66 protein-coding genes (1 of these 66 cut by a window edge) are annotated in these 89,565 nt (G+C 73.1%); 41 read left to right on the top strand and 25 right to left on the bottom strand.

The genetic code is table 11. From position 1 onward, the window contains the following. Window positions 1-326 carry the final stretch of a cupredoxin domain-containing protein gene (locus tag ACYVLJ_RS42620; protein WP_460442967.1) on the top strand. 1,486 nt of this gene lie to the left of the window's left edge, so the window shows 326 of its 1,812 coding nt (coding positions 1,487-1,812); its start codon lies beyond the left edge, outside the window; the stop codon is at window positions 324-326. 41 nt (window positions 327-367) lie between these two features. On the opposite strand, the gene ACYVLJ_RS42625 is transcribed toward ACYVLJ_RS42620, so the two are convergent. Further along, window positions 368-1,045 (bottom strand): TetR/AcrR family transcriptional regulator, encoded by a 678-nt coding sequence (locus tag ACYVLJ_RS42625; RefSeq protein WP_460442968.1) that lies wholly within the window; start codon window positions 1,043-1,045, stop codon window positions 368-370. 115 nt (window positions 1,046-1,160) lie between these two features. Here ACYVLJ_RS42625 and ACYVLJ_RS42630 point away from each other — a divergent pair, with 115 nt between their 5' ends. The 3 genes from ACYVLJ_RS42630 to ACYVLJ_RS42640 are packed head-to-tail and all read left to right on the top strand — an operon-like array spanning window position 1,161 to window position 3,559. Beyond that, complete coding sequence (locus tag ACYVLJ_RS42630) at window positions 1,161-2,063, top strand: SMP-30/gluconolactonase/LRE family protein (RefSeq protein WP_460442969.1); 903 nt, start codon at window positions 1,161-1,163, stop codon at window positions 2,061-2,063. Between the two features lie 26 nt (window positions 2,064-2,089). After that, on the top strand, window positions 2,090-3,079 hold the full coding sequence (locus ACYVLJ_RS42635) for an LLM class oxidoreductase (protein ID WP_460442970.1): 990 nt from the start codon (window positions 2,090-2,092) through the stop codon (window positions 3,077-3,079). Between the two features lie 42 nt (window positions 3,080-3,121). Continuing rightward, entirely contained in the window at window positions 3,122-3,559 is a 438-nt protein-coding gene (locus ACYVLJ_RS42640) for a VOC family protein (protein ID WP_460442971.1), read from the top strand. A 159-nt stretch (window positions 3,560-3,718) separates the two neighbouring features. Here the strand turns inward: ACYVLJ_RS42640 and ACYVLJ_RS42645 are convergent, their stop codons facing one another. Then, window positions 3,719-4,294: a TetR/AcrR family transcriptional regulator gene (locus tag ACYVLJ_RS42645; protein ID WP_460442972.1), complete on the bottom strand. Its 576-nt coding sequence runs from the start codon at window positions 4,292-4,294 to the stop codon at window positions 3,719-3,721. A gap of 96 nt (window positions 4,295-4,390) precedes the next feature. Between ACYVLJ_RS42645 and ACYVLJ_RS42650 the strand changes: the two genes are divergently transcribed. Then, complete coding sequence (locus ACYVLJ_RS42650) at window positions 4,391-5,440, top strand: aldo/keto reductase (protein WP_460442973.1); 1,050 nt, start codon at window positions 4,391-4,393, stop codon at window positions 5,438-5,440. A 56-nt stretch (window positions 5,441-5,496) separates the two neighbouring features. On the opposite strand, the gene crcB (ACYVLJ_RS42655) is transcribed toward ACYVLJ_RS42650, so the two are convergent. The 8 genes from crcB (ACYVLJ_RS42655) to ACYVLJ_RS42690 form a co-directional block, all read right to left on the bottom strand. Beyond that, entirely contained in the window at window positions 5,497-5,865 is a 369-nt protein-coding gene (gene crcB / locus ACYVLJ_RS42655) for a fluoride efflux transporter CrcB (protein ID WP_451983770.1), read from the bottom strand. Then, window positions 5,862-6,203, bottom strand: a complete 342-nt coding sequence (locus ACYVLJ_RS42660; RefSeq protein ID WP_451983772.1) for a DUF190 domain-containing protein — start codon at window positions 6,201-6,203, stop codon at window positions 5,862-5,864. The genes crcB (ACYVLJ_RS42655) and ACYVLJ_RS42660 overlap by 4 nt, the downstream gene beginning before the upstream one ends. Beyond that, the gene (gene crcB, locus ACYVLJ_RS42665) at window positions 6,200-6,694 is read right to left on the bottom strand and encodes a fluoride efflux transporter FluC (protein ID WP_460442974.1); all 495 of its coding nucleotides are present in this window, start codon (window positions 6,692-6,694) and stop codon (window positions 6,200-6,202) included. The genes ACYVLJ_RS42660 and crcB (ACYVLJ_RS42665) overlap by 4 nt, the downstream gene beginning before the upstream one ends. A 165-nt stretch (window positions 6,695-6,859) precedes the next feature. Further along, the gene (locus ACYVLJ_RS42670; RefSeq protein ID WP_451983891.1) at window positions 6,860-7,207 is read right to left on the bottom strand and encodes a DUF190 domain-containing protein; all 348 of its coding nucleotides are present in this window, start codon (window positions 7,205-7,207) and stop codon (window positions 6,860-6,862) included. A 126-nt stretch (window positions 7,208-7,333) separates the two neighbouring features. Beyond that, complete coding sequence (locus tag ACYVLJ_RS42675) at window positions 7,334-9,304, bottom strand: glycosyltransferase family 4 protein (RefSeq protein WP_460442975.1); 1,971 nt, start codon at window positions 9,302-9,304, stop codon at window positions 7,334-7,336. Then, the gene (locus tag ACYVLJ_RS42680) at window positions 9,301-10,050 is read right to left on the bottom strand and encodes a DUF998 domain-containing protein (protein ID WP_460442976.1); all 750 of its coding nucleotides are present in this window, start codon (window positions 10,048-10,050) and stop codon (window positions 9,301-9,303) included. The genes ACYVLJ_RS42675 and ACYVLJ_RS42680 overlap by 4 nt, the downstream gene beginning before the upstream one ends. A gap of 111 nt (window positions 10,051-10,161) precedes the next feature. Continuing rightward, entirely contained in the window at window positions 10,162-11,547 is a 1,386-nt protein-coding gene (locus ACYVLJ_RS42685) for a HAMP domain-containing sensor histidine kinase (RefSeq protein ID WP_451983780.1), read from the bottom strand. After that, the gene (locus tag ACYVLJ_RS42690) at window positions 11,544-12,239 is read right to left on the bottom strand and encodes a response regulator transcription factor (RefSeq protein ID WP_451983782.1); all 696 of its coding nucleotides are present in this window, start codon (window positions 12,237-12,239) and stop codon (window positions 11,544-11,546) included. Before ACYVLJ_RS42690 ends, ACYVLJ_RS42685 begins: the two co-directional genes overlap by 4 nt. 150 nt (window positions 12,240-12,389) lie before the next feature. Between ACYVLJ_RS42690 and ACYVLJ_RS42695 the strand changes: the two genes are divergently transcribed. Beyond that, window positions 12,390-12,827 carry a DUF1707 SHOCT-like domain-containing protein gene (locus ACYVLJ_RS42695; RefSeq protein ID WP_460442977.1) on the top strand — a complete coding sequence of 146 codons (438 nt, stop codon included), beginning with the start codon at window positions 12,390-12,392 and terminating at the stop codon, window positions 12,825-12,827. A 57-nt stretch (window positions 12,828-12,884) separates the two neighbouring features. Here ACYVLJ_RS42695 and ACYVLJ_RS42700 read toward each other — a convergent pair whose 3' ends face one another. Then, complete coding sequence (locus ACYVLJ_RS42700) at window positions 12,885-15,908, bottom strand: MGH1-like glycoside hydrolase domain-containing protein (RefSeq protein WP_460442978.1); 3,024 nt, start codon at window positions 15,906-15,908, stop codon at window positions 12,885-12,887. 257 nt (window positions 15,909-16,165) lie between these two features. Here ACYVLJ_RS42700 and ACYVLJ_RS42705 point away from each other — a divergent pair, with 257 nt between their 5' ends. The 3 genes from ACYVLJ_RS42705 (at window position 16,166) to ACYVLJ_RS42715 (ending at window position 23,235) form a co-directional block, all read left to right on the top strand. Then, window positions 16,166-17,092, top strand: coding sequence for a HEAT repeat domain-containing protein (locus tag ACYVLJ_RS42705; RefSeq protein ID WP_460442979.1), 927 nt, complete (start codon window positions 16,166-16,168; stop codon window positions 17,090-17,092). A 60-nt stretch (window positions 17,093-17,152) separates the two neighbouring features. Next, window positions 17,153-22,225 carry a phosphotransferase gene (locus ACYVLJ_RS42710; RefSeq protein WP_460442980.1) on the top strand — a complete coding sequence of 1,691 codons (5,073 nt, stop codon included), beginning with the start codon at window positions 17,153-17,155 and terminating at the stop codon, window positions 22,223-22,225. An 89-nt stretch (window positions 22,226-22,314) separates the two neighbouring features. Beyond that, window positions 22,315-23,235 (top strand): outer membrane protein assembly factor BamB family protein, encoded by a 921-nt coding sequence (locus tag ACYVLJ_RS42715; RefSeq protein WP_460442981.1) that lies wholly within the window; start codon window positions 22,315-22,317, stop codon window positions 23,233-23,235. Here the strand turns inward: ACYVLJ_RS42715 and ACYVLJ_RS42720 are convergent. Both ACYVLJ_RS42720 and ACYVLJ_RS42725 read right to left on the bottom strand, forming a co-directional pair. After that, window positions 23,222-25,498, bottom strand: a complete 2,277-nt coding sequence (locus ACYVLJ_RS42720) for a non-ribosomal peptide synthetase (RefSeq protein WP_460442982.1) — start codon at window positions 25,496-25,498, stop codon at window positions 23,222-23,224. The genes ACYVLJ_RS42715 and ACYVLJ_RS42720 overlap by 14 nt on opposite strands. Next, on the bottom strand, window positions 25,495-26,208 hold the full coding sequence (locus tag ACYVLJ_RS42725) for a thioesterase II family protein (protein ID WP_460442983.1): 714 nt from the start codon (window positions 26,206-26,208) through the stop codon (window positions 25,495-25,497). Before ACYVLJ_RS42725 ends, ACYVLJ_RS42720 begins: the two co-directional genes overlap by 4 nt. A gap of 183 nt (window positions 26,209-26,391) precedes the next feature. Between ACYVLJ_RS42725 and ACYVLJ_RS42730 the strand changes: the two genes are divergently transcribed. The 3 genes from ACYVLJ_RS42730 to ACYVLJ_RS42740 all read left to right on the top strand — a co-directional run bounded on the left by ACYVLJ_RS42730 (window position 26,392) and on the right by ACYVLJ_RS42740 (window position 30,071). Next, on the top strand, window positions 26,392-27,738 hold the full coding sequence (locus ACYVLJ_RS42730; protein WP_460442984.1) for a KamA family radical SAM protein: 1,347 nt from the start codon (window positions 26,392-26,394) through the stop codon (window positions 27,736-27,738). Beyond that, window positions 27,735-28,994, top strand: a complete 1,260-nt coding sequence (locus tag ACYVLJ_RS42735) for a pyridoxal phosphate-dependent aminotransferase (RefSeq protein ID WP_460442985.1) — start codon at window positions 27,735-27,737, stop codon at window positions 28,992-28,994. The genes ACYVLJ_RS42730 and ACYVLJ_RS42735 overlap by 4 nt, the downstream gene beginning before the upstream one ends. A 348-nt stretch (window positions 28,995-29,342) precedes the next feature. Continuing rightward, the gene (locus ACYVLJ_RS42740; protein ID WP_451983802.1) at window positions 29,343-30,071 is read left to right on the top strand and encodes a helix-turn-helix transcriptional regulator; all 729 of its coding nucleotides are present in this window, start codon (window positions 29,343-29,345) and stop codon (window positions 30,069-30,071) included. On the opposite strand, the gene ACYVLJ_RS42745 is transcribed toward ACYVLJ_RS42740, so the two are convergent. Together ACYVLJ_RS42745 and ACYVLJ_RS42750 are read right to left on the bottom strand one after the other, a co-directional pair. Next, a complete protein-coding gene (locus ACYVLJ_RS42745) occupies window positions 30,050-30,841 on the bottom strand; it encodes an ABC transporter permease (protein ID WP_451983804.1) in 792 nt (263 codons plus the stop codon). The two genes, ACYVLJ_RS42740 and ACYVLJ_RS42745, sit on opposite strands and share 22 nt — an antisense overlap. Further along, window positions 30,838-31,782, bottom strand: a complete 945-nt coding sequence (locus ACYVLJ_RS42750) for an ATP-binding cassette domain-containing protein (protein WP_451983806.1) — start codon at window positions 31,780-31,782, stop codon at window positions 30,838-30,840. Before ACYVLJ_RS42750 ends, ACYVLJ_RS42745 begins: the two co-directional genes overlap by 4 nt. A 160-nt stretch (window positions 31,783-31,942) precedes the next feature. Between ACYVLJ_RS42750 and sbnB the strand changes: the two genes are divergently transcribed. From sbnB to ACYVLJ_RS42820, 14 genes are all read left to right on the top strand, one after another. Further along, window positions 31,943-32,989 carry a 2,3-diaminopropionate biosynthesis protein SbnB gene (gene sbnB, locus ACYVLJ_RS42755; protein WP_460442986.1) on the top strand — a complete coding sequence of 349 codons (1,047 nt, stop codon included), beginning with the start codon at window positions 31,943-31,945 and terminating at the stop codon, window positions 32,987-32,989. Window positions 32,990-33,007: 18 nt separating this feature from the next. Continuing rightward, a complete protein-coding gene (gene sbnA, locus ACYVLJ_RS42760) occupies window positions 33,008-34,003 on the top strand; it encodes a PALP domain-containing protein (protein WP_460442987.1) in 996 nt (331 codons plus the stop codon). Between the two features lie 17 nt (window positions 34,004-34,020). Beyond that, the gene (locus ACYVLJ_RS42765) at window positions 34,021-46,146 is read left to right on the top strand and encodes a non-ribosomal peptide synthetase (protein ID WP_460442988.1); all 12,126 of its coding nucleotides are present in this window, start codon (window positions 34,021-34,023) and stop codon (window positions 46,144-46,146) included. Continuing rightward, on the top strand, window positions 46,143-46,352 hold the full coding sequence (locus ACYVLJ_RS42770) for an MbtH family protein (RefSeq protein ID WP_451983814.1): 210 nt from the start codon (window positions 46,143-46,145) through the stop codon (window positions 46,350-46,352). Before ACYVLJ_RS42765 ends, ACYVLJ_RS42770 begins: the two co-directional genes overlap by 4 nt. 31 nt (window positions 46,353-46,383) lie before the next feature. Beyond that, on the top strand, window positions 46,384-46,638 hold the full coding sequence (locus ACYVLJ_RS42775) for a phosphopantetheine-binding protein (RefSeq protein WP_451983816.1): 255 nt from the start codon (window positions 46,384-46,386) through the stop codon (window positions 46,636-46,638). Further along, window positions 46,632-47,873, top strand: a complete 1,242-nt coding sequence (locus tag ACYVLJ_RS42780) for a beta-ketoacyl-[acyl-carrier-protein] synthase family protein (RefSeq protein ID WP_451983818.1) — start codon at window positions 46,632-46,634, stop codon at window positions 47,871-47,873. The genes ACYVLJ_RS42775 and ACYVLJ_RS42780 overlap by 7 nt, the downstream gene beginning before the upstream one ends. A gap of 41 nt (window positions 47,874-47,914) precedes the next feature. Then, on the top strand, window positions 47,915-48,994 hold the full coding sequence (locus ACYVLJ_RS42785; protein WP_451983820.1) for a beta-ketoacyl synthase N-terminal-like domain-containing protein: 1,080 nt from the start codon (window positions 47,915-47,917) through the stop codon (window positions 48,992-48,994). Further along, complete coding sequence (locus ACYVLJ_RS42790) at window positions 48,991-49,392, top strand: 3-hydroxyacyl-ACP dehydratase FabZ family protein (protein WP_460442989.1); 402 nt, start codon at window positions 48,991-48,993, stop codon at window positions 49,390-49,392. The genes ACYVLJ_RS42785 and ACYVLJ_RS42790 overlap by 4 nt, the downstream gene beginning before the upstream one ends. After that, complete coding sequence (locus ACYVLJ_RS42795) at window positions 49,389-49,877, top strand: 3-hydroxyacyl-ACP dehydratase FabZ family protein (RefSeq protein ID WP_460442990.1); 489 nt, start codon at window positions 49,389-49,391, stop codon at window positions 49,875-49,877. Before ACYVLJ_RS42790 ends, ACYVLJ_RS42795 begins: the two co-directional genes overlap by 4 nt. Continuing rightward, window positions 49,874-50,626: a Rossmann-fold NAD(P)-binding domain-containing protein gene (gene fabG, locus ACYVLJ_RS42800; RefSeq protein ID WP_460442991.1), complete on the top strand. Its 753-nt coding sequence runs from the start codon at window positions 49,874-49,876 to the stop codon at window positions 50,624-50,626. The genes ACYVLJ_RS42795 and fabG overlap by 4 nt, the downstream gene beginning before the upstream one ends. A gap of 18 nt (window positions 50,627-50,644) precedes the next feature. Next, complete coding sequence (locus ACYVLJ_RS42805; protein WP_460442992.1) at window positions 50,645-51,376, top strand: 2-hydroxychromene-2-carboxylate isomerase; 732 nt, start codon at window positions 50,645-50,647, stop codon at window positions 51,374-51,376. A gap of 313 nt (window positions 51,377-51,689) precedes the next feature. Continuing rightward, entirely contained in the window at window positions 51,690-54,533 is a 2,844-nt protein-coding gene (locus ACYVLJ_RS42810) for a helix-turn-helix transcriptional regulator (protein ID WP_460442993.1), read from the top strand. Between the two features lie 37 nt (window positions 54,534-54,570). After that, the gene (locus ACYVLJ_RS42815) at window positions 54,571-57,354 is read left to right on the top strand and encodes an ATP-binding protein (RefSeq protein ID WP_460442994.1); all 2,784 of its coding nucleotides are present in this window, start codon (window positions 54,571-54,573) and stop codon (window positions 57,352-57,354) included. Beyond that, on the top strand, window positions 57,348-60,089 hold the full coding sequence (locus ACYVLJ_RS42820; RefSeq protein ID WP_460442995.1) for an ATP-binding protein: 2,742 nt from the start codon (window positions 57,348-57,350) through the stop codon (window positions 60,087-60,089). Before ACYVLJ_RS42815 ends, ACYVLJ_RS42820 begins: the two co-directional genes overlap by 7 nt. Before the next feature lie 4 nt (window positions 60,090-60,093). Here ACYVLJ_RS42820 and ACYVLJ_RS42825 read toward each other — a convergent pair whose 3' ends face one another. From ACYVLJ_RS42825 to ACYVLJ_RS42855, 7 genes are all read right to left on the bottom strand, one after another. Beyond that, a complete protein-coding gene (locus ACYVLJ_RS42825; protein ID WP_460442996.1) occupies window positions 60,094-61,356 on the bottom strand; it encodes a fatty acid desaturase family protein in 1,263 nt (420 codons plus the stop codon). Between the two features lie 16 nt (window positions 61,357-61,372). Next, window positions 61,373-62,470, bottom strand: a complete 1,098-nt coding sequence (locus tag ACYVLJ_RS42830; protein ID WP_451983838.1) for a ferredoxin reductase — start codon at window positions 62,468-62,470, stop codon at window positions 61,373-61,375. Window positions 62,471-62,566: 96 nt separating this feature from the next. Then, entirely contained in the window at window positions 62,567-64,132 is a 1,566-nt protein-coding gene (locus ACYVLJ_RS42835; RefSeq protein ID WP_460442997.1) for a hypothetical protein, read from the bottom strand. A gap of 2 nt (window positions 64,133-64,134) precedes the next feature. Beyond that, a complete protein-coding gene (locus ACYVLJ_RS42840) occupies window positions 64,135-66,108 on the bottom strand; it encodes a hypothetical protein (protein ID WP_451983842.1) in 1,974 nt (657 codons plus the stop codon). Between the two features lie 73 nt (window positions 66,109-66,181). Beyond that, a complete protein-coding gene (locus tag ACYVLJ_RS42845) occupies window positions 66,182-67,819 on the bottom strand; it encodes a beta-1,3-glucanase family protein (RefSeq protein WP_460442998.1) in 1,638 nt (545 codons plus the stop codon). A 140-nt stretch (window positions 67,820-67,959) separates the two neighbouring features. Further along, window positions 67,960-68,592, bottom strand: a complete 633-nt coding sequence (locus ACYVLJ_RS42850; protein ID WP_460442999.1) for a sugar phosphate isomerase family — start codon at window positions 68,590-68,592, stop codon at window positions 67,960-67,962. Window position 68,593: 1 nt separating this feature from the next. Continuing rightward, window positions 68,594-69,364, bottom strand: a complete 771-nt coding sequence (locus ACYVLJ_RS42855; protein ID WP_460443000.1) for a CoA transferase subunit A — start codon at window positions 69,362-69,364, stop codon at window positions 68,594-68,596. A 105-nt stretch (window positions 69,365-69,469) separates the two neighbouring features. Here ACYVLJ_RS42855 and ACYVLJ_RS42860 point away from each other — a divergent pair, with 105 nt between their 5' ends. Beyond that, window positions 69,470-70,237: an IclR family transcriptional regulator gene (locus ACYVLJ_RS42860; protein WP_451983850.1), complete on the top strand. Its 768-nt coding sequence runs from the start codon at window positions 69,470-69,472 to the stop codon at window positions 70,235-70,237. Here ACYVLJ_RS42860 and ACYVLJ_RS42865 read toward each other — a convergent pair. Further along, complete coding sequence (locus ACYVLJ_RS42865; RefSeq protein ID WP_451983852.1) at window positions 70,218-70,907, bottom strand: IclR family transcriptional regulator; 690 nt, start codon at window positions 70,905-70,907, stop codon at window positions 70,218-70,220. The genes ACYVLJ_RS42860 and ACYVLJ_RS42865 overlap by 20 nt on opposite strands. Before the next feature lie 105 nt (window positions 70,908-71,012). Between ACYVLJ_RS42865 and ACYVLJ_RS42870 the strand changes: the two genes are divergently transcribed. From ACYVLJ_RS42870 to ACYVLJ_RS42920, 11 genes are all read left to right on the top strand, one after another. Beyond that, window positions 71,013-71,402 carry a nuclear transport factor 2 family protein gene (locus tag ACYVLJ_RS42870; protein WP_460443001.1) on the top strand — a complete coding sequence of 130 codons (390 nt, stop codon included), beginning with the start codon at window positions 71,013-71,015 and terminating at the stop codon, window positions 71,400-71,402. 24 nt (window positions 71,403-71,426) lie between these two features. After that, a complete protein-coding gene (locus ACYVLJ_RS42875) occupies window positions 71,427-72,260 on the top strand; it encodes an SDR family NAD(P)-dependent oxidoreductase (RefSeq protein ID WP_460443002.1) in 834 nt (277 codons plus the stop codon). Next, window positions 72,253-73,029, top strand: coding sequence for an SDR family NAD(P)-dependent oxidoreductase (locus tag ACYVLJ_RS42880; protein ID WP_460443003.1), 777 nt, complete (start codon window positions 72,253-72,255; stop codon window positions 73,027-73,029). Before ACYVLJ_RS42875 ends, ACYVLJ_RS42880 begins: the two co-directional genes overlap by 8 nt. Then, the gene (locus ACYVLJ_RS42885) at window positions 73,026-74,450 is read left to right on the top strand and encodes an FAD-dependent oxidoreductase (protein WP_460443004.1); all 1,425 of its coding nucleotides are present in this window, start codon (window positions 73,026-73,028) and stop codon (window positions 74,448-74,450) included. The genes ACYVLJ_RS42880 and ACYVLJ_RS42885 overlap by 4 nt, the downstream gene beginning before the upstream one ends. Further along, entirely contained in the window at window positions 74,447-75,751 is a 1,305-nt protein-coding gene (locus tag ACYVLJ_RS42890) for an MFS transporter (protein WP_460443005.1), read from the top strand. Before ACYVLJ_RS42885 ends, ACYVLJ_RS42890 begins: the two co-directional genes overlap by 4 nt. A gap of 20 nt (window positions 75,752-75,771) precedes the next feature. Further along, the gene (locus ACYVLJ_RS42895) at window positions 75,772-76,293 is read left to right on the top strand and encodes a MarR family winged helix-turn-helix transcriptional regulator (protein ID WP_460443006.1); all 522 of its coding nucleotides are present in this window, start codon (window positions 75,772-75,774) and stop codon (window positions 76,291-76,293) included. A gap of 109 nt (window positions 76,294-76,402) precedes the next feature. Beyond that, window positions 76,403-77,602 carry a homogentisate 1,2-dioxygenase gene (locus tag ACYVLJ_RS42900; RefSeq protein WP_460443007.1) on the top strand — a complete coding sequence of 400 codons (1,200 nt, stop codon included), beginning with the start codon at window positions 76,403-76,405 and terminating at the stop codon, window positions 77,600-77,602. Further along, complete coding sequence (locus tag ACYVLJ_RS42905; protein WP_460443008.1) at window positions 77,569-78,399, top strand: hypothetical protein; 831 nt, start codon at window positions 77,569-77,571, stop codon at window positions 78,397-78,399. The genes ACYVLJ_RS42900 and ACYVLJ_RS42905 overlap by 34 nt, the downstream gene beginning before the upstream one ends. Continuing rightward, window positions 78,396-79,565: a fumarylacetoacetase gene (fahA, locus tag ACYVLJ_RS42910; protein ID WP_460443009.1), complete on the top strand. Its 1,170-nt coding sequence runs from the start codon at window positions 78,396-78,398 to the stop codon at window positions 79,563-79,565. The genes ACYVLJ_RS42905 and fahA overlap by 4 nt, the downstream gene beginning before the upstream one ends. Window positions 79,566-79,850: 285 nt before the next feature. Then, window positions 79,851-80,702, top strand: coding sequence for a phosphatase PAP2 family protein (locus ACYVLJ_RS42915; RefSeq protein WP_451983871.1), 852 nt, complete (start codon window positions 79,851-79,853; stop codon window positions 80,700-80,702). After that, the gene (locus ACYVLJ_RS42920) at window positions 80,699-81,709 is read left to right on the top strand and encodes a YdcF family protein (RefSeq protein WP_460443010.1); all 1,011 of its coding nucleotides are present in this window, start codon (window positions 80,699-80,701) and stop codon (window positions 81,707-81,709) included. The genes ACYVLJ_RS42915 and ACYVLJ_RS42920 overlap by 4 nt, the downstream gene beginning before the upstream one ends. Before the next feature lies 1 nt (window position 81,710). Here the strand turns inward: ACYVLJ_RS42920 and ACYVLJ_RS42925 are convergent, their stop codons facing one another. After that, window positions 81,711-82,328 carry a TetR family transcriptional regulator gene (locus ACYVLJ_RS42925; RefSeq protein ID WP_460443011.1) on the bottom strand — a complete coding sequence of 206 codons (618 nt, stop codon included), beginning with the start codon at window positions 82,326-82,328 and terminating at the stop codon, window positions 81,711-81,713. 116 nt (window positions 82,329-82,444) lie between these two features. Between ACYVLJ_RS42925 and ACYVLJ_RS42930 the strand changes: the two genes are divergently transcribed. Genes ACYVLJ_RS42930 through ACYVLJ_RS42940 form a run of 3 tightly spaced genes read left to right on the top strand, consistent with a single transcriptional unit; the run spans window position 82,445 to window position 85,754 of the window. Continuing rightward, window positions 82,445-83,998 carry an acyl-CoA synthetase gene (locus tag ACYVLJ_RS42930; protein ID WP_460443012.1) on the top strand — a complete coding sequence of 518 codons (1,554 nt, stop codon included), beginning with the start codon at window positions 82,445-82,447 and terminating at the stop codon, window positions 83,996-83,998. Beyond that, window positions 83,995-84,987 carry an LLM class flavin-dependent oxidoreductase gene (locus ACYVLJ_RS42935; RefSeq protein ID WP_451983879.1) on the top strand — a complete coding sequence of 331 codons (993 nt, stop codon included), beginning with the start codon at window positions 83,995-83,997 and terminating at the stop codon, window positions 84,985-84,987. Before ACYVLJ_RS42930 ends, ACYVLJ_RS42935 begins: the two co-directional genes overlap by 4 nt. 11 nt (window positions 84,988-84,998) lie before the next feature. Continuing rightward, a complete protein-coding gene (locus tag ACYVLJ_RS42940; protein ID WP_460443013.1) occupies window positions 84,999-85,754 on the top strand; it encodes an SDR family NAD(P)-dependent oxidoreductase in 756 nt (251 codons plus the stop codon). Between the two features lie 74 nt (window positions 85,755-85,828). Here the strand turns inward: ACYVLJ_RS42940 and ACYVLJ_RS42945 are convergent. Continuing rightward, a partial coding sequence (locus tag ACYVLJ_RS42945) for a DUF6531 domain-containing protein (RefSeq protein ID WP_460443014.1) occupies window positions 85,829-89,565 on the bottom strand: 3,737 nt, incomplete at its 5' end.

Here is an 89,565-nt window from a genome sequence, read left to right on the forward strand (position 1 = left end):
TCGGGACGTTCACGGTGGTCGCGGCCCCGCCGCCACCGGACGCCTGCCCGGACTCCGACACCCGCGACACGGTGGTGATCGGCGGGGTCGACAGCCAAGTGGAGAACACCGACATCGGCAACGGCTGCACGATCAACGACGTCATCGACGAAAACGCGGAGTACACGTCGCACGACCGGTTCGTGAAGCACGTGAAGGCGGTGACGCAGGAACTGGTCACCAACGGGGTGCTGTCGCCGGGAGACCGCAACCGCATCGTCACGGCGGCCATCGAGTCCGGCGTCGGCGGCGCCCCGGCAAAAGCGGATCACCGCGTTCTGACCTGAAACGACCCACCTGAGCACCTGGTGGTGGTCGTGGGCCGAGGTCAGGCGCCGAGCATCCGGGCGGCCAGCTCGGCGTACGACTCGCCCAGTGCCTCGGGCGAGTCCGCGCCGTCCAAGCGGTACCAGCGCACCAGGTCGACGCCGAGCGACAGGATCGCGCGCACCGCGCGGTCGATGTCCGGCACGTCGAAGACGCCCTCGCGGGCGCCGCGCTCCACCGCGGCCTGGAAGGTCGCGGAAAACCGCTGCCGGAGGTCGAGGATCTCGGCGAGGTGTTCCGGCTCGAGTGCCGCCAGCTCGTACTGGCAGACCCGCGCCACGGTGTGGTGGCGGGCGTGCCAGGACACGTGCCCGGCCACCAGCCGGCGGACGTGGTGGCGGGTGTCGCCGTCGTCGTGCTGGGAGGTCAGGGCCGCGAGGGCTCGCTCGTGGCCCGTCCGTGCGATGTGGAACAGCACGGCTTCCTTCGACGCGAAGTGCACGTACAGCGAACCGGGGCTGAGGCCGACGACGGCGGTGATGTCGCGGGTCGTGGTGGCGTGGAAACCCTTGCCGGCGAAGCACTGCACGGCCGAGGACAGCAGCGCGCGGGCCACCGGGGAGGTGTCCTCGCCCCAGAACTCGCCGGGGACGGTCTCGGGCCCGAGGGCGGTCGTGAGCTCCATCGCGGCCGCCACCGGGTACCGCCCGCCGCCGCGACGGCGCTCTGTCCCTGGCATCGCGGTCTCCCTCCGACTTGACACTGCCCGGCCCCGGAGTCATGGTAACTGGGCGCTCAGTTAGTGGGCGCGAAGACGTGCCGAACTGTCGACGATGACGTAAGGAGAGGTCGCGATGGGATCTGGGCCCGCGGCCAGGCAGCCGGCCGTCGTACTCGACGGCTTCTCGTACCTCGAGTGCCCCCGGTGGCACGACGGCCGGCTGTGGGTGTCGGACTTCTACACCGGGAAGGTCGTCGCGATCGACGCCCGCGGCGAGACCGAGGTCATCGCCGAGGTGCCGCAGCAGCCGTCCGGCCTCGGGTTCCTGCCCGACGGGCGCCTGCTGATCGTGTCCATGCGCGACCACCGCCTCCTCGTGCGCGACGAACCGGGCAAGCTCACCGAGCACGCCGACCTGTCCGGAGTGGTCTCCGGGGTGCTCAACGACATGGTCGTCGACGCCCGCGGCCGCGCCTGGGTGGGCAACTTCGGGTTCGACCTCATGGGCGGCGCGCCCCTGCGCTACACCACGCTGACCCGCGTCGACGCCGATGGCAGCGTCGCCGTCGCCGCCGAGGACCTCGGGTTCCCCAACGGCATGGTGATCCTCGGCGACGTGCTGGTCGTCGCCGAGACGTTCGCCGGGCGGCTGACCGCCTTCGACATCGGCGAGGACGGCGAGCTGAGCGGGCGGCGCGTCTGGGCGCAGTTCGGGGAGACCCCGAAGACCGAGGACGTCGGCGAGGCGGTGCAGCTCCTCGAAGTGGCCCCGGACGGCATCTGTGCCGACGCCGAGGGCGCGATCTGGGTGGCCGACGCCCTGCACAACCGCGTGCTCCGGGTCGAAGAAGGCGGCCGGATCCTCGAGGAGATCGATGCGGGCACCGGCGTCTTCGCCTGCATGCTCGGCGGCGCCGACGGGCGGACGCTGTACCTCTGCGCGGCGCCCTCCTTCGCCGAGCACGAACGCCGTCCGGTCCGCGAAGCCCAGCTGCTCGCGGTCGACGTCGAGGTCCCGCACGCCGGCCTGCCCTGATCCCGCAGCGTGAACCGGAGGGTTCCATGGACGTCTCCTGCGCTTTCCCGACCGCACTCGACTCCCCGGACCACATCGCCCTGGCCGAAGAGCTCGGCTACGAACGGGCGTGGGTGTACGACACCCCGCAGCAGAGCCCCGACGTGTGGATGACCCTCGCGCTGGCGGCCGAACGCACCGAGCGGATCGGCCTCGCGCCGGGCGTGCTGGTGCCGAGCCTGCGCCACCCGATGGTCAACGCCGCGGCGACCGCCACCCTCGCCGCGCTGGCACCCGGCCGCGTCGCGGTCTCCTTCGGCACCGGGTTCACCGGCCGCCGCGCCATGGGGTACCGCGCGATCACGTGGTCCTACATGGAGTCCTACATCCGCGCCTACCGCGGTCTCCTGCAGGGGGACGTCGTCGAGTGGGAGGGGGCGCAGATGCGGATGCTGCACCCCGGCGGCCACGCTCCCGCCCGGCCCGTCGACGTCCCCGTCCTGATCGGGGCACTGGGACCGAAGGGGCACAAGGTCGCCAGGGAACTGGGCGACGGGCTGTACGTCACGCTGCAGCTGCCCGAGTTCCTGAGCGAGTACTCGTGGGTGCCCTACCTCGTGTGGGGCACGGTGCTCGACGACGGCGAGGCCACGGACACCGAGCACGCGCGCCGGGCCGCCGGGCCCGGCTGGGCGCTGGCCTACCACGGCGCCTACGAGTTCGGCGGCGCCTCCGCCGTGCGCGAACTCCCGGGCGGCGCGGAATGGATGGCCGTGGTGGAGCGGACGCCGGAGGGCCGACGGCACCTCGCTGTCCACACCGGACACTGCGTCGAGCTGGGCGAGGCCGACCAGGCGGCGTGGCAGGCGGGTGGCCACACGATGCTGCGCGACGTGACGATGAGCGGCACGCGCGGAGAACTGCGGGACCGGCTGGCCGAGGTCGCCGCCCGGGGCGTCACCGAAATCGTGTTCCAGCCGTGCGGGCCGGACGTCCGCTCCGAGCTCGAGCGCTTCTTCGACGCCGCGAACGGCTGAGCACGGCCGGACCGCCCGGCCCGGCTCGGTAGCATGCGAACCATGGCCATCAAGCTCGAGAACGTCGGCATCACCGTGCGCGACCTCGAAGCAGCGATCTCCTTCTTCACCGACCTCGGGCTCACGGTCGTCGGCCGTGACACGGTCAGCGGTGCGTGGACCGACACCGCCGTCGGGCTCGATGGCAACCACGCGAAGATCGCGATGCTCCGGACGCCGGACGGTCAGGGGCACCTCGAGCTCTTCGAGTACCTCCACCCCGAAGCGATCGAGTCGGATCCCACCCGTCCCCACGAGATCGGCATGCACCGGGTCGCCTTCTCGGTCGACGACATCGACCAGGCCCTCGAGACGGCCGCGAAACACGGGTGCCGTCCGCTTCGCGGCGTGGCCACCTACGAGGACGTCTACAAGCTCACGTACGTCCGCGGTCCCAGCGGCATCATCGTGATGCTCGCCGAGGAGCTGAAGAAGAGCTGACGTCAGCCCGGACCCGACTCCGGCGCGGAGTTCATCGAGCCGCCGTGGGGTTCGAAACCGCTGTGCGCGACGGGCTTCGAGGTCGACCTGGTGCTCGCTGCGGCCAGTCCACGGGGGTAGCAGGCGTACGCCGTCGCCCGCTGACCACCCGCGGCGCCCTCAGACCGGCTGCGGCGGCGCCTGCAGCCCGGAAAACACGGCCGCGATGAGCCGCCGGCCCTGGGCCGCGCCCTCGTCGTCGTTCGGGACGCGCCACAGGAAGCTCATCAGCATGATGATGTCCGCGGGGTCGTGCCCGGGGGCGATCGTGCCCTCGGCGACGCAGGCGTCGACCAGCTTGGCCACCGCCGCCGTCGCCGGGGCCCACGAGGCGCTGATCAGGTCCTGGGCCGCGTCGCTGTGCAGGGCGTCGCCGAGGCCGTGCTTGATGCGGATGTAGGCGGAGAGCGTCTCGAACCACTCGATGAACGCGGCTTTGGCGGACGGCTGGCGGGCCAGCACGTCGTCGGCCGTCGTCGTCAGCTGCTCGATGTCGTGCTGGTAGGCCGCCAGGATCAGGTCTTCGCGGGTGGGGAAGTGCCGGTAGAGCGTGCCGGCGCCGACCCCCGCGTGCTTCGCGACCTCGCTCAGCGTCACGAGCGGGTTCACCGCGAACAGCTCGTGTGCGGCGTCGATGATCGCGCCGCGGTTGCGTGCCGCGGCCTTGCGCTGGGTGCCGTACGTCCCTTCTTTCATGCCCCGATCATGCCTCATCTTTGACATGCGGAGAATCCTCCGCTAGTTTGGTGGGCAGACGCGGAGAATCCTCCGCATGTTCGGCTGGGAGAACTGATGCAGTACGTGAAGCTCGGCACCACCGGTCTCGACGTCTCGCCCATCGCGATCGGCGCGATGACGTACGGCGAGCCGGACCGCGGCCACCCCGTCTGGTCGCTGGGGGAGGAGGACGCGCGCCCGCTGGTCAAGCACGCCCTCGAAGCGGGTATCAACTTCTTCGACACGGCGAACATGTACTCCAACGGCTCCAGCGAAGAGATCCTCGGCCGCGCGCTCCGGGACTTCGCCGACCGGGACGACGTCGTGATCGCCACCAAGCTGCGCCACCCGATGCGCCCGGGCCCCAACGGCCGGGGGCTGTCCCGCAAGGCGATCATGACCGAGGTCGACCACTCGCTGCGCCGGCTCGGCACCGACTACATCGACCTCTACCAGGTGCACCGCAACGACCACGCGACGCCGCTGGAGGAGACCCTCGAGGCGCTCAGCGACCTGGTGAAGGCGGGCAAGGTCCGCTACCTCGGCGCGTCCTCGATGCATGCGTGGGAGTTCGCGAAAGCCCTGCACCTGCAGAAACAGCACGGCTGGGCGCGGTTCGTGTCCATGCAGGACCACTACAACCTGCTGCACCGCGAGGAAGAGCGCGAAATGATCCCGCTGTGCCTCGACGAAGGCGTCGGCACGATCATCTGGAGCCCGCTGGCCCGCGGCCGGCTGGCCCGGGCGTGGGACGACGCCAAGGCGACCGCCCGCGCCGAGACCGACGGCGACTTCGCGGACCTGCTCTACTCGCCGAGCGAGGAAGCGTCGAACCGCGCGATCGTGGCGGCGGTCGGGAAGGTCGCCGCCGCGCACGGGGTGAGCCGTGCGCAGATCGCGCTGGCCTGGCTGCGCCGCCAGCCGGTGGTGACCGCCCCGCTGGTCGGCGCCGGATCACTGAGCCAGATCGACGACGCCGTGGCGTCGCTGGACGTGGAGCTCACGGACGACGAGGTCAGGTCCCTCGTCGCGCCGTACACACCGAGGTACGACTGGCAGGGCATCTCCGACGAGGCCGAGCTGGACGCGATCCGCGCCCGCGTACCCGGCATGGCCTTGAAGTAGCCGCGATGTCGCGGAGTGCTCGGTCCTCCCTTGGGCGACCTTCAGGCCTGGGGCGGTCAGACCACGAGCGCGTGCACGGTCGTGTAGCCCAGCAGGGCTGCGCCGAGCCCGGCGACGACGCTCACCCCGACGTTGGCGACGGCGTAGAAGTAGCTGCGCTGCTCGACCAGCCGCAGCGTCTCGTAGCTGAAGGTGCTGTAGGTGGTGAGAGCGCCGCAGAAACCGGTGCCGACCAATGCCGTCACCGAGGCCGGCACGGCGAGGCCGCCGCCGGCCAGGCCGCCCAGGACGAGGCAGCCGGCCAGGTTCACCGTGAAGGTGCCCCACGGGAAGAGGCTGTCGTGGCGGCTCTGCACGAGGCGGTCGGTGAGGTAGCGGGCGGGCGCGCCGACGATGGCGCCGAGGAAGACGAGAGCGAGCGTCATGACTTCGGTTTTCCCTGGTAGCGGCGGACCTGCACCTCGTCGATCAGGACCGTGCCTTCGGCGATGAGCTCGTCCAGTTCGGGCAGGAACGCGCGGATCCGCGCTTCGGTGTCGATGATCAGCACGAGCACGGGAAGGTCTTCGGTCATGCTGAGCAGCCGGGTGGTGTGGATGGTCGACGAGCTGCCGAAGCCCTCGCAGCCCCGCAGCACGGTGGCGCCGGCGATCCCGGCCCGGCGGGCGCGTTCGACGATCTCGTGGTGGACCGGCCTGTGGTGCCACAGATCGTCCGCGCCCACGAAGATCGACAGCCGCAGCGCCGGCTCGGTCGCGATCATGTCAGGCCTCCTCGGCTGCGGACGGTGCCGGCGGCCGTGCGCGTCAGCCAGACGCCCAGCACGACCGCGATCAACGCCGCCAGCAGGGTTCCGGCCAGGTAGCCGAAGGCGAGGACGACGGTCCCGGGTTGCAGCAGCGCGCGGGTTTCCGTGGCGTAGGTGGAAAACGTGGTGAACCCGCCGAGGACACCGACGCCGAGAAAGGGGCGGACGAGGTGGTGCGCGGTCCAGATCTCGGTGATCAGCACCATCAGGATGCCGATGAGGAAGCAGCCGGTGACATTGGTGAGGAAGGTGCCCAGCGGAAACCGGCCGGGGACCGTCGGCCACACCTGGGCCACGCCGTACCGGGCGAGCGCGCCCAGGCCGCCGCCGAGGGCGATCACGAGGAGGATGCTGCCGTGGGTGCGGACCAGCTCCCGGCGGTGCCCGCGGACGTGCAGGTCGACGTCGGGATCCACCGGGTCGGTCAGCTCGATTTCGCTGCTCACGCATGCCTCCTACTTGGACCGTGGTCGTGCTGGTCAAGTAGGGACCGTTGGCGGGCGGGCCGCGGTTCTTCCGGTGTCCCGGAGCGGCGAGCCCCACCGCCGCTACCGCGAGTGTAGAGGAGGCCCCGAAGGCGGCGGCACCGCGGTGTCCGGTGGGGCACCGGATCAGCTCGACGACCACCAGTGCGCGCGCCGGGGCGGCGGCCGGGTGTAGCGGATCGCCTCAACCGGGTCGAGCGCGACCAGGCCGCTGAGGTCGAGCTCGTCCAGCTGGGGCAGGAACCGGCGGACCCGGTCCTCCTCGTCGGCGATGAGGATCAGGAGCGGCAGGTCGTCGCTGAGCCGGAAGAGGTGCTCGGTGTGCACGCGCGACGTCGCGCCGAAGCCTTCGACCCCGCGGATGACTGTGGCGCCCGCCAACCCGGCCTGGTGGGCGCGGTGCACGATTTCGGCGTAGAGGGGCTTGTGGTGCCACTGGTCGGTCTGCTCGACGAAGATCGACAGGCGGAGCATGGTTCCGGTGGTCTTCACGGCGGGCTCCTCCCGGTCACCGGGCGGATCCGTCGCCCGCGTCCAGTACACGCGCGCCGGGCCGGACGGGTCAAGCACCCCGGTCCGGGCACCCGGCGAGCGTGTTCGTCACGCGGCTTGGCCGACCGCGGACGGGGCGGGAAGCAGGATCCGGTACTGCGCCTCGAACCTCGCCAGCGCGCCCTCGACGTCGTGTCCGGCGACGATGGCCCGGGACGTCTCGCCCATGCGGGCCCGCTGGTCCGGATCCGCGGCCAGGTCGGCGAGCCAGCGCGAAATCGTCGTGATCGCGCCGGGTTCGAAGAGGTAGCCGTTCTCGCCATGGTGGACCAGGTGTGGCAGGGCGAGCGCGTCGGCGGCGACGACCGGCAGGCCCGCCGCCATGGCCTCCATCGTGGCGAGGCTCTGCAGCTCCGCCGTGCCGGGCATGCAGAACACGTCGGCTTCGGCGTACCGGCGGACGAGGTCGGCGTCGGAGACGAAGCCGTGGAACGTGACGCGATCGGCGACACCCAGCTCGGCGGCGAGAGCTTCCAGGTCCGGCCGCCGGGTGCCGTCGCCGACGAGGTCCGCCCGGATGTGCGGCAACGGGGCCAGCGCGCGCAGGAGCTGGTCGATGTTCTTCTCGGCATCCAGCCTGCCGACGAACAGGACGGACATCGGCCCGTCGGCCGGGCGTGCGGGGGCCGCGTAGTGCGCGAGGTCGATGCCGCAGGACACGACCTGCACCGGCCGGTCGAACCCGATCCCGGCCAGGACTTCGGCCGCCCTCGGCGTCGGCGTGGTGACGATGCGCGCGTGGCGGTAGACGCGGACCAGGTCCTGCCACGCCCAGCGGGCGAGCGCGGTCTTCACGCGGCGGGGGAACGGGGTGTAGCCGAGCAGGTTGTCCGGCATGAAGTGGTTGGTGGCCATGCCGGGGATGTCGCGTTCGGCGGCGGTTTCGAGCAAGGCGCGGCCGACGCCGAAGTGGGCCTGGACGTGGACGACGTCCGGGCGCAGCCGGTCCAGGAGCGGCCCGGCCTCGTTGCGGGCGCCGCCGGGCGTGCAGAACCGGTAGTCGCCGTGGAACGGGATCGCGCGGGAGCGGAGGCGGTGGATCGTGTAGCCGTCGCGCTGCTCGGTGCGGGCGGGGCCGTCGTCGGAGGGGCAGACGACGTGGACGTCGTGACCGCGGCCGGCGAGCCCGCGGGCCAGGCGCGCGGCGAAGAACGACGCGCCGTTGATGTCGGGCGGGAACGTGTCGGCGCCGATCAGGACGCGAAGGCCGGTCGGGGGCACGGAGTTCTCCTCGGGTTTCGGGCGGATGTGCGGAAGGGCACCGGCGAGCACGCGCACACCGGCGAGAGCGACGGCCGCGGCGATCGCGGCGGCGGGTTGCGGGCCTTCGCCGTAGGCCAGCGCGGCCACGGCAACGGCGGTGAGCGGATCGAGCACGGTCGTGGTCCCGACGACGACGGCGGTGGACCCGGCGGCATAAGCCCGGTGCAGCAGAACGCCGCCGGCGCCGAGCAACAGCAGGGCCTGACCGCCGAGCACCACCGCCGTCGCAGGGGATTGAGCCGCGGCGGCATGCACGACGGACGAGCCGAGCCCGAACAGAACGGCCGCGGCGGCAGCCGTCAGAGCACAGCCGACCCGGGCGAACCACGCCAGAGCGGCAACACCGAAGCCGACGACGGCCACCGTTTCGGCGGTGCCCGCTCCGATCGCCGCGACCGGGGCGGACGAGGCGGCGAGGAGCACGAACCCGGCCACGCCCGCCACGACGAGCACCACGGCGACGAGCACCCGGCGGTCCCGGCGTCCGAAAAGGACGGTCAGCACCAGGCTGAACACCCCGAGCGGCTGCACGACCGGAAGGGACGCCAGCGAGAGCGCGACAACGTGCAGCAGACTGCCACCGACGGCCAGGGCGGTACCCGTCCACCAGCCGGGGGAGCGCAGCAGCCGGGCGAGCGCCCGCAACCCGGGAGCGCCCGCCGTGGCCAGACCACCGACCTCGGCATGCTGCCGAGCGGCGGCGACCGCGAACAGCGTGGCGCCCAGCAGCGCACAGACAACGGCGAGCACGGTCACCGGATCGCCTCCGAATCGCTCAAAGGTTCGGCGCGCACGGCCTGCTGCGGCGGCTCGGCCGCGCGCTCCGGATTGCTCGTGGGTTCGGCTCGGTCGGCTTGGTGGGTCGGCGGCGCCGTGTGTTTCGGGTCGCGCGTGTGGTCGGCCTGCTGCGGCAGCCCCGCCGCGCGCCTTGGATCCGCCGCGACCCGCCTGAGTGCGGTCGCCGTCGTCGCGACGATCAGGAACTCCGCCAGCAGTGCCGCCCGCTCCAGCAGCCCGGCCGGGAGCCAGCCGACCAGCTGGGCCAGGCCGAACGCCGTCGCCGTCACCACCCCGGCCACCGCCGCCCGCCGTAGGGCCGGGGCGAGCGCGCGCCACCGCGGTTCCGCTCGCAGGCGGGTGCTCAACGCCCAGGCCGCGAGCGGCAGGCTGGCGAACAGCACCGCCCCGCCCGCTCGGTGGACCTCGCCCGACACCGTGACGTCCGCGGTGCTGACGTTGCTGCGGAACACCAGGACCACCACGAGCCCCGCCGTCCAGGACAGGAACAGCGCGGTGACCAGCGGGCTGCGCGGCAGGGCGGCGAGGTGGGCCGCGACGGCGAGCGCGACCGCCGCGGCGAGGAGGAGGACCAGGGCCACCTCGAACAGCACGCGCCCGCCGCGGTGCCAGGCGTAGTCGCTCACCGGGTCGCGCCACGGGCTGACCTTCCCGGCGAACCCCAGCGTCAGCCCGGCGATGATCGCCTGCGCGACGACGGCCATGACCAGCGTCAGCGTCGCCGGCGAGGGGGGGCGAAAGCGTGGTCCGGGGAGTCACAAGTCAGACGGTGCTGGCCGTCCATGAGAGTTCGATGAAGATCGCGCGGGGTTTGCTTAAGAAGCGGCCAGCGGGAGCACCAAGTCGAACCGCGCGCCGCCGCCGTCGGCCCGGGACGCCGTCGCCTGGCCGCCGTGCTGGGCCAGGACCTGCTCGACGATCGCCAGCCCCAAGCCGGAACCGGGGAGCGCGCGGGCGGTGTCGGCCCGGTAGAACCGCTCGAACACGTGCGGCAGGTCGGCCTCGGGGATGCCCGGTCCTTCGTCGTCGACGCGCACTCGCACCACATCGGTGTCCGCCGTCATCGTGACCCGGACCGTGCCGCCGGGCGGGGACCACTTCGCGGCGTTGTCGAGCACGTTCAGCACCGCGCGTTCGAGCGCCGCCGGGCGGGCGGTCACCTCGGCCTCGGCCGATTCGGCTTCGAACGTGACGTTCGGCCACCGCGACCGGGTGCGCTCGACCGCCGAGCCGACGACATCGGCCAGGGCGACGCGTTCCACCGCCTCGGTCGGCCGTTCGCCGGTGGACAGGTCGACCAGCTCGCCGATCAGCGCCGTCAGCTCGACGGCCTGGGTGTCGAGGTCGGCCAGCAGCCGCGAGCGGTCCTCGGCCGACAGCTCGCGCTGGGGGTTCGCGTCGGCGTGGATCAGCAGCTCGATGTTGTTGCGCAGGCTCGTCAACGGCGTGCGCAGCTCGTGCCCGGCGTCCTCGACCAGCCGCCGCTGCTCGTCGCGGGAGCGGCTCAGCGCGGTCAGCATCTCGTTGAACGACGTGGCCAGCCGCCCGATCTCGCCGGACGCGGTGACGTCGATGGCCGCCGACAGCTCCTGGGTGCGCGCGATGTTCTCGGCCGCCGAAGTGAGGTCGTCGACCGGCTGGAGCGCCGACCGGGCGACCGCGCGGCCGACCACCGTGGCGCCCAGCACGCCGGCGGCGGACACCACGAGCAGCCAGAAACCCAGCCGCCCCAAGCTGTCTTCGACGTCCTCGGAGTCCTGGGCGACCTGGACCGTGCCGCCGTCGGACCGCGGGGCCGTCCACATGCGGAACCGGTCGCCCTCGACGACGTGGACGTTGGCCGCCCGGCCGACGGAGTACGGCGCGTCCGGCGGCGGAGGCGGCAGTTCCGGCTTCGCCCCGGCGATCCCGGTGACGGCCCCGGCGGCCGAGCGGAACTGGACGGTCAGGCCGTTGGACCGGTCGGGCCCGGGCCTGTTCACGGTCGACCGCAGGGTCGAGAGTGCTTCCTCCGGCGAGGAGGCTTTCGCCGCGAGCTGGGCGTAGGACTGCAGCCGGGCGTCGAACTGGTCGTAGAGGTCGGCCCGCGTGATGCTCCACGAGATCGCCGACACCGTGACCACGGCGAGCGCCACCGCCCCGGCGACCAGGACGCCGAGCCGCGCGCGCAGGGACAGCTTCTTCCAGCGAGGCCGCTTCACAGCGGTTCCTCGCGCAGCACGTAGCCGACTCCGCGCACGGTGTGCAGCAGCCGGGACTCGCCCCCGGCCTCCAGCTTCCGGCGCAGGTAGCTGACGTAGACGTCGAGGCCGTTGGACGCGGTGCCGAAGTCGTAACCCCACACGTTTTCGAACATCACCGTGCGGGTCAGCACGATCCGCGGGTGGCGCAGGAACGTCTCGAGCATGGCGAACTCGGTGCGGGTCAGGTGCAGGGCGCGGCCGCCGCGGAACACCTCCCGCGTCGACGGGTCGAGGGTGACGTCCCCGAAGCGCAGCGCGGCGGGCGCGGGCGGCTCGGCCGGCGAGTTGTACTCGGTGCGCCGCAGCAGCGCCCGCACCCTGGCCAGCAGTTCCTGCAGGGCGAACGGCTTGACCAGGTAGTCGTCGGCGCCCGCGTCGAGCCCGGCGACCCGGTCGGTCACGGCGGTCCGCGCGGTCAGCATCAGGACGGGCACGGTGTTGCCTTCGGCGCGCAGCACCCGGCACACCTCGAGGCCGCCGAGCACCGGCATCGTGACGTCGAGCAGGACGCCGTCGGGCTGTTCGTCGCGGATCATCGCGAGCCCGGTGGCGCCGTCGCCCGCGATGGAGACCCGGTAGCCCTCGAACCGCAGCGTGCGCGACAGCGAATCCTGCACGGCCGTCTCGTCGTCGACGATCACCAGGTGCACCCGGCGTCCCTCCGCTCTTCCCGTGATGACACAGGGTAACTGTAGTCGAGGGTGCCGTGGGCGGGCGGAACTCTCATCGAAGATTAACGTTCGCCGCCGTTTCCGCGGTTAGCCTCGGAAGAAGTGTTCGCCGGAGCGAAAGAGGAAATGATGAGCGAGAACGCGCCTGGGACGACGGTGCCGGAAGGGATCCGCTGTTCGGATGCGGAACGTGAGCAGGTCCGCGCCGCGCTCTACGCGGCGGCCGGGGAAGGCCGGCTGACGATGGACGAGGTGGAGGAGCGCCTCGGGCGGCTCGAGGAGATCCGCTACCGGCACGAACTGGCCGCGGTGACCGCCGACCTGCCCGCCCCCGAGCCGACGGCACTGCACGGCTGGCGCCAGATCCTGACCGCGGTCGGCGCCGCACTCGCGGCCGAGTTCGCGATCCTGCGCGGCCGGGCACCCGCCCCGACCCCCGGCCGCCGGCGGCTGCTGATCGCGCTGACCGTCCTCATCGGACTGCTGATCGCGGCAGCCCTGGTGGCGGGCACCCTGCACGGCTTCGAGCCGGACCGCTTCGACGGCCGCGAACTCGGCCGCGGCTGACGGATCGGCCGGTATCGCTCGCGGTCGGGCGGGGGAGCCCTCCGGCCGCGACCGCGCTCAGCCGGTCTCACCCGCCGTCAGCACTCGGTTCCACACCTGGACGCCGTCCACGCTGCCCGGCCAGAAGTCGCTGTGGTTTCCGCCGGACACCGCGCGGCCGATCGCCAGGGAACCCGGTGCCGCGTCGCCGGCGGGCTGGCTCCACTTCTTGGCCTGGGCCACGCCGTCCACGTAGAGGACGTAGGTGCCCTCGTCCGCGTCGTGGACGCCCACCAGGTGGTACCAGCGCCCCGGCTGGGGTGCGACGTCCGACAGGGCGCGGCCTTCACCGGTCGAGAACGCCAGGCGGTCGTCGGCCGCGGAGTACTGCAGGTAGAAGCCGCTGCTCACCGGGCCGTCCTGGCTGACCGCCGTGGCCCACGGGCCCGTGTGGTCGAGCCGGACCCACGCGCCGACCGAGAAGTTGCCGGTGGTGTCGACGACGGGGCCGGTCGTCTCCGCGTACTGGCTCGAGCCGTTGAGCTGCACCGCGCTCCCGCTGACGCCCGGGACCCAGGCCGGCGCGCCGGTCAGGGCGGCGTCGTGCGTTCCCGCGCTGTCGTGGTCGACCGTGCCGCTGCCTTCGTCGAAGCTCCACGCGCCGACCGGGTCGTGCTGCCCGGCCGGGTGGGCGATCTGCAGGTTCTGCCGCCGGTGCGTGCTCTCGGGCCGGCCGCCCGGGCCGCGGTAGGACGCGGTCGCCGTGAGCGCCGCGGCACTGCCCGGCGAGGCGCCCGGGGGTGCCGTCAGGGTGTAGGTCCACGTCCGGGACTGGCCGGACGGGATCGTGGCGGCGGGCCGCCCGGCGGGGGCGACCGCCCAGCCGTCCGCGACGGCGACGTTCACCTGCGGTGCCACGAGCGGGCTGCCGGTCGTGTTCCGCACGGTCACCGTGAGCGGCGTGCTCCCGTTGACCGTGACCACGCCGGTCGCGCCGGCCGGCCCGACGTCGATCCGCGCGTCCGGGCTCGACGGCGACCACGCCTGCAACTCCGTGACGCCGACGAACGCACCCGGCGGGTTGGTGAACACGAGCCGCACCTTGCTGGTGGTCAGGGCCGGGAAGGTGATCCGGTTGACGCCGTTGCCCACCGGGCTCGCCGGGGCCCGGACCTGGCCGGGCACGTCCTGCCAGGCCGAGCCGGCCCAGTACTGCAGGCTGTAGGCGGCCGCCGGTTTGACGCCGCCGCCGTCGTCGTAACCGCTCCAGCGAACGTCGGAAACCTGGGTGGGCGCACCGAAGTCGACGCCGTAGAAGTCGTTGGCGTTCGGCGAGCTGTAGTTGGTCCAGCGGGTGTTCTCGGGCACCTCGTTGTACCAGACCTTGCCGTCGAGGGCGCTCCACGCGTTGTCGTTCGGCCACGTGTAGGACGTGATCGGCTGCGGGTAGCCGGTGCGCACCGGGTTGGCGGCGTCGTTCACGAGGTCGTCGGACCGGGGGAGCACAGCGCGCCCGACGTCGATGGTGGTGGGCCGCAGCGTCGCCGAGCGCTGGACGAGCCGGCCGTCGACGTACAGGCGCATCCCGGCGCCCTGGCCGTAGTGCGTGCCGTCGCGGTCCCACAGCACCGTCACGTTGTGCCCGTGGTACGGCACGTTTTCGGCCGCGAAGTGGTCCCAAGTGGACGGTGTGAGCGGCCGGACGTCCAGGGTGTCCCCGGACTGCGGGCGCAGCCCGATCAGCCCCGAGAGGACGAGGTCGGTGTAGGTCGAGTGGTTGTAGTCCTCGCTGTGGTTCCGGCCGTCGTAGATCCACGCGTCACGGTCCGGGTCGTGGGCCTCGGCGACGTAGGGCCGGCCGTTCTTCGTCTGGGTCCGGGCGTAGGTGGCCAGCGCCGCCGCGTAGTCCTCTTTGGACACGGACTGCTGCGCCGGGTACTCGTCGAGCAGGTTCGCCAGCCCGGTCAGGGTTTGCGAGGTCGCGAACGGCCAGCTCGGGCCGTCCCAGCGGCAGCAGCCGCCGGCGTCCTTCATGAAGAACGGGCTGCGGCGCTCGGCCGTCGTCGGGCCGAAGGGGCTCGCGAAGCCGTTGGGGTCGAGCAGTTGTGACCAAGCCGCGGAGTCACCCGGGTCGGCGGCGCCGAACATCCACGGGACGTACCCGATCTCCTCGCGGCTGCCGGACAGCTGGTGACCCGGGTTGCCGTCACGCGCCATGGCGTAGTAGAAGCCCCGCTTCGGGTCCCACAGCCACTTCTGCATCGACGTCTTGAGCTTCGCGGCGCGCTCGGCGTACTCGGTGGCGAGCTTGTGGTCGCCGACGGAGTCCGCGATGCGGCTGATCGCGACGGCGTCGCCGTACTGGTAGGAGTTGAGCGTCGGGCGGTAGCCGGCCCCGCCGTGGTAGGGATCGGGCGACTCGTAGGACGACGCCGAGAACTCCATCGCGTCCCAGACCGGCACCGACCAGTACAGCCCGAGGCCGGAGTCGTACTGCTTGTCCCAGCCGCGGTACTGGCGCACGAGCGCGGGCAGCAGTTCCCGCAACGGCCCGAAGTCGCCGGTCACCTGGGCCTGGCCGTAGGCGGAGCTGGCCAGCCAGACGCTGTACTCGTGCGCCCAGTCGGTGGTGTCGGCGTTGACGTCGTCGGTCGCCGGCTTGGCGCCCGCACCGGGGCCGGTGAGCCAGAAGCGGAGGTAGTCCTGGCTGTAGCCCGGGTCGCGCAGCCAGCGCCCTTCGGTCAGCTGGTGCCCGGCGGCCGCGTTGATCGCCTGGTAGGGCGCGGCGTACCCGCAGCAGTCGAGGAACTCCGTCGAGATCCAGCCGTCGGCCGGATCGGTGTAGCGCAGGTGCTCCTTCCAGACGCGCCAGCGGTAGTAGTAGACGCTCTGCATGGTGGCGTCGGGCAGGTCGACGAAGGGGATGTTCGCCTCGTACCACCCGGGGTCGGCGTACCCGGCCAGAGGGGCGGAGTGGTCGAGGAAGTGCGTCCCCGCGGTCGGCGGGGCGACGTCCCCGGACGCGTCCGCGACACCGGCGAACGCCAGCTGCGCGAGCAGGCCCGCCACGACCAACCAGGTTCTGCCCCAGGACCGCCGCATCGGACCTCCAGCGCGTTACAACGTTGTAAAAACTCAGGTTCGACCACTATCGCTCAGAAATCCTCAAAAGGGAACACCCAGTTCGCCCGGCTCGAGGCGGCGGGCGGATCTGGCCGGCGGACCGGATCTTGGACGCGGAACTCGCGTCTCGGCGGACGGCTAACCTGAGCGGGTGACCGCTCGTGACGCGCTCGTGGCCGCCGTGCTGCTCCCGCTTGCCGCGGAGGCCGGGATCACGGCGAAGGTGCTCGGGTAGCGTGGCGCGATCGCAGGCCTTCGAACGGTTCCTGGCCGCGGTGACCGCACCCGTCGGTCTCACCAGGGACTCCCTCGACGAGATCCCCGGCATCGGCGTGCTCTTCGAGCTGGTCGGCGAAGAACGCGGGGCGGCGGAGGACATCCTCATCGCCAAGCTCGCCACCGGGGACGGGCGCGCGGCCGTCGCCCTCGCCGAGGCCGGCTGTGCCCGGGCCATCCCCGCGCTCGTCGAAGCGGCTTCCGGGGCGGCGCCGGCCGTGCGGGTCGCCGCCGCGAGGGCGTTGCTCGACCTGGGCGACCGGTCCGGCGAGCCCGCCGTGATCCGGTTGTTGCGCGCCCACGAGGGCACCGGCTTCGACCGGGGCGCCGCCGTCCGGTTGCTGGCCGCGTTCCCCGGCCCGGACCGGGAAATCCTGTTCGAGGTGATGGCGACCGACCCGGATCCCACGGCGAGGTCCGAGGCCACGGACGCGCTGCTCACCGTCGTCGGGCTGGACGACGAGGTGCGCCACGGCGATGTGCTGCTGAGCGCCGGCGGGCGGCTGTTGTCGGCGTTGACGACCGTGCAGTCCGAGGCGCTGGCCGAACTGCGGGAGATCGTCGCCCAATGGGAGGCGGGGGAAACGGCCGAGGACCTGGGCCTGACCTGGCGGTCGCAGAACAAGGCCGTGCGCCGGTTCGCCGACAGCATCGACAGCGGCCGGCCCGACCTGCGCACGCACGGACTGGACGAGGTGACCGGCCGGGACCGCACCCTCGTCGAGAACCTCGTGCTGCTGCGCCTGCACGCCGATCGCCGCGCGGTCCGGGCCGCGGGCACGCTCGGGGTGCGCCGGGCGGTCGAGCCACTTCGGGAGCTGCTCGCGTCGGCCGAAGGCCACGCCCGCGCCGAGATCGAGTCCGTGCTGGACGTCCTGACGCGGTGAACACCCCGGTGACGTCGCGGTGACGTCCCGGTCGCGCGTCCTCTGCCATCCTCGGGCCCGATGCCGGTCCCCGTGAAAGCCCCGCGGCCGCGCGCGGTGTCGCCCGCCGTGGCGCCCGCGGCCCTGCCGCGACGACCGGAGACCCGCGGTGCCCTGGATCCCGGGCCCGCGGACGTCGTCCGCGCGCAGTCCGTCGTGGGCAACTCGGCCGTCTCGGCGGTGCTCGGCGGGCAGCCGAAGCCGGGGGCGTGGGCCGCGCGGATGCGGGTGGACGCGCAGCGGCTGGTCGGGAACCAGGCCGTCGCGAGCCAGGCGCCGCCCGTCCGGCAGACGCCCGTGCCGCCCGCCCGGAAGCCCCCGGCGCCGGTCGAGCCGAAGGCCGGGCCCGCCGCCGCGGACCCCAAGGACAAGGCGGACCCGCCCACGGCGGAACGTCCGGAGAAGCAGGCCCCGAAGGAGAAAAAGGCCGGCCCGCGCAGCCCGGGCGCGGACCCGAAGTTCCAGGCACTGAAGAAGGACGTCGGCGCCAAGAAGAAGACCGTCGCCGCGAGCCACCCGCCCCCGCGGACCGAGGCGGGCGCGGCGCAGGCGGCCGCCGTCGCCCCGGCCGACGACCGGGAAGCCCGCGGCAAGGCGGCCCACGCCGAGGACATGGCCGCCGCGCAGCCCAAGGCGTTCGACAAGCAGGCGTTCGTCGACGCCGTGAAGAAGGCGGTCGCCGACAAGGCACCCAAGAACCTCGACGAGGCCGACAAGTTCGGGGAGTCGGGCCAGGCCGGCGAGATCAAGACCGAGGTCCAGGGCAAGGTCGGCGAGGGCAAGGACGCGTCGGCGAAGGAGATCGCCGACACCACGGCGGCCCCGCCGGAACCCGCGCCGGACGCCAAGCAGGTCGTCCCCCTGGCGCCGGACAAGGTGCCCGCCAAGCCCGGCCCGCCGAACCCGGACCAGGCCGCGCCGGACACCCTGCCGCCGTCGGCCACCGACCTGTCCGCCGGTCCCGCGCGGATCGACCGGCAGCTGGCCGCCGCGGACGTCACCGAGCAGCAGCTGAAGTTCCCGAACTCGCGGGAGAGGCAGTTCGACCAGGCCGTCCAGGACAAGCAGGCGATGGACGCGCATTCGGAGGCGGCACCCAGGAAACTGCGGGCCGGCGAACACCGCCGGATCGGCGAGGTGAAGGCCGACGCCGCCGCCCGCGGGTCCGCCACCATGGCCGGGATCCACGCGAGCCGCGTGGCGACCGGCCGGCGCGTCGGCACCGGGAAGGCCGGCACCAAGAAGACCGACGAGGACAAGCGGAAAGAGGTCACCGACCTCCTGCAGAAGGTCTTCGACCAGACGAAGTCCGACGTCGAGCAGATCCTCACCGACCTCGACAAGAAGGTCGACGACCGGTTCACCACCCAGGAGAAGAGCGCCCGCGACCAGTTCACGCGGGAGCACGAAGACGGGATGCGCCGCTACAAGGACGAGCGGTACGGCGGCTGGGACGGCTGGCTCAAGTGGGGCCGCGACCTCTTCGCGGGCCTGCCCGAGGAGGCCAACCGCATCTACGAGCGCGCCAAGGACCACTACCTGGGCGCGATGGACCGGATCATCTCCGACATCGCGGACCTGGTGGAACGCGAGCTGCGCCGCGCCAAGGACCGGATCGCCGGCGGCCGCGGGGAGCTCCGGGCCGCCGTGGACAAGCTGCCCGCCGATCTGCAGGCGATCGGCCGCGAGGCGGCCACCGGGTTCGCCGGGCAGTTCGACGAGCTGAAGGACACCGTCGACGACAAGGGCACCCAGCTCGTCGACACGCTCGCCACGAAGTACACCGACGCGGTCAAGGCCGTCGACGACGAGATCGCGGCCGAGAAGGAGAAGAACAAGGGCCTGGTCGCGAAGGCGGCGGACGCCATCGGCGGGGCGCTCACCGCGATCGTCGAGCTCGGCCCGATGCTGCTGGGCGTCCTGGCCAAGGCGGTCAGCGCGATCGGCGCGATCCTCAAGGACCCGGTCGGGTTCCTCGGCAACTTGGTCACGGGCGTCGGCGGCGGGCTGAAGCTGTTCATCCGCAACGCGGGCAAGCACCTCGAGCAGGGCGTGCTGGCGTGGCTGCTGGGCACCGCCGCCACGGCCGGGCTCCAGCTGCCGACGACGTTCGACATCGCCGGCATCCTGGTGATGATCGCGACGCTGCTCGGCATCTCGTGGCCGAACATCCGGTCGCGGCTGGTCCGCAAGGTGCCGGAAAAGGCCGTCACCGCCGCCGAGGCCGCCCTGCCGGTGCTGGTGGAGGTCAAGCGGCGGGGCGTGCCGGGCGTGGTCGACGACGTCAAGGCCCGTGTCGGCGACCTGAAGAAGACCCTGATCGACGACCTGGTGTCCTACCTGCTCCCGACGATCGTCATCGCCGGGATCACCTGGATCCTGTCGCTGTTCAACCCGGCGTCCGCGTTCATCCGCGCCTGCAAGCTGATCATCGACATCATCCGGTTCGTCGTGCTGAACACCCGGCAGATCGTCGACTTCGTCAACGCCGTGCTCGACGCCGTTCTCGCGATCGCCCGCGGCGGCACCGGCGGCGTGCCCGCGCTGGTCGAACGCGCGCTGGCCCGCGCCGTCCCGGTCCTGATCGGCGCGCTCGCCGCGTTGCTCGGCATCGGCGGCATCGCGGGCAAGGTCCGCGAGATCTTCCAGAAGCTCTCCCGGCCGGTGAACCGCGCGATCGACTGGGTCGTCGACAAGATCGCCGGACTGGTGAAGAAGCTCTGGGCCAAGCTCAAGCCGAAACCGCGGCGGCGCAGGCGGCCGGACGACCACGCGCCCGCCCGGCCTCCACGCCGTCAAGAACCGCGTCGCGACAAGAAGGACGAGTCGCAGCAGCGCAAGAAGCTGATGGCCGCGCTGCACGAGGCGGGCCGGCTCGCCGACCGCGTGTCCGGTGACCAGGCCGCCGTGCGGCGCGGGCTGCCCGCGATCAAGGCCAAGCACCACCTGACGATGCTGACCGTGACCGCCCGGGCCGGTGCCGGCGAAGCGGTGCTGTTCGTCTTCGACGGCGCGATCAACCCGCGTGCCACCTTCGAACACCTGGCCAACGACCACTACCTCGCCGAGGCGCAGCGGGCCTACAAGCGGTCGAACCCCGCGGACAGCCTCGAATTCGCCATCGACGACATGCCGGGCCGGATGGGCGCCACCGTGCCCGGGCTGAAGAAGGTCATCCGGCTCGGCGAGTCGCAGGCGCGCAAGTACGCCGAGAAGTGGGTCGTCGAAGGCAAGCTCAGCCGGAAGGTGACGGCGCGCGGCCGCGTGGTCTACAGCTTCGTCCACCTGACCGACGTCGACCTTCGGGTGCCCTTCGACCACCCCGAGCGGCCGAAGTGGATGGCGGGCGTGGCGAAGATCCGCCTGTCGGCCACGACGGCCGGCCGCCTCTGGTACCTGGTCATCGCCGGGCTGCGCGACCACCGGCCGGACTACTTCGAGGTCGTCGCGGACACGCTGATGCGCGGCATGCGGATCGCGCCGGGCAAGGGCGCGCTCTGGTCGAAGGGCGTCGACCTGAGCGACTACGCGGCCGGCCTCGGGTTCGTCACGCTGGAGACGCAGGAGTTCTACAACGTCACCGAGGGCCTGGTGCTGCTCGACAACTGGGCCGTGGTCCGGCCGCTGTGGGTGACGTTCTCGAGGCGGTACGCCGGCAGCCTGCGCAAGGAGATCCACATCTTCCTGCGGCAGTTCCTGGCCTCTTCGGTGCTCGTCGAAACCGAGCTGCCCACGGTCCGGCGGATCATGCGGTCGACCGGCCGGTCCATCGCCCTGAAGTTCCACGGCATGGACTGGGGTGACGACCCGGCGAAGATCCTGGAGAACCCGGTGCCAGGGTACTGGCGGGAGCTGCTGGCCGACGGCACGGCCCTCAAGGAAGGCCGGCAGCACGTCCTGGACGAGGCGGGCGCGACGGCCGCGACGACGCAGGCGCGGCTGCGGTTCACCACCAGCCAGGCGAACAAGCGGGCGGCCGCCACCCGGACACCGAGCGGGGACGTCGGCCCGGACGCGCTGGACCGGCTGATGTCGTCGCTGCCGGTGGTGTCGACCACCGATACCGAACTGCGGAGTTTCGCCCGGACCTCGGTCAACTCCGCCGGGGACGTGCAGCTGGTGAAGGTCGGTGGCGGGTACTCCGGCGCACCGGTGCGGCGGATCCTCGACACCCGCGGCAAACTGCTCGGCGTGCTGAAACTCTTCCCGAGCCGCGAACAGTTCGCGATGGAGCTGTCGGCGCTGGCGCGGCTGGGCCGGGTGCGGATCGTCGGCGGCCGGGCGGTGGCCGCGCTGGGGGTCGCGCGGGCTTCGCTGCCGGCCACCACGGGCATCGTGGTCACGAGCGCGGCGCGGGGCCACGACGTCGAAGGGATGATGGAGGAGACGGGCGCCACGCCGAGCGGACCGGAGCGCCGCCGGCTGTTCGCGGAGCTGAGCGCGGCGGTCGCCGGGATCGGGCGCACGCTCGCGCAGCTGCACACCACGCCGAAGGGGTCGGGTGCGCCGGTCGCGTCCGCGTTCCTGAAGCGGCACCTCGACGACATGGTGGCGCGCCGGGACCGGCTGCCCGGCCTCCGCGACGAGCTGGCCGTCGCCGGGATCGACGTGGGCGCGCTGCAGTCGCGGATCGACGCGCTGGTCGCCGGGTTCCGCGCGCACCCCGGCGGCTCGGCGCTGGTACACGGCGACGCGCATCCCGGGAACTACTTCTACGACGCGGCGGCCGGCGTCACCATCATCGACGTCACGACCCTGCACCTGTCCATCGACGCCCGCGGCAACCCGATCGGCGCGCCGTCCCGCGACGTCGGCGTCTTCGCGCAGCAACTGGCGCACTACAGCGTCACGCTGAAGCTGACCCGCGCCGAGGTGGCCACGCTGCAGGCCGTGTTCCGCAGCGCGTACGCGGCCGGCGGCGGAACGGGCACGACGCCGCAGGCCGACGCGTTCTTCCGGGCCAGGGCGTCGCTCGGCTGGCTGATGCGGGCGATGACCGACCTGCACGGCAAGCGGGTGGGCGGGGTACCGGCGACCCTTTCGGTGGCGGACCGGAAGCACGTCCGGCTGGCCGTCGAAGCGTTCGGGTTGTAGTGATGTTTTCCCCGGCGGTGCGGTGGCGCGTCCCCCTGCCGGGAAGGCACGTCGGCGCTATCTCGGTTTCCGCCGGCGGGATGTGTTTCGTGGAAACGGAAAACGGCGTCGTCGCGCTGGAGGTGCCGTCGGTCCGGTGGTCAGCTCCGCTCTGGGGGTGCGGGCTGCTCGACGGGGGTCTGCTGGTCGCGGCCGGGGCCGGCGGGTACGTGGTGCTGGAGCAGGGGACCGGGGTGGTCGTCGGCGAGATCGAGGCGGCCCCGCGGTCCGCGGCCGTTCCGGTCGGCGGTGGGCTCGTGTTCCTGACGGCCGGGGGCGTGCTTCGCGCCACGACGTCGCGTGGTGAGACGCGGTGGGAGGCCGAGGTTCCCGCGTTGACGGCGCCGCTCGTGTGGCACGACACCGTGTTCGTCGCCGAAGACGAGGCGGTGCGGGCGTTCGACCAGTTCGGACGTCCACTGTGGAGAGCCGAAGTGGACGGTGAGGTGGACGGGGCGCTCACCGGCTTGCCGGGACGAGGTGTGCTGGTGCCCGTGCGGGGGGACGACCACGTCGGCTACCTCGAGCTCGGCCCGGGCGGCGAGACCCGGCGAGTGCCCGCTCACCTGCCGCCCGGGGACCTGGTGGTGCCGCTGGCCGGCGGCCTGCTCGCGCTGCCCGGCTGGCCCGAGCGCGACGACCTCGGCGAGCCGCACCCGACGGTGTCCATCGTGGACAGTGACACCGGCGCGGTCCTTCAGCACCAGCGGTTGCGCGCGGAGGTGCGTGGCATCGTCGCCGGCGTCGGCGGGCTGGTCGCCGTCGCGAGCAGCCCGACCTGGGAGTACTGGACGAAGTACCACGGCTGGCCGGGCTTCGACCTGCGCGACGACTGCACCGTGCTGGTCCTCGACGCGGGCGGCCCGCGGGGGACGTGGACGGCGGGCCGGCCCATCACCGGCCCGCTCGCCGTCGCCGCGAACGGGGATCTGCTCGTCCCCGTGTCGGGGGAGCTGGTCAGCCTGGGCTGACGGCCGCGGGGGCGCGGTCCGCCAGGATCGCCGCCACCCCGCGCACCGTGCGGGTCCGGTAGAGGTCGACCACCGCCAGTTCGCCCAGGCCCGCGCGGCGGATGCCGTCCACGATCGTGAACGCCAGCAGGGAATTGCCGCCCGTCAGGAACAGGTCGTCGTCCAGGCTGACGGCGCGGCCCAGGGCGCCCGCCCACAGCTCGCCGACCTGGCGTTGCAGATCGCTCGCCTCGGCCGCGTCCACCAGGCCGAAGTCTTCGCCGTGGGGCTCGGGCAGGCGGGCCGGGTCGAGCTTGCCGTTGGCGTTGACCGGCAGGCCGTCCAGCTCGGTCATCGTCTCCGGCACCATGTAGTCCGGCAGCCGCTCGCGGAGCCGCCGGTTGAGCTCGGGGAGGTCCAGCCCGGTGCCGGCCACGTAGGCGTCCAGCCGCTCCGAGCCCGCGCCCTCGCCGCGCCGGCGCACGACGACCGCCGCCGCGCGGACGCCGGGGGCCGACAGCATGGCCGCGCGGATCTCGCCCAGCTCGACGCGGTGGCCGCGGATCTTGACCTGGTCGTCGAGGCGGCCCAGGTACTCCAGTTCGCCGTCGGGCAGGACGCGGCCGCGGTCGCCCGTGCGGTACCAGCGGGCGCCCGAGCGGCCCAGGAACCTGGCCGCGGTCAGCTCGGGACGCCGGTGGTAGCCGTCGACGATGCCGGCGCCGCCGAGCAGGATCTCACCCGGCACGCCCGGGGGCAGCCGCCGGCCGTGCTCGTCGACGACGTCGACCCGCCAGCCGGGGACGGCCCGGCCGACCGAGCGGCTGCCCGCCGCCGCGGCCGCGCGGGTGACCGGGTGCCAGGTGCACGCGACCGTCGTCTCGGTGATGCCGTACATGTTGATCACCTGGCAGCGCTGTTCCGGGTACCGCTCGAACCACCGCAGCATCAGCGCCATGTCGAGCGGTTCGCCGCTGAACACGAGCAGCCGCACGGAAAGCCGCTCGGCGCGGTCGGCGTCGACCGCCGCCAGCTGGGTGAACACCGACGGCGTCTGGTTGAGGACGGTGACCTCCTGCGCGGACAGCAGGTCGTGCAGCGCGTGCGCGTCACGGGCGGTCTCTTCGGGGACGATCACCAGCCGGCCACCGGTGGTCAGGCAGCCGAAGATCTCCCAGACCGAGAAGTCCCACGAGTAGGTGTGGAACAACGCCCAGACGTCGGCCGTGCCGAAGCCGAACCCGAACACCCGGGCGGCGTCGAGCAGGCTGCAGATCCGCCGGTGCGCCACCACCACGCCCTTGGGCTGCCCGGTGGACCCCGAGGTGTAGATCAGGTACGCGCCGTCGTCGGCGGTCCCGGCCGCCACGAACGGCTCCGCCCGGTCCGTCCACACGCCGTCGTCGACGACCAGCGTGGGCGGTCCCAGCTCGGCGGGGAAGTCCGCGAGGACGAGCGACACTTCCGCGTCCTCGGCGATCTGCCGCAGCCGGGCGGGCGGGTTGCCCGGCGCCAGCGGGACGTAGGCGGCGCCCGTCTTCAGCACCGCGAACATCGCGGCGATCAGCAGTGGCGACCGGGCGAAGCTCAGGCCGACGCGGCTGCCCGGGCCGCAGCCGTGCTCGGCGAGCCGGGCGGCGAGGACGTCCGCGGCGTGGCCGAGCTCCCGGTAGGACACCGCGCGGTCCCCGGCCGTCACGGCGATCGCGTCGGGATGTGCCAGCACCCGGCGCTGGATCAGCTCGTGGAGCGTGTGTTCGCCGTCGAGCCAGGCGGGGGCGGCTTCCCCGGGCAGCACCGGCGCCGGGTGCTCGCCGGCGGTCAGGCCGGCCGAGCCGATCGCGGTGCCGGGCTTCCGGACGAAGTGCTCCAGCAGCACGCCGACGCCGTGCAGCAGCCACCGCGCCGCCGTCTCGTGCACGAGTTCGCGCCGGAACCGGCAGCGCAGCCGGCGCGGGTCGGCGACGTCGAGGTCGAGCACCAGCGGAAAGCCCGGCACACCGATCGCGACCGGCGCCGGCCCGTCGTCGGCCGAAGCGCCGACGAAAAGTGTTGTGCGGTAACGCGAAGCGGGGAGCTCTTCGTCGACCGGGAGGATCCAGGTGCGGTGCCCGCGGTCGTCCGGCACCGCGACCCGCGGGGTCTCCCCGGAGAAGCGGGCCAGCACCGCGGCGGTCGCGGCCGCGAGCGTCCGCGCGTCGGCGGAGGCGCCCGCCGGGAGCGGCGCGCGCACCTCGCCGGTGCCGGATCCGCCGGTGCCGTAGGACATCCACTCGTCGCTCATCGGGCTCCCTCCCGCACCGGGACGTCGAACCAGCCGGCGAGCAGGTCCAGCAGCGCGGTCGCGTCCGGCAGGAAGTACATGTGGTCGCCCGGCAGCTCGGCGACGTCGAAGGACCGGGTCGTCACCCGCGCCCAGCCGGCCAGGTCCGCGCGGGAGACCAGAGTGTCGTCCGCGCCGCGGATCGCCAGCACCGGCACCGGCAGCGAGGAGTCCGCGGGCGCCAGGTACGCCTCGCGCGCCAGGAGATCCGCGCGCAGCGGCGGCAGGAGGATGTCGCGCAGCTCGGGCTGCGCCAGCGCGGGGTGGGTGTAGCCGATCAGCCGCTCGACGGCCTTGACGAACTCCTCGCCGTCGAGGTCGCGCAGGCCCAGTTCCAACGGGGTCACCGGATCCGGCGCGCCGCTGACGACCAGGCCGGCCAGCCGGAACTCGTCCGTCGCGGCGATCAGCCGGGCCACCTCGAACGCGACCGCGGCCCCGGAACTGTGGCCGAACAGGCCGATTTCGCCGCCGGCCACGGCGGTGCGCCGGATCTGGCCGAGCACGTGCCGGGCCGCGGCGGCGACGTCTTCGTGCGGCGGCAGGCCGAACTGCTCCTCGCGGCCGGCCAGCTGCACCGGGCAGATCTCGATCACGGCGTCCCGCGGCGGTGTCCAGGAACGGTAGACACTCGCGCCGGCGCCGGCGAAGGGACAGCAGTAGAACTTCATGGTTCCCGACGCTAGCCGCGCGGCTCGTGGCGCTCTGCCAGTTCCGCGGTCGCTTTTCGCGGGACGGGCATTCTGCCAGGACGGCGCCTCCTAACCTGGCCGCAGGAACAGAACTGCCCCGGGAAAAAGAATCCGATGGTTTTCCGGCCGTGGCCGAGTTTCGAAGGAAAGGGAATTGTCGACGTGAAGCTGCTGCTGGAACAGCCGGCCCCGGTGGGCACCAGGTTCGAAGCGTACGGCCCGAGCAAACTCGACGAAATCCTCAAGCGGTTCCCGGTCCCGGAAGGGCTCGCCGAGACCATCCGCCTCTTCTCCCTCGTACTGCCGTTCCGGGTGAACGAGTACGTGCTGACCGAGCTGATCGACTGGGCGAACGTGCCGGACGACCCGATCTTCCAGCTGGTGTTCCCGCAGAACGGGATGCTTTCGAAGGAGGACGAGCACGATCTGGCCGAAGCGGCCACCGGACCGGGCCGGCGGGCCGGCCTGCCCGTCGTCGTGCGGCGGATCCGCCAGAGCCTCAACCCGCACCCGTCGGGCCAGCTGGAGCTGAACGTCCCCACGCTCGACGGCGACGAGCTCGGCGGCCTGCAGCACAAGTACCGGCACACGGTGCTGTACTTCCCGCAGCAGGGCCAGACCTGCCACACCTACTGCACGTACTGCTTCCGCTGGGCGCAGTTCGTCGGCGAGAAGGACCTGCGGTTCGCGGTGAAGGAGGCCGACCAGCTCGTCGAGTACCTGCGGGCCCACCCGGAGGTCACCGACGTGCTGGTCACCGGCGGCGACCCGATGGTGATGTCGGCCGAGCGGCTGCGGGTGCACCTCGAGCCGCTGCTGGCGATCCCCACCGTCCGCACGATCCGGATCGGCACCAAGTCGGTCGCGTACTGGCCACAGCGCTTCGTGACCGACGCCGACGCGGACGCCGTGCTGCGGCTCTACGAGGACGTCGTCGCCTCCGGGCGCACGCTCTCGGTGATGGCGCACTACAGCCACGAGCGGGAGCTGGCCACCGACGTCGCCGGGCAGGCGATCAAGCGGATCCTCGGCACCGGCGCGCGGGTGTACTGCCAGTCGCCGCTGATCGCGCACGTCAACGACGACGCGGCCGCCCTGGCCGGGCTGTGGAGCACCGAACTGGCCCTCGGCGCCGTGCCGTACTACATGTTCGTCGCCCGCGACACCGGGCCGCACGACTACTTCAAGGTGCCGCTCGCCCGCGCCCACGACCTGTTCGCCGCGGCGTACGGCCGGCTGCCCGGGCTCGCCCGCACGATCCGCGGGCCGGTGATGTCGGCGACGCCGGGCAAGGTCGTCGTCGACGGCACGGTCGAGCTCGGCGGGCAGCGGCTGTTCCAGCTGCGGTTCCTGCAGGCCCGGCGGCCGGGACTGACCGGAAGGCCGTTCTTCGCCCGCCACGACCCGGACGCCGCCTGGCTCGACGAGCTGGAGCTGCTCCCGGACACCGCGCCCGACCTGGTCGAGGCCGTCCGCTCGCAGCACCTGGTGCGAGGAGCGGGGGAGTGACCGCCGGGCACGCCGTCTCGCCGAACCTGGCGCTCGACGAGGCCGTCAACCGCCGCCACGCGGCCGGGCAGCCGCTGATCCACCTCGGCTTCGGCGAGTCCCGCCTGCCGTTGCCGGACTTCCTCGCCGACCGGCTGCTCGCCGGCGCGCGGCGCACCGCCTACGGGCCGGTCGCGGGCGCGGACGACAGCCGCGCGGCCGCGGCCGGCTACTTCACCCGCCGGGGCCTGCCGACCGAGCCGGACCAGGTCGTGCTGGCGCCCGGGAGCAAGCCGCTGCTGCTGGCGCTGATGGCCGCCGTCGACGGCGCGGTCGTCCTGCCGCAGCCCTGCTGGGTCACCTACGCCCCGCAGGCGCGCCTGTTCGGCCGGCCGGTGCTCGAGGTGCCGATCCCGGCCGGCTGCGGCGGGGTGCCGGACCCCGACCTGCTGCCGGGGGCGCTGCACGCGTTCCGGGCGGCCGGCGGACGCCCCCGGATGCTGCTGCTGACGTCGCCGGACAACCCCACCGGCACCCACGCACCGCCCGGCGTCGTGCGGCGGCTCTGTGAGATCGCCGAGGCCGAGGACCTGCTGATCGTCTCCGACGAGATCTACCGCGACATCCTGCACGACCCGGCCGCGGCGTACGCCAGTCCCGCCGAGTTCGTCCCCGAACGCACGGTCGTGACGTCCGGGCTGAGCAAGAGCCTCGCGCTCGGCGGCTGGCGGATCGGCTTCGCCCGGTTCCCGGCCACCGGTGGCGGCCGGGAGCTGCGCTCGACCGTGCTGGGCCTGGCCAGCGAGATCTGGTCCACCCTGGCGGGCCCGATGCAGGAGGTCGCCTGCCTGGCGCTGAGCGAGCCGCCCGAGGTGACCGCGCACCTGCGGGCCAGTACCCGCCTGCACGGCGCCGTGGCGGGCGGGGTGCACCGCGTGGTCACCGAGGCCGGTGCGACCTGCCGGCGGCCGACCGGCGGCTTCTACGTCTACCCCGACTTCGAGCCGGCGCGTGACGTGCTGGCCGGGAAGGGCGTCACCGGGTCGGCGTCCCTGCAGGAGTACCTGATCGACGAGCTGGGCGTGGCCGTCCTCGGCGGCGAGCACCTCGGCGACGACCCCCGCGCGCTGCGGTTCCGCGCCGCGACGAGCCTGCTGTACGGCGCCGACGACGAGCAGCGCTGGGCCGCCCTGCGGTCCCCGGAGCCGCTCACGCTGCCGCACATCGCCGAGACGCTCGACTCCCTCCGTGCCGCTTTCGAGAAGCTGACCAGCTGAATCAGGCAACAACTCGGCAAAGACCACCTCGAGGGCTCGCGCGGCCCTTAAGGTGGTCTTAACATTTGTGGAAGAACCGTGGCTTCGCGGAGTTCGGCTGCCGGCCGGACTTGTCAACCCGGGGACCGGATTCGAGAAGAACCTCCAAACTCCCGCACCGAACCGTTCGGTGGGTGCGGTCACCGTACGGTCACCCGAAGTGCCACAGGATTAGGCCGTACTCACCCGTTCGCGTTGACGCCGGTGACGGCCCGTTCCTAGGGTGACTCTCGACGGTGGTGATGCCCGGCGCACTCGGCGCCGTACCACTCGTTCCCGCATCGCACGACGACGAACCGGGGGTTTTCCATGTCCGAAAGCCGGCTCCACGGCTCCGTGCTCGACGAAACCGCGCGCACCGCATTCCCGCTCGGCCGGGAACGGGAAATCGGCGGCGAATACCAGCGAATGTTTTCTTCGTTCCTGGACAACTCGGACGTCTCTTCGGCGATTCTCGACGACCGGCTGCGCGTGCTCGCGGCGAACCGCGAACTGCTGACCCTGTTCGGCCGGAGCGCGGCCGAGGTCTGCCAGGCCGACCTGCCCACCCTGCTGCACCCGTTCGTGTCCGAGCGCGTTCAACGCCGCCTCTCGCGGCTCGTGCTGCAGGGCGAGCGCGGGTTCCGCGAGCGGTTCACCCCGCTCGTGCCCGCCGCGGGCGGCCTGCCCGTGACGCTGATCGCCGCCGCCCTGCCCGGCCGGGGTCCCGGCGCGGTGCTGCTGCTGTTCCTGCCGGACCGCGTGCAGCGGCGCACCTTCGACCCGGCCGGGCGCACCCGGGCGATGAGCGAGATCGAGACGCAGATCCTGCAGGGCATCGCGGCCGGCGCCAGCACGGCCGAGCTCGCCCGGCGGCTGTACCTGTCCCGCCAGGGCGTGGAGTACCACATCCACCGGATGCTGCGCGGCCTGAAGGTGCGGAACCGGACCGAGCTCGTCTCGCGTGCCTACGTCAACGGCCTGCTGGCCCCGGACGTCTGGCCGCCGCAGGTGCTGGCGGGCCGTCCGGTCGCCGGTCAGGCCGCCGCGGCCCGGTAGATCCGCGTCCCCGCGGGGATCGCGAGCGCCAGCACGACGGCCAGCACGAGGAGCGCGATCGGCGTCGCGTTCCGCTGGGGGAAGCCGGCGCCGGCGGTGACCAGGTCCGGGTTGCCCCACAGGCGGCGGCAGGCGGCCACGACCGAGCTCACCGGGTTCCACTCGGACACCGCGGCGAGCCAGCCCGGCAGGCCGCGCAGCGGCACGAAGGCGTTCGACACGAAGGACCCGACGACCATGACCAGGGCGGCGATCGCGCTGATCGCCTCGGCGCCGCGGGTGGTGAGGCCGATGAGGACACCGAGCCAGAGCATGGCGTACGCGAACAGCAGGAGCAGCCCGAACCCGGCCAGCCCGGGCAGCAGTCCACTGTGGATCCGCCAGCCGATGACGTACGCGATCCCGGTGGTCGCGGCGATCCCGGCCGCGGCCAGCACGAGGTCCGAAAGCGTGTGCCCGAGCAGGACCGCCGAGCGGGGGATCGGCAGCGAGCGGAAGCGGTCGGCGAGGCCGCCGGCCAGGTCGTCGGCGATGCCGAGCCCGCTGGTGGCCACCAGCGTCAGGCCGACCTGGGCGGCGACGCCGGCGGTCAGGTAGTCGACGTAGGGTGCACCGCCGGGCAGCGTGATCGAGCCGTCGAAGAGGAACCCGAGCACCAGCACCAGGCTGACCGGCATGAGCAGGACGCCGACGATCTTCGCGGGGGAGCGGACCGTCGCGCGCAGCCGGCGTCCGGTCAGCGCCGCGACGTCGCTGAGGAGAGTGCTCATCGGTGGGTCCCCGCTTCCGAAGTCTTGGTGATGGCGAAGAAAACGTCGTCGAGCGACGGCCGGCGCAACGCGAAGTCCAGCACGGCGATGCCGTTCGCGTGCAGCTTTCCCGCCACCGCGGCGATGCCCGCCGTGCCGTCGGGGACGGGCGCGCTCAGCTTGCCGTCGGCGACCTCGACCGGGCCGCCGAGGCTCGCGAGGATTTCTCCGGCCTCGCGAGCCCGCGCGGGGTCGGTGACGGACACTTCGAGCCATTCGCCGCCGACGTCGCGCTTGAGCTGTTCGGGACTGCCTTCGGCGACGACCTTGCCGGCGTCGATGACGACGACGCGGTCGGCGAGCCGGTCGGCCTCTTCGAGGTACTGCGTGGTGAGCAGCACCGTGGCGCCGGCCGCGGCCTGGTCGCGGATGGCGGCCCAGAGCACGGCCCGGCTGGCCGGGTCCAGCCCGGTCGTCGGCTCGTCGAGGAACACGACCGGCGGGCGGGAAACCAGGCAGCTGGCCAGATCCAGCCGCCGGCGCATGCCGCCCGAGTACGTCCGGACCTGCCGGTCGGCGGCGTCGGTGAGGTCGAACTGCGCCAGCAGCTCGGCGGCGCGCGCCCGGGCGTTCCGGCGTCCGATGTGGAGCAACGTGCCCAGCAGCACCAGGTTTTCGCGCCCGGTCAGCCGGTCGTCGACCGCGGCGTACTGCCCGGTGAGCCCGATCCGCGTGCGCACCTCGGCCTGCTGCCGCACGACGTCGAGCCCGGCGACGAACGCGCGGCCGGAGTCCGGGACCAGCAGCGTGGAAAGGATCCGCACGGTCGTGGTCTTGCCCGCGCCGTTGCGCCCCAGCACCCCCAGCACGGTGCCCGCCGGTACGTGGAGGTCCACCCCGCGCAACGCTTGGTGGCTGCCGTACCGTTTGGTCAGTCCCTCGGTTTCGATCGCAGCGGTCACTCCTCGGCCCTTCCCTTCCGGCGACGGCGCGGGCCCCAGTCCAGCAGCGCGCCCGCTTGCCGCCCGCCAGCAGTGGTGGCGGAATGCAAGGGGCGGCGCGGTTAGCGTCGTTCCCGCAAGCCACCGAAGCCCGGGAACACGGGCGGAAACGGAGGGGACAATGCCGGAGCGGAACGAAATTCCTCCCTTCGCGGTCATTCCCGGCCGGCAGGTTTCCCAGGTCCTGTCCGGGAACGAGAAGAAGGTCGTCGACCTCGTCGAGGCGGCCTACCGCCGGCACGGCGAGGGGAACACGGTCAACCCGCCGTCCTACTTCCTGCGTTTCCCGGACCGCCCGGACTCGCGGATCATCGCGCTGCCCGCCTCGCTCGGCGGGGACGACGGCATCGACGGTCTCAAGTGGATTTCCAGCTTCCCCGGCAACGTCGCGAACGGGCTGCCGCGCGCGTCGGCCGTGCTGATCCTCAACGACCCGGCCACCGGGTATCCGCTGGCCTGCCTGGAAAGCTCCATCATCAGCGCCGCGCGCACGGCGGCCTCGGCCGCGCTGGCCGCGGCGGTGCTCAGTGAGGTCCGCGGCCGGCCGCGCCGCGTCGGCTTCGTCGGCGGCGGCCTGATCGCCCGGTTCATCCACACCTACCTGCAGGCGACCGGCTGGGAGTTCGACGAGATCGGCGTGCACGACACGCACCCGTCGTCGGCCGCGGGGTTCCGCGACTACCTGGCGGGCACGGGCACGACCGCGCGGATCACCGGCCACGACGGCGCCGAGAGCCTGATCCGCGCCAGCGACCTGGTCGTGTTCGCCACCGTCGCCGCCGAGCCGTACGTGACCGACGTCGACTGGTTCGCCCACGACCCGCTGGTGCTCAACGTCTCGCTGCGCGACATCGCGCCGGAGATCGTCCTGGTCTCCACCAACGTCGTCGACGACGTCGACCACTGCCTCAAGGCGAACACCTCGCCGCACCTGGCCGAGCAGCTGACCGGGGACCGGGGCTTCCTGTCCGGCACCCTGTTCGACGTGCTGACCGGCCGGCTCGAACCGCGGGCCGGCCGCCCGCTGATCTTCTCGCCGTTCGGTCTCGGGGTCCTCGACCTCGCCGTGGCGAAGTACGTGTACGAGGAAACCGCCGCGGCGGGGGACCTTTCGGTGGTGGACGGCTTCTTCCACGAGCTGGACCGGCACCGGGCCGCGGCTCGCTGACACGAATAGGGGTTGTGCGTGCCCATCATCTCGGCTCCGCAGGAATACAACGAAGAGAACCTGTACGTGGACCTCCGGCCGGTCTTCGGGCCCGCCCTGTACCTCAAGTGCGAGGCGTTCAACTTCGCCGGCTCGGTGAAGCTGAAGGCGGCGCTGGAGATGATCACGAGCGCGGAGCGGCGCGGCCTGCTCGCGCCCGGCGCGACGCTCGTGGAGTCCTCCTCGGGCAACCTCGGCGTCGCGTTGAGCATGATCGCCGCCGACCGCGGCTACGGCTTCGTCTGCGTGACCGACGCGCGCTGCAACGAGGCGACCCGGCGGATGATGGCGGCGTTCGGGGCCCGCGTGCACGTCGTCACCGAGCCGGCCGCGGAGGGCGGGTTCCTCGGGGCGCGCATCGCGCAGGTCAAGGAGCTGTGCGCGCGCAACGGGTACTTGTGGCTGAACCAGTACGGGAACCCGGACAACTGGATGGCGCACTACCTCACCACCGGGCCGGCCATCGCCCGCCAGTTCCCCGACGTGGACGTGCTGTTCGTCGGCGCGGGCACCACCGGGACGCTGATGGGCTGCGCCCGCTACTTCCGCGACGCCGGGAGCTACCCGCGGATCGTCGCGGTGGACGTCGAGGGGTCGGTGACCTTCGGCCGGCCGCCCGCGCGCCGGCTGATCCCGGGGCTGGGCACCAGCGTCCGCCCGCCGATCCTCAACGAGTCCTATGTGGACGAAGTGGTGCACGTGGGCGAGCCGGACGCGGTCCGCCGGTGCCGCCAGCTCGCCCGGCGGGGTTTCCTGTTCGGCGGGTCGACCGGCACGGTGGTCGCGGGCGCGCTGGCCTGGCTGGAGGGCAACGCCGGGCGGACGCCGCTCAAGGCGGTCGCCGTCGCACCGGACTTCGGCGAGCGCTACCTCGCCACCGTCTACGACGACGCCTGGGTCCGCGAGTCCTACTGGCCCGAATACGAACCGGCTTACGAAGACGGCCGCCTGTCTGCGCTGAACGCCGCGCACTGATCGGGGAGAACGCCAGCATGTCGCAGAACCTGCCGCTGTCCGCCGCGCAGCTCGAAGTCTGGTACGCCCAGCAGCTCGACCCGGGCAACCCGATCTGGAACATCGCGGAGTACTACGAGATCGACGGGCCGCTGCGCGAGGACGTCTTCACCGACGCCGTGCGCCGCGCGGTGACCGAGGCGGACTGCCTGCGCGTGCGGTTCGAAGCCGACGGCGACACCGTGCGCCAGGTCGTCGAGCCGCTGACCGGGTCGCCGCTGGAGCTGCTCGACGCGCGCGCGGAGGCCGACCCGGCCGCGCACGCGCTGGAGTGGATGCGGGCCGACGTGCGCCGGCCGGTGGACCCGGCGGACCCGGAGTCGGCGTTGTACACCATGGCGCTGATCCGGCTGGACGAGGAGAAGCACTACTTCTACACGCGCGCGCACCACGTCCTCTGGGACGGCTTCAGCGAGGCCGTGTTCGCCCAGCGCGTCGCCGCGATCTACACGGCACTCGTCGAAGACCGCGATCCGGCCGAGGGGGCGTTCGAGCCGCTTTCGGTGCTGCTGGCCGACGAACAGTCCTATTCGGACTCCAAACAGGCCGAAAAGGACCGGGAGTTCTGGGCCGGCCGCTTCCCGGAGACGCCGGAGCTGACCACCGTGTCGACGCGCCCGGTGGTCCCCGCGGACAGCTTCCTCCGCCGCGGCGCGAGCCTGGACGCGGCCGCCGTCGAGCACCTGCGCGCCCTGGCGTGGGAGGACCGGGCGGCGTGGCCGACGTTCGTGATCGCCGCGGTCGGCGCCTACCTGCACCGGCTGACCGGCGGCCCGGAGGTCCTCCTCTCGCTGCCGGTGACCTCCCGCACCACCGACGCGACCCGCGCGATCCCCGGCATGCGCGCCAACGTGCTGCCGCTGCCCCTGGCCATCCGCCCGGCGATGACCCGCGGCGAGCTGCTCGGCCACGTCGGCAGGGAGGTCCGCCGGACCCTCAAGCACCAGCGCCACCGCGGCCGCGAGGTGCGGTCGCTGATCGGCCTGCCGGCGACCGACACCCGGCCGTTCGGGCCGGAGCTGAACGTCGCGTCCTTCGTGGCGGAGCTGCGGTTCGGCCCGTGCCCGGGCCGGACGCACAACCTGTCCACCGCGCCCAACGACGACCTCTCCATCACCGTGCACGACAACGAGGACGGCGGCCTCCAGGTCCTCTTCGACGGCAACCCGAAGCTCTACACCGCGGCCGCCCTCGACCGGCTGGCCCACCGGTTCCTCGCCTACCTGCGCGACCTGGGGGACTGGCCGGCGGACCGGGCGCTGGGCGGGATCGACGTGCTCGACCCGGGCGAGCGCGAGCTGCTGGCCCGGTGGACCGGCACCAGCGGCCCCCCGGAATTCACCGGCGTCGTCGAGCAGGTCGGCGCGATCGCCACCGCGCGGCCGGACACGGTCGCGGTGGTCGACGACGCCGGTGAGACCACCTACGCGCAGCTGTGCGGCCGGGCGGCCGCCATCGCGCGGCAGCTGGCCGGGCGCGGACTGGCCAAGGGCGACCGCGTCGGCATCCTCGACGGGCCCGGCAGCGGCTTCATCGCGGCGATGCTCGGCACCTGGGCAGCGGGCGGCGCGTACGTCCCGCTCGACCCGCGGGCCCCGGCCGCGCGCACCGCGCAGCTGATCGCCGAAAGCGAGGCCTCGGCGGTGATCGCGGCCCCGGCGTACCGGGACGCCGCCGTCGCGCTCGGCGTCGACCCGGTGGTCCCGGACGGGACCGCCGGCCGGCTGGGCGAAGCCGTACCGGCCGAGGTCGACGACCTCGCCTACGTCATCTTCACCTCCGGCTCCACCGGCACGCCCAAGGGCGCGATGGTCACCCACGGCGGGATGGTCAACCACCTCCGGGCCAAGATCGACGACCTCGGCCTGAGCGGCGCGGACGTCGTGGTGCAGAACGCGCCGCTGTCGTTCGACATCTCGGTCTGGCAGATGGTCTGCGCCCTGGTGCTCGGCGGCCGCGTGCGCGTGGTCGGCCGGGAGGTCGCCGGCGACCCGGCCGCCCTGTTCGGGCTCACCGCCGGTGAGAACGTGTCGATCCTCGAGGTCGTGCCCTCGCTGCTGCGTGCCGCGCTCGACTCGTGGGACGACGGCGCCGCCGTGCCGGAGCTGCCGGTGCTGCGCGAGCTGGTGGTGACCGGCGAGCCGCTGCCCCCGGACCTGTGCAAGCGGTGGTTCGACCGGTTCGCCGGGATCCCGCTCGTCAACGCCTACGGCCCGACCGAATGCGCCGACGACGTCACGCACGCGGTGCTCACCGCGGACAGCTCGCTCGACGGCCCGCGGGTGCCGATCGGGGAAGCCGTGCGCAACACCCTGCTCTACGTCCTCGGCGACGGCCTGCGCCCGGTGCCGCCCGGCGTCCCGGGCGAGCTGTACGTCGCCGGGCACGGGGTCGGCCGCGGCTACCTGGCCGACCCCGGCCGCACCGCCACGACGTTCGTCCCGGACCCGTACCAGCCCGGCTCGGGCGCGCGGATGTACCGCACCGGCGACATCGTGCGCCACCGGGCCGACGGGCAGCTGGAGTTCCTCCGGCGCCGCGACCGCCAGGTCAAGATCCGCGGCCACCGCATCGAGATCGGCGAGGTCGAGGTCGCGCTGCGCGCGCTGCCCGGCGTCACCGACGCCGTGGTGGTCGTCGGCGCCGACCGCGCCGGCCAGAAGCGGCTCGTGGCCTACGTCGTCGGCGACGGCGACGCCGAACAGTGGCGCACCGCGACGGCCGAACGGCTGCCCGGTCACCTGGTGCCCTCGGTGTTCGAGGCGTTGGCGGCGCTGCCGCTGACGCCGAACGGCAAGGTCGACCTCAAGGCGCTGCCCGAGCCCACCGTCGACACCACGACGGAGGTCCGTGCCCCGCGGACCGTGCACGAGGAACTGGTGACCACGGCGTTCGCCGAGGTGCTCGGCGTGGCGCGGGTGGGCGCCGACGAAAGCTTCTTCGACCTCGGCGGGCACTCGCTGCTGGGGACCAAGCTGATCGGGAAGCTGCGCCGCGCCACCGGGATCGAGCTGTCGCTCAAGGACCTCTTCGGCGCGCCGAAGGCCGCGGACCTGGCCGCCCTGCTCGACGGCCCGGTCCGGCCGCGGCCGCCGCTCGAGCGCGCCGAGCGGCCCGCGCGCATCCCGCTTTCGCCCGCCCAGCAACGGTTGTGGTTCCTCGACCGGCTGGAGGGCCCGAGCGGCACCTACAACGTCCCCGCGGTCACCCGGCTGAAGGGCGACCTCGACCTCGACGCCATCGAGCACGCGGTCTGGGACCTCATCGCCCGGCACGAGACGCTGCGCACGATCATCCCGGACGAGGGCGGCGAACCGCGTCAGGTCGTGCTCGCGCCCGAGGACGCCCGGCCGCCGATGGAGATCGTCGAAACCACCGAGGACGACCTCGCCGACGACCTGAACGACGCGGCCGCGCACGTCTTCGACCTGGCCACCGACATCCCGGTGCACCCGGTGCTGTTCGACCTGGCCGACGACGACCACGTGCTGCTGGTCGTGGTGCACCACATCGCCGCCGACGGCTGGTCGGCCGCGCCGCTGGCGCGCGACCTGAGCGAGGCCTACAACGCCCGCGCCCGCGGCCACGCGCCGGACTGGGAACCGCTCGAGGTCCAGTACGCCGACTACACGCTCTGGCAGACGGGCCTGCTCGGCGCCGACGACGACCCGGAAAGCCTGGCCGCCGAGCAGATCGAGTACTGGCGGGCCGAGCTCGTCGGGCTGACCACCGACCTCAACCTGCCGCTGGACCGGCCGCGGTCGGAGAACCGGACGCCGCAGGGCGACACGATCCACTTCCGGATCGACGCGGGGCTGCACGCCGGGGTCGCCGAGCTGGCCAGGGCGGCCAAGGCCACGCCGTTCATGGTCGTGCAGGCCGCGCTCGCGACGCTGCTGTCGCGGATCGGCGGCAGCACGGACATCGCGCTCGTCAGCCCGGTCGCCGGCCGCGCCGAGCCGGTGCTCGACCCGCTGGTCGGGCTGTTCCTCAACACCGTGCTGCTGCGCAGCGACCTGTCCGGGGACCCGAGCTTCCGCGCGCTGCTGGAGCGGGTCCGCGAGACCGACCTCGCCGCCTACGCGCACCAGGACGTGCCGTTCGAGCGGCTGATGGAGAACATCCGGCCGGCGCGCTCCGGCGGCGGGAAGACGATGTTCGAAGTCATCCTGACCTTCCAGAACAACGAAAAGCCCGAAGTCTCGATGGAGGGCCTGTCCGGGCACTTCGAGCTGGCCACCAACGGCACCGCGAAGTTCGACCTGTCGTTCGACTTCGTCGAGGACTTCGCCGACGGCGCCCCGGACGGGATGACCCTCGGCCTGGAGTACAGCACCGACCTGTTCTTCGAGGAGACCGTGCGCCGGCTGGGCGAGCGGTTCCTGGCCCTGCTCGCGTCGGCCGTCGCCGACCCCGGCCGGGAACTGTCCGCGCTGGACCTGCTCGCCGACGGCGAGCGCGAGACGCTGCTCGGCGACTGGAGCAAGCGCGCGGCCGCCGTGCCGGAGCTGCTGACCGGCCTGCCCGTCACGCCGCCCGCACGCCCCCGCGTGTACCTGCTCGACGACCGGCTCCGGCTCGTCCCGCCCGGCGTGGAGGGCTGGTGGTACGTCGGCTCCGGGCGCCCGTTGACGACCACCGAGGCCGAGGCGGCGCTCGTCGCCACGACGCTCGTGCCCAGCCCGTTCGGCAAGGCGGGCACGCGGATGGCCGCGACCGGCCGCCGCGGCCGGTGGACCCGCTACGGCGAGCCAGAGGTGTTCGAGCCCGTCCAGCCACGGACGCCCGTTCGGGAGGCCGAGCCGGAAGGCCCGCGGTCCCAGGAGGCGCGCAACGCGCGTGAAGAGGCGCTGTGCCGGCTCTTCGCCGAGGTGCTCGGCCGCGAGAGCGTCGGCATCGACGACAACTTCTTCGAGTGCGGCGGCCACTCCCTGCTCGTCACCAAGCTGGTCGGCCGGATCGAGGCCGTCCTGCACGCCGGGCTGAGCATCCGCGACGTCTTCGAGAACCAGACGCCGGCCCGGCTCGCGGCCCGGCTCGGCGGCACCACCACCCGGCCGCCGCTGACCGCGGGGCCGCGACCCGAACGCGTGCCGCTGTCGTTCTCCCAGCAGCGGTTGTGGTTCCTCAACCAGTTCGAGGGACCGGGGGCGACCTACAACATCCCGATCGCCCTGCGGTTGAGCGGAAAGCTCGACGCCGGCGCGATGCGGGCGGCGTTGCGCGACGTCGTCGAGCGGCACGAAGTGCTGCGCACGGTGTACCCGCAGATCGACGGCGAAGGCGTCCAGCGCGTTCTTCCCGCGGTCGAGGTGGGACTCCCGGTCGTCGAGACCTCGCCGGACCGGCTCGACGCGGCGCTGGCCGAGGCCGCGCGAACCGGCTTCGACGTCACGACGGACACCCCGCTGCGGCCGACGCTGTTCGCCGTCGCCCCGGACGAGCACGTGCTGCTGCTGGTGATCCACCACATCGCGAGCGACGGCTGGTCGGCGGCCCCGCTGGCCCGCGACCTGGCCCGGGCCTACGCCCGCCGGCTCGACGGGCTGGCCCCGGACTGGGCGCCGCTGCCGGTGCAGTACGCGGACTACGCGCTGTGGCAGCGTGAGCTGCTCGGCGACGCCGGCGACCCGGAAAGCCTGCAGGCACGCCAGCTCGCGTACTGGCGCGGCGCGCTGGGCGACCTGCCCGGCGAGCTGCCGCTGCCGGCGGACCGCCCGCGTCCGGCGCTGTCGTCCTACCGCGGCGGCATCGTGCCGTTCGCCCTCGACGCGGACCTGCACGGCCGCCTCGACCGGTTCGCGGCCGAGACCGGCTCCACGGTGTTCATGGTGCTGCAGGCGGCCGTGGCGGCGATGCTGGGCAAGTACGGCGCCGGCACGGACATCCCGCTCGGCACGCTGGTCGCGGGCCGCACCGACGACGCGCTGACCGACCTGGCCGGGTTCTTCGTCAACACGCTCGTGCTGCGCGTCGACCTGGCGGGCGACCCGGCGTTCCGGGACCTGCTGGCCCGGGTCCGGGAGACCGACCTCGCCGGGTACGGCCACCAGGACGTGCCGTTCGAACGGCTCGTCGAAGTGCTCAACCCGCCCCGCGTGCGGGCCCGGCACCCGCTGTTCCAGGTCGCGATCACGTTGCACAGCAACGAAACCCCGAGCGTCGAGCTGCCCGGCCTGACGCTGGGCGGCGAGCTGGTCCCGACCGGCACCGCCGACCTCGACCTGCACTTCGAGTTCGCCGAGGAGCGGACCGGGGACAACGCCTGCGAGGGCGTCGCGTCGCTGGTGAAGTACAGCGCCGACCTCTTCGACCGCGAGACGGTCGAACGGCTGGCCGCCGCGCTGGTGCGGTTCCTCGACCGCGCGCTCGCCGAGCCGGAGCTGCCGCTCAGCCGGATCGGGGTGCTCGGCACCGCCGAAGAGCACCGCCTGCTGGTCGAGTGGAACGACACCGCGCGCCCGGTGGAATGGACCGACGTCGTGGCGCGGGTGCGCGAGTTCGCCGAGCGCTTCCCGGCCCGGATCGCGGTCGGCGACGAGCACGGCGAAACGACGTACGCGGATCTCGTGCGCCGGGCGAACGCCGTCACCCACCGCGTCCGCGAGGCCGGGGCGGAGACCGGTTCGCTGGTCGCGCTGCTGGCCGAACCCGGAGCGGGCTACGTCGCCGCGGTGCTCGGCGTCCTCGGCGCCGGGTGCGCCTACCTGCCCCTCGACGGTGCCGCGCCGGTCGCCCGGAACGCCGGCCTGCTCACCGAAAGCGCGCCCGTCGTGCTGCTGGCCGACCCCGCCCACGCGGTGCTCGCCGCCGAAGTGGCGGGGGACCTCCCGGTGCTGACGCTCGACGGCGAGACCGCCGAGCACGCCGAACTGTCCGGTGACGAGCTGGACCTGGCCTACGTCCTCTACACGTCCGGCTCGACCGGACGGCCGAAGGGTGCCATGGTGGCGCGCCGGGGGATGGTCAACCACCTGCTCGCGAAGGTCGAGGACCTCGGGCTCGGCGAGCGCGACGTGGTGGTGCACAACGCCCCGGTCACCTTCGACATCTCGGTCTGGCAGATGCTCGCGCCGCTCGTCGCGGGCGGCCGGGTCCAGGTGACCCCGCGCCGGGCGGCGCGTGATCCCCGCACGCTGTTCGCGACGGTCGCCGAGCACGCCGTCACGGTGCTGGAAATCGTCCCTTCGCTGCTGGCCGCCACCCTCGATTCCTGGGGGATCGAGGGTGGCGCGCCGGTGCTCCCGGCGTTGCGCCTGCTCGTCGTCACCGGGGAGGCGCTGCCGCCGGGGTCCTGCGCGCGGTGGCTCGCGCGGTTCCCGAACGTCCCGCTGGTCAACGCCTACGGGCCGACGGAGTGCTCCGACGACGTCACGCACGCCGTGCTGACGAGCGCGCCGGACGGCCCGCGGACGCCGATCGGCGCGCCGCTGCGCAACACCGCGCTCTACGTCCTCGACGACCACCTGCGGCCCGTGCCGGCCGGGGTGCCGGGCGAGCTGTACGTCGGCGGGCTCGGCGTCGGCCGCGGCTACCTGGCCGACCCCGGCCGCACCGCGGCGACGTTCGTGCCGGACCCGTTCCGGCCGGCGCCGGGGGAGCGGATGTACCGCACGGGCGATGTCGTCGTGCTGCGCCCGGACGACCGGCTCGAGTTCCTCCACCGCCGCGACGACCAGGTCAAGATCCGCGGCAACCGCATCGAGCTCGGCGAGATCGAGACCGCGCTGCGGGCCCTGCCCGAGGTCCGCGACGCCGTCGTGCACCCGCACGGCGACGACCTGGCCGCCTACGTCGTCCTGAGCGGGGAGCTCTCCGACGACGAGCTGCGGAGCGGGCTCGCCCTGGCCGTGCCGGGCTACATGCTGCCGGCGGCCTACGTCCGGTTGGACGCGCTGCCGCTGACCCCGAACGGCAAGGTCGACCGCAAGGCCCTGGTGCCGCCGGGCACCGGCGCGGCGGAGCCCGGCCGGGCCCCGGAAACCGGACGCGAACGACGGCTGCAGGCCCTGTTCGCCGAGGTGCTGGGCCGCGAGGTCGGCGTGACCGGCGACTTCTTCGCCCACGGCGGGCATTCGCTGCTCGCCACCCGGCTGGCCAGCCGGATCCGGACCGAGCTGGACGCCGAGGTGTCCGTCCAGGACCTGTTCGACCACCCGACGGTGGCCGGCCTCGCGGGCCGGCTCGACCAGGCCCGCACCCGGGCCGCGCTGGTGCCGCGGCCGCGGCCCGAGCGCGTGCCGCTCTCGTTCGCCCAGCAGCGGCTGTGGTTCCTCGACCGGTTCGAGGAGCAGCGCGCCGCGTACACGCTGTCCGTCGCGGTGAAGCTGACCGGCCCAATCGACACCGGTGCCCTCGCGGCCGCGTTCGACGACGTCGTCGCGCGGCACGAGAGCCTGCGGACGGTGTTCCCCGAGCACGACGGAGTCCCGTACCAGCAGGTCGTCGAGGCGACCGGGCTCTTCGCCGCCGTCGGCGTCACCGACGGGGAGCTGGACGACGCCGTGCGCACGGCCACCCGGCGGGGGTTCGACCTCGCGGTGGAGCCGCCGCTGCGGGCGACGTTGCTCAGCACCGGCGAGCGGACCCACGTGCTGGTCGTCGTCGTGCACCACATCGCGGCCGACGGCTGGTCGTTCGGGCCGCTGACCCGCGACCTCTCCCACGCCTACGCCGAACGGCTCGCCGGGCGCGTGCCGGAGTGGGCGCCGCTGCCCGTGCAGTACGCGGACTTCGCGCTGTGGCAACGGGATCTGCTCGGCGCCGAGGACGACCCGGAGAGCCTCGCCGCGCGGCAGCTGGACCACTGGCGCACCACCCTGGCCGGCGTGCCCGACCAGCTGGAGCTGCCGACCGACCACCCCCGCCCGGCCGTCGCCGACGGCCGCGGTGACCGCGTGTACTTCGAGCTGGACCGCGAACTGCGCGCCGGGCTCGAACGGCTCGCCGCCGACGCCGGCGTCAGCGTGTTCATGGTGCTGCAGGCCGGGCTCGCCGCGCTGCTGGCGAAGCTCGGTGCCGGCCGGGACATCCCGCTCGGCACCCCGGTCGCCGGGCGCACCGACGACGCGCTCGACGACCTGGTGGGCGTCTTCCTCAACACCCTGGTGCTGCGGACCGACCTCTCCGGCGACCCGACCGTCGCCGAGCTGCTCGCCCGGGTCCGCACGACCGACCTGGCCGCCTACGCCCACCAGGACGTGCCGTTCGAGCGGCTGGTGGACGTGCTCAACCCCGTGCGGTCGCAGGCGCGGACGCCACTGTTCGGTGTGCTGCTCGTGCTGCACAACAACGCCGGCGCCGGCCTCGGACTGTCCGAAGTGGACGCCGAGGTGCTGCCCGGCGGCACCGGCACGGCCCGGTACGACCTGGCGTTCGAGTTCGCCGAGCAGGACGGCGGGTTCGGCGGGTTCGTCGAGTACCGCACCGAGCTGTTCGAGGCCGCGACCGTGACGCGGATGGCGGAGCGGCTGGCCACCGTGCTGCGGGCGATGGCGGCCGATCCGGGCCGCCGCGTGAGCGCGATCGACGTCCTCGACGCCGGCGAGCGCGAGCGGATCCTGGTGGCCCGCAACGACACCGCCCGGGAGCTGCCCGGGACGCCGCTGTTCGAGCGCCTGCGGCAGACGGCCGAGCGGGCCGGGGACGCCGTGGCGCTGGTCGCCGGCGAGACCGAGCTGACCTACGCCGGGCTGTACGCCCGGGTGCACCGGATGGCCCGGCTGCTGGCCCGGCACGGCGCCGGCCCGGAGTCGGTGGTCGCGCTGGTCCTGCCGCGCTCGGCGGACCTGGTGGTCGCGCTGCTCGCGGTGCTCGGGACCGGGGCCGCGTACCTGCCGATCGACCCCGGGTACCCGGCCGAGCGGGTCGCCTTCATGCTCGAGGACGCGGCTCCCGCGGTGGTCGTCACGACGGCGGGCACCGACACGGGCACCGCGCCGCGGGTGCTGGTCGACGACCCCGCCCTGGCGGAGTTCGCGACGACGCCGCTCGCTGCTGCCCGCGTGAAGCCGGACAACCCCGCGTACATCCTCTACACCTCCGGGTCCACCGGCCGCCCCAAGGGCGTCGTCGTGCCCCTCGGCGCGCTGGCGAACCTGCTCGACGACATGGTGTCCCGCACCGCGATCACGACGGCGGACCGGTTCCTCGCCGTCACGACGCCCGGGTTCGACATCGCCAACCTGGAGGTCCTGGTGCCGCTGCTGGCCGGGGCCCGGCTGGTGGTCGCGGCGCCCGACGAGGTCCGCGACCCGGCGGTGCTGGGCGAGCTGATCACCGGCTCGGCGGCCACGATCATGCAGGCGACGCCGACGCTGTGGCAGGAGCTGGCCGAGACGGCGCCGAAGACCCTCGGCGGGCTGCGGGCCCTGATCGGCGGCGAGGCCGTCAGCCGGGCGCTGGCCGACCGGCTGCGCGAGCTCACCTGGAGCGTCACCAACGTCTACGGCCCGACCGAGACGACCATCTGGTCGACCGCGGCGGACCTGACCGCCGTCCCGGACCGGCCGGGCGCCCCGGCGATCGGCGTCCCCCTGGACAACACCCGGGTCTACGTGCTGGACGCGGCGCTGCGGCCGGTGCCGGACGGCGTCCCCGGCGAGCTGTACATCGCCGGCGCCGGGCTCGCGCGGGGTTACCTGAACCGCCCGGGACTGACCGCGCAGCGGTTCGTCGCCGACCCGTTCGGCGCGCCGGGCACGCGGATGTACCGCACCGGCGACCTCGTGCGGTGGGGCACCGACGGGCAGCTCGACTACGTCGGCCGCACCGACCACCAGGTGAAGCTGCGCGGGTTCCGGATCGAGCTCGGCGAGATCGAGACGGCGCTGCTGGCCGTGCCCGGGATCGGCCGGGCCACGGTGGTCGTGCGCGAGGACGTCCCGGGCGACCGGCGGCTGGCCGCCTACGTCGTCGGCGACGGCGCCGACCCGGCCGACGTGCGGGCCCGGCTGGGCCGGACGCTGCCGGACTACATGGTCCCCGCCGCGGTGGTCGTGCTGGAGCGCTTCCCCTTGACCGCCAACGGGAAGCTCGACCGCTCGGCGCTGCCGGCCCCGGCCGTCAAGGCGACCGCGGGCCACGACCGGCTGCGGACCCCGGCCGAAGACGTCCTGTGCGCGCTGTTCGCCGACGTGCTCGGCGCGCCGGCGGTCGGCCTGCACGACGACTTCTTCGCCCTGGGCGGGCATTCGCTGCTGGCGACCCGGCTGCTGAGCCGGGTCCGCGAGCGGCTGGCCGCCGGGCTCGGCATCCGCGACCTGTTCGACCACCCGACGCCCGCGCGGCTGGCCCGGCGGATCGAGACCAGCGCCGGCGGGACGTCCTTCGACGTCCTGCTCCCGCTGCGCCGGGAAGGCAGCAGGGAACCGCTGTTCTGCGTCCACCCGGCGGGGTGCGTCAGCTGGTCCTACCACGGCCTCGCCGCGCACCTGGCCGACCGGCCGCTGCACGGCCTGCAGGCCCGCGGGATCGTCGACGACGCCGGGCTGCCCGCCGACGTCGGCGCGATGGCGGCCGGCTACCTGGCGGAGATCCGCCGGGTCCAGCCGCACGGGCCCTACCACCTGCTGGGCTGGTCGTTCGGCGGGGTGGTGGCGCACGAGATCGCGTGCCGGCTGCAGGACGAGGGCGAGCGGGTCGCGCTGCTGGTCAGCCTCGACAGCGCGCCGGGCAGCGACGACGCCCTGCCGGACGACGAGGAGCTCGCGGCGATCGTGCTGCGGTTCTTCGGCTACCGCGGCGACGAGGAACCGGTGCGCGGCCCCGACTTCGCCGGCCTGCGCGAGCTGTTCGCGCGGGAGGCCAACCCCCTGGCCGAGCTCACCTCGGAGCAGCTGAAGCGGTGTTTCGCCGCCTGGCGCAACAACCTGCGGCTGCAGGCGGAGTTCGTGCCCCGCACCTTCCGCGGCACGCTGCTGCACTTCACCGCGGCGGCCGACGCGGACAACCGCACCGCCGCGGCCTGGACGTCCCATGTGGACGGTGCGATCGCGGTGACCGAACTTCCGGTCGGGCACGACGCCATGACCGGAGCCGAGCCGCTGCGGCGGGTCGGCGAGGGGATCGAAGAGTACCTCGCGAACGAAAGGAGCGATCGGTGACCAACCCCTTCGACGACGAGACGGGCACCTTCCACGTGGTCGTCAACGCCGAAGGCCAGCACGCACTCTGGCCCGCCTTCGCCGAACTGCCCGAGGGCTGGGACCGCGTGCACGGCCCGGAGACCCGCGCGGCCTGCCTCGCCTACGTCGAGGAGAACTGGCGGGACCTGCGTCCGCGCAGCCTCGCCGCGAAGCACGACGGATGAAACCCGAACCGACACCGAAGGAAGAACGAAGATGACCAGCACCGAAACCGCCTCCCGCACCGCCCGCATCAAGGAGATCGTCTGCGACGTCCTCGAGATCGACGAGGACGAGATGACGCCGACCAGCCTCTTCGTCGACGACCACGGCGCCGACTCGCTCCTGGCGATCGAGATCCTGGCGCTGCTGGAGAAGGAGTTCAAGGTGACCATCGAGCAGGCCGAGCTGCCGCGCATGGTCAACCTGACCGCCGTGCACGAAGTGGTCGCGGAGAGCGCGGGATGGTGACGGCCCACCGGGTGGTGCTCACCGGGCTCGGCGCGCTGTCGAGCATCGGCCAGGGCGCGGAAGAGTTCGCGGCGGGCCTGCGGGCCGGGCGCAGCGGCGCGCGCGACATCACCGGGTTCGACACCACCGGGTTCGACCACTCCCGCGGCTGCGAGGTGCGCGGCTTCGAACCCCGCGACTGGATCCGGAACCTGCCCGTCGAGTCGCTGGGCCGGGCGAGCCGGTTCGCGGTGGCGGCGGCCCGGATGGCGATCGACGACGCCGGCGTCGCGCACGACTGGCTGCGGTCGCGCCGGGGGATGGTCGCGATCGGGACCACCGACGGCGAGTCGAACGTGCTCGACGAGCTCGCCGCGGCCGGGATCGACGGCGGCCGGGAAGCACTGGCCCCGAGCGAGGTCCGGCGGGTGCCGCCGACCCGGCTGTCCACGGCGATCGCCCGCGAACTGGGGCTGGGCGACGTCGAGGCGACCACGATCGCGACCGCGTGCTCGGCGGGCAACTACGCGCTCGGCTACGGCTTCGACGCGGTGAAGGCGGGGGAGGTGGACTTCGCGCTGTGCGGGGGAGCGGACGCGGTCTGCCGCAAGACCTTCGCCGGGTTCTACCGGCTGGGGACGATAGCGCCGGACAACTGCCGGCCGTTCGACATCGGCCGCAAGGGCATCCTCACCGGTGAGGGTGCCGGTGTGCTCCTGCTGGAGACGCTGGAGTCCGCGCTCGCGCGCGGCGCGCGGATCCACGCGGAGGTACTGGGGTACGGACTGAACTGCGACGCCTACCACCAGGTGGCGCCGAACCAGGACGGCGTGGCGAACTGCATGCGGCTGGCCCTGGCCGACGCCGGGCTCGACCCGGCCCAGGTCGACCTCGTCTCGGCGCACGGGACGGGCACGAAAGCCAACGACGTCACCGAGTGCGGCGCGATCCACGACGTGTTCGGGGCCGACGTGCCGCGCACGGTGTCGCTGAAGTCGATGCTCGGCCACACCATGGGGGCGGCCAGCGCGCTCGCCGCGATCGCCGGCGCGCTGGCGATCCGGGAAGGCTTCGTGTTCCCGACCATCAACCACGTCGAGACCGACCCGGAGTGCGCGGTCGACTGCGTGCCCAACCACGCCGTCGAAGCCGAGATCGACGTGGTGCAGAACAACGGGATGGCGTTCGGCGGCAACAACGCGAGCGTCGTCCTCGGCCGCTACCCGGCACTGGCGGGCTCGGGCCGGGCCGCCTGACGCGGGCGGTGGGACCAGACGACGCACTGAGGAGTGAGCAGATGAGCGCAACGGCGAGCGGGGCGGTGATCACCGCGTGGTCGGCGGTGTCGCCCTTCGGGATCGACCGCAAGCATTTCCTGGACGGGCTCCGCTCCGGCGAGCCCGCCCGCCGGGCCGCACTGGCCGAAGACGGGGTGCCCGGCGAGCGCGGCCACGTCGTCCCGGACTTCGACATCCGGGAGGTGCTGGGCCGCAAGGGAACCCGCGCGATGGACCGGGTGACGGCGCTGGCCGTGACCGCGGTGGGGCAGGTCTTCGAAACCGGGCCCGCGGCCGGGCCGGGGACCGCGCCCGAGGGCACCGGGCTGGTGCTCGCCACGAGCGGGAGCACGCAGAGCATGATGGACTTCACGCGTTCGTCGCTGCTCGGCGACAAGCCCTACCACGTCGACCCGGCGCGCATGCCCAACACGGTGATGAACTGCGCCGCGGGCCGCTGCGCGATCTGGTACGGGCTGAACGGGCCCAACGTCACCCTCGCCAGCGGCCGGGGTTCGGGCCTGTCGGCGTTCCGCTACGCGACCCGGCTGCTCGCCCGCGGGCGGGCGAGCACCGTGCTGGTGGGCGGGGCGGAGGAGTACTCCGCCGACCGGGCGTGGCTCGACTTCCACAGCCGTGAAGGCGATCCGGCGGCCCGGCCGCTGGGGGAGGGCGCCTGCATGGTGCTGCTGGAGCCGGCCGGAGCCGTGACCGAGGGCCGGCCACAGGCCGAGACGCTCGCGATCACCTCACGGGTCTTCCCGGCCGACGACCTGCGCGAGGCGTCGCGGGAGTGCGTGCTCGCCGCGTTGCGCGAATCCGGCGTCGAGGCGGGGGAGGTCGACGTGGTCGTGCCCTCCGGGCTGTCCGGCCGGTTCGGTGCGCAGGAGAGCGAGGTCCTCGACGCGCTCTTGGCGGGGGCCCGCCGACTCGACCTCGGCGCCCTGATCGGGGACCTCGGTGCCGCGTCGGCGTGCTTCGGGGTGGCGGCGGCGCTCGGCCAGGCCGAGACCGGCGCGCGGCTGGCCGTCGTGACGTCGGCCGACCCGGACGGAACGGTCGCCTGCGGGGTCTTCCGGCTGCCGGGTGACGGGCGTTGACGGCGCCGGCGAGCCCGGTCCGGGGCACGGTCGAAGTGCTCGAGACCGGGGCTCCGGCGGGCGGTGACGGCTGGCACGCGAAGGCCCGGTTCGGGGTCCGCGAGATCGAACCGGTCTTCGCGGGCCACTACCCGGGGTTACCGCTCTTCCCGGGGGTGTGCCTGGTGGAGTGCGTGCACCAGGGCGCGGTCGCGTCCCCGCCGCCCGGCACCGGAGCCCTGCGGCTGGCCGAGCTGGGCTCCGCCCGGTTCGTCGCGGCCGTGGTGCCGGGTGACGTGCTCGACCTGGCGCTGGACTGGCGGCGCGAGGACGGCGGCTGGCGGGTCTCGGCCCGGATCGGCACCGCGCGGGGGCGCGCGGCGACGGTCCGGCTGCACTACACGGAGGACCCGGCGTGATCGGCGGGGCGGGCGTGCGGGAGCTGCTGCCGCACCGGTACCCGATCCTGCTGGTGGACCGGGTCCTGGAACTGGAACCGGGGGTGCGCGCGGTCACCGCCAAGGCCGTGACGGCGAACGAACCGTGGTACGCGACGGTCGGCGAGGACGCCGGCGAGGAGCAACTGGCCTATCCCGACGTGCTGCTCGTCGAGTCGTTCGCGCAGTCGGCCGGCGTGCTCGGCGTCACCGGCGGCGCGTCGGGGGCCGGGCGGGTGACGCTGATCGGCTCGGTGTCCGGGGTTCGCTTCCACCGCAAGGTGTTCCCCGGTGATCTGGTCGAGCACCGGCTGAGCGTGGTCCGCGTGTTCGAAGACAGCGCGATCGTCGCGGGGGAGAGCACGGCGGGCGGGCGCCCGGTGCTCAGCGTCGAGCGCATGGTGCTGGCGTTCCGGCCCGAAGCGGACCTGGACGTCTTCGAGGAAAACGGGACAGGAGAGACATGACTGGGGACCGAGAACAGCCGAAGGTGGCGTTGGTCAGCGGCGGGTCGCGGGGCATCGGCGCGGCCGTGGTCCGGCGGCTCGCCGAGGACGGCTGGGACGTCGGGTTCTGCTACCGCTCGGACGAGCAGGCGGCGACCGAGGTCGAGAAGCTGGCCGGGGAGTCCGGCGTGCGCGTGCTCGGGGTGCGGGTGGACGTCACCCGCCCGGCCGAGGTGCGCGACTGGCTCGACCGGGTCGAGGGCGAGCTGGGGCCGGTCGGGGCCGTGGTCACCTCGGCCGGGATCACCCGGGACCAGCCGCTGGCGCTGATGTCCGACGACCAGTGGAACGACGTCCTGCACACGAATCTCGACGGCGTTTACCACGTGTGCCGGCCGGCGATCTTCGCGATGATGAAACGGCGCGCGGGCTGCGTCGTGAACCTGTCGTCGGTTTCCGGGGTGTACGGGAATCCGGCGCAGACGAACTATTCGGCCGCCAAGGCCGGGATCATCGGGTTCACCCGCGCGCTGGCCAAGGAGGTCGGCCGGTACGGCATCCGGGCGAACGCCGTGGCGCCGGGGATCATCGACACCGAGATGACGCGCGCGATGACGACGGCCGCGCGCGAGAAGATGCTGAAGGCCATTCCGCTGCGGCGGTTCGGAACGGCGGCCGAGGTGGCCGACCTGGTTTCGTTCCTCGCCTCGCCGCGCGCGGCCTACGTCACCGGATCCGTTTTCCAGATAGACGGCGGAATAACCGTCTGACGACACAGGAGGTAGTTCATGGCGCGCCGGAACGCGCAACCGCGCTGGTATTTCTCCCTGCGGAGCCCGTATTCGTGGTTCTGTTACCGGGAACTGGCCGAAACCGAGCCCGAAGTGCTCGACGAGGCGGAATGGATCCCGGTGTGGGAACCCGACGCGGTCTCCGCGCGGGCGCTCGCCGAGCGCGGGGTCGAGCTGCCGGTGATGCCGATGTCACGGGCCAAGAACTTCTACATCCTCCAGGACACGCGGCGCCTGGCGAAGGAGCGGGGCCTGACGATGGTCTGGCCGGTCGACCGCGAACCGGTCTGGGAGGTCGCCCACCTGGCCTACCTCGCGGCGACCGACGAGGGCATGGGCCGCGCGTTCCTCGACCGCGTCACGGCGGCGCGCTGGGAACGCGGGGAGAACATCTCCGACCCGGCCGTGATCGGCGCGGTCGCCGCGGAGCTCGGGCTGGACCCGGCCCGCTACGCCGCGGCGAAGGACGACGGCGAACTGCGCCGGCGCGGGGAGGACATCCTGTCCCGGGTGTCCGACGACGGCGTCTTCGGCGTGCCGATGTTCGTCCTGGGCCGGGAAAAGTTCTGGGGGACCGACCGCCTGGGCCGGTTCCTGGACGCTTGGCGGGCCCGCGCCGCCAAGGCCGCCGCCGCCGCGGATCCCGGCCCGGATCCCGACGAGCGGCGGGAGTTCGCCGAGCTGACCAGGGCCGTCTCGGATGGCGGGCACGCGGGCGGCTGCGGCTGACCACGGAACGGGAATCGGACAACGGGGTCCGTGCCCCGTTCAGTGGATTACGCCCGAGTAGGCGGCGTTTTTCCGGTCGGGTGACCAAAAAGTGAAAGACGAAAGAATTTCAAATACGTTTCCTGCCCGTCCGGGACAGGGTTCTTGCCCCCGGTTACCCGGCTTCCCCTGATTCGCCTGTGCTGCCCCTTGTCCGCGCGACGGCCTTGTGATTTCTTGGACTTCGATCACGGACTGTCGCAGCGGGCCCACCCAGAGGCGCGGAATCCTCCGCGCCCTGGTGGGCCCGCGCAGCGGAAACGGTAGGTGGCACTTGGCTTCCCGGACCCCGTTCCCCCCACCGCCGGCCAGGCTGGTCGGCCGCCGCCGGGAGCTGGCCCGCTTCGCGGCCGGCCGGCGGCAGGCCGCCGACGGCCGGGGCCACGCACTGCTCGTGCGCGGCCCGGCGGGGATCGGCAAAACCAGTCTCGTCGCGGCGGCGCTCCACGAGACGGCGGCGGCCCTGCCCGCGGCGGGCCGGATCCTGACGGCCGCGGCCTCGCGGCAGGGCGCGAACACCGCCTACGGGGTCGTCCGGGAACTGTTCGAGCCCCTGGGGTTGGACGGCGAAGCGGGCGAGTCCCTGTTGCGGGGCAGCGCCCGGTTCGCCCGGCACGCGCTGACCACGGACGCCGCCGCGGAACCGCCCGCGGTGGGCTCCTACGCGGTGCAGCACGGGCTGTACTGGCTGGCCGCGACGCTCGCGACGCCGGGCCCGCTGGTGCTCGCCGTCGACGACGTGCAGTGGTGCGACGAGAGTTCGCTGCGCTGGCTGGAGTTCCTCGTGCGCCGCGCGCCGGACCTCCCGCTGCTCGTGGTGCTCGCGCAGCGGAGCGGGACGGCGGCCACCGCCGACGGGACCCTGGCCGAGATCGAGGGCGCGCACGACACGCGGACCCTCGACCTGGGCCCGCTGCCGCTCGACGCGGTGGCCGAGCTGATCCCGGAACCGCTGGCCACACCGGACGGCCTGTTCGCGCGGACGTGCCTCGAAGAGACCGGCGGGAACCCGTTGCTGCTGCGGCGGATGCTCGGCGAGCTGACCCGGGCGCGGTCGGACGACGAGCGCGTCTCGCTGTCCTCACTCGCCGGCTCGGGCCGCGCCGTGCTGGCGACCTCGACGCTCGACCGGCTCTCGGCGCCCACCCGGGCCGTCGCCATGGCCGTCGCGGTGCTCGGGAACGACGAACCGGGCCTGCTCGCGAAGCTGGCGGAGGTACCCGGCGCCGTCGTCTCGGCCGCGCTGGAAACGTTGTGGGCGCACGAGATCCTGCGCGACGGCACCCGCGACTTCGTGCACGAGCTGGTCCGGGCCGCGATCCTCGACGCCGGGGGTGCCGGCGAGCCGGCCCGGTGGCACCGCCGGGCCGCCCGGCTGCTCAGCGACGCGGGCCGGCCCGCCGAAGACGTGGCCGGGCACCTGCTCCTGCTGCCGGAGATCGACGAGTGGTGGATGGCCGGCATCCTGCGCGAGGCGGCGAAGTCCGCCACCGGCCGCGGCGCGCCGGGCACCGCGGCGCGGTACCTGCGGCGGGCACAGGCGTTCCAGCCCGACGACGTCGGCCTGCTGCTGGAGCTGGCGACCGCGCTGGCGCCCGCCGAGCCGATCGCCGCGTTCGAGCTGCTGGAGCGGGCCCGCGGGCTGGCCGCGGACGTGCGGGAAGAGGCGCGCATCGCCGTCCGGCTGGGCATGGTCGCCCTCGCCGTGCAGCGCGCGCCGGAAGCCGTGGCCGTGCTGCGCGAAGTGACCGGGCAGCTGGACGAGCGGCTCGGCGAGCCGCGGTCGGTCGCCGACGCCGGGCTGCGCACGATGACCGAGTCGATGCTGCTGATCACCGGCCTCGACGAAAAGGCCACGGTGCCGGCCGCGTTCGCCCGCGTCCGCGCCCAGGACCCGCCGGCCGGCGACGACCCGGCCGAATGCCAGCTGCTCGGCATGCGGGCGGCGGCGCACGCGCTGGAAGGCGGTTCCGCGGTGGCGGCGGCCGCGGAGGCGAGCCGGGCGCTGCGCGTCGACCCGGTCGGGCTGGGTGGCTGGGCGGCGCTGGGCGCCGGTCTCGCGCTCCAGCTCGCCGACGAGCTGAAGCCCGCGCAGGACGCGCTGGGCCGGCTGATCGAGCACGCGAGCGGCGCCGGGGACGCCTGGACGTACTGCCTCGCGCAGTGCACGAGGGCGATGTTCTGGCACTGGGCGGGCGATCTGACCGAAGCCGGGGCGGACGCGCAGGTCAGCTACGACCTGGCCCACCAGGAGTCCTGGGGCAAGACCGCGACCATGCCGCAGATCGCGCTGGCGACGGTGCTGGCCCCGCGCGGCGACGGCGCCCTCGCCGAGACCCTGCTCGACGGCATCACCCGCCCGCGGCTCGACCACTTCGCGCTGGAGTACCACTGGTACCTGATGGCGCGGGCGATGGCACGGGCCGCGCTCGGCGACCGGGAAGGCGCCCTGCGGTACCTGCGCACGTGCGGGGAAAGCCTGGCGGGAGCGGGCATGGCGAACCCGGTGTTCGCGCCGTGGTGGCTGGAAGGCGCCTGCCTGCTCGCCGAAGACGGCCGGCTGGACGAAGGCCGCGAGCTGGCCGGGCACGGCCAGGCGCTCGCCACGCGCTGGGGCACGCCCCGCGCCGTGGGCATGGGCCTGCTCGCGGCCGGCGTCACGACCCGGGGCGACGAGGGCGTCGACCTGCTCGCCGAAGCGGTGCGGACCCTCGACGGCGGACCCGGCCTGCGGGAACACCAGCGCGCCGAATACCTGCTGGGCCGGGCCTTGCTCGCCCGCGACGACCGGAAGGGCGCGCGGGAGCACCTGCGGCGGGCCGTCGACGGGTGCACCCGCACCGGCGACCGGCTCCTGCTCGACGCCGCGCGGGCCGCATTGCTCGAAGCCGGGGGCCGGCCCAGAGCCGCGAGCGGTTCGGCCCTCGACACCCTGACCGGCAGCGAACGGCGTGTGGCCGAGCTGGCGGCGGGCGGCGACGGCAACCGCGCCATCGCCGAAGCCTTGTTCGTCACCGTCCGGACGGTGGAGATGCACCTGACGAGCGTCTACCGGAAGCTCAACGTGGGCGGGCGGGCCGATCTCGCCGCCGCGCTGACCCGGCGGGAGGCGGGATGAGCGCCGACGTCCGTCCGATGTGGACCGTGGCAGGGGGATGACCGTGCTCGCGGGAACCGCCGGAGCGGAGCTGCTCGCCGAACGGACGAGCGAAACCGCCCTGCTCACCAGCCTGCTCACCGAGCTCGAACGGGGGAAGTCGGGGATCGCGGTCGTCACCGGCCTGCCCGGCACCGGCCGCACCAGCCTGCTCGCGCAGCTGGCGGCCCGCGGTGCCGACCGGGAAGTGCAGGTGCTCAGCGCGCGCGGCTCGCTGACCGAGTCGGCGCTGCGCTTCGGCGTCGTCTCCCAGCTGGCTTCGGCGTTGCCCGACCGGAAGGTGGCCCACGCGCTGGGCGAGCTGCTCGCCACCGGCGCGCCCGGCGACCCCGGTTCCCCGGAGCTGTGGCACCCGTTCGTCGAGGCGGCCCGGCGGCGGCCGGTGCTGCTCCTGCTCGACGACGCGCACCTGATGGACGACTGCTCCAAGGCGTGGCTCGGCGCGTTGCTGCGGCGGCTGTGGCAGGTGCCGCTGCTGGTGGTGATCACCGGCGCGGGCGTCGTGCTGCCCTTCTTCGACCAGGAGACCGCCGAACCGTGGCAGCTGTCCGGGCTGAACTGGCACGCGACCCACGTCGTCCGGCTGCGCCCGCTCAGCCGGTCCGGGGTGGCCGAGGTCGTCCGCGCCCACGGCACCGGGCTCGGCGAGGACTTCGTCACCGACCTGCACGCGGCCACCGGCGGCAACCCCGCGCTCGTCCGCGTGGTGCTCGACCACTGCCGGACCGAACCCGAACCGGGCGCGCGGCCGGACCGGCTGGCCGCGGACGCGCGCCGCGAGCAGATGCTCGGCCTGCTCGGCCGGCTGCCCGACGACCTGCGCCGGCTGCTGCGCGCGTTCGTCGTCGCGGGCCACGTGCTCACCCCGGACCAGCTCGGCCCGCTGGCCGGCCGCCAGACGCTGGCCCCCGCGCGGGCGTGGCGGGTGCTCGTCGGCGTCGGGCTCGTGCCGGGCCGCGGCCGCTGCGCCGACCCGGGCATCGCGACCTGGGTCCTGGCGGGGATGACCCGCGCGGAACGGGCCGAGCTGTACGGCGCCGCCGCCGAGCTCGCGCACCGCTGCGCCCTGCCGGAGGAGGACGTCGCCCGGCTGCTGCTCGGCGCCGGGCCGGTGGGCACGCGCTGGGCCCTCGACGCGTTGCTCGCGGCGGCGCGCTCGGCCGCCGGCCAGGTCGGCGAGGCGGCCCCGTACTACCGCCGCGCCCTGCGCGAGCCCCTGTCCGACACCACCCGCGCCCAGCTGACCCTGGAACTGGCCGCGGCCGACGGCGCGGCCCCGCACACCGGCGAAGTGCGGCTCGCCCGGGCGGCCCTGACCACGACGACCGACCGGCTGCTGTGCGAACGCCTGGCCGCGGCGGACCTGCTCGTCACGCGCTGCGCCCCCGACCGGGCCGCCGACCTGCTCACCGGGCTCGCGCCCGGGACCGCGGAGCCCGACCAGGGCACCCGCGCCGCGCTCCACTGGCTCGCCACCGACTCGCCGGACGGCGCGCCCGCGCTCGGCATCCCGGCGTCGGCCTACGCCGAAGACCGCCTCGACCCCGACCGCGCGGGCGCCGCCGCCTGGCTCACCGCGACCCGGGGCACGGACCCGCGGCGCGCGCGGAAACTGGCCCGGGTGGCGGTTTCGCCGGGCCGGGACGGCACCCGGCTGTACGCGCCGAGGATCGCGGCGGCCTGGACGCTGATGGCCACCGACGACCCCCTCGAAGCCGCGGAAGCACTGGACGGCGTGCTCGCCGACGCGCGCCGTCGCGGCTCACGGGCCGCGGCCGCGCTGGCGTTGCTCACCCGCGGCCGGCTGAGCCTGCGGCGCGGGCGCGTCCCGGCCGCCGAAGCCGACGCCGAAGCCGCGGTCGAGGGCTACCCGCTCACCCGCTGGCCGCCGCCGATGGCCCGGGCGTTGCTGGGCTTGAAGATCCTGCTCGGCCTGGCCGCCGGCGACCGGGACGCGGCGGAACGCGCGGCGGCGAGCACGACGCGCGGAACGGTCGCGCACCGCGGGCGGCACCACCTCGACACGCAGCTGCTGTTCGCCCGCGGCCTGCTCGACTGGACCGGGCAGCGCCCGCAGGCCGCCCTGCACCACTTCCAGGAGTGCGGCCGGATCCTGCTGAGCCGCGGCTGGGTCAACCCGGCGCTGCTGCCCTGGCGGTCCCTCGCCGGCGTCGTCCAGCGCGACCTCGGCCACCCGGAAGCCGCGGAAGGACTCGTCACGGCGGAGTGGGAACTGGCCAGGGCGTGGGGAACGCGGACCGCGACCGGGCTGACGCACCTGTTCGCGGGCATCGCCCTGCCCGCCGGCAGCGCGTCGTTCCGGCTCACCCGCGCGGTCGAGGCGCTGCGGGAGTCGCCGGAGCGGATCTGGTACGTCCACGCGGTGTTGCGGCTCGCCGAGGCGCAGCTCGACACCGGCCAGGCCGCCGGGGTGTCCGGCCTGGTGCGCGAAGCCGGGCGGCTGGCCAAGGCCTACCGCCTCGAAGGCGCGTCGGCGCGGGTCCGCGAGCTGACGGCCCGGCTGGCCGCGCAGCCGCGTCCGGCGGGCTCGGCCCAGCGCGCGGGCCGCAAGCGGCAGGCCCTGTCGGCGACCTCGGCGCAGGTCGTGGACATGGTCGTGCAGGGCCTGCCGAACGCGGAGATCGCGCGGCGGCTGGCGGTCGGCAAGCGCGCGGTCGAGGTGCGGCTCACCCGCATCTACCGGCACTTCGGCGTCACCGGGCGCGCCGAGCTGCGGGAGTTGTTCGTGCTGGAGGACGGGGAGTTCGGGACGCCATGCTGATCGAGCGCGACGCCGAGCTGGCGGTGCTGGCCGACCTCCTGGAGGCCGGCGGCCGGGGCGCGGGTTCGCTGGCGGTGATCGGCGGGCGGCTCGGCTGCGGCCGGTCGGCGCTGCTGCACGCCACGGCGGGGCTCGCGGCCGACCGCGGGACGCGGGTGCTGCGCGCGTCCGCCGCGCCGACGGAACGGCAGTTCCCGCACGGGGTGGCGCGGCAGCTGCTGGAGCCGCTGGTGGCCGAGGGCCGGGACCTGCCCGCGGAGCTGAGCCTGGTCAGCCCGCCGGGGGCGGCGGAGCTGGAGGCGGGCCGCCACGCGTTGCTGCACCGGTTGTGGGTGCTGGTCGCCGAAGTCGCCGCGGACCGGCCGGTGGCGCTGCTGGTGGACGACCTGCAGTGGGCCGACGCCGAATCGCTGGGCTGGCTGGCCCACCTCGTCAACCGGCTGCGGGCGATGCCGCTGGTCGTCGTGGCCAGTGTGCTCGACGGCGACGCCGGCGCGGATCGTCCGGTGGTCGGCGACCTGGTGCGCGCGGCGGCCGCGGTCCTGCAGCCGGGGCCGTTGACCCGAGAGGGCACGCGCGCGTTCCTCGAGCGGCATTGCGGCGAGCCGGCGGGCGAACGGCTCGCCGCGGCGTGCCGGGAGGTGACCGGTGGCAGCCCGATGTTCCTGGCCGCGCTGGCGGACGCGATGCTCGCCGACGACCTCGGCCCGGGCGACGGGCAGCTGGCCGAGGTGCTGGCATTGCGGCCGACCGGGCCGTCCCACCACATCGCCCGGTGCCTGCGGGCCCAGCCGCCGCGGGTCGCGGAGCTGGCGCGGGCGATGACGTCGTTCGGCGACGCCCGGGACACCGCCGCGCTCGGGCGGCTCAGCGGGCTCGACCCGGCGGACCTCGAGGAGGCCACGGGAGCGTTGCGGCGCCTGGGTTTGCTCGCGTCCGACGGGGTGCGCTTCGCCGGGGTCCGGATCGCCGAAGCCGTGGCGGGCACGATGACCGTGCCCGAGCAGGACGAGCTGCGGTTGCGCGCGGCCGAGGTGCTCTACACCGACGGCGCGCCGCTGGAGCGGATCGCCCGCGAGCTGCTCGCGACGACGGCCGAGCCGGCGCCGTGGGGGACCGAGGTGCTGCGGGGCGCGGCCGCGGCCGCGGCGGACCGCGGCGAGGCCGAACAGGCGGCGCAGTACCTGCGGCATGCCTTGCTGTACACGGCATCGGAACGGGGAGTGCTGCTCGCCGACCTCGTCGCGGCCGAACGCGGCCGCGATCCCGGCGCCACCACCCGGCACCTCCAGCAAGCGCTTCCCCTGCTGCCGACGCCGGCCGAGCGGGCGGACCTGCTCTGCCGCGTCCCCGCCCTCGCGACCGCGCGCAGCCGCGAGGAGACCGACCTGCTGCGCGGCACGCTCGTCGAACTGACCGCGAACGGCGGCGAAGACGACCTGCGGGCGCGGCTGGAAGCCCGGCTTTGGCTGTACGGGCAGGACAACGCGAGCACGTTCACGGCGGCGGCCGACCGGCTGCGGCGTCTCGGTCCCGACCCGGCCCCGGCGGGCCCGGGGCAGCGTGAACTGGTGGTCGCGCTCCTGCACGCGGCGACACAGGCGGAGGCGGTCCCGCGGCGGGCGGCGGCCGAGTTCGCCCACCGGGTCCTCGACCGCGAACCCGGCGGCCCGGCCCAGATGTACACGGTGCTGCCGCTGGTGACCGCGGTGCTGGTGGCGGCCGACGCCACCGAGGGCCTGGAGTCCTGGTTGTCGGCGGCGGCCGAGCCGGGGCCGGGCGAGCCCGGGCTGGCGGCCCTGCTGGCCTGGGTGAACCAGGCCAAGCTGTGGGCCGCGACGGGCGGCCCGGTCCGGGCCCGCGACCGCGCGCTCGAAGCACTCGGCCACGCGGCGCCGGACTGGTCGGCGGTGGTCACCGACTGCGTGGTCCTGCTGGCGCGCTTGGCGATCGAGCTGGGCGACGACGAGCTGGCGCTGCGCGCGCGGCAGGCCGCGGGCAGCGCTCGGCTGGCGCCGTGGGAGCTGTCGATGGTCCACGGCGCGGTGGCGGTGACGGCGGGCGACCTGCCGACGGCCCTCGAGTACGTCGAGGACTACGGCCGTCAGGTCAGCCGCGCCGGCCGCACCAACCCGGCGTGGTACCCGTGGCGCCTGCTGGCCGCGTCCCTGCACGGCCGCGCGGGCCGCCGGGCACCCGCGGCCGAGCTGGTGGAGCAGGAGTACGAGCACGCCCGGCGCTGGGGCGCCCCGGCCGCGGTCGGCCGCGCGCTGCGGGCCCGCGCGGCGTTGGTCGCGGGCGCCGCGGGCGTCCGCCTGCTGCACGAGTCGGTGGCGGCGCTGGCGACGTCCGGGAACCGCCTGGAGCTGGCGAAGTCCCTGATCGCGCTGGGCCGCCGCCCGGGCGTCCCGGACGCGGAGGACCACCTCCGCCGCGGCCGCCGTCTCCGGTTGCTGTGCGACCTGCCGGAACCCGCGCCGGGGGAGGGCGTTTCACCGCGCACCTTCGCCGGCGACCCGGCCTTGACGACGACCGAGCAGCGCATCGTGGAGCTGGTCGCCCGCGGCGGCCGCAACCGCGACATCGCGGCCGAGCTGGGCGTCACGATCCGCGCCGTCGAGAAGCACCTGACGAGCGCGTACCGCAAGCTGCGCATCAAGGGCCGCGCCGAGCTGGTGATGGGCACGGCCTCGGCACCCGAGCACCACGACCTGGCCGACCCCCGCGCGGGCTGACCCCTCAAGCGGCGAGCCGGGCCTCGTCCCCTTCGTACGGCCCGGGCTTCGGCCGGACCTTCCCACCGGGGAACGCCAGCCGCAGGATCGTGCGGTGCACCGTGCCCAGCTGGCGGGAAAACGGCCCGGTGTTGTACGGCAGTCCGTACCGGTGGCAGATCTCCCGCACCTGCGGGGCGATCTCCGCGTAGCGGCTGCTCGGCATGTCCGGGAACAGGTGGTGCTCCACCTGGTAGCCGAGGTTGCCGCTCATCAGGTGGAACAGCGGCGACCCGGTGATGTTCGCCGCGCCGACGAGCTGGCGGACGTACCAGCCACCGCGGGTTTCGTCGCGGACCTCCTCCTGGCTGAACGTGTACGTCTGGTCGGGGAAGTGGCCGCAGAAGATGATCGAGTGCGCCCAGAGGTTGCGGATGATGTTCGCGGTGAAGTCGGCCCAGAACGTCGCGGCGAACGCGCTGCCGCCTTCCGACCGGGCCGCGGCGAGGCGGGCCCGGATCGCGCCCTTGCGACGCCGGCCACGGGCCCGGTCCGCCGCGACGCGCAGCCGGGAGCGCGGCTCGGGGTCGACGAGGCGGGCGACGGCGAGCTGCGCGAGGGCGCTCACCAGCGGCCAGCCGACGTAGTCCTTGAGGATCTGGTCGCGGGCCTTGCCCGAGATGCCCTTGATGTCGTGCCAGACGTCCTTCCACGGCTTCTCGCCGGCGCGGATCGCCTCGACGTCCATGTCGTGCACCGCGACGCCCCACTCGAAGAACGCCATCAGCAGCAGGTTGTACGCCGGCTGCAGCAGGTACGCCGGGTGCCACTTCTGGTGCGGGTCGATCCGCATGATCTCGTAGCCGAGGTCCTTGTCCTTGCCGCGGATGTTCGTGTACGTGTGGTGGATGAAGTTGTGCGAGTGCTTCCACGCGGCCGCCGTCGACGCGGTGTCCCAGTCCCATGTGGACGAATGGATGTACGGGTCGTTCATCCAGTCCCACTGACCGTGCAGCACGTTGTGCCCGATCTCCATGTTCTCCAGGATCTTGGCGACGGCCAGGCAGCCGGTGCCCGCCGTCCAGGCCACTTTGGACCGTGAGCCGAGCAGCAGCGCCCGGCCGGCCACCGCGATCTGCCGGTGCAGCCGGATCACGCCCTTGATGTAGCGGCGGTCGCGGTCGCCCAGGTCGGCGCGCACGTGGTCGTGGATGGCGTCGAACTCGCGGGCGAGTTCGGCGAGCTGGTCGTCGGTCAGGTGGGCGAACGGGTGCGTGACCGGGGTCATGGGTTCCTTTCTCCGCTCAGAGTTCGACCGTGACGCGCCCTTCGGCGCCGTGCACGCAGGTGCGCACGATCTCGTTGTGCTTCTCGCTGACGGCGTTGGTCCGCAGGTCGCGGATCCGGCCTTCCCGGATCGGCAGCACGCAGGTGTGGCAGACGCCGACCCGGCAGCCGAAGGGCATGTCGACGCCGGCGTTCTCCCCGGCGACGAGGATCGGCGTGCCGGGCGGGCAGTCCGCGTCGAGGTTGCGGTGCGCGAACCGCACGGTGCCGCCGGCCCCCTCGGCGCCTTCCCCGCCGACGATCGGCTGAAACCGTTCGTGGTGCAGCCGGTCGAGGTCGCCGTGGCTCTTCCAATGCGCTTGCAGTGCGTCGAGGAGCTCGCCGGGACCGCACGCGTAGGTTTCCCGCTCGCGCCAGTCCGGGCACAGGCGGTCCAGGTCGGCGGGGGTGAACCGGCCGTCCCGGCTCGTGATGCGCAGTTCGAGGCGGAACCCGTCGTGCTGCTTCTCGAGGGCCGCCAGCTCGTCGCCGAACGTGACGCCGTCCGCCTCCCGCGCGGAATGCACGTGGACGACGTCGCGCAGGCCGGGGCCCGGCGCGAGGTGCCGCAGCATGCTCATCACCGGGGTGATCCCGCTGCCCGCGGTGACGAACAGCAGGCCGCGGTCGAGCCGGTCCGGCAGCGTGAAGGCCCCTTCGACCTCACCGAGCCGCACGACCTCACCGGGCCGCACGCGCTCGGCCAGGAACGGCGAGACGACCCCGCCGTCGACCTTCTTGGGGGTGACCGAAATCAGCCCGTCCGCCCGGTCCGGGCTCGACGTCAGCGAGTACGCGCGCCAGTGGTGGACGCCGTCGATGACGACGCCCAGCCGCACGTACTGGCCGGGCCGGTGCCCGACCCAGTCGAAGCCCGGCCGGATCAGGACGGTGGCCGCCCCGCCCCGCTCGGGCACGACGCGCTCGACGCGCCCGCGCAGCTCCCGGGTCGACCAGAGCGGGTTGATCAGTTCGAGGTAGTCGTCCGGTCGCAGCGGCGTGAACAGCCATCGCAGCGCGCGCAGGGCGCGTCGTCGCAGCGGCGACGCCGGGGGACGCATTCCTACTTCGGCCATGCCTATTGAGTGTACAGCCGTGCACTCAACTCGCAGCGCGAGGCCGCCGCGCTGCTACCCGGACTTCTCCAGGATCCGAGTACGGCTGCCTCCGGGTCAGGAGTACGTCCAGTGGCCGAGCCAGGATTCGCGCCACGCCACGGTCAGCTCGCTCACCCCGTCCACGCCGGACCGGTCCACGTGCGCCTTCCACGCCTCCTCCAGCGACGCGCACAGCTTGGACGCGGGCAGTTCGGCGCCGCCCGAGGCGAACCCGGCCAGCACCGCCTTGGGCACGGCCAGCTTCGCCTTGCCCCGGACCACCGACTGCTCGGTGGCCCGGCAGATCAGGTACTCCACGGTGGCGAGGTCGCCCGCCGACGCCCCGGTTTCGCCCACCTCGGGCGCGACCTGGGCCAGCGCGCGGTACAGGCAGTCCAGCGGTGCGGCGAGACCGCGGTGCTGGCGGGCGATCTCCCACGACACCCACACGGCCATGCAGTCGGGCATCTGGAACGGCCGGTAGGCGAACGCGGGCCCGGCGAACGTCTGGTAGCCGCCGGTCGGGTCCGGCGTGGCGGAGCCCGGGCCGTCGGGGTCGGGCGGCAGGCCGAGCCGCTTGAACAGCTCGCGCAGCAGCTTGTGCGGCCGGGCCGGGGTCGAGGACTCGCCGAGCAGCTTGCCGAGGATGCGGTTCAGCCGGTCGGCGGCCACGCCGTGGATCGAAAGCTGCAGGTGGACGAACGCGACGTCCGAGAGCGTGGTGCCCGCGCAGCCGACCACGCCGACCTGGGGGTAGCGCTGCAGGAACGAGACGATCGCGTGCGTGGAGCCGATCCGCGCCGGCCCGACGAAGGTCACCGGCAGGCAGGTGCCGATGCGCTGGCGGGACCGGAGGTCGCCGTTGTACAGCGGCGAGAACTCGCCGTCGGCGTGGTAGACCTCGAACCAGTTCCCCTGCCGGTGACCCGGGCGCGTGTCGGCGAGCCAGAAGCTGTACCCGTGCTTCTCGCACAGCTCCCGGAACCGGTCGGCCAGCTCGAACCGCGCGGCCGCGGAGACGTCCCGCAGCGCGATCGCGAACCGGACGGCCAGCGACGCGCACGGCGGCGCGACCTCCTTGCGGGTGCGCAGGTCGTGGTTGCGGGTCTTCACGATCGTCGGCAGCTGGGCCGGGCACTGCAGCGAAAGCAGCGGTGCGTCGATCAGCGCGGCCGCGGCGTCGGAGATCTCCCGCAGCAGGTCGCGCACGGCCAGGCCGTGCCATTCGCAGACCTCGCGCGCCGCCGGGTCGACCGCGATCAGGCCTTCGAAGGTCTGCGCGGACTCGTAGATGAACGTCGGGTTGGGCGAGGTCGTCTGGTGGAAGACCCAGCCGCCCGCGTTCTCCTCGGGGCGTTCCGCCGGCTGCGGGCCGCCGGGGCGCCGGACCACCTCCGTGCCGTCCGGGGGCTTGCGGGTGCGGGTGCCGATGACGACGCCGGCGCCGTTGGTGGCCGAGCACAGCGTCTCGAGGAAGACCGCGTTGTCGGCGTCCGCGTCGACGAGGTCGCGCAGGTAGCCGTGGCGCGCCATCGCGTGGTGCACCTCGAAGTCCACTGTGGTCACCGGCTGCCGCGCGATCTCGAACCCGGCCCTGGCCAGGTCGGCCACGTTCCGCACGGAGATCCGCTGGCCGCGCATCTTCACCACCCCCCGGACGAGTCGAACCGGACGTCGGCGTCCAGTGGCCTGCGGCGGTCCCGGCCGCCGGTGCCGGCCCAGCGCGGCACGCCGATGCGGGACAGCGGGATCGCCGACTCCCGCCACGACGCCTGGCCGAGCAGCACGAGCGCGGCGAGCACCGGCAGTCCGACCGCGATCGTGAGCGTGACCTGCACGACCTCGCCGCTGGTCTTCGTCGCGACGGCGGCGGCGAACGCGGCGACGGCCGCGATGCTCAGCTGGACCAGCGCCTGCGGCAGCGTGCCGAGGTAGCCGAGCACCGTCCGCCGCGGCGGCAGCGACAGGCGGCTGTAGAGGAACCCGGGCAACAGCAGCAGCATCGTGATCACGGACTGGCCGTCGCCGATGTGGTCGAGCGCCTCGGTGGCGGCCCGGCCGTAGGGCCACGGGCTGCCCACCAGCATCCAGCCGAGCACGAACGAGACCGCCGCGACGGCCAGCGCGTAGAACGTCACGTTGAGCGGCCCGGACTTCGTGGAGTCCTTGAGCACGAGCGTCGCGCGCACGCGGACGTGGTCGCCGCGCGGGTCGCGGCCGCCGGAGCGGCGCCAGTACGCCCGGGCCTCGTTGTCGGCGATCCCGGTGACCAGCACCAGGTCCTGGCCGAACTCGCGGTCGGTCAGCTCCCGCGCGGCCTCGCGGAGGTTGGCGGAGGTGAACTCCGGGTGCCGCCGCAGCGAGTTGTCGAGCTCGTTGCTGCCGGTCCGGACCGCTTCGCCGGTCGTGGCCGCGGCGGCGAGCCGGTGGCACGCCGGCAGGCTGCGCGGGGCCAGCTCGACGCCCGACTGGCCGGCTTCCCACTTGCGGCGGCGCAGCAGGTCCGCCAGCCGGCGCAGCACGGTCTGCGCCTGCAGCTCCAGGATCTTGTGCCGGGCGCCGTCGGCCTCCTGCAGCGGGGCGGCGTCCTGCCGCTCGGCCAGCGAGACGAGGTCCTCGGCCAGGCCTTCGACCTGGTGCTGGTCGGCGTCCGTGGACAAATACATCCGGGAGATCTCGGCCTCCGGCGCGGTCCGGGCCACCAGGTGGTAGGACTTCAGCGTCGCCGGGATCATGGTTTCGTAGCCCACGACGTAGCCGCGCCGGCTGGAGGCCAGCCGCCGCCACTGCTCCTTCGCGACGGGCTGCCGCGCGTCGACGTGCAACGGGGTCTCGTAGCTGAGCCGGTGTTCCTCGACCGAGTCGTCCAGGGCCACCACCAGCATGTAGTCGCGGACCGCGACGTTCAGCAGGTACGCGTATTCGACCAGCAGGTCGGCACAGCCGGAGAGGATGTCCAGGGCCAGTTCGCGGCATTGCCTGCCGTAGCCGGCGACCGTGCCGCCGGCCGGCGCGAGCGTGAACTCTTCCTCCGGGTGGTTCCGCTCGGTGAGCAGGGTCAGCAGTGCCTGCTGGATGAGCCAGCGCGGTTCGTGCACCTGGAACAGGAAGGTGTTCAGCTCGTGCTTGGCGGTCTGCGCGTTCTCGTCGCCGGCCAGGATCCCGCGCAGCAGCCGGTAGAGCCCGGCGGCGACCAGCCGGGACGCCTCGTGCTGGGTGAGCCGCGGCAGTTTCTGGCCGGCGCTGTCGAAGACGTCGATGGGCGAGACGTCCCGCCGCGGCAACCGCGCGAGCGGCACCCACAGGGAGCGTTGCCGCGCCGGCCTCGACGCGGCCCGCTCGCCGTGCTCCTGGCCGATGAGGTCCTGCAACTGGGCCGTCGCCTGGCGCTGGCCCTCGTCGAGGAGCTTGAGGCTGACGTCGACTTCGGTGCTGCGCCGCGCGGTCCCGTGCTCGACGACGGTCAGCCGCTCGGTCAGCCGGCGCACGTGGTTGAGCCGCAACGAGGTGTCCAGGAGCGCCAGCCCGACGGCGGCGCCCTGCCGGGACAGCCGCGGCGGGGCGCCGGGGATGGGAATGGTTTCGATCGCGTGCCGGAGACTGTCGATGCCGTCCACCCCACTGAGAGTAGGAGGCGGCACGGCGGGAGACGAGCGGTTCGCGAATTCCGGCTGCCCGTCTCCCCGCGCCCTACCGGGTGAAGGTGAACCAGTTGATGTTGACGAAGTCCGCCGAACCGCCCGAGAACGTCAGGTAGAGGTCGTGGACGCCGGTCGCCGAGCTGACGATGTTCGCCGGGACCGTCTGCCACGTCTGCCAGCCGCCGTTGTTGGCGAAGTCGATCTCGGCGAGGACCGGGCCGGACTGGCTGTCCACCCGGGCCCGGATCGCGCCGCTGACGCCCGCGGCCGCGCCCGAGGCGAGCCGGGCGACGAACTGGAGCGGTGAGCTCGAGCCGAAGTCGACGGCCGAGTACTTCAGCCAGTCGCCGTTGGCGATCCAGCCGACGTCGACGCCGCCACCGGTGTCACTGCACGCCTCGGTCTGGACACCGTTCTGCGCGCTGAAGGACTCCGCCTGGATCGTCGAGTACGCGCTCACCCCGCCCCCGGTGGGCGGCGGCGTGGTGCCGCCCGCGCCCGGGCCCAGCGAGACGGTCCACGACGTCGGTGCCGGGTCCTGGAGGTGCCCGTCGACCGGCTGCGAGTTGGTCGGGCCGACGTCGTCGTACGGGAAGGCGTAGCCGATCGACGCGTACTGGTGGACCAGTCGCGCGTAGTGGTTCGTGGTCGCGTCCTTGTAGTACTGCGAGGGGGTGACGCCGTCGGGCTGGTTGTTGCCGCCCGAGACCAGCAGGCTGCTGCGGTTGAGCGCGGCCGCGAGCCGGGCCGCGACCGCGCCGCGCGCGTCCGCCCCGGAGTTGTACAGCGGGCCGCTCGCGCAGCCGAAGATGTCCGCGGCGCTCGGCTTGGTGAACGGCACGCCGTTGGTGTTGAGGCCGCTGAACACCAGCGTGTCCCCGCTGACCGTGCCGGTGTAGGCGCCGATGCCGCCCTGCCCGTTGATCGTCAGCGGCGTGCTGCGGTAGTGGTCCCAGACGGCGTTGAGGTAGGTGGTCCAGTAGCCGCCGAAGTCCGTGGGGGAGTGGCTCGGGGCGAGCACCCGCACGACCTTGCCGGACGCGTCGGTGACGACCAGCCGGTCCCACGGCGCGCCGTCGGCGGTGTGCTGGGCGCGCAGGCCGTCGGCGATGGCACCGAGCGCGCCGTCCGGCAGCGGGCTGACCGACTGCGCGCCCGCCGCGCCCGTCGTGGCCATGGAGACCGGCAGGGCCACCATGTCGACGTAACTGATGTTCGCGTAGAGGTTGGCGCTGTTGTAGGTGAACTCGCAGAACGTCCAGTTCGTCTGCCAGTTCGGGTCCGAGCTGGTGAAGCCGGGCTGCACCAGGCCGGGACCGGGGTTGACGAAGAACTGGATCTTCTTGTCCACCGAGAACCACACCCGGCCGCCGATGACGTAGTCGGTCAGCGTCACGGTCTTCTGGGTGCCGGAGCCGGTCAACGGGATCGAGTAGTCGGGGATCGGCGTCACCGGCGACGACGGGTTCGCCAACGGCTGGAACCGGCCGTCGGCGGTGACGAACCCCGGCCGGCCCGAGCTGTCCGAGCCGCTGATGTACGCGTAGACCGTGCCGCTGCCCGAATTGTTCTTCAGCGTCAACGGCAGGGCCGCGGCGGCACGCGCTTTCGCGGTCGCGGACCACAGCGGCGTGCTCGCCACGGCGGCCGCCAAGCCCGCGGTGACGAAGGTACGTCTGGACAGCATGGGGCACCTCCTGGGGAAAGGCGGGGAAAACGCATCCCGCCGAACGGGGTGGCCGAACGGTAGGTACCCCTTGCCAGGTGGTCAATATCCCGCGTGCCCGCTCGGGCACGAACGTTCCTCGAAGGTGCCCTTTCGGCCGCTCAGGGGACGCGGATCCGGGGTCCGGTCTTGGTCTGGACCTCCTCGAAGCCGACCTCCGGCGCCAGCTCGACGAGCTCGAGACCGTCCGGGGTGACGTCGAGGACGCACAGGTCGGTGATGATCCGCTGGACCACCCCGCGGCCGGTGTAGGGCAGCGTGCACTCGTCGACGATCTTGTGGCTGCCGTCGCGCGCGACGTGCTCCATCAGCACGATGACCTTCTTCGCGCCGTGGACCAGATCCATCGCGCCGCCCATGCCCTTGACCATCTTGCCGGGGATCATCCAGTTCGCGATGTCGCCCGCCGCGGACACCTGCATGGCGCCGAGGATCGCCGCGTCGATCTTGCCGCCGCGGATCATGCCGAAGGAGAGCGTGGAGTCGAAGAACGACGCGCCCTTCCGGACCGTGACGGTCTCCTTGCCCGCGTTGATCAGGTCGGGGTCGACCTCGTCCTCGGCCGGGTAGGGGCCCACGCCGAGGATGCCGTTTTCCGACTGCAGCACCAGTTCGACGTCGTCCGGGACGTGGTTGGGCACGAGCGTCGGCAGGCCGATCCCGAGGTTGACGTAGTCGCCGTCACGCAGTTCGGCGGCGGCGCGGGCGGCCATCGCGGTGCGGTTCCAAGCCATGTCAGGCCCCCTCGTTCCCGGCGCGCACGGTGCGCTTTTCGATCGGTTTGTCCGCTGCCTGCCCGGGCGTCAGCGCGACCACGCGGTGCACGAACGCACCCGGCAGGTGGACGTGGTTCGGGTCGAGCTCGCCGGGCTCGACGAGGTGCTCGACCTCGGCGACGGTGACGCGGCCGGACATGGCGGCCGGCGGGTTGAAGTTGCGGGCCGCGTCCTTGAAGACGAGGTTGCCGTGCCGGTCGCCCTTCCAGGCGCGGACGAGCGCGAAGTCGGCGACGATCGCGTGCTCGAGGACGTACTCGCGGCCGTCGAAGCGCTGCTTCTGCTTGGCGGGGCTGGCTTTCACGACGGTTCCGGCGGAGTCGTACTTCCACGGCAGACCGCCGTCGGCGACCTGGGTGCCGACGCCGGTGGCGGTGAAGAACGCGGGGATGCCGGACCCGCCGGCCCGCAGCCGTTCGGCGAGCGTGCCCTGCGGCGTCAGCTCGACCTCCAGCTCGCCGGAGAGGTACTGGCGCGCGAACTCCTTGTTCTCGCCGACGTAGGAGGCGACGACGCGGCGGAGGCGCCCGGCGCCCAGCAGGATCCCGAGGCCCCAGCCGTCGACGCCGGCGTTGTTGGACACGACTTCGAGGTCGGCCGCGCCGGCGGCGAAGAGGGCGTCGATCAGGACGGCGGGGACCCCGCACATCCCGAACCCGCCGACGGAGAGGGTGGCGCCGTCGGGGATGTCGGCGATGGCCTCGGCGGCCGAGGCGAGCACTTTGTCCATGCCCGTGATCAGACGACGCGGTGTCCTTCGCGGTCAACCAGTGAACGCGTTCGACCAGCAGATTGTTCGTCCCGTGGTCGTGACCGGTGGGGTAGTGTTCACTGAGTGGACGCCCCCGCAGACCTCGTCGGCCGCACGCACCGGACGTTGCGCGCGGTCGCGGCCCACGAGCCCGGCGGCGCGACGACGACGGCCGTCGCGCGGGCGGCGGGCCTGCCCCGGCCGACCGTGCACCGGCTGCTGACGTCGCTGCAGGGCGCGGGCCTGGTGGAGCGGGAGCCGGCGACCGACCACTGGGTGCTGGGCCCGGAGCTGTACTTCCTCGGCGTCGCCGCGGCCCGGCGCTACGACGTCACGGAAGCGGCGTTGCCGGTGGTCCGGCGGCTCGCCCTGACGACCGGGGAGAGCGCGTTCTTCTCGGCGCGGCGCGGGGAGGAGACGATCTGCCTGATCCGCGAGGACGGCGCGTTCCCGATCCGCAGCCACGTCCTGTTCGAAGGCGCGCGCTTCCCGCTGGGCGTCGTCTCGGCCGGCATGGTCGTCCTCGCGCACCTGCCCGACCGGGAGGTCGACGACTACCTCGCCCGCGTGGACCTGCGTGCGGCGCACGGGCCGCAGCACGACGTCCGCGAGATCCGGCGGCACATCGCGGCGACCCGCAAGAACGGCTACGCGGTGAACCCCGGGCTCGTGGTCGAGGGCAGCTGGGGGCTCGCGGCGGCCGTCTTCGACCAGGCGGGGTCACCCCGCTGGGCGCTGACCCTGACCGGCGTCGAACACCGGTTCGGCGCCGGCCGGATCCCGCAGCTGGGCGCGCTGCTGCTGCAGGAGGCCCACGCGCTGTCGGAGAAGCTCAGCCGAGCAGGGCGCTGAGCCGCTGGGCGGCGGCCACGACCAGGCGGCCCAGCTCGTCCGGGTCCGGGGCTTCGAACAGCGACAGCCCGATGCTCGCCTCCGGGTGGTCGCGGCCGGTGCGGACCACGGCGGAGATGCCCGTGATGCCCGGCGCGATCTCGCCCTTCGACACCGCGAAGCCGCGCTCCCGCGCCCGCGTCACCTCCTCGCGTTCGCCGGGCAGCGGCGGCCCGGCCGCCAGGATGGCGAGGCCGGCCGAGCCGCGGCCGATCGGGTCGAGCTGACCCGAGCGGAACGCCACGTGGATCGCCGCCTGCCGGGGCTCGACGATCATCAGCATCCGGACCTGGTCCGCGTTCTCGCGCACCACGAGGTGCGCCGACGCCCGGGCCGAGTCGGTCAGCTCCTCCAGCACCGGCCGCGCGAGCGTCCGCAGGTCTTGCTCCACCGGCTCGGCGAGCCGGACGAGCCCGGTGCCCAGTGAGATGCGCTTGAACCGGTCGCGGCGGCAGAGGTAGTGCGCCTCGAGCGTCCGGACCAGCCGGTGCGCGACCGTGCGGTGCACGCCGATGCCGTCGGCGATCTCGGTCAGCGTCAGGCCCTGCGGGTGCTGGACCAGCAGCTCCAGCACCTGCAACCCGTGGTGCAGCGTCTTCGAAGTCCCGGACGCGGGCAGCGTCGATTCCACACGGCTCCCTTGACGAGGTGACAGGTGCGACCTACTGTCTCACACATATTCGCACACTGCGTGCGAATATAGCACGTTCAGACGGACGGGACAACGGAGGTTCCGATGCGGGTGGCGACCGAAGACGTCGTGGCCGTGCACCAGCTCTACGGCGCCCAGAGCCACGCCATCGACTCGGGCCGGGCCGCCGGCTGGGCCGCCACCTTCACCGCGGACGGCGAGTTCCGTTCGCCGACCTACCCCGAGCCGGCCGTCGGCGCCGCGGAGCTGACCGCGTTCGCCGAGCGCTTCCACTCGTCCGGGGAGAAGCTCAGGCACGTGGTCAGCACCGTCCACGTCCGGCCCGGCGACACCCCGGACACCCTGCGCGCCGACGCCTACCTGCAGATCGTCGCGAGCACGCACCTCGTGCGCCTGACCGTCCTCGAAGACGACCTGGTGCGCACGGCCGACGGCTGGCGCGTGCGGCGGCGCACCGTCCACCGCGACTCCTGACCCACCACGAAAGAGGAACCCACGATGACGACCCACGAGCCCACCGGTCCCGGGCGGGTCCTGCACCAGCCGGTCACCACGGTGTACCCGGAGTTCCCGGGCAAGGTCGCGGTGGTCACCGGCGCCGCCCGCGGCATGGGCGCCCGCTTCACCGCCGCGCTCGCCACGCGCGGGGTCGACGTCGTCGGAGGCGACATCGACGGCACCGCGATGGCCGCCACCGCGGCCGAGCTGACCGCCGCGCTGGCCGAGAAGTCCCTGGAAGCCAAGCCCGGCCGGATCGTGTCGTCCACTGTGGACGTCACGGAGGCCGCCGACCACCTCGCCCTGGCGCAGCGCGCGATCGACGAGTTCGGCCGGATCGACTTCTGGGTCAACAACGCCGGGATCTTCCCGTTCGCGGAGGTCCCCGAGATCACGCCGGAGCAGATCCGCGCGACGCTGTCGGTCAACGTCGAAGGTGTGCTGTTCGGCGCCCAGGCCGCAGCCAGGCACATGAAGCCCGGCGGCGCGATCGTGAACATGTCGTCGGTGTCGGCCGTGCGCGTGCGCAAGGGCCGCGGCGCCTACTGCAGCTCGAAGGCCGCCGTCGCGCACCTCACCGAATCGCTGGCCGTCGAGCTGGGCGACCAGGGCCTGCGTGTCAACGCCATCGCGCCCGGCTACATCGACACCGAGATGACGCGCTGGATCCAGGACGACGCGCCGGCGCTGGCCAAGGCTCTCGACGCCGTGCCGTTGCACCGGATCGGCTCGCCCGAAGAGGTCGCCGGCGTGCTGCTGTTCCTGCTGTCGGACAGCGCCCGGTACGTGACCGGGCACAGCATCGCCGTCGACGGCGGGTCCCGGCATGTCTGAGTACCCGGCCGTCGTCCTGGTCACCGGCGCGGCGGGCGGCATGGGCGCGTCCCACGCCCGGGCGCTCGGTGCGCTGGGCGTCCACGTCTGCGCCGCCGACGTCGCCGATCCTTCCGGCGTCGTCGGCGAGATCCTCGCGGACGGCGGTTCGGCGTCGGCGCACCACCTCGACGTCACCGAGGCCGCGCAGTGGGACTCCGTCGTCGCGGAAATCCGCTCACAGCAGGGCGAACTCCGCGGGCTGGTGAACAACGCCGGGATCTCGCGGCGGCTGGAGTTCATGGACACCACGGCCGAGGTGTGGGACCGGGTCGTCGCGGTCAACCTCACCGGGCCGTTCCACGGGATGCGCGCGGCCGCGCCGCTGATGCGGGACTCCGGCGGCGGGTCGATCGTCAACATCTCGTCGATCTCCGGGCAGATCGGCTACTTCTCGCCCGCGTACTCGGCCAGCAAGTGGGGTCTCACCGGACTGTCCAAATCGGCCGCCGGGAACTTCGCCCGCTGGGGCATCCGGGTCAACTCCGTCCACCCGGGACTCGTCGGCACGGCGTTGCTCGCGGGGGCCGGTGCGTTCGTCCGGTCCGCCGTGGACAGTGTCCCGGCCGGGCGGATGGCGCGTCCGGAGGAGATCACCGACGCCGTGCTGTTCCTGCTGTCGAACCGGTCCACCTACATGACCGGCAGCGAGGTCACCGTCGACGGCGGCCTCGTCTCCAACGGGCTCTACCACCGCATCGTCGCGGAGTCGGGAGGTGACCTCGGATGAGCGCCGAGGAGTACGACGTCGTCGTCGTGGGCGGCGGGGGAGCGGGGCTCGCCGCCGCCGTGTCGGCCGCCGAGCGCGGCGCGTCCGTCCTGCTGTTCGAGGCCGAGCCGGATCTCGGCGGCTCGACGCAGCTGTCGGCGGGCATGTTCACCGCCGCCGGCACCAGTGTCCAAAAGGGACTGGGCATCGAGGACACACCGGAGAGGTTCTTCCAGCACTACATGGACCTCAACCAGTGGCAGCTCAAGCCGGGGCTGGTGCGCGCGTTCTGCGAGGAGTCCGGACCGGCCTTGGAATGGCTGATCGGGCTGGGCGCCGAGATCCCGGCGAAGGTGTCGCACAACGCGCATTCCCCGGGCCTCACCCGAGCGGGCGTCGAAGACGTCTGGCGGGCACACGTGCCGAAGGACCAGGGCTACGGCCTGGTCCAGGTGCTCGACCGGGCCCGGCGCAGGGCCGGCGTCGAGGCGATCCTGAACACGCGGGTCGAGCGGCTGCTCGTCGAGGGCGGGCACGTCACCGGCGTCGTCGCCGACGGGATCGAGGTGCCCGCGACCGCGGTGATCGTCACCACGGGCGGCTTCGCGCAGGACCCGGCGCTGGTCACGCGGCACTACCCGGCGGCAGGCGCGGCGGGCGACGACCTGTTCGTCGTGGCGGCTCCCGGCTCGCGGGGCGACCACTTCGGGTTCGGGTCCCAGGTGGACGCCGCGATCGCGGGCGACGGCTGGGGCCTGCTGCTGCCCACCGCGTACTTCCAGCGGCTGCACCACTGGCAGTCCGGTTTCCCGCCGGTGTCGCGGGTGCTGGTGAACGTCCACGGCCGCCGGTTCATGGACGAGGACGCCTCCTACGCCGTGTCGGGCGGGATCATCGACGCCCAGGACGGTCCCGTGTGGACGGTCTTCGACGAGCGGGCGCGCGCCACCCTGCCCACCGGGTACGCGCACTGGGACGCCGGGCACGTCCTGGCCGAAGCCGAAGCCGGGCGCACGATCCGCGCCGGCAGCGTCGAGGAGCTGGCCGGAAAGCTCGGCGTGCCCGTCGGCGCGCTGCGGGCGACGATCGACCGCTGGAACGCGAACCTGCCCGTGGACCCGGAGTTCCTGCGCCACGAAACCCTGGCCGCCAAGGGGCGCACCGCCCCACCCGAGCCGATCGGGCGGCCGCCGTTCTACGCGGCGCGCACGCTGCCCGCCGAGCTCGTCTGCACCCACGCCGGACTCGAGATCGACGGCACCGCCGCCGTCCTCGACGCGCGCGGGGAGCGCGTGCCCGGCCTGTTCGCCGCGGGGGAGGCCGGAGCCGGCGTGCTCGGGCCGCGGTACGTCGGCGGCGGGAACGCCGTCGCCAACGCCATCACCATGGGCCGGGTCGCCGGCCGCAGCGCCACTCACTCACCGTCGAGGAGCACCCCATGACCGTCCACACGCCGACCGCGGTCGGGAGAAGCACCGTCCGCAAGGTCGGGCTGCGCATCATGCCGATCGTCGGCCTGCTCTACGTCTTCAACTACATGGACCGCGCCAACATCGGCTACGCCCAGCTCGGCATGGGCAAGGAGCTGGCGATCGACGCCGCCACGTTCGGGGCGGCGTCGGCGATCTTCTTCCTCGCCTACGTGGTGTTCGAAGTCCCGAGCAACATGATCATGAAGAAGGTCGGCGCGCGGCTGTGGCTGAGCCGGATCGCGGTCAGCTGGGGCATCGTCACGGTGGTCACCGGGTTCGTCGCGAACACGACGCACCTGATCATCGCCCGGATCGTGCTCGGCATCGCCGAAGCCGGGTTGTTCCCGGGCCTGCTGCTGTACCTGACGCTGTGGTTCCGCGGGAAGGAACGCGGCCGCGCGATCGCGACGCTCGCCCTGGCCCAGCCGATCGCGCTGATCCTCGGCAGCCTCACCGGCGGCTGGATCCTCGACCACGCGCACTGGCTCGGGATGAGCAGCTGGCAGTGGGTGTTCGTGCTGCAGGGCGCGCCGGCGATCCTGATCGGCGTCGTCACGTTCCTCCGGCTGCCGGACAAGCCCGCGGACGCGAAGTTCCTCTCCCGCGACGAGCGCGAGTGGCTGCAGACCGAGATCGACAAGGAGTACGTGCCGGAGGAGAAGGAGACCTTCCTCGGCCAGCTGCGCGCGGTGCGCAACGGCAAGGTCCTGCACCTGGCGTTCGCGAACCTGTTCATCGCCTGCGGCCTGTACGGGCTGACGTTCTTCCTGCCGCTGATCGTCAAGCAGCTCGACCCGAAGTACTCCTCGACGAACATCGGCCTGCTCGGCGCGATCCCGTACGTCGTCGGCGCGGCCGGCATGCTGCTGCTCGCGCGCAACTCCGACCGGACGGGCGAGCGCAAGGGGCACGTGATCGCGCTGGTGCTCGTCGCCGCTTTGGGCTTCTTCGGCGCCATCCAGTTCAAGTCGGTGCCGGTGCTGTCGCTGGTCAGCCTGTCGCTGGCGGCGGTCGGCGTGCTCGGCTACCTGGCGCCGTACTGGGCGATGGCCTCGAAGGTGCTGTCGAAGGAGCACACGGCCGTCGGGCTGGCCGCGATCAACTCGATCGCCGCGCTGGGCGGGTTCTTCGGGCCCTACGCGATCGGGCTGGCGGCCACGGACACCGACGTCACGGTCGGGCTGTACTTCCCGATCGGCTGCCTGGTGCTCTCGGCGATCATGCTGGCGTTCCTGAAGGTCCCGCGCGAGCGCAACCAGTTTCGAGTTTGACCATTTGTTAAGGTGCCCGGATGGACGAGGAGCTGGACTTCTGGTCGTTCGTCGAGCTGGCCAACCGCCGGCTCTCGAGCGAGTACGGCTTCCGCCACCAGCTGGCGACCGAGGTGCTGCTGACCCTCAACCGGGCGTCGGACCTGGTGACCTACGACCTGGAGGCCGCGGTGCACCGGCCGCGCGGCCGGTCGTGGTCGGGGTTCCGGCTGCTGTTCGTCGTCTGGCTGGCCGGGCCCCTGGAACCGAAGACCGCGGCCCGGCTCACCGGGATGAGCCGGGCCGCGGTGTCGAACCTGATGAAGCCCCTCGTCGCGGACGGCCTGCTCGACCGCGTCCCGGACGAGCACGACGGCCGTTCGGTCCAGCTGTCGCTGACCGAGGCGGGCCACGAAGAGATGGTCTCGGTGTTCCGCGAGCACAACGAGCGCGAGTTCGGCTGGACGGACGCCCTCACCGAGGAAGAGCAGCGAATCCTGGTGCTGCTGCTGGGCAAGCTGATCACCGCCCGGGCCGGCTTCGACGCCCGCAGCCGCCGCTAGCCCCACCCCGCACGACAGGCCGCGGCAGACCCTCTACCCGCGGCGCGCAACAGGGGCTAAGCTGCCCAAAGATAGTCAATGCCTGAACTATATCGGCCGGAGGAGAACCATGGCGTACTACCGCCGCGCGGGGACCATCCCGCCGAAGCGGCACACCCAGCACCGCACCCCCGAAGGCGGGCTGTACTCCGAAGAGCTGATGGGCGAGGAGGGCTTCTCCTCGGACTCGTCGCTGCTCTACCACCGCGGCGTGCCGTCGGCGATCGTCGACGCGACGCCGTGGGAGCTGCCGGACCAGACGCTCACCGAGAACCGCCCGCTGGTCCCGCGCCACCTCAAGCTGCACGAGCTGTTCCCCGGCCAGGACTGGAAGAGCGCCGACGTCGTCACCGGCCGCCGCCTGGTGCTGGGCAACGGCGACGTGCGCATCTCCTACGTCGCGGCGGGGGAGACCTCGCCGCTCTACCGCAACGCCGTCGGCGACGAATGCGTGTACGTCGAGTCCGGCGAGGCGCGCGTCGAGACGATCTTCGGCGTGCTCGAAGCGCGCCAGGGCGACTACGTGATCCTCCCGCGCGCGACGACGCACCGCTGGGTGCCGGCGAGCGACGAGCCGCTGCGCGCGTACGTCGTCGAAGCGAACTCGCACATCACGCCGCCGAAGCGCTACCTGTCCCGCTTCGGCCAGCTGCTGGAGCACGCGCCGTACTGCGAGCGCGACCTGCACGGGCCCGAGGAGCCGTTCCTGGCCGAGGGCGAGGACGTCGAAGTCCTCGTCAAGCACCGCGGCTCGCGCGGCATCACCGGCACCCGCTACGTCTACCCGGCGCACCCCTTCGACGTCGTCGGCTGGGACGGGTTCCTCTACCCGTACACGTTCAACATCGCCGACTTCGAGCCCATCACCGGCCGCGTGCACCAGCCGCCGCCCGTGCACCAGGTGTTCGAAGGGAACAACTTCGTCATCTGCAACTTCGTCCCGCGCAAGGTCGACTACCACCCGCTCGCCGTGCCGGTGCCGTACTACCATTCCAATGTGGACTCCGACGAGGTGATGTTCTACTGCGGCGGGAACTACGAGGCCCGCAAGGGATCCGGCATCGCGCAGGGCTCGATCAGCCTGCACCCGGGCGGGCACAGCCACGGCCCGCAGCCCGGCGCGGTCGAACGGTCGCTCGGCGCGGAGTTCTTCGACGAGCTGGCCGTCATGGTCGACACCTTCCGGCCGCTCGAACTCGGCGAAGGCGGGCTGGCGAGCGAAGACCCCGGCTACGCGTGGACCTGGGCCGGACGGGGGCCGGTCGCGTGATCCCGGCCCTCTTCACCGGGCTGTGCGACGACGCCGCGGTGTTCCCGCCCGGCCTCGCGCCGTTGCCGGACGCCGTCGCCGCGCACGACGAATACGTCAAGTCCTGGTACGCCGGCCTCGTCGGCCCCCTGGTGCTCGCCGCGCCGGCGCTCGACGCGCTGGGCGACCTGCTCGGGCCGCGCGAGAGGCCGTTGCCGGTCGCGGTGACGCTGCCCGGCGGGCCCGCGCAGCTCCCGGGCGTGCTCGACGCCGTGAAGACGCTGCCCGTGGACCTGCAGGCGCTGGAAATCGCGGTGCCGGAAGGGATGCGGCCCGGCGAGGTGCTCTATGCCGTGGCGGCCGCGAGCGCGCCGGTGTACGTCGAAATCCCGCGCGACGAGCGCCGCGTGCCGCTGCTGCGCGCGCTCGCCGGGACGGGCCACCGCGCGAAGTTCCGGACCGGCGGCGTCCGGGCCGACCTGTACCCCGGCGAGTTCGAGCTGGCCGAGGCGATCCGGGCCGCCGTCGACGCCGGGGTGCCGTTCAAGGCCACCGCCGGGCTGCACCACGCGCTGCGCAACACCGACCCGGAGACCGGGTTCGAGCAACACGGCTTCCTCAACCTGCTGCTCGCGGCCGGCGCACCCGAGCGGGCCGAGGCCCTGCTCGCCGAGCGCGACGGCGCGACGGTCGCCGCGCTGGTGCGCGACCTCGATCCGGGTGCCCGCGAGCGGTTCACCTCGTTCGGCACGTGCAGCATCAGTGATCCCCTGACCGAGCTGGCCGCCCTCGGCCTGCTGCCCCGAGGAGAGGCATGACCACGATCGACATCCCGGCCGGCTCCCCGTTCGGGACGGCCAACCTGCCCTACGGCGTGCTTTCGGTCGGCGGCGGCGCCCCGCGCGTCGGCGTCCGCGTCGGGGACTCGGTGCTCGACCTGGCTCGCGCGCTGGGCGACGACGTCTTCGCGGCGCCGACGCTCAACCCGTTCATGGCGCAGGGGTACGACCGCTGGGTCGAGGTCCGGTCGCGGGTGACGTCGCTCGTGGCGGGCGAGGTCCCGGACGACGCCGTGCACGCGGTCGCGGACGTCACGCTGCACCTGCCGTTCGAGGTCGCGGACTACGTCGACTTCTACGCGTCCGAGCACCACGCGTCCAACGTCGGGCGGCTGTTCCGGCCGGACGCGGAACCGTTGCTGCCCAACTGGAAGCACCTGCCGGTCGGCTACCACGGCCGCGCCGGGACGGTGCTGGTGTCGGGCACCGACATCGTCCGCCCGAGCGGCCAGCGCAAGGGTGACCCGGCACCGGTGTTCGGCCCGAGCACGCGGCTGGACATCGAGGCGGAGCTGGGTTTCGTCGTCGGCACGGGCACGCCGCTGAACACCCCGATCGCCCCGGCCGACTTCGCGCGGCACGTGTTCGGCGCGGTGCTGCTCAACGACTGGTCGGCGCGCGACATCCAGGCCTGGGAGTACGTGCCGCTGGGCCCGAACCTGGGCAAGAGCTTCGCGACGTCCGTCTCGGCGTGGGTCGTGCCGATCCTGGCGCTCGAGGCCGCGCGGATCCCGCTGCCGGGCCAGGACCCGGAACCGCTGCCGTACCTGCGGGAAAGCGAGCCGTGGGGGTTGGACGTCGACTTGGTCGTCGAGTGGAACGGCCAGGAGGTCAGCCGCCCGCCGTTCCGCGAGATGTACTGGTCGCCGGCGCAGATGCTGGCCCACCTGACGGTGAACGGCGCGTCGTCCCGCACCGGCGACCTGTACGGCTCGGGCACGATTTCGGGCCCGGAGAAGCACCAGCGCGGCGCGTTCCTGGAGCTGAGCTGGGGCGGCAAGGAGCCGCTGACGGTCCAGGGCGAGGAGCGCAGCTTCTTGCTGGACGGCGACGAAGTGGTGATCACGGGTTCGGCCCCGGGCCCGAACGGCGACCGCATCGGCTTCGGCGAAGTCCGCGGCCGGATTCTCCCGGCAGGTCACTGAGGCACCTGTCTCATCAGATGGCCCGGTGACCGGTTCGACGGACCCGCGGGCGGCGCGGCGATGCTCGCCGCCGCGTCGCCGAGACGGCAGGCGTCGGCCTACCGGCACTGGCCCCGCCCGGACGACCTGCTGCTGGACAGCATGGGCGGCGCCGACCTGCCGCACTGGCCTGAAGCGCCGACTGTGAGTCAACTGTCTCAGACAGAAAAGAAACCCTCGGTGTGCGCACGAACGCGGTAGGTAACTACGCTGTTCGGAGCAAGCCCGGCTGAAGGAGGGTTCAGGGTGGTTCCAGCCCGTCGCTGGCTGATCGTCGCGGTCGGCTGTGCGCTGGTCGTGGTGGTCGTCTACCTCCTCGCCGTCTGGACGGTTCCCGGGCAGGCCTTGGAGAACGCCGCTCTCCGCGGGGCCGATGAGGCCGGCGCCCGGGACCAGGCGGTGGCCGATGACAGCCTGAGCCGGATCACCGTGTACTCCCTGGCCGTCGCGGTCGTGCTCGTCGGGGTTGTCGGGCTGCTGCGCCGGCGGGTGGACCTCGCTTTCGCGGCCGTCGGCGTGATCGTCGCCGGGCAGGTCGTCACGCAGGTGCTGAAGCGGTTCGTGCTGCCGCGGCCGCCGCTCGTGCCGTCGACCGGGCACTACGCCGCCAACAGCCTGCCCAGCGGGCACACGACCATCGCCATGACCGTGCTGTTCGCCGCCCTGCTCGTGGTGCCGTACCGCTGGCGCGGGGTGACGTTGTTCCTGCTGCTCTCGTGGGCGGTCGGCATCGGCGCGTACACCGTGACGGCGAAGTGGCATCGCCTGTCCGACACGCTCGCCGCCGACGCGATCGCGCTCGGGCTCGCCTGCCTGGCGTCGTGGTGGCTCGCGCGGCGCGGGGTCGTGCACCGGCACGACGGGCCGCGCCGGATCCCGCGGGTGCTCGTCGTGAGCATCGCATCCGTTGGTGGTGCGGTGTTCCTGGCGCTCGGCACCGTCCTCATCGGAGCGTCGCTGCTCGGCGGCGGCTACGAGGAAACGGTGCGGGACAACGCCTGGGTCGTCTACCTGGCCGCGAACTCGTTCGCCTCCTTCGGGTCCGTCGCCGCGGCGCTCGCGTTCCTGGCGACCTGGCGACGCCTGGAGGTCCGGTGAACCCGGCCCTGATCCCGCTGGCCGCGGCCGTCTTCTGCTTCGGCGTCTTCCTGGTCAGCTTCCTGCTCGACCGGCGCAAGCTGCGCAACGGCTTCTACCTGTTCTTCGCGCTCGCGTTCCTCGGCCTGGCCGTGCTCGCGCTCCTGGCGTCGATCTCGCCGGAGGCCGCGGCGATCGTCGCGTTCGGACTGTTCGCGCTCATCCCGCTGACCATCGTGGTGCTCGCGGTCTTCCTGATCTGCAACGGCGTGACGATGCTGCGCCGCGAAGGACGGCGGCCGGCGAACCTGCTGTCCCTGGCCGCCGGGGTCGGCATCGTGGCGCTGATCGTCTTCGGCTTCGTGGTCGGGCAGCTGCGCTGGGCGCCGCTGGAAGCGGTCCGCGACAGCGTGGACGGGATCGTCGCCTACCTGTCGTTCCTGTTCGTGTGCTTCCTGTTGTACTCCTTGGTGTACGGCCGGATCCGCAGCCGCCGCCCGCTCGACTTCGTGGTGGTGCTGGGCTCCGGGCTGCTCGGCGGCCGGACCGTCCCGCCGCTGCTGGCGAGCCGGCTCGACCGCGGCCGGCGGGTGCTCGACGCCGAAGACCGCAAGGGCCGCTCGCCGCTGCTGGTCACCTCGGGCGGGCAGGGGCCGGGGGAGGACGTGCCCGAGGCGCACGCGATGGCCGACCACCTCGTCGGCCGCGGCCTCCCGCGCGAGCGGATCGTGCTCGAAGACCGCTCGCGCACCACGCGGGAAAACCTGGCGTTCAGCGACGCCCTCATGCGCGAACGGCGGCCGGACTACCGGTGCGTCGTCGTCACGAACAACTTCCACGTCCTGCGCGCGGCGCTGATCGCCCGCAAGGCCAAGGTGAACGGCCAGGTGATCGGCGCCCCGACGGCGTGGTACTTCTGGCCGAGCGCGACCCTGCGCGAGTTCGCGGCCATCCTGGTCGACCACCGCGTCCTCAACGGCATCGTCTGCGCGACGATCATCGCACTGAGCGTGCTGAAAGCGCTTTGAGTCAGCCGACGAGCCGGGGGAACAGCTCCTGGATCCCGCGCCGCAGTTCGGTGAGCGAGTCCTCCGCTCCGGTGAGGTGGCGCAGCAACGCCTGCTGGAACAGGCCGTCGAACAGGGCGTACGCGTCGGCCGGGGTGCAGTTCGGCTCGGCCGCCGCCAGCTCCGCGTACGCCGAGACGTTGCGCCAGATCATGTCCTGCAGGCTGTCGTCGATCTCGGCGACGTCGTCGCGGTACGCCGGCTCGAACAGGGACTGGGTGCGCAGGTCGTACCAGAGCCGGTGCATCAGCGGGGCCTCGGCCAGCGCCACCGCCAGCCCGTCGGCGCACGCCGCCGCGAGGCCGGGGGCCGTGGCCGCCGCGCCGACGCCGCCCTCGTAGCGCTTCACGCAGGCTTCCTTGTAGCGCCGCACGCAGTACGTGATCAGCTCGACCTTGTCGGCGAAGTAGTAGTGCAGCAGCCCGTGGGAGAACTTCGTGTGCTCCGCGATCGTGCGCAGGCTCGTCCGGGCGTAGCCGAGGTCGGCCAGCGCGAGCAGCGCCGCGTCGGCGAGCTCCCGGCGGCGTTCCTCGAACTTGTCGACTCGGGTCCGCCGCCTCACGGCGGCTGCGCTGGTCACCGGCCGAAGATACCATCGAGCGGTTCTCTGACCAATCGTCCAAGAAAATCTTGACATTCGTCCAAACGGCGGCCAAGGTCGTCAGCAGCCGCCGACAGAGCTCGAAAGGGACGACGATGTCTCTGTTCTTCTACCTGGAAAAGGGTGCCTCCCTGGATCCCGGTGCCCCCTGCCTGACCCTCGACGGGGTTTCGCGGTCCTACGGCGAAGTCGTCGAGCTCGCCGAGGCCGTCGCCCGCGCGTTGCGACGCTCCGGCGTCGCGCCCGGCGACAAGGTCGGCATCCTCTCGGCCAACGACCCGACCGCGTTCACCTGCGTCTTCGGCATCGCCCGCGCGGGTGGCGTGTGGTGTCCGATCAACCCGCGCAACGCGGCCGGCGAGAACGCCGAGCTGCTCGACCTGTTCGACTGCGGCACCCTGATCTTCCAGCCGGCCTTCGAGGACCTCGTCCGCCAGATCGCGCCGAAGCTGCCGAAGCTCACCACGCTCGTCCGGCTCGGGGACGGCGACGACTTCGCCGCGGGCTTCCGGGACTGGCTCGACGCGGCGAAAGACGATCCCGCCGTCGAAGCGGCCCAACCCGACGACGTCGTCGCGCTGGTCGGCACCGGCGGCACCACCGGACGGCCCAAGGGCGTCATGCTCACCGACCGCAACCTCGAGGCGATGTCGGCGATCACGCTGATGAGCTACCCCTTCGAGGGACGCCCGGTGTACCTGGCGCTGGCCCCGCTGACGCACGCGGCCGGCGTCCTGTGCTTCCCGGTCCTCGCCCGCGGCGGGGAGGTGGTGATCATGGCCAAGCCCGACGTCGGCCGCTTCCTCGAGCTGATCGAACGCCACCGCGTCACGCACACGTTCCTGCCGCCGACGCTGATCTACATGGTGCTGGGACACGAATCCCTCGACACGACGGACCTGTCGTCGCTGCAGTGCTTCTGGTACGGCGCCGCCCCGATGTCCACGGCCCGGCTGACCGAAGCGCTCGACCGCATCGGCCCGATGGCGCAGCTGTTCGGCCAGTCCGAAGCCCCGATGATGATCTCGACGATGTCGCCCGCGCAGCACCGGAGACCGGACGGCACCGTCCACACGGGACGGTTGTCGTCGGCGGGCCGTCCGTCGCCGCTGGTCACCGTGGCTATCCTCGGCGAAGACGGGCAGCCGGTCCCGAAGGGCGACCGCGGCGAGATCTGCGTGCGTGGTTCGCTCGTGATGGCGGGCTACTACCGCAACCCCGAGGCCACGGCGGAGGCGTCGGCGCACGGCTGGCACCACACCGGCGACATCGGCTTCCTCGACGACGAGGGCTACCTCCACATCGTCGACCGCGCCAAGGACATGGTCATCACCGGCGGGTTCAACGTCTATTCCGCCGAAGTCGAGCAGGCGGTGATGGCCCACGACGCCGTCCGCGACTGCGCCGTGATCGGCCTGCCCGACGACAAGTGGGGTGAGCGCGTCACGGCCGTCGTCCAGCTCCAGCCCGGCAGGGAGCTGGACACCGGCGAGCTGATCGCGTTCGTCAAGGACCGCATCGGCAGCGTCAAAGCGCCGAAGCAGGTCGAGATCTGGCCCGAGCTGCCGCGCTCCACCGTCGGCAAGGTCCTGAAAGCCGACATCCGCTCCAGTTTCACCCACCACAGCAAGGAGGCTGTCCGACCATGAAACTCGCGCTCTACCTGCCGAACTTCCGGGACAAGGTGACCGTCCGGGAGCTCGAGGACCTCACCGCGCTCGCCGAAGACCTCGACTTCGACTCCGTCTGGACGCTCGACCGGATCATCGTGCCGGAGGCCTCGGACCGAGGGGAAATGCAGTACCCCTTCGGAATGCTCGACGAAATGGGCAGGCAGCTCCCGGTGAGCTCGCGGGGCGAGTTCCTCCAGGGCATGCCGCTGCTCCCGTGGCTCGCCGCGAAGACCTCGAAGGTCCGGATCGGCATGAGCATCATCGACACGCCGTACCGTTCCCCCGGCGTGCTCGCCGCGGAACTGGCCACCATCGACCACCTCTCGGGCGGACGGCTCAACGTCGCCGTCGGCTCCGGCTGGATGCCGGAAGAGTTCGCCGCCGCCAGCGCCGCGCACATCTTTCCCAAGCGGCACAAGCACGTGCGCGAAACCCTGGAGATCATGCAGGGCATCTGGACCAACGAAGTCTTCGAGTACCACGGCGAGTTCGCCGACTTCGAGCCGGCCGGGTTCGGCGCCAAGCCGGTGCAGAAGCCGCACCCGCCGATCTTCTTCAGCGGCCTCAAGGACCCGAAGCGCTCGGCCAGCCGCATCGCCAAGTACAACCTGTCGGGCTGGATCGGGATCCAGGACTCGCCCGAGGACATCCAGCGGTGGCGCACCGAGATCCAGCGCGAGCTCGACCAGCTCGACACCAAGCGGTCGGTCGACGACCTCGAGATCTCCAGCATGATCTGGTTCGTCATCACCGACCAGGACGTGGACCAGAGCCCCCGGGGCAAGGGCACGAACCTGCTCGTCGGCTCCGAAGCGCAGATCACCGACCAGCTCAAGCGGTACAAGGAAGCCGGGCTGACGATGCCCTTCCTGTGGCCGCCGTTCGCGGACGTGCCGGTCGCGAAGACGCTGGACGACCTGAAGCGCGTCAAAGAAGAAATCCTGCCCAAGATCGAAGCGATGTGAGAGGAACCAGCATGTCCGAACTCGAGGGAAAGCGCGTCTTCGTCACCGGGTCCGGGGCGGGGATCGGCAAGGCGATCGCGGCGCTGTTCACCGAACGCGGTGCCCGGGTCGTGGTCAGCGACCTGAACGCCGACGCGGCCAAGCAGGCGGCCGACGAGATCGGCGCCGCCGGGGTCGCGAACTGCGACGTCACCGACGAAGGCCAGGTGCAGGCCGCCATCCAGCAGGCGGTCGACCTGCTCGGCGGCCTCGACGTCCTGGTCAACAACGCCGGCATCGAGGTGTCGTCGCCGCTGCTGCAGCAGTCCACGGAGAGCTTCGACAAGATCTTCGCGGTCAACGTGCGCGGCACGTTCGTCACGATGAAGGCGGCGACCCCGCACCTGGTGGAGTCCAAGGGCAACATCGTCAACATCTCCTCGATCGCCGGCGTCGGCGGCAGCCCGCTGCTCGGCTCCTACTGCGCGACGAAGGCGGCGGTCATCCAGCTGACCCGCGTCGCGGCGGTGGAGATGCGCCCGGCGGGGATCCGCGTCAACGCGGTCTGCCCGGGCTTCGCCGACACGGCGATGGTCGAGCGGCTGGTGCCGGACTTCGAAGCGGCGACCCAGGTCCCGTTCGGCGACCTGGTCGCGGCGAAGCAGGGCCGGCTCGGCACCCCGCAGGACATCGCCGAGGTGGCGGCGTTCCTGGCGTCCGACCGGGCGAGCTGGGTGACGGGCAGCCACTACGTCCTCGACGGCGGGCTGACCGCGTCGCTCGTCTGACGTCATCACCCGGCGGGCCCGCGCAGGGGGCGGGCCCGCCGGCGTCGGACCCGGACACCTCGGCTACCAGGGCGTCAAGGCTTCTTGTACGGCTTCGTCGCGCCGGTCTCGGCGTTGTGCTCCGTGACGCTGATGCCCTGCTCCTCCAGCTTCTTGTACTCGATGGCGTCGAAGATGTTGTCCGGCCTGCGGTAGGGGTAGATGTCGCCGTTCGGGTTGGGGATGCCCGTGCTCGTCTGGGCGCCCGGCTTGTCCGGGAAGACGACGTGGGTGTCCGGGGTCGAGTTCTTCGCGAACGTCTCCGACGCGTGGTCCCATTTCTCCTTGACGAAGTTCTTCTGGTCCAGGTTGGACGTTCCGTGGTCGCCGTGGGACCAGTAGCCCTTGTCCGGGTCCTTCATCATCTTGTCGTCGACCCAGCCGGGCATCTTCAGGTGGTGGTCGGCGACGAGCCCCTCCAGGGTGTTGCCGCCGTGTTCCTTGGCGACCGAGTTCGCCTTGAACTCGATCGAGCCCAGGTACGGGTCGTCCGGGGCGCCGTGGCCCTGCTTGTAGCCGCCCGACCAGAAGAAGTGCTTGTCCGCGCGCATCATCTGGTCCAGCTCGGGCTTGAACGCCTCCCACTCCTCGCGCGTCATGCGGTTGACGGCGACGCCGAGGTCGGGCTTCTTCGCCGGTGGTGGCTGGAGGTCGGGGTGCTGGTCGAAGTCGTCCGGCCGGGGACGTTTCGTGCTCGCCGGCCCGCCGGTCTTGCCGCACGTGCCCACCAGCCCGAGCGGGTCGCCGACGAGCAGGGGCTCGGTGACGTAGCCCGCCGGGTCGGGGGCGGCGGCGAGGCCCAGCGGGTCCTGGCTCAGGTACCGCGCCGTCTCCGGGTCGTAGTACCGGAACACGTTGTAGTGCAGCCCGGTTTCCTCGTCGCGGTGCTGCCCGGGGAACGCCAGCGGGACGGCCGCGGCGTCGGCGCCGGGCAGCGGCACGCCCCAGAAGCTGCTCCGGTCCCGCCAGACCAGCCCGCCGCGCGCGTCCAGCAGCTCGGTCGGCGTGCCCGCGGGCGAGGTGATCACGCAGCGGAACCGCACTTCATCGCCGGTGCGCTCGACCTGCACGACCGGGCGGCCGTCGCCCGGGTGACGCTCCCACGTCAGGACGCGCGGCGACCCGTCCGCGCCGTGCTCGACCCGCTCCACGAGGGCGAAGCCGCTCCAGAGGAACCGCGTGTCCGCGGTGAGCGAGACCTCGCCGCCGGCGCCGGTGACCCAGCGCCGCTTGGCGAACCGCCGGCCCAGCGGGTCGTAGTGGTACGTCCAGCGCGCGCCGTCCGGGGTGCGCACCGAACGCAGCCGGTCCAGCCGGTCCCACGTGTACGTCCACGACCCGTCGCCGCGGTGGCGCCCGGTGACGCGGCCCTGCGCGTCGGCCGTGTAGCGGGTGCCACCGGCCGAGACCAGCGTGTTTCCGCGGTAGGCCCGCGGTCCGGGCAGCGCCGGCGTGGCCGCCGAGGTGATGCTCCCGGCGGCGTCGCGGGCGAACCACTCGACCCCGCCCGGGCCGTGCGCCTCGCTGACGCGCCCGCCGTCGTCGAACTCCAGCCGCCAGGTGTCGCCGACGGCGGCGAGCCTGCCGTCGGGCCGGTAGGCGTAGGTGCGCGGCCCGACGCCGGCGATTTCCTCCGCGGCGAGCCGGTCTTCCGCGTCGAACCGCCGCCGGAGGAGAACCGTCCCGTCGACGCCGCGGGCGACCTCGCGCCCGGCCGCGTCGTGCTCGAACCCGACGTCGTGGCCCGCGATCCGCAGCGACCGCGGCAGGCCCGCGTCGTCGAACGCCCACGCACTGTCCACACCGGACGACGTGCGGCGGCGCAGCACGGCGCCGTCGTAGTCCCAGGCCACGCCGAGGCCGTTGACCGTCTCGGCGACGACCCGGCCGCGCTCGTCGCGTGCGATCTCCACGCGGGCCTCGGCGTTCTCCGCGATGGCCAGGCGGCCCAGCGCGTCGTAGGCGTAGCGCGTGACGTCCTCGGCCGTGCGCCGCTCGACGACGTTGCCGAGCAGATCGTAGGCGAACTCGACGGGTTCGCCGAGGCCGTTGGTCATGCGCCGCAGCTGGCCGGCCTCGTCGTAGGAGTAGGTGAGGCGACGGCCGTCGTAGTCGGTCTCCTCGGCCAGACGGCCCGCGGGATCGTAGGTGTAGCGCCAGGTCAGGCCCCGCGGGTTCGTCACGGAGGTCAGCCGCAGCTCGCCGTCGTAGGTGTAGGTCGTGCGCGCGCCCGCCGTGTCGACGTCGGCCACCGCCAGCCCGAACGGCCCGTAGCTGCGCCGCCGCACCCCGCCCGCGGCGTCGCGGTACTCGACGACCTGGCCTTCCGCGTCGTGCACCCAGGTTTCCCGGTCGCCGTGCGGGCCGATCCGCCAGGCGCGGCGGCCCTCGGCCGTCCAGCCCAGCCGGGCGGCACCGCCGGACGCGGTGTGCACGAGCTGCGGACGGCCGAACAGGTCGCGGTCGCCGGGGCGCACGTCCGTCGCCGGCGCGTCGCTCAGCGGGTCGGGAGCGTCGCCCGGTCCGGTGGCCCCGGACAGTGCCGTGAAGGGGTCGGCCGCGGGCGCCACGCGCTGGACCGCGGCGTCCCCGTCGCCCACCCGCAGCCGCACTTCGCCCGCGCCCGCGGGCAGCGTCCGCACGACGGAGCCATCGGCACGGATGACCGTCCTCAGTTCGCCATTCTCGTATTCGTAACGGGTTTCGCGGCCCAGCTCGTCCACTTGGGACAGGAGCTGGTCGTAGCGGCTCCACGTGTAGCGCCGGGTGCTCCCCAGCGGATCGGTCCGCTCGACGAGCTGGCCCGCGTCGTTGAGCCGGTAGGTCCAGGTGTGGCCGAGCGCGTCGGTGTGCCGGGTGACGCCGGGCTCGTAGGCGAAGACCGCGTCGTAGAAGCCGTGCGCCCCGACGGTGCGGACGCAGCGGCCGTCGGTGTCGTAGACGTAGCGGTACCAGGTGCCGGTGCGGTCCTGCCAGCCGACGAGCCGGTGATCGAGGTCGTAATCGAGGGTCATCGGGCGGCCCGCGAAGTCCGCGATCGTGGTCAGCTGGCCGAGCCGGTTGTAGCCGAACCGGACCAGCGGCGCCGCGTCGGGCGCGCCCAGGGCGACGATCCGGCCCTCGGCGGTGGCGATCCGGAGTTCGACGCCGTCGTCGCGGCGCAGCCCGGCGGGGGAGCCGTCCGGGGCGTACGCGATCTCGGTGCGGCTGCCGTTCCGTGCGATCGCCGCGAGCCGGCCACCGCCGGTGAAGTGCAGTTCGCGGTCGCCGGTGACGAGCCGGTAGCCGCCGGGGGAGCGGTGCAGCGGGTGCCGCGGGCCGTCCAGCGGCAGCACGGGTTCGCCGGTGGGCACCGGGTAGACGAGGACCATGCCGTCCTCGGCGTGGAACCGGACCCGCCCGGGGCCGACGTCCAGCCGCTGGTCCAAAGTGGACGCCCAGGACGGGCCGAACCAGCGCCCACCGCGGTAGGCCGACAGGTGGGTGCGCGACAGCTCCAGATCGCCGGCGTCGCCCGGCAGGGTCACGTCGACCTGGGTCATCACGACCTCGCCGGTGGCGACGTCGACGGGGTCCCCGCAGTAGGTCTTGGTGTCCGACGGCTGGGCGCGGTCACGCGGGCCGTCTTCCTTCGGCTTGGGGGCGTCGCCCTTCGGCGTCCCGCCGGGCGGCGGATCGCTTTTCGCGACGGGCGGCGGGTCGGCGGGTGGGTCGGTCTTGGGCGGGGGATCGGTCTTGGGGGGCGGGTCGCTCTTGGGGGGCGGGTCACCCT

The sequence above is a fragment of the Amycolatopsis stemonae genome, assembly GCF_054781455.1.

Excerpts from the sequence above, each read along its gene's own strand:
- ACYVLJ_RS42625 (WP_460442968.1), bottom strand. The coding sequence starts at position 1,045 with ATGCCAGGGACAGAGCGCCGTCGCGGCGGCGGGCGGTACCCGGTGGCG.
- ACYVLJ_RS42630 (WP_460442969.1), top strand. The coding sequence starts at position 1,161 with ATGGGATCTGGGCCCGCGGCCAGGCAGCCGGCCGTCGTACTCGACGGC.
- ACYVLJ_RS42635 (WP_460442970.1), top strand. The coding sequence starts at position 2,090 with ATGGACGTCTCCTGCGCTTTCCCGACCGCACTCGACTCCCCGGACCAC.
- ACYVLJ_RS42640 (WP_460442971.1), top strand. The coding sequence starts at position 3,122 with ATGGCCATCAAGCTCGAGAACGTCGGCATCACCGTGCGCGACCTCGAA.
- ACYVLJ_RS42645 (WP_460442972.1), bottom strand. The coding sequence starts at position 4,294 with ATGAAAGAAGGGACGTACGGCACCCAGCGCAAGGCCGCGGCACGCAAC.
- ACYVLJ_RS42650 (WP_460442973.1), top strand. The coding sequence starts at position 4,391 with ATGCAGTACGTGAAGCTCGGCACCACCGGTCTCGACGTCTCGCCCATC.
- crcB (WP_451983770.1), bottom strand. The coding sequence starts at position 5,865 with ATGACGCTCGCTCTCGTCTTCCTCGGCGCCATCGTCGGCGCGCCCGCC.
- ACYVLJ_RS42660 (WP_451983772.1), bottom strand. The coding sequence starts at position 6,203 with ATGATCGCGACCGAGCCGGCGCTGCGGCTGTCGATCTTCGTGGGCGCG.
- ACYVLJ_RS42670 (WP_451983891.1), bottom strand. The coding sequence starts at position 7,207 with ATGCTCCGCCTGTCGATCTTCGTCGAGCAGACCGACCAGTGGCACCAC.
- ACYVLJ_RS42680 (WP_460442976.1), bottom strand. The coding sequence starts at position 10,050 with ATGGCCGTCGTCGCGCAGGCGATCATCGCCGGGCTGACGCTGGGGTTC.
- ACYVLJ_RS42695 (WP_460442977.1), top strand. The coding sequence starts at position 12,390 with ATGAGCGAGAACGCGCCTGGGACGACGGTGCCGGAAGGGATCCGCTGT.
- ACYVLJ_RS42700 (WP_460442978.1), bottom strand. The coding sequence starts at position 15,908 with ATGCGGCGGTCCTGGGGCAGAACCTGGTTGGTCGTGGCGGGCCTGCTC.
- ACYVLJ_RS42710 (WP_460442980.1), top strand. The coding sequence starts at position 17,153 with ATGCCGGTCCCCGTGAAAGCCCCGCGGCCGCGCGCGGTGTCGCCCGCC.
- ACYVLJ_RS42720 (WP_460442982.1), bottom strand. The coding sequence starts at position 25,498 with ATGAGCGACGAGTGGATGTCCTACGGCACCGGCGGATCCGGCACCGGC.
- ACYVLJ_RS42725 (WP_460442983.1), bottom strand. The coding sequence starts at position 26,208 with ATGAAGTTCTACTGCTGTCCCTTCGCCGGCGCCGGCGCGAGTGTCTAC.
- ACYVLJ_RS42740 (WP_451983802.1), top strand. The coding sequence starts at position 29,343 with ATGTCCGAAAGCCGGCTCCACGGCTCCGTGCTCGACGAAACCGCGCGC.
- ACYVLJ_RS42745 (WP_451983804.1), bottom strand. The coding sequence starts at position 30,841 with ATGAGCACTCTCCTCAGCGACGTCGCGGCGCTGACCGGACGCCGGCTG.
- sbnB (WP_460442986.1), top strand. The coding sequence starts at position 31,943 with ATGCCGGAGCGGAACGAAATTCCTCCCTTCGCGGTCATTCCCGGCCGG.
- ACYVLJ_RS42765 (WP_460442988.1), top strand. The coding sequence starts at position 34,021 with ATGTCGCAGAACCTGCCGCTGTCCGCCGCGCAGCTCGAAGTCTGGTAC.
- ACYVLJ_RS42775 (WP_451983816.1), top strand. The coding sequence starts at position 46,384 with ATGACCAGCACCGAAACCGCCTCCCGCACCGCCCGCATCAAGGAGATC.
- ACYVLJ_RS42780 (WP_451983818.1), top strand. The coding sequence starts at position 46,632 with ATGGTGACGGCCCACCGGGTGGTGCTCACCGGGCTCGGCGCGCTGTCG.
- ACYVLJ_RS42785 (WP_451983820.1), top strand. The coding sequence starts at position 47,915 with ATGAGCGCAACGGCGAGCGGGGCGGTGATCACCGCGTGGTCGGCGGTG.
- fabG (WP_460442991.1), top strand. The coding sequence starts at position 49,874 with ATGACTGGGGACCGAGAACAGCCGAAGGTGGCGTTGGTCAGCGGCGGG.
- ACYVLJ_RS42805 (WP_460442992.1), top strand. The coding sequence starts at position 50,645 with ATGGCGCGCCGGAACGCGCAACCGCGCTGGTATTTCTCCCTGCGGAGC.
- ACYVLJ_RS42815 (WP_460442994.1), top strand. The coding sequence starts at position 54,571 with ATGACCGTGCTCGCGGGAACCGCCGGAGCGGAGCTGCTCGCCGAACGG.
- ACYVLJ_RS42820 (WP_460442995.1), top strand. The coding sequence starts at position 57,348 with ATGCTGATCGAGCGCGACGCCGAGCTGGCGGTGCTGGCCGACCTCCTG.
- ACYVLJ_RS42825 (WP_460442996.1), bottom strand. The coding sequence starts at position 61,356 with ATGACCCCGGTCACGCACCCGTTCGCCCACCTGACCGACGACCAGCTC.
- ACYVLJ_RS42830 (WP_451983838.1), bottom strand. The coding sequence starts at position 62,470 with ATGGCCGAAGTAGGAATGCGTCCCCCGGCGTCGCCGCTGCGACGACGC.
- ACYVLJ_RS42835 (WP_460442997.1), bottom strand. The coding sequence starts at position 64,132 with ATGCGCGGCCAGCGGATCTCCGTGCGGAACGTGGCCGACCTGGCCAGG.
- ACYVLJ_RS42845 (WP_460442998.1), bottom strand. The coding sequence starts at position 67,819 with ATGCTGTCCAGACGTACCTTCGTCACCGCGGGCTTGGCGGCCGCCGTG.
- ACYVLJ_RS42850 (WP_460442999.1), bottom strand. The coding sequence starts at position 68,592 with ATGGCTTGGAACCGCACCGCGATGGCCGCCCGCGCCGCCGCCGAACTG.
- ACYVLJ_RS42855 (WP_460443000.1), bottom strand. The coding sequence starts at position 69,364 with ATGGACAAAGTGCTCGCCTCGGCCGCCGAGGCCATCGCCGACATCCCC.
- ACYVLJ_RS42870 (WP_460443001.1), top strand. The coding sequence starts at position 71,013 with ATGCGGGTGGCGACCGAAGACGTCGTGGCCGTGCACCAGCTCTACGGC.
- ACYVLJ_RS42875 (WP_460443002.1), top strand. The coding sequence starts at position 71,427 with ATGACGACCCACGAGCCCACCGGTCCCGGGCGGGTCCTGCACCAGCCG.
- ACYVLJ_RS42880 (WP_460443003.1), top strand. The coding sequence starts at position 72,253 with ATGTCTGAGTACCCGGCCGTCGTCCTGGTCACCGGCGCGGCGGGCGGC.
- ACYVLJ_RS42885 (WP_460443004.1), top strand. The coding sequence starts at position 73,026 with ATGAGCGCCGAGGAGTACGACGTCGTCGTCGTGGGCGGCGGGGGAGCG.
- ACYVLJ_RS42890 (WP_460443005.1), top strand. The coding sequence starts at position 74,447 with ATGACCGTCCACACGCCGACCGCGGTCGGGAGAAGCACCGTCCGCAAG.
- ACYVLJ_RS42895 (WP_460443006.1), top strand. The coding sequence starts at position 75,772 with ATGGACGAGGAGCTGGACTTCTGGTCGTTCGTCGAGCTGGCCAACCGC.
- ACYVLJ_RS42900 (WP_460443007.1), top strand. The coding sequence starts at position 76,403 with ATGGCGTACTACCGCCGCGCGGGGACCATCCCGCCGAAGCGGCACACC.
- fahA (WP_460443009.1), top strand. The coding sequence starts at position 78,396 with ATGACCACGATCGACATCCCGGCCGGCTCCCCGTTCGGGACGGCCAAC.
- ACYVLJ_RS42930 (WP_460443012.1), top strand. The coding sequence starts at position 82,445 with ATGTCTCTGTTCTTCTACCTGGAAAAGGGTGCCTCCCTGGATCCCGGT.
- ACYVLJ_RS42935 (WP_451983879.1), top strand. The coding sequence starts at position 83,995 with ATGAAACTCGCGCTCTACCTGCCGAACTTCCGGGACAAGGTGACCGTC.
- ACYVLJ_RS42940 (WP_460443013.1), top strand. The coding sequence starts at position 84,999 with ATGTCCGAACTCGAGGGAAAGCGCGTCTTCGTCACCGGGTCCGGGGCG.